Below are 114,411 nucleotides of genomic sequence, written 5' to 3'. Positions count from 1 at the left end.
GACGCCGCGCTCGGTGAGCACCACGGCGAACCGTTCCACCTCGTCGGCGAGCTGGCGATAGGTCCATCGTCGATGGGAGACCGGGTCGATCATCGCCGTTGACTGGCCGAACCGGCGCACATTGCGCGCGAAGCCGGCCTGATAGGTGAACCCGTGTTCCATGTAATCGCGCAGGGGTGCCGAGTTGAATGCCATCACAGTCCCTCTCGAAGGTGTCCAGGAAGCCGGTCACGCTTCGGCGACCCGCCGTTCACGGCACAGGTTACGCCTGGGTAACCAGTGAGGTCCGAAGTGACGACGCCATCTGAACGGCCTCGCCGCGGCCTCCTCCTACCATCGTTCGGTACTCTGGCTGCATGGTGCGAACAGCCGATCGACAGTCCCCCTGCCAACCGGCCGGTCAGCGGCGACGCCGGAACCGGCGTCCGGTGATCGCTGCCCTGTCATGTCTGATGGTGATCCTGCTGTCCACCGTCGGCATGCAGGGCACCACTGTGGCCCACGCCGATGACGACACCCCGTCCAGCTGGTCGATCCCCCAGTACGACCTCACCGCCAATGTGGACCGCGACGGGAATGCCCGGGTCACCGTCGACATGGCCTTCGACTTCTCCAATGACCGCGGCCGCGGCCCCTACCTCACCTTCGTCAAGCGTCAGCAGCTCACCGATGATCCCGATCACTGGCGGATGATCGACTACTCGGGGTTCTCGGCCTCCAGCCCGTCGGGGGCCAACTCCGCCCTCAGGATCACCGACAAGGATGCCGCCGTGCAACTGCGGATCGGCACCCAGGGGCTCACCTACAGCGGCGTCCAGCGTTACCGGGTCTCCTTCACGGTGCACGGCCTGATCGCCCCCCGCAACTCCGCCAGCGGGCTCGACGAGTTCAACTGGCGGGTCTTCGACAGTTTCGACGTGCCGATCGCATCGGCCAAGGTCAGGATCACCGGACCGGCAGCAGTCTCCCGGACCGCCTGCTCGGTCAGCGGTGGATGCCAGGCCGTCTCCTCGGGCAGCACCGCCGAGTTCACCGCCTCCGACATTCCCAGGCGCAAGGCCCTCCAGGTGGTGGCGGGGTTCCCGGCCGGTACCTTCTCCGACCAGGCGGTCGCCCGCCTGGACAAGCGCTACCACGTCGGTAACACCTTCGGGCTGAACCCGGCGACCGGTATCGGCGCCGTCCTCGCAGCGCTGCTGGCCGGCTGGGCAGCCCTCAGGGCCCGCCGCAGGAGCCGCGATGAGGAGTTCGCCGGTGTCGCGGCCGGGATCATCCCGCCCGGTGGTGAGGGCCCGGTCCAGACGCGCCGCCGCGATCCCGAGGTGGCGGTGGCCTTCCAGCCCCCTCGCGACGTCTCCCCTGCCGAGGCCGGAACCCTGCTGGACGGCTCCGCCGACACCGAGGACGCCACCGCCGGGTTGCTGGATCTGGCGGTGCGCGGACATCTGACCATCACCCCGATGAACGCCGACCGCAAGGGGCGCACCGAGAACTGGAGCTTCACCCGCACCCCTCACAGCGGGGACAAGCTGCGCGACTGGGAGCGCCAGTACCTGGACATGTTCTTCGGCCGTTCCTCGGAGGTCACCACCGCCGAGTTGCGCGGCCAGCACGACAACAACACCCTCAGTGTCACCACCGGCAATCTCAACACCGCCGTGAAGGCCTACGGCTGGTACCACACCGATCCCCTGACCCTGCGGCTGAGGTCTCTGGGGGCCGGCCTGGGAGTGGCCCTGATCGGACTCCTGATCGCCGTCGCCGGCGCCTTCGTGGGCTGGGGGCTGCTGGGTGTGCCGGTGCTGCTGATCGGGGTCGTGATGGCCGTCGCCGGCTTGATGAGGTCTCCGGGGCGCACCGCCAAGGGCACCGCGGTGCTCGACCAGGTCAAGGGTTTCCGGCTCTACCTCACCACCGCCGAGGCCGACCAGATCAAGTTCGAGGAGGGTATCGATGTGTTCTCCAGGTACCTGCCGTGGGCGACGGTCTTCGGAGTGGCCGACCGCTGGGTGAAGATCTTCCAGGATCTGGAGGCCCGCGGCGTCTACCACGCCGATTACGGCTGGTACGGCGGGAACCAGATGGCCTTCAACATGGCCTTCGCCGGCGGTTTCGCCTCCTCCCTCAATGACATGACCTCGGCGATGTCCTCCTCGATGCAGGCTGCCTCGGCCTCCTCGGCCTCCGCCTCGGGATCCGGCTTCTCCGGGGGCGGCGGCTTCGGCGGCGGCGGGGGCGGAGGCTGGTGAGGGGCCCCGATCCGGTGGCGGCGGAGGGCTAGACTGGCCCGCCGTGACATCGTGCACCGTCGTCCTGCTGGCCGGCCCCTCCGGTTCGGGGAAGTCCCGGCTGGCGCGGCTGGCCGGGATTTCCCAGCTGCGGCTCGACGACTTCTACCGCGACGGCACCGACCCGGACCTGCCGCAGGTACGGGGGATCGTCGACTGGGACGACGTCTCCTCCTGGGACATGGCTGCGGCCGTCGGGGCGCTGGACCGGCTGGTGAGCTGCGGTCGGGCCGTCACCCCGGCCTACACCATCTCCCTCAACCGGGCCGAGGGCACCCGGGTGGTGGAGACCGGCGGTGCACCGGCCATCCTGGCCGAGGGGATCTTCGCCACCGACATGCTGCGGCCCTGCCGCGAGGCCGGGATCACAGTGCTGCCGATCTGGCTGGACCGTTCCAGGAATGTCAACTTCATCCGGCGTCTGGACCGCGATCTGCGGCAGCACCGCAAGAGACCGGCGGTGCTGGTCAAGCGCGGCCTGGCGCTGCGGGAGGCCGAGACCCGGCTGCGCAACCTGGCCATCGCCGAGGGCTTCCAGCCGATGACGATGGGCCAGGCGCGTCGCGCCCTGATGACACTGCAGGCCGGCGTCCGGCGCTGATCGGTGCTGGTGTCAGCTCTCGGTCGCAGTGATCGGCGCCCATTGCGGTCCGGTCTCGGCCAGCTTGGCATCCAGCTTGCGGAAGATCGGCGAGGGCTTCGCCAGCGGTCGGCCCACCTCGACGGGCTCTGATCCCCAGTGCGCCAGCTCGGAGGCGTAGTCGCCCTGCAGCACCGGGTAGCTGCGACCGTTCTCCTCGACCTCCACCAGCTGCGGCATCGCCGCCCACACCCCTTCGCCACCGAGGGCCTGGTAGACCTTCTGGCCGGCATGCGGCAGGAACGGGGTCAGCATCGTGTTGCAGTCGCTGACCACCTGGAGGGCGACGTGCAGCACGGTGTCGCGGCGGACGGGATCGTCCTTGAGCTTCCACGGCTCCTCGGCGCTGAGATAGGCATTGGCCATCCCGACGATCCTCATCACCTCGGTGATGGCAGCCTTGAACTTGGTGTGCTCCAACAGATCCCCGACCGTCTCGAATGCGTGGTGGGAGGCCTCCAGCAGCTCCTCGTCGGCGGTGCTGAGCTCGCCGGCGGCCGGGATCTGCCCGCAGTTGCGGTGAGCCATCGAGATGGACCTGTTGACCAGGTTGCCCCACTCATTGGCCAGCTCGAAGTTCACCCGGCGGACGAACTCCTCCCAGGTGAAGTCGGTGTCCTGGTTCTCCGGACCGGCCACCGCGATGAAGTAGCGCAGCGCATCGGGGCCGAAGTCGCGCAGGAAGTCGCCGACGAAGATGGTGGCGCCACGGGAGTTCGAGACCTTCGATCCGCTCATCGTGAGGAACTCGCTGGAGACCACCTCGGTGGGCAGGTCCAGCTGGCCCAGGGCCGCGGAGGGCTGGCCTCCCTTGTCCCCCTCCCCGTCGACACCGAGCAGGATCGCGGGCCAGATGACCGAGTGGAAGACGATGTTGTCCTTGCCCATGAAGTAGTAGGACTTCTCCTGGTCGCCGGTCCAGAAGTCCTTCCAGGCATCCGGCCGGCCGGATCTGCGGGCCCACTCGATGGAGGCCGACAGATATCCGATGACGGCATCGAACCACACGTAGATGCTCTTCATCGGATCGTCCTGCCAGCCCTCCACCGGGACCCGGATACCCCAGTCCAGATCGCGGGTGATGGCCCGCGGGCGCAGCTCCTCGAGCAGGTTGTGGGAGAACTTCAGGACATTGGGGCGCCAGTCCGACCGGGTGTCGAGCCACTGCGTGAGCGCCCCGGCCAGGGCCGGCAGGTCAAGGAAGAAGTGTTCGGTCTCACGGAACTCCGGGACCGCGCCGGTGGTCTTGGACCGGGGGTTGATGAGGTCGGTGGCGTCCAGCTGGCGTCCACAGTTGTCGCACTGGTCGCCGCGGGCGTCGTCATAGCCGCAGATCGGGCAGGTGCCCTCGATGTAGCGGTCGGGCAGGGTGCGCCCGGTGCCGGCCTCGAAGGCCGCCAGCTCGGTCTGCTTGACCAGGTAGCCGTTGGTGTGGAGGGTCCGGAAGATCTCCTGGACCACCTCGGCGTGGTTGTCGGTCATGGTGTGGGTGTAGAGGTCATAGGACAGCCCCAGGCCCTGCAGGTCGTTGGCGATCACCCGGTGGTACTTCTCGGCGCACTGCTGGGCGGTGAGGCCCTCCTGGTCGGCCTTCACCGAGATCGCGGTGCCGTGGCAGTCCGAGCCGGAGACCATCAGCACCCGGTGGCCCGACATTCGCATGAACCGGGCGAAGACGTCTGAGGGAACTCCGAATCCGGACACATGGCCGATGTGGCGGGGCCCGTTGGCATAGGGCCACGCGACGGCGGCAAGAATGTTGGCACACATGGTGGCCAGCTTATCGGTGCCGCCGGTGGCCGTGCTCGGCTCACCTCACCGGGGTCGCCTGGTGGAACCGCAGCTGCCAGCCGTGCTCCCCGCCGCGAGCCCAGATCGAGGCGCGCAGCACCACCCTGGTGCCCGAGCGTTCCCGCCAGCGCAGCAGCACGGTGTCGGGGCCCAGGTGCATCAGGCCCAGCACCTCGAACTTCGGGCGGACCTCCAGGGGTGCCAGGCTGGCCAGGATCCGGCCCCGGGTCCACAACCTGCCGCTGGCCCCGTGCTCGACGAAGTCGGGAGCCAGCAGGGCCGACATCCGGCCGGTGTCGCTGCGCACCTGGTCGGACAGCGTGAGCTTCTCCAGCCGGGTGAGCTCGACCAGCAGTCGCTGGTCCTCGGTCAGTGGCGTCTCCGGCAGGTCGAACAGCCCCTCCTGACCGGCGGCCGGCTCGGCAGCCGGCTCGGTGTCTTGCTCGGTGGACACCACCTCGTGGGGCTCGGCGGGCTGCCCAGCGCCGCCCATTCCTGGTCCGGGGTCCACCGGTGTGCCGTCCCGGTAGGCGGTGGCAGCGGCTCTGGCGCGCTGGTCGGCGGCCTCATTCATCCGGTGGCCGGCATGGCCCTTGATCCACTCGAAGGTGACATCGCGGCCGGTCAGCTGCTCGTCGAGCTGTTCGAGGAGGTCGCGGTTGAGGACCGGCTTGCCGTCGCGCTTCTTCCACCCGCGCTTCTTCCAGCCGGGGATCCATTTCGTGCAGCAGTTGATCGCGTACTGGGAGTCGCACATCACGGTGAGCGGCTCGTCGGCGTGCCCGGCAGCAGCGGTGGAGCGCAGCAGATCCAGCACCGCCATCAACTCCCCCATGTTGTTGGTGCCCCGTGGCCAGCCGCCCGCCCCCCACCGGTCGTCGTCGATGTACCAGGCCCAGCCGGCCGGTCCGGGATTGTCCAGGGAGGAGCCATCGGCTGCCGCGGTGATCATCGCGAGGCCCCCTCACCGGCGGCCCGAGGCGCCAGCGCGCCGGCGTCGAAGGCCTGCGGCAGCACCTCGGACATCAGCTGGACCCCCAGCGGGGTCTCGACCCGCAGCTGCGGCCCGCCGTGCTCCCACAGCAGCTGACGGCACCGTCCGCAGGGCATGATGATCTCACCGGCCCGATCGACGCAGCAGAACGCGACCAGCGGTCCGCCGCCACCGGCCACCAGCGAACTGATCAGTCCGCACTCGGCGCACAGGTCCACCCCGTAGGCGGCGTTCTCGACATTGCAGCCGACCACCAGCCGGCCGTCGGCGGCCAGCCCGGCCGCCCCCACCGGGAAGTGCGAGTAGGGCGCGTAGGCCCGTCCGGCGACCTGGACGGCGGCCCGGTGCAGGGCCTCCCAGTCAATCAGTGGATCGGCCACGCGCGCTCTCCTTCGTCTGTGTGGGTCTCCGAGGCGCCCTCACTCCTTGATGAACGGGGTGCCGTCGGCGGCCGGTGCCCGAACCTTACCGACCAACCCGGCGACCGCGACGATGGTGGCCAGATAGGGCAGCAGCAGCAGGAACTGGCTGGGCATCGGCGTCCCCAATGGTCCCAGCTCGGTGGACAGCTGGGTGAGGAAGGCGAAGAACAGCGCCATCACTGCAGCCAGACCGGGGCGCCAACGTCCCATGATGAGGGCCGCCAGGGCGATGAAGCCGTTGCCGACGGTGATGTCCTTGGAGAAGGAGCCGACCGTTCCGATCGTGAAGTAGGCACCGCCCAGGCCCGCCAGCACGCCGCCGGCCAGCACCGCCGACCAGCGAATCCCGACCACCGAGATGCCGACCGTGTCGGCCGCCTCCGGGTGCTCGCCGACCGAGCGGACCCGCAGCCCCCAGCGGGTGTGCCACAGCAGCAGGTAGACCAGCGGGATGCAGCACACCGCCACGTAGACCAGGATGGTCTGGTCGAAGAGCACCGGACCGAGGAAGGGGATCTTGGAGACCCCCGGAATCGCGATCTGGTTCATGATCGGGGCCGAGTTGTACTTCTCGGTGTCCTGGCCCATCAACTGGTTGTAGAGGAAGCCGGTCAGACCGGCGGCGAAGAGGTTGACGACCACCCCCATCACGACCTGGTCGACGACGTACTTGATGGCGAAGACGGCCAGCAGAGCGGCCATCGCGACCCCGGCGATCACCGCGGCGAGGATCGCTGCGGTGATCGAGTGGGTCAGCGAGCCGACCAGCGCCGAGCCGAAGGCGGCGGTGAGCATCTGGCCCTCGATCGCGACGTTGACGACCCCGGAGCGTTCGCACATCACCCCGCACAGCGCGCCGAGGATCAGTGGGGTGGCCAGCGCGATGGTGCCCTGCATCTGGCTGGCGACCTGGAAGGGCAGGTCCGCGCCGGCGGCGGCCCAGGTGAGGAAACCGACGATGATGGCCGCTCCGGCCACCACCGCGGAGGTCACCGAGACCGCCTTGCGGGTGCGTCCCAGGAAGAAGCCGACCGCCGCGATCGCGCACGCCAGCCCGCTGATCAGCACCACCGGTACTCCCGGAGCGGTGATCGTGCCCAGCTTGTGGGTGGCCAGTGCGTCGGCGAAGGAGAACTTCGCCCTGCCGCTGGTCATCGTCACCAGCCACAGCAGGATCACTGCCATCAGGCCGATGAGCACCGAGGTGGACAGTCGGTGGGTGCGCGCCTCGCGGGACTCGATGTGGACCAGCTCGATCTCCTCGGCACCGGGCAGCGTCCTCGGGTCCGCGCCGTCCCGGGAGTCGTCGGCCGGGGGCGGCACGACACCGGCGGCGACCGGGTCGGACTCAGATGGCCGGGGAACACGGATGTTGTTCGGGCTCATGCCAGTGCCCCCTTCCTCGGGTCGGAACCGGGCTTGATCGCGTGACCGTGCCGCCGTTCCCGGGCCGACTTGAGGAAGGGCAGGATGGTCTTGACCAGCAGCGGTGCCGCCACGAACATCACGATGACGGCCTGGATGACGCTCACCAGGTCCAGTGGCGTCTGGGCGAGTGCCTGCATCCGCAGGCCACCCTGGCTCATCGCACCCCAGAACAGACCGGCCAGCACGGTCCCGAGCGGCCGGGACCGGCCCAGCAGGGCCACCGTGATGGAGTCGAAGCCGATCGAACCGACCAGTCCGATGGACAGCTGGGTCGGGGTGGCCCCCGAGATCGGTCCGAGGGCCACCTCGACGCCGGCGAATCCGGCCAGCGCCCCGGAGATCATCATCGTGACGGCGATCACCCGGTCGACCTTCATGCCGGCGGTCGCCGAGGCGTGTGGGTTGGCGCCGACCGCCTTGATGTTGAAACCGAGGCGGGTGTGATCCAGCAGCCACCAAGCGGCCACCGCCAGCAGCAGAGCGATGAAGAAGCCCAGGTGCAGCTGGGAGTTCTCCAACCGCGGGAAGGTGGCGTTCCAGTCGACCGGCGGTGCGATCGGATCGGTCCGCCCGGGCATCTGGAACAGGCTGGTGGTGAGCAACCAGGCCAGCAGTCCGGAGGCGATGTAGTTGAGCATGATCGTGACGATGACCTCATTGGCGCCGGCCTTGGCCCGCAGCACGCCGGCGATACCTCCCCAGACGGCCCCTCCGAGCAGTCCGGCGAGCATCGCCGCCACCAGATGGGGGGCCAGCGGCAGTCCGTGGAAGTTGAACCCCACCCAGGCCGCCAGGGTGGCTCCGGCGATCGCCTGGCCCTGACCGCCGATGTTGAACAGTCCGGCCTTGAAGGCCAGCCCGATCGCCAGACCGCCGCAGATCAGTGGGGCGGCCTGCGCGGTGGTCGCGGTGATCGCATTCCAGGAGCCGAAGGCCCCCTGGAACAGTGCGACGTAGGCCGCCGAGATCTTCGCCCAGGAGTCGGTCAGGGCATCGGGACGGCTCATCACGTAGGACCACTCGTGGGAGATGGTCGGGTCGGCGAGCACCATCACGATCGCCGAGACGATGAAGGCCATCACGAAGGCGGCCACCGTCACCCACAACTCGTTCCATGGGAAGCCGCGGTGCGCCTCGCGCTCCTGCACCGCTGCCAGCTCGTGGCTGGCGACCGGGGCGTCGACCGGCACCTCCTCGGCGATCGACTCGTCCAGCGGGGCGATCTCCTCCGGAGCCGGCTCCACCGGAGCGCTCCGGGGGCCCTCGGGCTCATGCGTGCTCATCGGTGTCCTCCTTCAGCTGGCCGTCACCGGCACCGGGGTCGGTGGCGGCCCGGGCCCCCTGGGATGAGGTGGCGCCGGCCAGCGCCTCCTGGTAGCTGGTCCCGGCCATCATCAGCCCCAGCACATCCCTGGGCGTGCCGGCCGGTACCACCCCGACCACCCGGCCGCGGTACATCACCGCGATCCGATCCGCCAGGGCCTCGATCTCATCGAGCTCGGTGGAGACGATCAGCACCGCAGTGCCCTTGTCCCGTTCGGCCACCAACCGCTTGTGCAGGAACTCGATGGCGCCGACGTCGACCCCTCGGGTGGGTTGGGAGGCCACCAGCACGCTGAGCTGCCTGGAGAGCTCACGGGCCAGCACGACCTTCTGCTGATTGCCCCCCGACAGGGACCGCACCGGCAGGTTGACCGAGGGGGTCCGGATGTCGAACTCCTCGACCCTGGCCATCGCATTCTCGGCGATCTGGCCGAGTCTCAGGCTCCCGAACCGGGTGAAGTCCTCGACATGGTTGAGGACCAGGTTCTGGGCCACCGTGTACACGCCGACGAAGCCATCACGCTGGCGGTCCTCGGGGACGAACCCCAGTCCGGTGCGGATGGTCTGCCCCGGGTCGAGCTGCTCGGTGGCGACGCCGTCGACCAGGATCCGACCGGCGCTCGGGCGCACGGTGCCCAGCAGCGCCTCGGCCAGCTCGGTCTGACCGTTGCCCTGGACACCGGCGATGCACAGGATCTCCCCGCCGGCCACCGACAACGAGACGTCGTCGACCATCACCGCACCCGTCTGGTCGGCGACCGTCAGATGCTCGATCTCCAGTCGGGTCCCGGCCGGTGTCGCCGGCGTCTTGTCGACCACCAGCTGAACGGCCCGCCCGACCATCATCTCGGCGAGCTCCCCCTCGGAGTCCTGCGGGCGGGCCGATCCGACCACCCTGCCGCGGCGGATCACCGTGATGTCGTCGGCGATGGAGCGCACCTCGTGGAGCTTGTGGGTGATGAAGACGATCGCCCGACCCTCATCCCGCAGGGTGCGCATCACCTGCATCAGCTCGTCGATCTCCTGAGGAGTCAGGACCGCGGTGGGCTCGTCGAAGACCAGGAACTTGGCGTCATTGGCCAGCGACTTGAGGATCTCCACCCGCTGCTGGACGCCCACCGGCAGGTTCTCCACGATGGCGTCGGGATTGACGTCGAGGTGGTAGCGATCGGACAGTTCCCGGACACTCCTGCGGGCCCGTCGGCTGTCCAGGACGCCGAGCCGGGAGGGCTCCCGGCCCAGGATGATGTTCTCTGCGACGCTGAACACCTCGACCAGCATGAAGTGCTGGTGAACCATCCCGATGCCGGCCGCCATGGCCTGCTTGGGGTTGTCGAAGTGCTGCTCGACACCGTCGATGTAGATCTCACCCTCGTCGGACTCGAGCAGCCCGTAGAGGATGTTCATCAGGGTCGACTTGCCCGCCCCGTTCTCCCCCAGCAGGCAGTGGATGCGACCCGGCACGATGTCCAGATCGATCCGATCGTTGGCAGTCAGAGTGCCGAAACGCTTGGTGATGCCGCGCAGGCTCAGCCCCTCGGCCAACGGCGGAGCCTGGGTCGATTCCTGCGCATTGCCCTGGGAGGTGGCAGTTGTCACGACGAGATCCTTCCACGCGTTGTCGACATGATCCCAGAACTGGGGTCCGGCAGCTGCATCAGATCACCGGCCGGCCCCGCCCATCCGGGCGGTTCCGGCCGGTGATCCGTCTGCTGGACGAGGAACCAGGTCACTTCTTGGGCTGGGCCGTGGAGGTGATCTTGATCTTGCCGGAGGCGATGTCGGCCTTGATGGTGGTCAGCTCCGACTTCAGGTCCGAGGGGACCTTGCTGTCGAAGGTGTGGAAGGGAGACAGCCCGGTGCCACCGTTGGCCAGCGTGCCGACATAGGGATCCCCGGAGAAGGAGCCGTCCTTGGCTGACTTGATGGCTGCGAACACCGCCACATCCATCCCCTTGTACACCGAGGAGACGATGCTGCTGCAGTAGCTCGGCTGGGTCTTGCAACCGTCGGCGTCGACCCAGATCGCGTTGGCCTTGCCGCCGGTGGACTGCACCACCTGGAGGGCGCCGTTACCGGCGTTCCCGGCCACCGGGAGAACGATGTCAGCACCCTGGTTGATGAGGGTCTGGGCTGTGGTCTTGCCACCGGCGACATTCTGGAAGGGGTTCGGCTGCGGGACGAACTGGCCGTCCTGCTTCTTGGCGTCCCAGCCGAGCACCTGGACCGACTTCTTCTTCTGGGTGTTGTAGTAGTCGACGCCCTGGGCGAAACCGTCCATGAAGATCGTCACGGTGGGGATCTTCATCCCGCCGAAGGTACCGACCTTGCCGGTCTTGGTGAGCCCGGCGGCCAGGTATCCGGCCATGAAGGAGGACTCGGCGGTGTTGAAGATCAGCGGCTTGAGGTTCGAGGGGGCGTTCTCGGGCTGGGAGTCGACGATCGCGAAGTCGATGTTCGGGTTGGCCTTGGCAGCGGCGACGGTCGCCTTCTCGAGCAGGAAGCCGACCGAGACGATGATGGTGCACTTGGCGTCGACCATCGACTGAATGTTGACGGCGTAGTCCTTGTCGTCCTTGGACTCGACCTTGGCAGTCGGGATGCCCAGCTCGGAGGCGGCCTTCTCCACACCTGCCAGCGAGGTCTGGTTGAAGGACTTGTCGCTGAAACCGGCGGAGTCGGAGACGATGCAGGCCTTGAACGCACCGGAGGAGGCCGATCCGGACGATGCGGTGGTCGCTGCGGCGCTGGAACCGCTGGACTGATCGGGAGCCTGGGCACAGGCCGAGAGGGACAGGGCCATCGCCGAGAACACGGCCGAGGCCGCAATGAATTTCTTCTTCACGGACTGCCTCCTGGAGCAGGACGAGGATTGTGATCGGACCCGCGTCGTCGTCGGCTACGCGAGGCGGTCAAGACACTAGCCCCAACCCCTGCGCGGTGGTGTGCCCAGAGCGGCTCCGCGCCCCAAGCGTGACCAGATCGTCACATTGCGCCCCCACCACGGGCTCAGGCGACCTGACGGACCAGGGCCTCGGCGGCGTCCAGGATGGTGACTGTCTCATGCTCCCAGTGCGGCTCCTGGCCGCGGTAGGGGCCGGTGGCCAGCGAGATGATCACCGCAGCGGCCCGCAGCCTCAGACCGGTGGGATCGACCCGCTGGTCGAAGACCGGGACCCATTCGCGGATCAGCCGATGGACCCGGCCGGCCTGGACCTGGTCCATCCGCTGAACGGTCGACAGGTGGGCGACCAGGCAGGCCAGGTCATCGACGCGGCGTCCCGGCCCGATGGTGTCGACGTCCAGCACCCCGCAGACCCTTCCGCCACAGACATGCAGCTGTCCCTCGTGGAAGTCGCCGTGGGTGGGCTCATCGCCGGCCGGGATGCCGGTCAGGCCCTGGCCGATGATGCTCGTCATCCACCCCAGTCGGCCGGCCTGGGAGGGCATCGCCGCCGAGACCATTTGGGCGAAGTGCTCGACCGCGTCGCTCCAGGCAGGACGCCGCTCCAGGGCGACCACCTCGGCCGGCATGGCATCGAGCAGCCCGATGAGATCCTCGGCGGTGCACGGCGGATCGGGATCGAAGATCGCCCGGGCCAGCGGGGTCCCGGGCAGTTCGGCGAGGATCAACAGGTGGTCGGCGGTGGTCCCCACGATCACCGGGGCCGGCAGCCCGGCGTCGGTGAGAATCCGGTGACGGGTGCGGATCTGGTCGAAGGTCTCGGCGCGCAGCACCTTGACGAAGAAGGTGATCCTCGGATCGGTGACATCGACGCGCAGCACGGCACGGCGCCGCGGCCGGTAGCCGATCATGTGAAGGCTGACCTGCCCCGGGCTCACCGGACGCCCCACCAGCCCGAGCCTGGTGATGACCTCGGCCATCCGGTCGGGATAGGCGGCCCGTGCCAGACCTGGCAGGTCCGGGTCGTCGGGGTACAGCCAGACCGCCACCTCGCGGTCACCGTCGGCGAAGATCTCGGCATTGGAGTCGCTGGTGGCCGGCCCCGAGCTGCGCGCGCTGACACCGAGCAATTCCGAACGGGAACCGTAGGGCCAGGTCACGCTCGCCAGGTAGGTGGCGGTCGTCGATCGGCCCGGGTTGGCGTCGACATGCTCCAGGCGCCAGGAGTCCAGTCGGCCTCCGGCATGGCTCACCGCCGCCCTCAGCAACGGGTCGACCGCCGGGGTGGTGAGCAGGGCCGAACCGTCGGCATCGTGGCCGCCGAACCCAGCAGGGCTCATCTGGTCACCTCCTGGGGTCTGTCGCGGGCCGGTGCATCCACGTCGACCTGGTCGAGTCGACGCATGTCCAGCCAGGCGGCGCGGCGTCCGTCGACCTCGGTGACCGTCATCTCGACATTGGGCTCGGGATCCTCCTCCTGTTCCTCCTCCTTGCGCCCCACCGGGTTCAGGTGCACCTGCACCTTGGCGCCGGTGACCGGGACCTGCCCGTAGCGCGACATGAAGTACCCGGCCACGGTGTCATAGGGCCCCTCGGGCAGCTCCAGGCCGGTCTGGCCGGCGAACTCCTCGAGAGTCATCAGGCCGTCGACGTCGCGCTTGCGGACATGCATCGCATCGGAGGGGGCGACGGTGTCGTACTCGTCGGTGATGTCGCCGATCAGCTCCTCGACCAGATCCTCCAAGGTGACGATTCCTGCGGTGCCGCCGTACTCGTCCAGCACGATCGACAGATGGGAGTGCCCCTTGCGCATCTCCGAGAGGGCCTTGAGAGCCTTCACCGAGTCCGGCAGGGAGCTCACCGGGCGCACCAGCTGGATGACCTTGGCATGACGGTCGGCCGGATCCAGGTCGAGCAGATCGCGGACGTGGACGAAACCGGCGATCCGGTCCACCGACCCGTCGGTGACCGGGTAGCGCGAGTGCGAGCCCTCACGCACCATGCTGGCGGCCTGCGAGGCGCTCATCTCGCCGGCCAGGAAGTCCACCTCGGTGCGAGGCACCATCACCTCTCGCAGGGACTTGTCCCCGGCATGGAAGACCTCGTCGAGAATTCGGCGCTCCTCGGGCCCCAGAGCCGCCGAGGAGACCACCAGGGAGCGCAGCTCCTCCTGGGTGATCTCCTGGCGGGTCGCGCGCGGATCACCGCCCAGCATCCGGACCACGGCATTGGTGGAGACACCCAGGAACCAGATGACCGGACGGAAGATCATCGCCATCACATTGGTCAGCGGTCCCAGTACCAGGGCGAATCCCTCAGGTCGCTGCATCGCCAGGCGCTTGGCGGTGAGCTCCCCGAGCACGATGGAGACGTAGGAGATCGCCATCGTGGTGATGATCAACGAGACGGTGCCGGCCGCCGAGGGGCCCAGTCCCCACCTCAGGAAGACCGGGTCGAGATCCTTGGCCAGGGTCGCCCCGCCGAAGGCCGAGGCGAGGAAACCCGACAGGGTGACCCCGATCTGGACCGAGGACAGGAACCGGTTGGGCTCTGAGACCAGATTGGCGATCGCCCGACCGCGCGATCCGCTGGTGGCCGCCAGCTGCTTGACCTGGGACTGGCGCAGCGTGACCAGTGCCATCTCGGCGGCCGAGAACACCCCGCCGATCATCACGAAGATGAGCACCAGCACGATATTGCCGACAATCTCAGACATGGCCACTCACCTTAGATGCCATCCGCTGGACCCCACCGCACCGGTGCCCGCCAAGGTGCCCCCTCAGCCGATCTGGTCGCCGCTGAGAGTACGCCGCAGGACCCGGTCGACGACCGCGTTGAAGGTCGGGCTGGGCCGCATCGCGGCCTCGGTGCTGGCCTCATCGGGCCGGTAGTAGCCGCCCAGATCCACCGGTGACCCCTGGACCGCCGCCAGCTCCGCCAGGATCGCATCGGTCTTGTCGTCCAACGCCTCGGCGGTGCGGGCGAAACGGTTGGCCAGCATCGAGTCATCGAACTGACCGGCGAGCGCCTGGGCCCAGTAGAGAGCCAGGTAGAACTGGGAACCCCGGTTGTCGATCCGACCGACCTCGCGGGCCGGGCCGCGGTCATTGTCCAGGTAGGCCCCGATCGCGGTGTCCAGGGTGCTGGCCAGCACCGCGGCCCGGGTGTCCTCGGTGGTGCGTGCGATGTGGTCCAGGCAGGCCTGCAGGGCGCAGTACTCCCCCAGCGAGTCCCAGCGCAGATGGTCCTCGGCGAGGAACTGGGCGACATGCTTGGGTGCCGAACCGCCGGCCCCGGTCTCGAACAGCCCGCCACCGGCCAGCAGCGGCACGATCGACAGCATCTTGGCGCTGGTGCCGATCTCCATGATCGGGAACAGGTCGGTGAGGTAGTCGCGCAGCACATTGCCGGTCACCGAGATGGTGTCCTCGCCGCGCCTGACCCGCTCCAGGGTGTAGCGCATGGCATCGGCAGGGGCCAGGATGCGGATCTCCAGACCCGTGGTGTCGTGATCGGGCAGGTAGGCCTTGACCTTCTCGATCACCTGCCGGTCGTGGGCGCGATCCCCGTCCAGCCAGAACACCGCCGGCGCCCCGCTGATCCGGGCCCGCTCGACGGCAAGCCTCACCCAGTCGCGCACCGGGATGTCGCGAACCCGGCTCATCCGCCAGATGTCACCGGCGCCGACCCGCTGGCTCACCTTCACCTGCTCCCCGCTGCGCACCTCCACGGTGCCCGCGGTGGGGATGATGTAGGTGGTCTGGTGGGAGCCGTACTCCTCGGCCTTCTGGGCCATCAACCCGACATTGGGGACGTCGCCCATCGTCGCCGGGTCCAGCGCCCCGTTGTGACGGCAGTCGTCCATGATGGCCGCGTAGATGGTGGCGTAGCTGCGGTCGGGAATCACGGCCAGGGTCTGCTGGCGCTGCCCCTCGGCGTTCCACATGCATCCGGAGTCGCGGATCACGGTGGGCATCGAGTTGTCGATGATGATGAGGTTCCCGGCGTGCAGGTTGGTGATCCCCTTGTCGGAGTCCACCATGGCCAGGGCGGGCCGGGCGGCGAAGGCCTCGTCGATGGCGGCGTGGATCGCCGCGGCGCGATCGGCCGGCAGGGTGTCCACCTTGGCCAGCAGATCGGCCAGTCCCAGATCGGGGTCGACGCCGGCATCTGCCAGGTCGGCGGCGAAGCGGTCGAAGACCGCGGCCAGGAAGGTCTTGACGGCGTGGCCGAAGAGCACCGGGTCGGAGACCTTCATCATGGTGGCCTTGAGGTGGACCGACCACAGCAGGTTCTCCGCCCTGGCGGTCTCCAGGGTCTCGGCGTAGAACTCGTCGAGGGCTGCCGCCGACATGTAGGTGGCGTCGACGATCTCCCCGTCCAGCACCTTGAGACCGTCGTTGAGGACCGTCCGAGTGCCGTCGTCGGCGGTGTGGACGATGGTCAGCGTCTCCCCGGTGGAGACGAACGACTCCTCGTGGCCGTAGAAGTCACCATCGGCCATGTGGGCCACCCGGGCCGTGATGTCGGGTGTCCACGCTCCCATCCTGTGCGGGTGGGCCTTGGCGTAGGCCTTCACCGCGGCCGGCGCGCGACGGTCCGAGTTCCCCTGGCGCAGCACCGGGTTGACCGCCGAGCCCAGCACGGTGGCGTAACGGGCGGCGATCCGACGGGAGTCCTCGTCATCGGGGCGCTCCGGGTAGTCGGGGATGTCGAACCCCTGGGACTGCAGCTCTGCGATGGCCGCTTTGAGCTGGGGCACCGAGGCCGAGATGTTCGGCAGCTTGATGATGCAGGCCGCCGGGTCACCGGTGAGTTCACCGAGCTCGGCCAGGTGGTCGGCCACCTGCTGCCCCTCGGTCAGCCGCTCCGGGAACCGGGCCAGGATCCGGGAGGCCAGCGAGATGTCGCTGGTGGACACCTCGATGCCCGAGTCCTGCAGGAATCCCTCGATGATCGGCAGCAGCGAGTAGGACGCCAACGCCGGCGCCTCGTCGATCTTGGTCCAGACGATGGTGGCCATGGATGGTGCTCCTTGCGGTCGGCGGAAGGGGAACTCGCGAGGGGGCGTCGCGGGGAGATGTCCGCTGTGGGGCCCGAGCTGTGCTGGCGGGCCGGTGACCCTCTCCGGCTCACAGGCTACCCGGGATCGAGGGCCCGACCGTGCCATTCCGCCATCCCTGCTGCGGGGACAGGTGCGGGTGCAGGCACTACTGTGTGGCCCGTGACGAACCCCCTTCCCCCCATCCGCCGCAGCGACGACGAGCTCGTGGTCACCTGGCAGTGCCCGGACCGTGCCGGGATCGTGCACGCGGTCACCGGAGCCTGCGTCAGCGCCGGGGGCAATCTCACCGAGCTCCAGCAGTTCTCCAGCATCGACACCGGCCGGTTCTTCATGCGCCTGCAGGTCCGCGACATGACCTCGGCGGCCGATCTGACGGCCGCCCTGCGCGGCATCGCCCCGGCCTTCGGGGCCACCGTGAATGTGGATCGGCTCGGCCGACCGGTACGCACCCTGGTACTGGCCTCCAAGGCGCCGCACTGCCTGGCCCACCTGCTGTTCAACAAGGACGCCGGCAGGCTTCCCCTCGAGATCGTCAAGGTGATGGCCAACCACCCGGATCTGGCCGATCTGGCGGCCTTCCACGGGGTGGACTTCGAGCACCGTCCCATCCTCGGACAGGCCGACACCAAGGACGCCGGCAACCCGCGGGCCGCTCTGCCCGGGGCCGGTTCCAAGGGCGACTTCGAACAGGCCGTCCTCGACACCGTCGCCGCTGAGCAGGTGGAGCTGGTGGTGCTGGCCCGCTACATGCAGATCCTCTCCCCGAGGCTGTGCGAGGAGCTGTCGGGACGCTGCATCAACATCCACCACTCCTTCCTGCCCGGGTTCAAGGGGGCCAATCCCTACCGGCAGGCCCACGAACGCGGCGTCAAGCTGATCGGCGCCACTGCCCACTTCGTCACCAGCGATCTGGACGAGGGGCCGATCATCGAGCAGAACGTCCAGCGGGTCGACCACTCGCAGACCGTCTCCCAGCTCACCGCGATCGGCCAGGACACCGAGTCGACCACCCTGGCCGAGGCGGTGCGGCTGTACTGCGAGCACCGGGCCTTCCTGGACGGCCGGCGGACAGTGATCTTCAGGTAGCCCTCCCGGTCCAGACTCCAGGGGTGCCTGCTCGCAGCTGCCAGGGCGTCACTAGAGTGATCACCAAGACTTGTCGTAGAAGACTTCTGAGGAGACTTTCCATGAGCACTGCTCCCGTCAAGATCGCCGTCACCGGCGCTGCCGGTCAGATCTGTTACAGCCTGCTGTTCCGCATCGCCAGCGGATCGCTGCTGGGCTCCACCCCCATCGAGCTGCGCCTGCTCGAGATCACCCCGGCGCTCAAGGCGCTGGAGGGTGTCGTCATGGAGCTTGACGACTGCGCCTTCCCGAACCTGGTCAATGTTGAGATCGGCGATGACCCGAAGAAGGTCTTCGACGGCGTCAACGCCGCCTTCCTGGTCGGCGCCATGCCCCGCAAGGCCGGCATGGAGCGCTCCGACCTGCTGAGCAAGAACGGTGCGATCTTCACCGCTCAGGGCAAAGCCCTCAACGAGGTCGCCGCCGACGATGTCAAGGTCCTGGTGACCGGCAACCCGGCCAACACCAATGCGCTGATCGCGGCCACCAACGCCACCGACATCCCCAACGACCACTTCGCCGCCCTGACCCGTCTGGACCACAACCGCGCCAAGACGCAGCTGGCCCGCAAGGTCGGCGCCAGCGTCGCCGATGTCACCCACATGACGATCTGGGGCAACCACTCCTCCACCCAGTACCCCGACGTCTTCCACGCCGAGGTGGCCGGCAGGAGCGCTGCCGATCTGGTGGACGAGGCCTGGGTCGAGAGCGACTTCATCCCCACCGTCGCCAAGCGCGGTGCCGCGATCATCGCCGCCCGTGGATCCTCCTCCGCCGCCTCTGCCGCCAACGCCACCGTCGAGTGCATGCACGACTGGCTGGGCACCACCGCCAAGGGCGACTGGGTCTCGATGGCGGTTCCCTCCGACGGCTCCTACGGGGTTCCCGAGGGTGTCATCTCCTCCTTCCCGGTGACCGTCACCGATGGCAAGGTCGAGATCGTCCAGGGCTTGGACATCGACTCCTTCTCGCGCGCCAAGATCGACGCCTCGGTCGCCGAGCTGGAGGACGAGCGCAAGGCCGTCACCGAGCTCGGGCTGATCTGAGCCAACCGAGTCGCAAGCACACGCACATCGGGGGTCGTCTTCGGACGGCCCCCGATGTGCGTCCGCAACCGCGGATCAGACCGGCTGGGAGTGCTTGACCACCATCACCAGAGCCGCGATGGCCACCGCCGATCCGATCAGGATCAGGCAGTCCACCCACTTGGCCCGCACCACGAGCTGGCCGGCCAGCCGCTCGGGGAGCAGCAGTCTCATCAGCCCGGCCGCCATCACCGCTGCGGCGAGGACCATCGCCCCCTTGCGCCAGTGACCGGTGTCGATGACCACCGCCGAGATCACCACCCCGGTCAGACTCACCAGAAGGGCCCAGGACGAGCCCGTCTCGAAACGGCCTGGGCCGGGGGTCCTGACGGTCACGAGCGCCCAGCACCCTTGGAGGAGGTCTCCCCCGCTGCTGCGATCTGCTCGGCCCTGTCCACCACATTGGACAACAGCATCGCCCGGGTCATCGGGCCGACCCCACCGGGATTCGGGGAGACCCAGGCGGCCTTCTCCCAGACATCGGCGGCGAAGTCACCGAGGATCCTGCCCTCGGGCGAACGGGACACCCCGACATCGACCAGCACCGCACCCTCCTTGACCATCGAGGCGTCGATGAGTCCCGGGGACCCGGCGGCACCGACCACGATGTCGGCGGCGCGGGTGTGACGGGCCAGATCCCGGGTGCCGGTGTGACACAGGGTGACGGTGCAGTTCTCGCTGCGGCGGGTCAGCAGCAGCCCCAGGGGACGGCCGACGGTGGTGCCGCGGCCCACCACGCAGACCTCCTTGCCGGGCAGCTCGACGCCGTGTCGGGTGAGCAGCTCGACGATGCCGCGCGGGGTGCACGGCAGCGGGCCCGGTTCGTTGAGCACCAGATAGCCCAGCGAGACAGGTGCCAGGCCGTCGGCGTCCTTCAGCGGGTCGATGAGGCCCAGTGCCCAGTTCTGGTCGATCTGCCGGGGAAGGGGGAGCTGGACGATGTACCCGGTGCAGGCCGGGTCCTCATTGAGGCCGTGGATCCGCTCCGCCAGGGTCTCGGCACTGACATCGGCAGGCAGGTCGACGCGGATCGACTCGATGCCGACCTGGGCGCAGTCGCGGTGCTTGCCGCGGACGTACTGGTGGGAGGCCGGATCGTCACCGACCAGCACGGTGCCCAGACCGGGGACCACACCCCTGGCCCGCAGCGCCGAGACCCGCTCGGCCAACTCGGACTTGATCTGGGCGGCGGTGGCCTTCCCGTCGAGCCTCTGCGCTGTCATCGCTCTCCTGCCCTTGAAACCACTGTCTCGGCATCACCATGTCATCATCGAGCCGGCAGTGATGGGACGCCGACCGACGCCGGTCCCATCCTGCCATGCCGGCCCGTCGGGGCGGTGCCCCTCTCAGCGGGCCAGCACCTCGATCAGCCGGGCCAGCTGCCGAGCGCTCAGCACCGCCGGCAGGCACAGCAGGTCCTGCGGCCAGCCCGCCGCACCCAGATGTGTTGGTTCGTCCCAGTGGATCGGTTCCTCCAGGCCGAGCCGGTGCAGGGCCAGGGCGGCCCGACCGGCCCCTGGCCAGCGCAGCACCAGGGGGCAGACGGCGTCGGGGTTGAGGACGTCGATGCGGCCGTCGCCGCACCTCCGCGCAGCCAGCTCGGCCAGTGCGGCCAGCACCGCACGGCGAGTCTCCATGATCCGCTCGGCCAGTGCTGCCGGATCGACCTCCCGCGACTGCTCCAGAGTGCGAGGGTGCGGTGGCACCGGCGTCCAGGAGTCGTCGGCCAGATCCTCTGCCGCCTCGAAGGCCTCCACTCCAGGCTGCGCCAGGAACCGCATCCGGGCGGCGGTCAGCCGGTCATCGGCCGGGGTGCGGGCCGCGAGCTCGAGGTCGCCGGTCCCGGTGATCCAAGCCAGCTCGCCCAGCGGCATCAGCTTGCGGATGCTCACCACCTCCGTCCAGCCCCGCTGGGGCTCGACCCGGTCGGCGCCGGGGCGGCGGTGAGCCTGCAGGAAGGAGTGGGTGCGGTCGACCACCACCTGGCCGCCGCGGCGGCCAGCAGCTGTGAGAACGGCGTCCAGATCCGCGCCGGGATGGATCCCGAAGGTCTCGCAGTGCAGCACCACCGGACTCTCACCGGCCGACCTGAGGGTCGCCAGCTGCGCAGCCAGCATCCCGGGATCCATCAGCAGGTCCTCGGCAACCGGCACCCGATGGACCGCCAGCCCCTCCAACTGCCAGGGGGTCACCATCGTCTGGCAGCTGAACTGCGGCACCAGCACGGTCCGCCGACCCTGTTCACGAGCGCGCTGGGCCGCCAGGCCGAGTGCCTGGCGGCCCAGCGCCACCACGGTGGCGTCGTCCGGGATCAACCCCACGAGGGACCCGCCTCAGTGGAAGAAGTGCCTGGTCCCGGTGAGGTACAGCGCAACTCCGGCTGCTGTGCAGGCGTCGATGGTCTCCTGGTCACGGATCGACCCGCCCGGCTCGACGATGGCCTTGACACCACCGTCGATGAGCACCTGGGGCCCGTCCCCGAAGGGGAAGAAGGCATCGGAGGCGGCCACCGACCCGGCAGCCCTCTCACCGGCCCGCTCGACGGCCAGCTTGCAGGAGTCGACCCGATTGACCTGGCCCATCCCGACACCCACCGAGGCACCGTCATGGGCCAGCAGAATCGCATTGGACTTCACCGAACGGCAGGCCCGCCAGGCGAACAGCAGATCGGTGAGATCATCCCCGGAGACCGGCTCGCCGGCCGCCAGGGTCCAGTTCGCCGGATCATCACCGGGGGCCTGGAAGAGGTCGCGCTCCATCATCAGCAGGCCGCCGTCGACCTCACGCAGCTCGTGACCCGACAGGTCGGGGGCCGGAGCCACCAGCAGTCGGATGTTCTTCTTGCGCGACAGGATCTCGACCGCACCGTCGTCATAGCCGGGAGCGACCACCACCTCGGTGAAGATGTCCTTGACCTGCTCGGCCATCTCGAGGCTGACCGGACGGTTGGTGGCGATCACCCCGCCGAAGGCGCTCAGCGGGTCGCAGGCGTGGGCCTTGCGGTGGGCCTCGGCGATGTCGGCGCCGGTCGCGATACCGCAGGGATTGGAGTGCTTGATGATGGCCACGCAGGGATCATCGAAGTCGAAGGCGGCCCGGCGCGCCGAGTTGGTGTCGACGTAGTTGTTGTAGCTCATCGCCTTGCCGTGCAGCTGCTGGGCGCCGGCCAGCCCCGGCCCCTGGGGGGTGAGGTAGATCGCCGCGGCCTGGTGGGAGTTCTCGCCGTAGCGCAGCTTCTCCTTGAGTTCTCCGGTGGTTCCCACGAAGGTCGGGACGCCGTCGACCCCGACCCCCTCCTGGGTGGCGAACCAGCCCGCCACCGCCACATCGTAGGCGGCGGTGTGGGCGAAGGCCCTGGCCGCCAGCACCCGCCGTTCGGCCTCGGTGTAGCCGCCGTCGGCCAGCGCCCGGGCCAGACCCTGGTACTGGGCCGGGGAGGTGAGCACCGCGACGCTGGCATGGTTCTTGGCGGCGGCGCGGACCATCGAGGGCCCGCCGATGTCGATCTTCTCGATGCAGTCGTCGAAACCGGCGCCGCTGGCCACCGTCTCGGAGAAGGGGTACAGGTTGCACACCACCAGGTCGAAGGGTTCGACGCCGAGCTCGGCGAGCTGGTCGCGGTGGGACTTGAGGCGGCGGTCGGCCAGGATTCCGGCGTGCACCTTGGGGTGCAGGGTCTTGACCCGGCCGTCCAGGCACTCCGGGAAGCCAGTGAGCTCGCTCACCTCGGTGACCTGCAGGCCGGTCGCGGCCAGCACCTTGGCGGTGGACCCGGTGGAGACGACGGCGACACCGGCCTGGTCGAGAGCGGCGGCCAGATCCTCCAGGCCGGTCTTGTCATAGACGGAGACGAGGGCGCGGCGGATGGGTTGGCGATCAGTCACTGGGTATCCCTTCAGTAGTGGGTGATGAGAGTGTGGTGGGAGATCCGGGCGGGGAGGGGGCTGCTGCCAGATCGGCCAGCACCTCGACGAGCATCTGGCGCTCCTGCACCTTGATCCTCTCGTGCAGGGTCTCCACGGTGTCGGCCTCCAGCACCTCCACGGCCCGCTGGGCGAGGATCCGCCCGGTATCGATTCCGGCGTCGACCTGGAAGACGGTGGCGCCGGTGATCCTGACCCCGTAGGCCAGCGCGTCGCGCACCCCGTGGATGCCGGGGAAGGCGGGCAGCAGGGCCGGATGGGAGTTGATGACCCGGCCCCCGAAGCGGGCCAGGAAGGCCGGGCCGAGCAGTTTCATGAATCCGGCGCACACCACCAGGTCGGCGGCGAGTTCTTCGACATCGCCGCTGAGACGCCGGTCCCACTCGGCTCGGTCGGCGCCGGGGTCCAGTGCCTCGACGAAGGTGGGTATTCCGGCCTCGATGGCTCTGTCGAGTGCGGCGGCAGCCGCTCGGTCGGAGCCGACGGCGACGATCCGGGCGTCCAGCTGGTCTGCCCGGCAGGCATCGATGAGAGCCTGCAACAGGGTCCCTGATCCTGAGACGAGCACCACCACGCGAAGGGCCACGGCCCCACTGTATCCATCCGGGGGGTGGCCGACCTCAGCGGTGAGACGCCCCCGCCGGAGCCGGTGCGCTGTCAACGGACCGGCTCCGGATCGCCTTGAGGAGCCCGCCTCAGTGCCCCACCGATCTCAGCGCCAGCACGGTGGCCACCGCCGCCTCGGCCGCCTGGTACCCCTTGTCCTCCTTGGACCCCTCGATGCCGCAGCGGTCCAGCGCCTGGGCCTCGTCGTCGCAGGTGAGCAGCCCGAAACCGATCGGGGTGCCGGTGCGGACCGCCACCTGGGTGATCCCCTCGGTGGCCGCCGTGCAGACATAGTCGAAATGCGGCGTCTCCCCCTGGATGACCACTCCCAGGCCGACCAGCAGGTCGAAGTCCTGGGCCAGCCTGGAACAGGCCACCGGCAGTTCGAAGGAGCCGGGCACCCGGACCAGCTCCGGTTCGGTGATGCCGGCCTCGGCCAGTCCCCTCAGGGCTCCGGCGATCAGCCCGTCCATCACCACCTGGTGCCAGCTGGAGGCCACCACGGCGGCGCTCAGGCCGGTGCCGTCGAGGGGTCCGAGATCGGGAATGGCCTGTCCTGCGGTGCCCTTGCGTGCGCTCATGCGATCTGCTCCCTGTTCTGTTCGTCCTGGTTCTGGTCGTCCTGCTGGTTCGGTGTGCTCTGCTCGGTGGCGTCGGGGCCCAGATGGAGGGTGTGGCCCATCCGGTCCCTCTTGGTCTGCAGGTAGTGCAGGTCCTCGGGATGCACCGGGGCCTCCAGCGGGAAGGGGGTGACCTCGATCCCGGCCTGCCGCAGGGCCGAGATCTTGGCCGGGTTGTTGGTCATCAGGCGCACCCGGGACAGTCCGATCCCCGACAGGATGGCCACCGCTGCGCCGTACTCCCGGGCATCGACCGGCAGCCCCAGGCTGGTCTGGGCGTCGACGGTGTCCAGCCCGGCGTCCTGGGCGTGGTAGGCGGCGATCTTGTTGAACAGCCCCACCCCGCGGCCCTCGTGGCCGCGCAGCAGGATGATCGCACCGCCGTGACGCCGCACGGTCTCCATCGCCTGGTGCAGTTGCTCCCCGCAGTCGCATCTCAGCGATCCCAGTGCGTCACCGGTCAGGCATTCCGAGTGCACCCTCACCAGCGCCGGACCGCCGTCATCGGCCTCCAGTCCGCGCTCGGGCACCATCAGCAGGTGCTCGGCACCGGTGCGGTGGTCGGTGTAGCCGGTGACGGTGAAGACGCCGTGCCGGGTGGGCAGGCTGGCAGCGGCTCCCGGGCTCACCCGGTCGACCGGGCCGGCAGTCGTCGGGTCGTCGTGCTCGCGGCGCCACCGGGCCAGCGAGTCGATGGTGATGACGCACAGCCCCTCCTGCTCGCCGAGCGCCAGCACATCGGGGGTGCGCAGACAGCGCCCCCGGTCGTCGACGATCTCACCGATCACCCCGACCGGTGGGAGCCCGGCCAGCCGGGTGAGATCGACTGCGGCCTCGGTGTGACCGCGCCGTTCCAGGACGCCGCCGGCCCGGGCCCGCAGCGGCAGGATGTGGCCGGGGCGCACCAGCGAGTCCGGGCCCGAGTCCGGGTCGGCCAGCACCTGGCAGGTGTGCGCCCGCTCGGCGGCACCGATCCCGGTGGTGGTGCCCTCGGCGGCGTCGACGGCGACGGTGTACCGGGTGCGCATCGGGTCCTGGTTGGCCGGCCACATCAGCGGCAGTCCGAGCCGGTCGGCGCGGTCCTCGGTCATCGGGGCGCACAGGTACCCCGAGGTGTGGCGGACCATCCAGCCCACCCACTGCGGGCCGGCCAGCGAGGCCGCCAGGATGGCATCCCCCTCGTTCTCGCGGTTCTCGTCGTCCAGGACGAGGACCGGGCGTCCGGCACGCAGCTCCTCCAGGGCCTGCTCAATGGTGGCGAATCGAGTCATCGGTGTGCTCCCTGGGTCTGGGTGGGTTGGGTGAGGGTGGCCCGGGTGAGGGACTCGAGGTACTTGGCGATGACGTCGGCCTCCAGGTTGACCTCGGCACCGACCGGCAGGGAGCCCAGCACCGTGGACCTCATGGTGGTCGGGATGAGGCCGATCTCGAAGAACCCCGGTCCGGTGGCGGCCACCGTCAGCGAGGTGCCGTCAACCGCGATGGAGCCCTTCTCGACGATGTACCTCTCCAGCCGCTGGGGGACCGAGATCCGCACCGTCTCCCAGTGGTCCCCCGGAGTGCGCCGGAGGATCTGCCCGATGCCGTCGACATGTCCCTGGACGATGTGACCGCTCATCCGGCCACCGGCCGGCACGGCCCTCTCCAGGTTGACGGCGTCGCCGGGGTGGAGCCGTCCCAGACCGCTGCGGGCCAGCGTCTCGGCCATCACGTCGACGCTGAACCGGTCCCCGTCGATCTCGGTGACGGTGAGGCAGACACCGTCCACGGCGATCGAGGAGCCCAGGCTGGCATCGGAGGTCACCAGCGGCCCCCGGATGGTCATCGTCGCCGAATCGGCGCCGTGCTGGATATCGGCGAGCTCGCCGAGTTCTTCGACTATCCCTGTGAACATCGTCATCTCCTGTCGCGGCGGCCACCGAGGACGGTGGCCGGTTCCTGGTTGCTGGTCTCCCCGGTCCTCGCCGGGTGGGCCCGGATCTCCACATCCGGGCCGACCATCGAGACCGAGTCGATGGTGAGTTGATGGGCGTCGGCGATGGTGGCGACCCCGGCGTCGGCCAGGGTGCCCGGCCCGGCCCCCAGCAGCCGCGGGCCGATGTAGCCGATCACCTCATCGACCAGTCCGGCCCTCCAGAAGGCCCCGGCCAGCCTGGCGCCGCCCTCCAGCCAGACCCGGTGGATGCCCCGCCGGTGCAGCTCGGCCAGCACCTGGTCGGGTTGATGGCTGAAGATCTGCAGGGTGGCGGCGGAGTCGTCGCGCAACCGACTACCGGCAGGCAGCGGGCGTTCGCCGACCACGACCCGCAGTGGCTGGTGGCCCGCCTCGACCCCCCGGTCGTCGCGGACCGTGAGCCGTGGGTCGTCGGCCAGGGCCGTCCCGGTACCCACCATCACCGCTCCGCAGATCGCCCGTCCGGCATGCACCCGCGCCCGCGCGGGGGCCGAGGTGATCCACTGGCTGGTACCGTCGGCGGCCGCTGACCGGCCGTCCAGGGTGGCGGCGTACTTCCAGACCACCTTCGGGCGGCCATGGGTGATCGCGAACGTCCAGTCCGGGTTGAGAGCCATCGCCTCACCGGTCAGCACCCCGGTGATGACCTCGACGCCGGCTGCTGCCAGCGTCTGGGCCCCGCCGGCTGCCAGCGGGTTGGGGTCCGACTGGCCGATCACCACCCGATCCACCCCGGCGGCCAGCAGGGCCTGGGCGCAGGGCCCGGTGCGCCCGGTGTGGTTGCAGGGTTCCAGGCTGACCACGGCGGTGGAGCCGGCCGGCAGCTGCGCGGTTCCCTGCGAGGACGGGAGTCCGGCGCGGGCGGCGTCACGCAGCGCCTCGACCTCGGCATGGGCGGTGCCTGCGCCATGGTGCCAGCCCCGTCCCAGAACCTGGCCGGCAGGGCCGATCAGGAGGCATCCGACCCGGGGATTGGGGTCGGGAACCGGACTGTTGGTGGCCAGCTCGACGGCTCGACGCATGGCCTCATCCCACTGGTGGCCCTCGTCGGCCACAGGATGTTCGATCATCGGCAACCCTTCATTCGCGTCCTCACGAACGCCGGGGTCGCCAGGGACCCGCGCCACCATCGGCCCACGGCCGACGACGACGTCACACGATGGCAGGGACCGACGGCTGGTACCACGCCACCGGCCCGCGCGCACCGCGCAGGTCCCACGTGCTGCCTCCCATCCGGACTTTCACCGTCGGTACCGGATTTTCACCGGTTCGGCCATCGCCAGGTCACCCTGACCGATGGTTCGCGGACTGTCACCGCCGGTTCGGACTCTCACCGACCCCGGAGCACGTGTGCCTCCCCAGTATGCATCCTCATTCCCGGAGCTCTCCCATCGGGGCCCTGGGTGGGCAGTGCGGGCGCCGGCATCAACCGTGCTGCTCGCTGGTGGGGTGATCCGGCTGACGGGCAATCCTGCGGGTCTGCTCCTCGGTCTCGTCCGGAGCCTGCCGAACCGTCGAGGAGGTGGCCGCAGGCAGCCGGGTCACCAGCAGCCGCACTGCCCCGGCCAGCAGTGCACCGCCGCCGAGCAGGGCCACCGCCATGCCGAGCATCGCCGGCGTCGGGGCGCCCATCCGGGCCATCCTGGCCTGGCCGATCCCCCCTGCCGACAGCGCTCCGAGCAACCCCAGCACCAGGCCGGCCAGCACCCCCGATGCGGTCGTGAGCGCCAGTAGCGGGAGGGCCGGATCCGCGCGACGCCGCCTGGCGACCAGCATTCCTGCCACCGCCCCCGCCGCGATCGGGACCAGCAGCCAGAGCCTCACCCAGTCACTGGGGGCGCCATTGGCCGGTAGCGCGCCGAGGATCGGGATGGACGGCACCATTCCGAGATGGACTCCGAAGGGGCTCACCGAGGTGGCGGACCCGACGGCGAAACCCGGCCCCAGGGTCCACGAGGTCCACCAGATCATCAGATTGGGCAGCCAGCCCAGCTGCAGCAGGATCAGCACCACACCCCCCCATGCCCCGGCCCCCAAGGACTCGTGGAGTTCCACCACTCGGGCGCCGTGGGCGATCAGACCGGCGATCAGGGCAGCGATGCCTCCGACCAGGGCCACCGCGCAGCCGGCCGAGGCACCGGCCAGCAGATCGCGGGCCCAGTCCGGGATCAGCTCGGCGACCGCAGGCCGTGCACCCCGCAGCGCACCGGCCAACCCGGTCGCCAGACCCATCGTGAGTCCCCCGATCAGCACTCGCCCCCAGGGCTGGTGACCGGGCACGGCACCGGCGACCAGCACCACGGCGGCCAGCTGGGTCGAGGCGTGCAGGGCAGCCAGCCGGACGGCGTCGACCAGGTCGGCGGATCCGCCCGAGGCACGTCTGGCGGCCCCCATCACCCGGGCCGAGTAGTGGCAGGTCCGCTCCCCCACCAGCAGGAGCAGCAGGGTCAGACCGAGCGGCACCAGTCCCACCTTCAGTCCCAGCGCGCCGAGCGGAACCCCCTGAGCCAGCAACCACAGTTGCGCCGAGCCCCCGACCAGGTCCCCGAAGTCGCCTTCCGACAGCGCCAGCCACTCGGGGATGACCAGCCCGGTGAGCAGCACCCAGACCCCCAGCACCCCCAGCAGGCAACTCAGCACGGTGACGACCGGCCAGGGCCACCGCGGGCCCGGGTCGTGACGGCGGTTGCGGGCCGAGGACTCGACGGCGAGGTCGAGTCGATCTGTGGCGGCTCTCGAACGGCTGCCACGGCGCGGATGACGTGCTCTCGGCACAGCTGACCCCTTCCATCGGCCCGGCCTCTACCATCCCAGATGGCCGATCGAGTCGCCATCACCGCTGCGGCGGGGGCTGTAAACTCTGCCGGAGCAGACGCGACTGCGCGCCGGGCGCCCGACCGGACCGGCCCCGGCGAGTCGCGATGTCCTGCAACGTCAAGTTGCGATGTCACGTTGTCTACTCCTGGAGGCATCCGAGTGAGTGAGGAACCCACCAGCTGGCCCCGGCGCGGGATACCCGAGAGCTCTCAGCCCCAGGGCACCGATCGGGACTCGACGGAACCTCGCTCCAGCGCCGCGCGCCGCGGGCTGCCGCCCGAATCGGCCGAGCAGGCCGCCGAGCCGGACCAGCCGGAGGATGCCGACCCCGATGCCGCTTTCCGGCGACCCGCCGCCGGTGGCCCCCGGTCCCGACGCAGGGACCGGCACCGTCAGCCGAGCCGCTCCAGCTCTGGAGAGCCGGTCGTCCCCGCCTCCCCGCAGGCCTCACCACCACTGGCGCGGGCCGCAGCCGATCCGTCCGAGGACGCGGCGGGTCCCGGACGCGGCAGCTCCGGGCGGCACTCGACCGGCCGCCACGCGCAGCCCGGTGCTGACGAGTTGGTGGTCGATCGTGGGTCGGGCCGCCGCTGGTGGCTCTGGGGCCTGGTCGCCGTGCTGCTGGCCGCCATCGTGGTGGTGACGGTCTCCCGGTTCACTCACCGGACGCCGATGGCCGACGCCCCATCCGGCCCGGCCAGCAGCAGCGGCTCAGCCACTCCGCTGCCACAGGATGCGCTGATGAGTGCCCCCGAGGCGACCCTGCTGGATCCCAAGAGCTCCTGGCAGGTGGCGTCCACGGTGGCCACGGTCTCGGCGGACTCCCCCGAGGCCATCTCCTGCATCGTCCGCGACACGAGTCATCCCAATCCGCTGTCGACCTGGCAGCGCGCCTTCACCTCCTCGGCCGGCACCGGGACATCGGCGCTGAACAGGGTCGACAGCTACCCCGATGTGGCCACCGCGAGGACGGCCTACGCCTCCGAGGCCGCCTCGCTGGCCGCCTGCGACTCGGTGCCGGCGCTGATCGTCTCCGCCAGCACCATCACCGGACTGGCCGACCAGGCGATGGCGGTGACCTTCGCCTTCCAGGGTGCTGCCACCCAGTACCGCACCGTGGTGCTGGCGCGCACCGGCCGCGAGATCCAGGCCCTGGACGCCGCGAGCTCCGGCTCCCCGGTGGCCGCCTCGTTGGCCGCCGAGGCGATCGCCAAGGCGGCCGCACGCAGCTGCAGGCCGGCCGCCGGAAGCTGTCCCACCACGGTGCGGACCACCCAGGGCGTTCCCCCCGTCTCCGGGGAGCCGGGCTGGTTGATCACCTCGGACCTGCCCAGGCTGACCGCCGATCAGGGGGAATGGCAGGCGGCCGCCCCCGCCGGGGTCTCCAGCAAGGGCACCCAGTGCGAGGGGGTGACCCTGGCCACCGCCTCGGGTCCCTCGGCCCGCCAGCAGCGTACCTACCTGCTCTACAAGGACCCGTCGGCTCCGCAGGGATTCGGCCTCGACACCGTGAAGTTCACCTTCTCCAACGCGGCGGGGGCCCAGGCCTTCGCCAAGAAAATCGGCGACAGCATCGCCGGCTGTGCCAAGACCCTCGCCACCGCCAAGGTCGGCAACGCGAAGACCTTCACCGGCACCGGCGACAACGACGCCAGGATCGCGGGGCGGTCCTTCCTGGTGACCCAGGACGCCGGATCGGGCCATCAGGCGGTCTTCCAGGTCTCGGTGACCACCGTCGGCAACCAGCTGGTCTACCTGCTGGCCAATGTCACCCCGACCTACAAGTTCGGTGACGACGCCTGGACCCAGCTGGCCGTCCGGGCCGCCCAGCGGGCCACCCAGCACAGCTGAGCGGCCCGCCGGCCCGGTCGGCTCGGAGGCGCTACCGCGTCAGTGCGGTGACCGCCTGATGGGCCAGCTGAGCTGTCTCGGAGGGAGTCCTGCCGACCCGCACACCGGCCGCCTCGAGAGCCTCCTTCTTGGCTGACGCGGTTCCCGAGGAGCCCGACACGATGGCACCGGCGTGGCCCATCGTCTTGCCCTCGGGGGCGGTGAACCCGGCCACATATCCGATCACCGGCTTGGTGATGTGCTCCTTGATGTAGGCCGCGGCCCGTTCCTCGGCGTCTCCCCCGATCTCGCCGATCATCACGATGACGTCGGTCTCCGGATCATCCTGGAAGGCCTGCAGGGCATCGATGTGGGTGGTGCCCACCACCGGGTCCCCGCCGATCCCCAGTGCCGTGGAGATCCCCAGATCGCGCACCTCGAACATCAGCTGGTAGGTCAGGGTGCCGGACTTGGAGACCAGCCCGACCCGGCCGGGCCCGGTGATGTCGGCAGGGGTGATGCCGGCATTGGACTTGCCTGGGCTGATGATGCCCGGGCAGTTCGGCCCGATGATCCGGGTTTTGCCCGTCCTGCGGGCGGCTGCGACGAATCTCGTCTCATCGGCGGCAGGGACCCCCTCGGTGATGCACACCACCAAGGGGATCTCGGCCTCGATGGCCTCCATCACGGCGGCTCCGGTGAATCTGGCGGGGACGAAGACCACCGTCACATTGGCACCGGTGGCCGCCATCGCCTCCGCCACGGTGCCGAACACCGGCACCACGACGTCCCCCTCGAAGCCGACCGTCTGGCCGGCCTTGCGGGGGTTGACCCCGCCGACGATCCGCGAGCCGCTGGCGAGCATCCGCTGGGTGTGCTTCATCCCCTCGGAGCCGGTCATGCCCTGGACGATGATCCTTGAGTTCTGATCGAGAATGATGGACATGGTTCTCAGGCCTCCTGGGATGCGAGCTCGGCGGCCCTGCTGGCCGCCTCGTCCATGGTGGCCACCATGGTCACCAGTGGATGGTTGAAGTCGTGAAGGATCGCGCGACCCTGCTCGACGTTGTTGCCGTCCAGCCGGACCACCAGTGGCTTGCTGGCCTTGTCGCCGAGGGTCTCCAGAGCACCCTTGATGCCGTGGGCCACCTCGTCGCAGGCCGTGATGCCGCCGAAGACATTGACGAAGACCGAGCGCACCTGCGGGTCGGAGATGATGAGATCCAGTCCATTGGCCATCACCTCGGCCGAGGCGCCGCCGCCGATGTCCAGGAAGTTCGCCGGTCTGGGGGATCCGGGGAGGTTCTCTCCGGCGTAGGCGACGACGTCCAGGGTGCTCATCACCAGGCCTGCACCGTTGCCGATGACGCCGACCGATCCGTCAAGCTTGACGTAGTTGAGACCGAGCTCCGAGGCGCGCAGTTCCAGCGGATCGGTGGCGGCCCGGTCCACCAGGCCTGCATGGTCGGGGTGGCGGAAGGCGGCATTGCCGTCCAGGGTCACCTTCCCGTCCAGGGCGATGATCCGGCCGTCATCGGTGCGAACCATCGGGTTGACCTCGACCAGGGTGGCGTCCTCGCCGGTGAAGACCTCCCACAGCTTGAGGATCACCGGGACGATCGCAGGCCGGGCCGCCGCGTCGAATCCGGCAGCCTCCAGGATCTCGACGGCCTTGGCCTCGTCGATACCCACCAGCGGGTCGACCGGCACCTTCGCCAGTGCCTCGGGGCGCTCCCGGGCCAGGGTCTCGATGTCCATCCCCCCCTCGCGCGAGCACATCGCGAGGTACTGGCGCTCACCGCGGTCCAGCAGGATCGAGAAGTAGTACTCCTCGGCGATCTGGGCTCCCTCCGCGATCATCACCTTGGCCACCGTGTGACCCTTGATGTCCATCCCGAGGATGGCGGCAGCCTGCTCCCCGGCCTGTTCGGGGGATCTGGCGATCTTGACCCCGCCGGCCTTGCCGCGGCCGCCGACCTTGACCTGGGCCTTGACGGCGACCACCGGGGTGCCCAGCTCGGCAGCGGCCCGTGAGGCCTCCTGCGGAGTCTCGGCGACAATACCCCGGAGCACCGGGACCCCGTGGGCCTCAAAGAGGTCCCGGGCTTGATACTCGTACAGATCCACAATCTCTCCGCTCTGCGAGGTTGATGTGCTGCCGTTGAGGGCAGTCGACGGTGAGCCCCTTCGGGTCTGTGACTGGCCGGCATCGAGGCCGGACTGGGCAGCCGCCGCCACACTACCAACGCCGCCGGAAGCGCGCCCGGCATTGGTTGATCAGGCGAGTTGGAGCACTTCCTGAGAGATGCTACAGTTTTCTCAGAATTGCACCGGCGCCCCGGTACGGACGTCGCAGGACCGGGACTCGCCTCCCCCGCGAACCCCGGTCCAGGTAACGAGGAGTTCAGTGAGCACACACAGGCAACGCCAGGGCGGATTCGCACCGTTGGAGTTCCTCCGCAGGTCGGTCATCGTCGACGAGGACCGCGACGACCGGGATGACGCCGAGACGCCGTTGACCCCCCAGGACGCCCTCACCCGGGACCTTGATGCCGACCAGGACCGGCCCTTCATCGAACGGCGACGTCACTCCCCCCTGCGGGTCGGCATCGCCGCCGCGGTCGTCGCGGTGCTGGCCTCGGTGAGCGTCGGTGGCGTGATGATGGCCAGCGCCTCCAGCTCGGCGGCCACCAATCTGAACTCGCTGGCCGTCGACACCTCCCGGCCCGATATCACCAGGGCCGTCCCGCAGACCGATTCGACCTCTCCGACCGAGGGCCTCTCGTCGAACACCACCAGCTCGCGCTCCAAGGCCGACAAGGCCGCTCGGAGCTCGCGCGATGCCCGTGGCTCCTCGGTCTCCCGCAACAGCGTGCGCTCCCAGATCGACAAGGCGATGAGCCAGACCGCCGCCCAACAGCGCAGCACCAACCTGGCCACCACCACTGACGAGATCCAGAGCAATGCGGCCTCGGTCTCCGAGACCGCCCGCGCCAAGGAGATGGACGCCTCCGTCGCGGCGGTGAAGAAGCGCGCCAAGCAGATCGCTGCCGAGAAGAAGGCAGCCGAGGAACGGCTCGCCAAGGCCGCCGCCGCCTCCGGGGTCAAGATCACCCCCGGCACCACCGCCGCCATCACCAACGACGGCGGAGCCTCGATGCCGGTCCGTCCCGGTTCCTACACCTTGGGCTCCTACTGGGGGGAGACCGGGGTGTGGGCCCGCTGGCACACCGGCGAGGACTTCGTCGCCGCCTGTGGCACTCCGCTGTACGCGGTTGCCACCGGTGTGGTCGGCCAGCAGGTCTCCGCATCCTGGGCCGGTAACCACGTGGTCATCCACCTGGCCAATGGCGGGTCGGTGCTCTACGCCCACATGTCCAGCATCGGGGTGACCCCCGGGCAGATCGTCAAGCCCGGCCAGCTGATCGGCTACTCCGGGCAGACCGGCCGCGCCTTCGGCTGTCATCTGCACTTCGAGTACTACCCGCAGGGCACCACCCCTGGGGATGTCTACAGCACCACCGACCCGCTGGTCTTCCTGAGGTCCCTGGGTCTCAAGCCCTGATCCCGGGGCTCAGAGCTTCTCGAGGGGGGCGAACTTCAGCGCCAGCCGCTTGGTCCCCACTGACCCGAAGTCGACGTCGGCGGTGGCACTTCCTCCTGAGCCCTTGGTGGCCAGCACGGTGCCCAACCCGAACTGGGTGTGCAGCACCTTGTCCCCGGGGGCCAGCGAGACGGCTGGCGCCTTGGTCGCTCTGGAGCGTCCAGCACCGAGGCCGGTCCCCGAGCCGAATACCGGACCCTCGTCGTCGAGGCTGGCGCGGGCTCGCCGGGAACCGGAGTCGGCCGTCGAGGCCCAGCTGGGGGCCGCGTCGGCCACCCGCTCCCAGTGCACCAGCTCGGCAGGGATCTCGTCGATGAATCGGCTCGCCGGGTTGTACTGGGGCTGGCCCCAGGTGGTCCGCACCACCGCCCGCGACAGCATCAGCCGCTTGCGAGCCCGGGTGAGGCCGACATAGGCCAGCCGGCGTTCCTCGGCGAGTTCCTTGGGATCGGCCAGGGACCGGGCATGAGGGAAGACGCCGTCCTCGAAACCGGTGACGAAGACGGTGTCGAACTCCAATCCCTTGGCGGTGTGCAGGGTCATCAGGGTGATCACCCCGTCACCCTCCTCGGGCAGCGCGTCGGAGTCGGCGACCAGGGCGATCTGCTCCAGGAAGGCCGGCAACGAGTCATCGGCCTCCACCGCAGACGGGCCCTGGGCCGGATCCTCCGCCCCGGTCCCCAGGTCGATGGTGTGCACCCGGGAGACGAACTCCTGTGCCACCGACAACAGCTCGACGAGGTTCTCCAGCCGGGTCTCGTCCTGGGGATCCTTGGAGTTCTCCAGTTCGGCGATGTAGCCGGACTTCTTGAGGATCGAGTCCAGGATCTCATCGGCCCGCCTGCCCTCGGCGACCATCTGCCGGTGGGTCTCCATCAGCTCGGCGAAGGAGGCGATCTGATGCATCGACCGGCTGGCCATCGAGGTGATCTCCCCGGCCCTCGAGACGGCCTCGGAGAAGGGGATCCGACGGGCGGTCGCGAAGACCTCGAGGCTGGCCTCGGCACGCGCCCCGATTCCCCGCTTCGGGACATTGAGGATCCGTCTCACCGAGATGTCATCGGCCGGGTTGGCGATCGCCCGCAGATAGGCGACGGCATCTCGCACCTCGCGCCGCTCGTAGAACCGCACTCCCCCGACCACCCGGTAGGGCAGCCCGGTGCGGATGAAGACGTCCTCGAAGGGACGTGACTGGGCATTGGTGCGGTAGAAGACCGCCACCTCGCCGTAGCTGGTCCTGCCGGCGTCGACGAGTTCGTCGATGGTGCGTCCCACCCAGGCGGCCTCGTCATGCTCGGTGTCGGCGACGTAGCCGACGATCTTCTCGCCATCTCCGGCGTCCGTCCACAGGTTCTTCGCCGGCCGGTTCGGGTTGACCTGGATCAGACTGTTGGCAGCGCTGAGGATGGTCTGGGTGGAGCGGTAGTTCTGCTCCAGGAGGATGGTGCGGGCGCCGGGGAAGTCCTTGTCGAAGTCGAGAATGTTGCGGATGGTGGCGCCGCGGAAGGCATAGATCGACTGGTCGGAGTCGCCCACCACCATCAGCTCCGGGGGGTCGACGGTTCTGGCCTGCTCACCGTCGTCGGTCTGATCGGCGACTCCCCCATCGATTCCGCACAGCGCCCGGATGAACTGGTACTGGGCAGTGTTGGTGTCCTGGTACTCGTCGACCAGGACATGGCGGAACCGGCGCCGGTACTGCTCGCGCAGATCCGGGAAGTCTCTCAGCAGCATCACCGTGGACATGATGAGGTCGTCGAAGTCCAGGGCATTGGCCGCCCTCAGACGCCGTTGGTACTCGGCGTAGAGATCTGCGTGGATCCTGTCATTGCCGGTGCTGGCGGCGTCGGCGGCAGCCGCCGGGTCGACCAGCTCGTTCTTCTGCTCCGAGATCCAGTTCATCACCTGGCGCGGCGGGAACTTCTTGGGGTCCAGGTTGGCGTCCCGGGTCACCAGGGCGATCAGCCGCTTGGCGTCGGTGTCGTCGTAGATCGAGAAGTTTCGCGACATCCCCAGCCGGTCGATGTCGGAGCGCAGTATCCGTACCGCGGCCGAGTGGAAGGTGGAGACCCACATCGGGCGGGCCCTGCGTCCCACCAGTTCGACCACCCTGGCCTTCATCTCCGCGGCGGCCTTGTTGGTGAAGGTGATGGCCAGAATGGATCCGGGGTGGACGCCGCGCACCTGGACCAGGTGGGCGATCCGACGGGTGAGCACCCGGGTCTTGCCCGATCCGGCACCGGCCACCACCAGCACCGGGGAGCCGGCATGCAGCACAGCCTCTCGCTGGGGCGGGTTGAGGCCCTCCAGCAGCTCGGTCTCGCTGGCGGGACGGGCGGCCGCTAGCTCCCCCGGCGCCGAGGGCAGCACGCCGGGGCGCGCCGGAGCCTGCGACTGCTGGGTCCCCGGCTCCGGGGGCTGGTCCCGGGGCGCGGCGAAGAAGGAGAACAGGTCTGGGGTGGCGTCACTCATGGCGAGGACAACACTACGGCCCCTGGCAGACGAGTCGAGGACGGTTTGACTTCCGGTGTCCCGGCTCATAGTGTCACCGTCGAAGTGGCGAAACACAGCTGAAACATTGATCGCAGTGCTACTCCGCGATCATCGGCCCAGGTTCTCGAGCCTGGCATCACCACTGCAGCAGGGTCACCTGACAAGGAGAGAAACCATGGCGATCGCCAGCAGCCATCTCGTTCGCGCCAACCAGCGCGCAGCGATGATGATGGGCTGTGACGATGTCATGTGTTGCCGAATGACCGGCACCTGCTGACTCGCCCGGCCCCCGATCAGGCCGATCCCTCACCGGATCGCATTGATCCCTCATCGGGGCCGAACCGATATCTCACCGCAGGACCTCCGATGGCGGAGTCTGCCCTCATCGCGTGAACCGGCTGTGGACCGAGGCGTCCGCACCAGTCGGAGCGCACCCCCGCCGAATCATCCGATCCGAATCCTCCCACTGGCATCCAGCCAGTTCCATGCCCCAGGAGCATCACCATGAGCACCCCTTCCCCTCCCGACTCGAACTCCCCGACCGGCGACGCACCCGGCGCCGGCACCTCCCCCGACTCCCCCCAGGCTCTGCCCGAGAAGCCCCGCGGATCCCGCAAGGGACTGATCATCACCGCAGCGGTCGTGGTGGCAGCGATCATCGCCGCAGTGGTCGTCTGGGCCACCCAGCGCAATTCCTCGCCCGAGGCCGCCACGGCCGGTGGATCGCCCGCCGCAGCCACCACGACGGTGCGGATCGGCACCACCGAGGCCGGCGCCAAGTTCTGGCCGATCCTCATCAGGAAGGCCGCCGATCAGGGCATCACCATCAAGAAGGTGGACTTCAGCGACTACAACCAGCCCAACCGGGCACTGTCCCAGGGGCAGATCGATCTCAACTACTTCCAGCACATCTTCTTCCTGGCCAATTACAACGTCGAGAACCACGACAACCTCATCCCGCTGGCCTCGACCTACATCGTCCCGCTGTCGATCTACTCCAAGAAGCACACCGCGATCAGCCAGATCCCGGCCGGTGCCAAGGTCGCCATCCCCAATGACGACACCAACCAGGGACGCGCCCTGCTGCTGCTGCAGAAGGCAGGGCTGCTCAAGCTGAAGGACGGCGGATCCCCGCTGTCGACCCCCGCCGACGTGCTGGCCGACCAGTCCAAGGTGAGTGTCACCGCCGTGGACGCCTCCCAGACCGTCACCGCCCTGCCGAGCGTGGCCGCCTCGGTCATCAACAACGGCTTCGCCCTGGACGCCAAGCTCGATCCCGAGTCGGCGCTGGCCTCCGACGACCCGAACAGCTCCGAGTCCGCCCCCTACATCAATATCTTCGCCGCCCGCGCCAAGGACAAGGACAACGCCACATACCTCAAGGTGGCCCAGCTCTGGCACGATCCCGAGGTCACCAAGGCCGTCACCGAGGAGTCCCAGAACACCGCCGAGATCGTCACCGGCAAGTCCCAGGCCGATCTGCAGACCGCCCTTGACAAGCTGCAGACCGAGATCGAGCACAAGTGAGCGCGATCATCCGCCTCGACCGGGTCGCGAAGACATTCGCGACCCGGTCGGGTCCTGTGCACGCCCTCGACGACGTCACCCTGGACTTCCACGATGGCGAGATCTCTGCGGTCATCGGCCAGTCAGGAGCCGGCAAGTCCACCCTGGTGAGGCTGATCAACGGCCTGGAGCAGCCCACCTCGGGGACCGTCACCGTCAAGGGGACCGACATCTCCCGGTTCAGCGAGCGCCAGCTGCGGCCGCTGCGCGGCGACATCGGGATGATCTTCCAGCAGTTCAACCTGTTCAACTCGCGCACGGTCTACGACAACGTCGGCTATCCCCTGAAGCTGGCAGGCTGGTCGGGAACCGAGACACGCGCCAGGGTCACCGAGCTGCTGTCCTTCGTGGGGCTGACCGAGCGGGCCTGGACCTACCCCGACCAGCTGTCGGGTGGCCAGAAGCAGCGGGTCGGCATCGCCCGGGCACTGGCCAGGCGGCCCTCGATCCTGCTGGCCGATGAGTCCACCTCGGCCCTGGATCCAGAGACCACCGCCGATGTGCTGGCCCTGCTGCGCCGGATCAATGCCGAGCTCGGCGTCACCGTCATCGTCATCACTCATGAGATGGAGGTGGTGCGCTCGATCGCCGACCGGGTCGCCGTTCTGGAGCACGGCCGTCTCATCGAGACCGGCCCGACCCGCGAGATCTTCGCCCACCCGACTGCCGAGACCACCCAGCGGTTCCTGTCGACCATCATCGGCCAGCACCCGGACGCCGCCGAGGTCGACAGACTGCACCGCCAGAACCCCGGAGCCACCCTGGTGGACGTCCCCAGCGTCGACGCGGCAGCCTTCGGTGCCGCACTGGCCGAGCTGGGCCGCCACCAGAAGGTCGCCTTCCGGATCGTCCACGGCGGAGTCATCGAGATCCGCGACGGGGCACTGGGCAACTACACCCTCGCCCTGACGGGCCCTCCGGAGGACGTGGCCGCAGCGGCCCGTCGACTGACTGCCATCTCCGGGGACGCGGCGTCGGCCCCCGGCCCGCAGAGCACCGACAACCAGAAGGAGGCGTGATGGACTGGCAGACCCTCAAACCGGTCTATCTGGATGCGATCTGGCAGACCCTGTTCATGGCGGCGGTCACCCTGATCGTGGGCGGCGCTCTCGGACTGGTGCTCGGCATCGTGCTGTACGCCACCCGTCGTGGCGGTCTGCTGGCCCACCGGGCGGTCAACACCGTGCTCAACGTCGTGGTGAACATCGTGCGGCCGATCCCCTTCATCATCTTCATGACCGCGATCGGCCCGCTCACCCTCAAGGTGGTCGGCACCACCATCGGTGTGAGTGCGGCCACCTTCCCGCTGTGCATCGCCGCCACCTTCGCGATGTCGAGGATCGTCGAGCAGAACCTGGTCACCGTCGATCCCGGCGTCATCGAGGCGGCTCGGGCGATGGGCGCCGGACCCTGGCGGATCCTCTTCGGGGTGGTCGCCCGCGAGGCACTCGGGCCCCTGGTGCTGGGCTACACCTATGTCCTCATCGCGATCGTGGACATGACAGCGATCGCTGGCGCGATCGGTGGCGGCGGACTGGGCCAGTTCGCCATCCAGTACGGCTACCAGCGGTTCAACTGGACGGTCACCCTCATCGCGGTGGTCACCATCATCATCATCGTCCAGGCCGCCCAGTTCGCCGGCAATGCCCTGGCTCGCAAGGCGATGCGCAGGTAGCCCGGCCGTCCTCCCGTTCCGGCGGCCGGTACCGATAGGGTGACGCCATGGCCCGCAGCTCACGTCATCCAGGACGCCTCCGCCGGGCGGCGAACTGGATCGGCGGAGGCCTGCTCGCCGCGCAGCTGGCCTCCGCCGGGGCGCTGGTCACCTTCAACGCGATCAAGCGTCGGTCCCGGCGCCCCTACCGCTTCCCGACCTCCCCGGTGGAGCAGGTGGCCAGTGGGGAGGACGAGGTCAGCGTCTTCACCTTCGGACGAGACCTCTACGCCCAGATGCTGGCCGACATCGCCTCCGCCACCCGCACCGTCTACTTCGAGACCTTCATCTGGAAGCCCGACGAGGTCGGTACCCAGTTCCGCCAGGCCCTGGTCGACGCCGCGGCGCGCGGGGTCGAGGTGTACGCGATCTGGGACGAGTTCGCCAACCTGGTCGTCGGACCCGGCTTCTTCGCAGGTCTCACCGGGGTCCACGTGCGACCCCACCCGCTCATCACTCCCGGCCTGCCGAGCCTGCGCAACCTCGGCCGTGACCACCGCAAGTTGCTCATCGTGGACTCGCGGATCGGCTACATCGGCGGCTACAACATCGGCTCGAGCTATGCCGAGCGGTGGCGCGACACCCACGCCCGGATCGTCGGGCCCAGCGTCGCCGACCTGGAGAATGCCTTCGTCGACAAGTGGAACCTCCGTCCCTACGCCGGGCTGCCGGGCCGGCGCACCGGACAGCTCCTCGAGATGTCCGGCCCGCTGAGGTGGGACGGCGCCATCGAGGTGCGCCGCAATGTGCCGCGGATGGCGATGTACCCGATCCGCAACATGTACCTGGAGGCGATCGACCGCGCCTCGAAGCGGATCTGGATGACGCAGGCCTACTTCATCCCCGACGAGGACCTGATGGGAGCGCTCACCAAGGCCAGTGCCCGGGGGGTCGACGTCCGGATCATCATGCCCGCCGAGTCCAATCATGTGGTCGCCGACTGGCTGAGCCGCGGCTACTACGAGCGGTTGCTGGCCACCGGGGTCCATCTGCTGCTGTACCAGGGTGCCATGGTGCACGCCAAGACGTGCACCATCGACGGGGCCTGGTCGACGATCGGCACGGCCAACCTCGACCGGTTGTCGCTGCTGGGCAATTATGAGGTCAACATCTCGATCGCCGGCGCGCCGGTGGCCACCCGGCTCGAGGAAATCTTCGAGATCGACTCGCACAACTGCGTCGAGGTCGATCTGGACGCATGGCGCCAACGCTCCCTGGTGGCCAAGTTCACCGAGACCCTGCTGTCCCCCTGGCGGCCGCTGTTCTGAGCTGAGGGCGCAGTCGACCCCGGTGACCTAGCATTGTCGTCATGGGATTCATCGGGTGGGTTGTTCTGGGGTTGATCGCCGGCGGCATCGCGAAGGCCATCGTGCCTGGGGACAGGAAGCCCACCGGCTGCCTGGCCACCATCGTCCTCGGCGTGGTCGGCGCGGTGGTCGGCGGATGGATCGGCAGCAGGGTCTTCCACGTCGGCATCGACAGGTTCTGGAGCCTGTCCACCTGGGGACTGGCCGTGCTCGGCTCGGTCATCCTGCTGTTCATCTGGGGTCTGGTCACCGGCCACCGCAAGTGATCAGCGCGGCCGGCTGATCCGCCCGCAGCTCAGATCAGGCGTCGGTCGGTCGCCCACCGGGTCAGCTCATGACGGTTGGACAGCTGCAGCTTGCGCAGCACATTGGACACGTGGGTCTCCACCGTCTTCACCGAGATGTACAGCTCCCTGGCCACCTCCTTGTAGGCGTAGCCACGGGCGATCAGCCGCATCACCTCGCGTTCCCGCGGGGAGAGCCGGTCCAGGTCCTCATCGATACTGGCGACCTCGATGGATCCCGAGAAGGCGTCCAGCACGAAACCGGCCAGCCGCGGGGAGAACACCGCATCCCCGGTGGAGACCCGGTCGATGGCGTCCAGCAGCTCCGGTGAGGAGATCGACTTGGTGACGTAGCCGCGAGCGCCGGCACGGATCACCGAGATGACGTCCTCGGCGGCGTCGGAGACCGACAGCGCCAGGAAGCGGGTGGCGGTGGGGTCGAGGCCGGCGGTATCGCACTGCTTGATCACCTCTGCGCCGCCACCCCCGGGAAGATGCACATCGAGCAGTACCACCTGCGGGCGGGCGGCCATCACGGCCTTGACCGAGGAGTCGACGTCCCAGCCCTCCCCGACCACTCGCACCCTGTCGCGGTGCTGGTCCATCTCGGCATGCACCCCGACCCGGAACATCTCATGGTCATCGACCAGCACGATGCTCACCGGGGTGTAGTACTCACTCATCCGACCTCAACCTGCTCTCATTGTCGTGCCGGGCCCGGCGGCGTGCTGGGCAGGTTCTCCTGCGGAGCCGCCGGCCGGGGCCATCGCCAACCTGATCTCGGTGCCCTCACCAGGTGCCGAACGAACGGTGGCGGTGCCACCGTGGCGCTCCATCCGCCCGATGATCGAGCGCCGCACCCCCATCCTGTCATCGGCGATGTCATCGGGGTCGAAGCCACAACCGCGGTCGCGGACGAAGACCTCGACCAGGCCCGGCTCGATCTCGGCGTAGACGTCGATCCGCGATGCCCCGGAATGCTTGGCGGCATTGGTGACGGCTTCTGCGGCGGCCTGCACGAGCACCCCCAGCCCGTCGTCCATCGCCACATCGCCGACACACACCAGCTCCACGGCGACCCCGCGTTCGCTCTCGATCCGGCCGGTCTCGCCGGCCAGTGCCCTGTGGAGGGTGGCCACCGACTCACCGGCCCGTGGCTGGTCGCCGGGACCGGCATCGGGCGACGAGGAGCCGGTGGCCCCGCCGTAGAGCCACTCGCGCAGTTCTCTCTCCTGTCGCCGGGCCAGGGTGGCCACCGCTCTGGGATCGTCGGACTGGCGCTGGATCAGCGCCAGGGTCTGCAGCACGGAATCGTGCAGATGGGCGGCCATGTCGGCCCGGGCATCGGCCACCGCCTTCTCGGAGTCGGCCCGCCGCAACCGCAGCTGCCAGGAGCGCACCCAGGGTGCGGCCACCAGCCCCACCCCGACGAGCACCATCAGGGCCATCAGGGCCAGGGTCGGGAACTCGTCGACACCGATCTGGGAGGCCGCCACCAGGGAGACCGCACAGCCCACCAGGGCCATCCCGCAGCCGACCCGCACCGCCGCGAGCCGGCCGCCGCGCCCCAGCATCTCGCTCCACCACCGGCGGCCGGCCGGATGATCGGCCGAGGCGGAGTCATCGGCCTGCCGCCAGACCATCGCCACCCCTCCGGCGGCCAGCACCACCGGCCAGAACCACCGTGCCGACAGCCCGAAGCCGACCGACTGGAGGACCCACAACAGTCCGACGCCGACCAGCAACAGCGCCCCGGTCAGGCTCGAGCGAGGGGATGGCCCGGCCTGCTCATCGGCGCCGGTACCGACCTCCGGTCTGCTGCGCAGGCCCAATCGGTCCGCCGAGTCCAGGCCCGGGCTGGAGGCCGCCGTCTCGGCCCTGGGCAGCAGGATCCACAGTGCCCCGTAGAGGATCGGCCCGATCAGGTAGCAGAAGGACAGTGCCACGAAGGCCAGCCGCACGATCCACACCCGGATTCCCAGGTGCTCGGCGAGCCCGGCGGCCACCCCGACGGCCCAGCCCTGTTCATGTCGGCGGTAGGCCCGTCGCGGCTCCCGGACGTCGACATCCTGGTCGCCGGCAGAGGGTGAGTCCGGTCCGACCCGCGGGGGTCCGCTCGCTCCGCTCTGCTGCCCGGCCATGGCCTCCACACTGGCACTGTGCGGCTGTGCTCTCCACCGGATGGCCGCAGAATGGGTGCTGGATCAGGGTCATTCCCGATGTTGCCGACCGGTCCGAGGGGGCAGCATGGGGGCCATGCCATCAAGGACGGTCACCAAGCCGCAGCCAGCACCCGGGTCAGCACCCGGGGCGTCTGCTGCTGGTGCGACTGTCCCCGTGATCACCGGGCAGACCCCGCTGTGGGAGCGGGCGCACCGCAGCTCCTCGGCCCCGGTGGCCGGCGGCGTCTGCCAGGGACTGGCGGAGTACTGGGACGTCGATCCGCTGCTGGTGCGAGTGCTGGCGGTGCTGCTGGGGCTCAGCATGGGGGTGGGAGTGGTGCTCTACGCCGCCGCCTGGGTGCTGATGCCCGCCCCGGACGGCCCGTCGATCGCAGCCCGGCACCTTCCCCGGTTGGCAGCGCTTCACCGGTGGCAGATGATCGTGCTGCTGGTGGTGGTGTGGGCGGTGACCGCTCCGCTGCTCAGCCATGTCACTCCCTTCGGGCTGGCACCGGCCGCCATCGTGGCGCTGGCCTGGTGGATGGCCCGCCGCTCGCGCCGGCGCAGTGCTCGTGCACACCGGAGTCCACGACAGCTACCGGCCCCGCCGGCGTCTGCTGCTGCGACGGCCACCCGGATGCCCTCCTTCGATCCCTACCAGGTGACGGCGCCGGCGGCCCCGTCGCCCGGGGTGCACCGCACCGCGGCGCCGCGGACGGCCAAGAGCTGGCCATTGCTGGGACTCATGCTGGCGCTGGCGGCGGTGGCCGGGGCCATCGGGTTGGCGGTCCCGGTACCCCATCGGTGGGTGCTGGCGATCTCGATGGCGCTGGCCGTGGTGGCGTCCTTCCAGCTGGCCGGCATCTGGACCCGGCGCCCTCACCTGGGCGTGACACTGGGACTGATCCTGGCCCTGGCGCTGACCGGTGCGGCGGCCGTGCCGCGCGCCGGGATACCCGACCAGGTGGTCTCCGGTTCCCCGGCACAGATGAGCTGGCACCAGGCCGCCGAGATCCCCGACCCAGGAATCACCGTGACCGGTACCCGAGCCGATATCGACGCCTCCCGTCTCACCCTCACCGGGGATCGGAGCACGACGGTCGCGGCGATCGGGTCCGACGTCACCATCACCATCCCGAAGGGTCTCAACGTGACCGTGATCGCCGACACCGCCGGGGCCACCCTCACCACCCCCGACAAGAGCGTGCTGGCCGGCGGCGGCAGTACCGAGTGGACCGGTCCACATCTGCCCGGAGCGCCGACCTGGACCCTTCATGTCAAAGCCGTCGGCGCCACTGTGGAGGTCATGACACCATGACTGCTCCGCACCGCAGAACCGGCACCCTCGACATCAGCGCCCTCATCTGGGGGCTGCTGCTGGCCATCGTCTCAGGGCTGGGAGTCGCGCTGGCCCTGGACGCCCGTATCAACTGGCGCGACCTCACACATCTGGGGCCCGTTGTCCTCATCGGACTGGGGACCCTCGGAGTCGTATTGTCACTCATCCCGAAAGGACACCGATCATGACCAAGATCACCCGCCCCAAGGAAGGCCGACTGCTCGGCGGCGTGTGCGCCGGCATCGCCCGCAGCATGGACCTCGACGTCACCCTGGTGAGGATCGCTGCCGCCGCCCTGGTGCTGTTCGCCGGAGCCGGCCCATTGATCTACCTGGTCGCCTGGGCCGTCATCCCCAACGAGGAGGACGGTTCCAGCTTCGCCACCGAGGCCGCCGAGCAGGCCCGCACCTCATGGAACAGCCGCAAGCACGGGCCCACCGACCCGGCCGCCCCCGGCGACCAGTCCGGGTCGGGCGACACCTTCAATCCCTACACCGAGGAGTGACGCGGCGCCGACCGGCGTCCTCCCCCTGACCACAGCAGCGGGGCCCAGGAGAGATCCCGGGCCCCGCTGCTGTCTGGCGCTCACTCCCACTCGATGGTGGCCGGCGGCTTGCTGGTGATATCCAGGGCCACCCGGTTGATCTGCGGCAGGGTGTTGGTGATCCGCGTCGAGATCTTCTCCAGCACGTCGTAGGGCACCCTGGCCCAGTCGGCGGTCATGGCGTCCTCACTGGTGACCGGGCGCAGCATGATCGGCGACCCGTAGGTCCGCCCGTCTCCCTGGACCCCCACGGAATGGACATTGGCCAGCAGCACCACCGGGCACTGCCAGATCTTGCGGTTGAGGCCGGCCCGCCGGATCTCCTCACGGGCGATGAAGTCGGCCTCGCGCAGCAGCTCCAGGCGCTCGCTGGTGACCTCCCCGATGATCCGGATGGCCAGCCCGGGGCCGGGGAAGGGCTGACGCCAGACCATCTCGTCAGGCAGCCCCAGTTCGCTGCCGACCGCCCTCACCTCGTCCTTGAACAGGGTGCGCAGCGGCTCGACGAGGGTGAACTTGAGGTCCTCGGGAAGGCCGCCGACGTTGTGGTGGCTCTTGATATTGGCCGCCCCGTCACCGCCACCGGACTCCACCACGTCGGGGTACAGGGTGCCCTGGACCAGGAAGTCGATCGGCTGGCCGTCGTTGAGGTTGCGGGCCACGTCCTCGAAGGCGCGGATGAACTCGCGCCCGATGATCTTGCGCTTGGCCTCGGGGTCGCAGACCCCGGCCAGCGCTCCCAGGAAACGCTCGGACTCGTCGGTGACCACCAGGTCGGCCCCGGTGGCCGCCACGAAGTCCTTCTTGACCTGGTCGGCCTCCCCCTTGCGCAGCAGGCCGTGGTCGACGAAGACGCAGGTGAGCTGGTCCCCGACGGCCCGCTGGACCAGGGCCGCGGCCACTGCTGAGTCGACCCCGCCGGACAGTCCGCAGATCACCCTGCGGTCCCCCACCTCGGCGCGGATCCGGCTGATCTGGTCGCTGACGATGCTGGACGCCGTCCAGTCGGGTCGACAGCCCGCCACGTCGAACAGGAAGTGCTCCATGACGGCCTGACCGGACTCGGTGTGGGCCACCTCCGGATGCCACTGGACGCCGACCAGCTGCCGCTCGACGTCCTCGAAGGCCGCCACCGGGGCTCCGGCGGTGCGCGCCAGCGTGGTGAACCCCTCCGGTGCCCGCTCCACCGAGTCACCGTGACTCATCCACACGCTGATGGTGTGCGGGATCCGTGAGAGCAGATGGCCGGGGGCGGTGATGCACAGGCTGGTGCGGCCGTACTCGCTGGTGCCGGTCTTGGCGACGGTGCCGCCCAGGGCCTCGGCCATCACCTGGAATCCGTAGCAGATGCCCATCACCGGGACCCCGGCGGAGAACATCGCCGGGTCGACCTGGGGGGCGCCGTCCGCGTAGACCGAGCTGGGCCCCCCGGACAGGATGATGGCAGCCGGGTCCTTGGCCAGCATGTCCTCGACGGACATCGTGTGGGGCACGATCTCGGAGTAGACGGAGGCCTCGCGCACCCGTCGGGCAATGAGCTGAGCGTACTGAGCACCGTAGTCGACGACCAGGACGGCGTCATGGAGTTGTTCCATGGCTGGCAAGTCTATGGCGCCCGGGCGACAGTCTCGAACCGCCGGTCACAGGGCAGACGCCGTATCGCGTCGACCGGCCGGCGGGGGGACCTGCCGGGGCCGGACCCCGAGCACTACTGTCACCGTCGTGGAGTGGATACGCTGTGTCACGTCCCGATCCACTCAGGTCCTGATCCGATGAGGTACACATGACATCCCGGTCGTTGCGCGAGAACCTTCAGATGATCCGTGAGCGAATGTCTGAGGACCTGGACGCGGCGATGCGCGAGGACCCCGCGGCGACCTCCCGGGTGCTGGTGGCGATCTCCTACCAGGGGGTGCACGCCATCTGGTCGCACCGGGTCGCCCACTACATCTGGACCAGGTGGCCCGTGCTGCGTCCGATGGCCCGGATCCTGTCGCAGATCTCGCGTCACTACACCGGCATCGAGATCCATCCCGGTGCCACCATCGGACGGCGGTTCTTCATCGACCACGGGATGGGTGTGGTGATCGGGGAGACGGCGATCGTCGGCGATGACGTCCTGATCTACCACCAGGTCACCCTGGGTGGCCGGGCGCGTGGCCGCTTCAAGCGCCACCCCACGGTCGGCAACCGGGTGCTGATCGGCGCCGGCGCCAAGGTCATCGGGGACATCACGATCGGTGACGACGCCAAGATCGGCGCCAATGCGCTGGTGGTCAAAGATGTCGCCGCCGGTGCTGTCATCGTGGGGATCCCCAGCGTGGTGCACTCCGGAGATGTCATCGCCTGAGCCCGCTCAGGGGTGGGGGATGTCGCCGCGCTCGGCGGCCTCCTTGATGTCCTCGTGGTGGCGGACCACCTCGGCGACGATGAAGCTGATGAACTTCTCGGCGAACTCCGGATCCAGGTGGGAGACCTCGGCCAGCTGGCGCAGCCGGCAGATCTGCTCCTTCTCCCGGTCAGGGTCGGCAGGCGGCAGGCCGACGGTGGCCTTGAGTACCCCGACCCGCTGGGTGATCTTGAACCGCTCGGCCAGCAGATGGATCAGGGCGGCGTCCATGTTGTCGATGCTGTTTCGCAGTTCGGCGAGTTCTGGGGGCACATCGCTCATGGCGACAGCCTAGAGGATCGGCCCGGTGCGACTCACCGGGCGACGTAGTCCTCCAGACGGTCGAGCAACCGGGTCCTCCGCCCGGCGTCCAACCAGCTGATCTCCAAGGAGTTGCGGGCCAGCTGGATGACCTCCTCGCGGCTCAGGTCCATCCTCTCGACCAGCCCGACGAAGTTGTCGACCAGGTACCCGCCGAAGTAGGCCGGGTCGTCGGAGGCCAAGGACACCTTGACCCCCGCGCGGAGCAGCTGGACGATCTCCTCCCCCTTCATGGTCGGGGTGTGCCCGACGGTGACGAAGGAGTTCGACATCGGGCAGCAGGTCAACCCGATGCCCCGATCGCGGACCTCCTCGACGAGTGCGGGGTCCTCCACCAGGTTGGTACCGTGATCGATTCGGGAGACCCCGATCCGGTGGATCACGGTCTCGATGTGGTCGATCGAGTCGGGCTGGTCGATGTCGCAGTGCATGGTGAGCCGGTAGCCGGCCTGCCGGGCCCTGGCGAAGACCTCGGTGAACTTCTCGGGCGGGTTGTCGCGCTCATCGGAGTCCAGCCCGACACCGATGATCCGGTCCTTGTAGGGCAGTGACGCCTCCAGTGTCGCCATCGCCGACTCGGCGCTCAGATCACGCAGGAAACACATGATCAAGGAGGCGTCGACGCCGAGCGCCGGGGCCTCCTGGACCGCCGACCACAGCCCGTCGATGACGGTGGCGAAGGGGATCCCGCGGTCGGTGTGGGCCTGCGGGTCGAAGAACATCTCGGTGTGGACGATCCCGTCGGCGGCCGCCCGGCGCAGGTAGGCGATCGCCAGGTCGTGGAAGTCCTGTTCGGTGACCAGGACCTGCATCGCCGGGTAGTAGACCGCCAGAAAGCTGGTGAGATCGACGAAGTGATAGGAGTCGCGAATCTGATCGATGCTCGTCTGGCCGATGTCGACGCCGTTGCGCCGGGCCAGTTCGAGCTTGAGCTCGGGTTCGAGGGTGCCCTCCAGGTGAAGATGCAACTCGGCCTTCGGCAGACCGGTGATGAACTCACGATCAGGACTCATCGGGTGTTCGCTTCCCTTCATGTGCGGGTACCGGATGGGCCCGGTACCCGACAGCACTCTAGAGCGCCCGGTGCTGATCGTCACCCGGTCAGCCCGGCATGAGCTCAGCCCTGGATCAGCTCAGTGCAGGATCAGCTCGATGCGCTGGAAGGACTTCACATCGGAGTATCCGGTGGTGGCCATCGCCTGGCGCAGCCCGCCGACCAGATTCATGGTGCCGTCGGGGACCCGGGACGGACCGTTGACGACCTCGGCCAGGGTGCCGACCGGCGCGAACCGGACTCGCTCACCGCGCGGCAGGGTGCCGTGCCAGGCCTCGGCCCCCCAGTGCCAGCCCTTGCCAGGAGCCTCCTGGGCACGGGCGAGCGGGGAACCGACCATCACGGCGTCCGCCCCGCAGGCGATCGCCTTGGCGATGTCACCGGAACGGCCCACCGAGCCGTCGGCGATGACGTGGACGTAGCGTCCCCCCGACTCGTCCATGTAGTCGCGGCGGGCCTCGGCGACGTCGGCGATGGCGGAGGCCATCGGCACCTCGATACCCAGCACCTGCCGGGTGGTGTGTGCCGCACCGCCGCCGAAACCGACCAGCACGCCGGCAGCACCGGTTCGCATCAGGTGCAGAGCGGTCTGGTAGGTGGCACAGCCGCCGACGATCACCGGCACGTCGAGGTCGTAGATGAACCTGCGCAGGTCCAGCACGTCGTCGCGGTCCGAGACGTGCTCGGCCGAGACCGTGGTGCCCCGGATGACGAAGAAGTCGACCCCGGCCTTCTCCACCACATCGGAGAACTGGGAGGCATTCTTGGGTGACAGCGAACCGGCCACCGGGACCCCGGCGTCGCGGATCTGCTTCATCCGCTCGGTGATGAGGTCCTTGTCGATCGGTGCGGAGTAGATCTCCTGCATCCGGCGGGTGGCGGTGAGCTGGTCATCGATCCGGTCCAGTTCGTCGATCAGCGCGCTCGGGTCCTCGTACCGGGTCCACAGCCCCTCGAGGTTGAGCACCCCCAGCCCGCCGAGCCGGCCGAATGCGATGGCGGTCTGGGGGCTCATCACCGAGTCCATCGGAGCGGCCATGATCGGGAAGTCGAAGGTCAGGGCGTCGATCTTCCAGTCGAGGTTCACCTTGTCGGTGCCACGGGTACGCCGGGAGGGCACGATCGCGATGTCGTCGAGCCCATAGGCCCTGGTCGCGCGCTTGCTGCGTCCGATGTCGTACATTTTTCCTTCCCTCGGCGCTGCCTGACGCCGGAGTTTTCTGGGACCGGGCGGGATCTCCGCGGCGGCCGAGAGTCAGTTGAGCGGGAGTCCGGTCAGCGCCCGGAGTAGTTCGGCGCCTCGACGGTCATCTGGATGTCGTGGGGATGGGACTCGCGCAGCCCCGCCGAGGTGATCCGCACGAAGTGGCCTCGGGTGTGCATCTCATCGAGGGTGCGGGCCCCGGTGTAGAACATCGCCTGGCGCAGCCCGCCGACCAGCTGGTAGGCGACTGCTCCCAACGGGCCGCGGTAGGCCACCTGACCCTCGATGCCCTCGGGGATGATCTTGTCGTTGGAGGTCACGTCACCCTGGAAGTAGCGGTCCTTGGAGTAGGACAGCTGCTCCCCGCGGGCCGACATCGCACCCAGCGAGCCCATCCCCCGGTAGCTCTTGAACTGCTTGCCGTTGATGAACACGAGTTCCCCCGGGGACTCCTCGCAACCGGCCAGCAGGGAGCCCAGCATCACCGAGGAGGCGCCGGCCACGATCGCCTTGGCGATATCGCCGGAGTACTGCAGCCCGCCGTCGGCGATCACCGGGACGTGGTACTGGCGGGCGGCCCGGCTGGCGTCCATGATCGCGGTGACCTGGGGGACGCCGACTCCGGCGACCACCCGGGTGGTGCAGATCGAACCCGGCCCGATGCCGACCTTGACCCCGTCGGCGCCCGCCTCGCACAGCGCCTTCGCGGCCTTGTAGGTGGCGATATTGCCGGCGACGATGTCGACCCCGGCCGCTGCCTTGTCGTGCTTGAGCCGATGGATCATGTCCAGCACGCCCTGGGTGTGGCCGTGGGCGGTGTCGACCACGATGAGGTCGACCCCCTCCTCGACCAGCGCCATCGCCCGCTCCCAGGAGCTCCCGAAGAATCCGATCCCGGCGCCCACCCGGAGCCGGCCCTGCGGGTCCTTGGTGGCGTTGGGGTACTGGTTGGACTTGACGAAGTCCTTGAGTGTGAACAGCCCCTTCAGCCGGCCGTCGGCATCGACCAGGGGGAGCTTCTCGATCTTGTGCGCCGCCAGCAGTTTCAGGGCGTCGGAGGGAGGGGTGCCGACCGGGGCCGTGATGAGCGGCATGCTGGTCATCACCTCCCGGATCGGACGCCGCGGGTTCTCCTCGAAGCGCATGTCGCGGTTGGTGATGATACCCACCAGGTGGCCGGTGGGGTCGACCACCGGGACACCGGAGATCCGGAAGGTGTGGCAGAGGTGCTCGGCGTCGGACAGGCTCGCATCGGGGCCGATGGTGATCGGCTCGTCGATCATGCCGGCCTCCGAGCGCTTGACATGGTCGACCATCTCGGCCTGCTTGTCGATCGGGGAGTTGCGGTGCAGGATCCCCAGGCCCCCCTCGCGCGCCATCGCGACGGCCATCCTGGTCTCGGTGACGGTGTCCATCGCGGCGCTGAGGAGCGGCATCGCCAGCCGGATGGATCGTGACACCTGGGTGCTGGTGTCCACCTCCGAGGGGATCACATTGCTCTCCACGGGCTGCAGCAGCACGTCATCGAAGGTGAGCGCCAGGGGGGCGATCTCGTCGAGGGTGGGAGTGCGGTCGGAGTCGTTGCGATCGACGGAGTCGCTCATGGGCAGCCTTTCACCAGGGTGGCTGTCATCCTAGTCGCTGCGAAGGGGCCCTCTCACCGTCTGATCGGTGCCGAGAGACTCTGGGCCGCCGGCGCTCAGATCTGCGGCGACCCGGTCCAGACCGCGCCGCAGCGCCGGCGTCCACCAGCAGCCGACAGCTGCCAGCCCGGCCACCGGCAGGGCCAGGAAGGGTGAGGAGAACCACTGCAGGAATCCCAGTCCGGTGCCGATCACGACAGCCACGGCCAGGCCGGCCTGTTCACGCCGGCTCAGCGGTTTCAGGCAGACCAGCACCAGGGGCCCGATGAGGTACCAGGGTTGCAGTCCGGCCCCGAACAGCGCGAAGGCTGTCAGCACCGCCGCCTGCAGGATCATCGGTCGGCCCAGGGAGCCCATCTCCGGTGATCTGCCCAGGAAGCTGTGCCGGTGCTGCCCGCCGGACCAGCCGGGGACCGGCCCCCATCGCCACCAGCACCACACGATCGCCAGCCCGGTGAGCACCAGGCTGATCCCGGTGGCGAGCGGCACCATCGCAGAGATCGGGACGCCGGTCCACCCGATCACCTGCACCACCAGGGCGATCGGCGAGTCGGAGGTGACCGAGACCGGGTTTCCGGCGGTGGGATTCAGCCATCCCATCCCGAGCCCGCCGATCGCCGAGATGCCCGCGAAGGCCGCGACCGCTGCGACGGCACCGACCGCGGCCCGACCGATCAGCGCACCCCAGCCGTCCCGGTCGCCGTCGCGGACCGCCTGGCGGTGCACCAGGGCGACCAGCCCGAGCCCGGCCAGCACCCCGGGTTGCTTGATGGTTCCGGACACCCCGACCAGCAGCCCGCCCACCACCAGGGCGAGCCAGGGATGTCGGGCCCGTGCCAGCAGCAGGCCGACCCACAGCGACCACAGCGCGACCGCGGTCTGCAGGCCGTCATTGTGCATGCCGCCGACGATGTGGAGCAGGACGAAGGGATTGGTCACGCTGAACCACAGCGCGACCTCGGTGTCGGCTGCCAACCCCGCGGTCCGCCTGGTCACCACCACGGCGATCAGGATCATCGCCACCACCGCCGGGATCCGCATCGCCACCACCGACCAGTACGGGTCGCTGTCCGCCAGCCGGGTCATCGCCGCCTGGATCCACAGCGATCCCGGCGGATAGACCGCGGTGGTCGCGGCCCAGTGGCCGTCCACCCGGGCTGCCAGCGGGCCGGCCTGGCTCTGCGGTACCAGGTACGGGTTGTGGCCGTGCAGCAGCAGCCAGCCCTGGGCGGCGTAGGCCCAGCCGTCGAGGCTGAGAACCGGCCGGGTGAGGAGCATCGGGACCGACCACACGGTGGCGGTGACCAGCCGGTACCCGCGCAGCGCCGCCGAGCGCAGCCAGGCGGCCAGCAGCAGGATCAGGCCGGCCAGACCGGCCAGCCAGGGGCCGGCCTCCACGCCGACCGGATCGGCGGGGTGACCGGGAGCGGCGTCCCGCCAGGCCCACCAGGAGATCATCGCCGACCCGAGGACACCGACCAGCAACACCTCGATCAGGCGCGGCCGCACAGCCGGCAGCCCTCCTGAGGTGGGGGTCATGGATCTCCTCTCGGTCACGTCGCCGACCACCCTATCGAGCCGCCCGATCGGGCGAGCGGCTCGATCGCCGGATCGGTACCGGGTCAGGACGCAGTTCGGCCCCCGGCATCTGCGATGCCGGGGGCCGAATCAGCACTGCGTGGTACTCGGTCGCGCTGTCCTCAGCCGATCCCCGGGGGGACCCGGGACTCAGTCGAGCAGCGCGCCGAACTCACTTGGCGTCGTCGTCATCCTCGGGCTTGTCCACCACGAGAGTCTCGGTGGTGAGCAGCAGGGAGGCGATCGAGGCGGCGTTGGCCAGCGCGGAGCGGGTGACCTTCACCGGGTCGATGACACCGTCGGCGACCAGATCGACGTACTCGCCGGTCTTGCCGTTGTAGCCGTGTCCGGGATCCATCTCGGAGACCTTGGAGACGATCACGTAACCGGGCTCGCCACCGTTCTCGGCGATCCAGCGCAGCGGCTCGCGCACGGCCTTCGCAACGATCCTGGTGCCGACCAGCTCGTCACCCTCCAGGCCCAGTCCGTCGGACAGCACCCGGGCTGCGTGGATGAGGGCCGAGCCGCCACCGGCGACGATGCCCTCCTCGATCGCAGCGCGAGTGGCCGAGACGGCGTCCTCGATGCGGTGCTTCTTCTCGTTGAGCTCCACCTCGGTGGCAGCGCCCACCCGGATGACGCACACTCCGCCGGCCAGCTTGGCGATCCGCTCCTGGAGCTTCTCGCGATCCCAGTCGGAGTCGGAGTTGTCGTACTCGGCGCGCAGCTGGGCCACGCGTCCGGCGACATCCTCCTTGGCGCCGGCTCCGTCGACGATGGTCGTGTTGTCCTTGGACACCACGATCTTCTTGGCGCGGCCGAGCACCTCCAGACCGACCTGGTCCAGCTTGAGGCCGACCTCGGGGGCGATGACCTGACCACCGGTGAGGGTGGCGATGTCCTGGAGCATGGCCTTGCGGCGGTCGCCGAAGGCGGGGGCCTTGACGGCCACCGAGCTGAAGGTGCCGCGGATCTTGTTGACGACCAGGGTGGACAGTGCCTCCCCGTCGACATCCTCGGCCACGATGAACAGCGTGCCCTTGGCGGCGATGACCTTCTCCAGCAGCGGCAGGAGATCGTTCATCGACGAGATCTTGCCGGAGTTGATGAGGATGTAGGGATCCTCGAGGACGGCCTCCATGCGGTCGGTGTCGGTCACCATGTACGGAGACAGGTAGCCCTTGTCGAACTGCATGCCCTCGGTGAACTCGAGCTCGGTGCCGAAGGTCTGGGACTCGTCGACGGTGATCACGCCGTCCTTGCCGACCTTGTCGAAGGCCTCGGCGATGAGCCCGCCGATCTCCGGGTCACGGCTGGAGATGGTGGCGACATTGGCCATGTCGTCGGTGGTCTCCACGGCTCGCGAGATCGACTTGAGCTCGGCGGTGACGGCCTCCACGGCCTTGTCGATGCCGCGCTTGAGGCCGACCGGGTTGGAACCCGAGGCGACGGCGCGAAGGCCCTCGTGGACCAGCGCCTGGGCCAGCACGGTCGCGGTGGTGGTGCCATCACCGGCGACGTCGTTGGTCTTGGTCGCGACCTCCTTGGCGAGCTGTGCGCCGAGGTTCTCGTAAGGATCGGTGAGGTCGACCTCCTTGGCGACGGTGACCCCGTCGTTGGTGATGGTCGGTGCACCCCACTGCTTGTCCAGGACGACGTAGCGGCCCTTGGGGCCCAGCGTCACCTTGACGGTATCGGCGAGGATGTCGACGCCGCGCTCAAGAGAGCGACGGGCCTCCTCGTCGAACTGAAGCTGCTTGGCTGCCATGTACTCAGCGCCTCACTTCTCGACGACGGCGAGAATGTCGCGCGCGTTGAGGAGCAGATACTCCTGGCCGTCGTACTTGACCTCGGTGCCGCCGTACTTGGAGAAGATGATGACATCGTTCTCCTTGACGTCCATCGGCACCCGGGTGCCCTTGTCATCGACACGGCCTGGGCCGGCGGCGATGACACGGCCCTCCTGCGGCTTCTCCTTGGCGGTGTCCGGAATGACGAGTCCGGATGCAGTTGTCTGCTCGGCCTCGAGAGGCTGGACGAGGACACGGTCCTCGAGCGGCTTGATCGTGGTTGCCACGTCAAGACCCCTTTCATGATGAAGACGAATCGTTGAAATGCCACTCACCAGGGGTTGCGAGCCCCGAGCTGTGATACGGGCCGCCGGCGTCGCGGGAGCCATCGGTCCGTTGGCACACTCCCATGGGGAGTGCCAACAAGAAAAGTACACCGGCGTTAGCACTCCTTCAACCCGAGTGCCAGGGAACTGGGATGCCCGCCCCGGGCCGATGTCTGCTACTGACCCCGGGCCGCTGTCGGCCACTGGCAGACTTGCTGCATGATCATCACCGTTTCGGGCAACTTCGAGTTGGGTCTTCCGGCCGAGAGGGGCACTGTGCAGCTCACCGCCGGGGCCGAGGGGGCCAACCGGGAGGCGGTGGCACGGCAGGCCAGCGGCGTCACCGAGGCGCTCCGACGTGAGCTCGTCCAGCTCCGCGAGTCCGGTGCGGTCACCTGGTACTCGGTGGGGGCCCAGACGACCTCGGCCTGGCATCCCTACAACCACGGCGCCGAGCTGCCGTTGCGGTACCGGGCGAACTCCTCGGTGAAGGTGAAGTTCGGCGACTTCGCCGCCCTGTCGGCCCGGGGCTCGCAATGGGCTGAGACCACCGGGCTGTCGGTCGACGGGGTGGAGTGGACGCTGACCGTGGCGACCCGGGAGAGGGTCAAGGACGAGGTGCTGGCCGGCGCGGTCGCAGACGCCACCCATCGCGCCGGGGTGATGGCCGCGGCGGCCGGGTGCGGAACCCCCCAGGTGATCGCGATCGCCGATCCGGGCCTGCTGGACAACGTGTCCTCCGGGGATCCTGGAACAGCATTCGGCAGCCCCACCCTGATGCGCGGGGTCACCAGCGGTCAGGGCGACGGGGTCGTGGAGCTCTCCCCGGAGGACATCACGGTCGGATCGACGGTTGAGGTCCGTTTCCAGGCCTGAGCCGTTCCACCACCAGCGCCCTGGCCCCCTGCGTGGTCGGGGTGAGGACCAGCGCGGCCTGGTGGGGGCCCCGCGGATGCAGACTGCGCCGCAACGCCGCCGGGTCGATGTCGATCCCCCGCTTCTTGATCTCCAGGGTGCCGATCCGGTTCCCGCGCACCCACGACCGCAGTGCCCTGACCTGGACCGGCAGTGAGTCGAGGACCCGGAACCAGGTGAGCCAGGGCGTCGGGGCCGGCTCATCGGCCAGCAGATAGCCGACCCCGGGAGCCGGCACCCGGACCTGCGTTCCGCCCGCCGCGGCTCGCATCGCCCTGGCCCGGATGACCGCCGGATGGGGTTCGGCGAGGAACTCGCGGATCGGGCCGACCTCCAGATCGTCCTCACCTCCCGGCAGGCTGATCGCCTCACCGGGGGTGTCACCGATGCGCACCGCCAGCTGGTGGCCCGGCAGCCGGTCTGCTGCCGGGCCGGCCCACAAGGTGGCCTCGACGAGATCTCGTCGATGGCCCAGCCAGGTGATCGCGGCACCATCGGGCAGCAGTTCGCGTGGCACCCCGGGACCGAGCTTGACGACCGTCGAGAAGGCGCCACCGGCGTCGAGCATCCCCAGCACGAACTCCCAGGACGGCCGGATGTCCTCGATCCGCCAGCTCCTGCCCCGCCCGGTCCGCCGTGCCGGGTCGAGCATCACCGCCGTGCCGGGCCCGGCCTGGGTGACGAGGTCGGCCCCGATGGCCTCGGCATCGGCCTCGATGACCCGCGCCCCGGGCAGATTGTGGCCTGCCAGCACAGCCAGACCCGGGTCGATCTCGACCGCGACGATCTCGATTCCGGCCTCCAGGCAGGCCCTGGCGTCGGCCCCGCAGGCACATCCCAGGTCGATGACCCGCCGCACCCCGGCAGCCACCAACCGGGAGGCCCGCCACCGGGAGACGGCGCCGCGGGTGGCCTGCTCCAGGCCATCGCGGGTCCACAGCATGTCCGCGGCGGCCGGCCCGATCTTGTCGACGGCCCTGCGGCGAAGGGCCACCTGGTCCAGGGCGGCCGCCGCCAGCTCGGCCGGGAAGCTGCGGCGAAGTCTGCTGGCCGCCGCCAGCGAGTCGGGATCGGTCTCGGTGCCGGCCTCTGCCAGTGCCTCGGCGCCCCGGTCCGACACCAACTGGTGTGCCACCGCTGGATCCATGGGGGTCAGCCTACGGGGACTCAGAGGATCGAGTAGCTCCAGCCGGTGGGAAGGCCGTTGTGGTAGGGGATGCAGCCGTGGAACTGACCGACCGCCGGATCGAAGACCAGTGGCAGGAAGTACCGGTCCCCCTGCCACATCGGCAACTGGTCCAACTCGTCGATCCGCCGCCAGCTCAGTGGCCCCTCCTCATTGGCCTGCGGGATCTGGCCGTGCCAGGAGTCGATCACGAAGATCAGCCCGAAATGGTCCTCGCCGTGGCGTCCGAAGCCGGGCCATGACACCGTTCCGCGCAGTCTCATGGCGTCCACCTCGATGGCGGCCTCCTCGCGCAGTTCCCGGCGCATCCCGGCGGCGGCGTCCTCCCCCGGCTCGACCTTGCCACCCAGTCCGTTGTACTTGCCGAGCTGATCGTCGTCGGAGCGCGCGACCCGGTGCACCATCAGCACCCTCTCGTGGTCGGGGTGGAGCACGAAACCGAGGGTGGTCAGCACCGGAGTCATCACGGCGCCCAGTCTGCCCCACTCATCACCGGCGTCGCCGACTGCCTAGGCTGAGGTCATGTCTCACCCCAGCCCCTCCTCCCACGGCCGCACCCGTGCCGCCAGCCGTGCCCTCATCGTCCACGACGGTCGCCTGCTGGTCGAGATCAACGACGACGGCGATCTGGTCTGGTGGTCGCTCCCCGGCGGTGGTCAGGAGTTCGGGGAGACCAAGGAGCAGGGCCTGGTCAGGGAGTGCCGCGAGGAGATCGGTTGCGAGGTGGTGGTCGGTGACCTCGCCCTGGCGCTGGACTACATCGGCGCCCACCATTTTCGCCACGAGGACTTGTTCAGCCAGACCGAGGTGTACTTCTGGTGCACTCTGGCCGAGGGCTCCGAGCCGCACATGAGCTACCACCCCGACGACTTCCAGACCGGTCTGCGCTGGGTGCCCCTCGACCAGCTGCCGGGCTCCCCACTGTTCCCCACGGCGATCTCGCAGTGGCTCGGCGACGATCCGGCCACCCGGCCCTGCTGGCTGGGAGACGCCGACTGATCGAGTGGCGACCGGCCCCTCGGCCGGGTCGCGAGTAGCTGCCAGCCCCGACCCTCCACCTGGATGCGCCTAGGCTGGACGGCGCAACCGAGTCCGCGGTCCCACCGGGGAGGAGGACAGATGAGTCGCACATCATGGACACCACCGGCAGGACCGGTGACCCGACCACCGGCGGTCGCCGGGTCCTTCTACCCGGCCGACCCCGACGAGCTGGCCGACTGGATCGACACTGCCCTGGACAGTGCCGCCGCCCGTCCGATCCCTGAGGGGGTGGACCCCGATCGGCTGCGGGCCCTCATCGTCCCCCATGCCGGCTACCGCTACTCAGGTCAGGTCGCAGCCCTGGGCTATCAGCTGCTGAGACGCCGTCATGGACCCGCTCCGAGCAGGGTCGCCATCCTGGGACCGACACATCGGGTGGGCATCGCGGCCCTGGCCCTTCCCCGGGCCGACATCTTCGCGACCCCGCTGGGCGACTGCCCGATCGACCGGACCGGCCTGGCCGACCTCCCCCAGATCGGTGTCAATGCGGCCACCCATGCCGAGGAGCACGCGATCGAGGTCCAGGTGCCCTTCATCCAACGCATCCTGGGCGACCTGCCGATCATCCCGCTGGCCGTCGGCCAGGCCGGCCCCCGCCAGGTCGGCGAGGTGATCGTGAGGCTGGCCGCAGATCCCGGAACCCTCATCGTCATCAGCTCCGACCTGTCCCACTTCCATCCCCAGCAGCAGGCACGCAGCCTCGACGACCGGACCATCGCCCGGGTGCTGGCCGCCGACGACACCATCGAACCGGACCGGGCGTGCGGCTGCCATCCCTTGGACGGTCTGCTGCACGCGGCCCCCGCACTGGGCTGGTCGGCGCACCTGCTGGCAGCCTGCACCTCCGCCGACACCGCCGGTGAACCCTCCCGGGTGGTCGGCTACGCCTCCTTCGCGGTGACCGAGGTGCCACGATGACAGCCCGCACCACCTCGGCACGGATCCGGATTCCCGATGAGGCCGGTCGTTGGCTGCTACCCACTGCTCGGCAGGCCATCACCGCTGCCGTCACACCCGACCAGGACCCACCGCGCCAGCCGGTCCCCGGCTGGGCCGAGCAGCCAGGCGCCTGCTTCGTCACCCTCACGGTGCGCGAGGACACCGGCCACCAGGAGAAGGCCTCCCAGCAGCACCGCCCGGAGCGGCTGCGTGGCTGCATCGGGACGCTGACGGCCTGGCGCCGACTCTCCGAGGACCTCCCGGCCAATGCGGTCGCCGCCGCCACCCGGGACCCGAGATTCCCGCCGGTCCGGGCCGAGGAGCTGGCCGGCCTGCGTGTCGAGGTCTCGGTGCTGTCCCCCGGCGTCCCGATCGATGCCACCGGGGAACAGGACCTCAGGTCCCGGTTGCGCCCCGGCGTCGACGGACTGATCCTGCGGTGGAGGGACCATCGCGGCACCTTCCTGCCGCAGGTCTGGGCGCAGCTCCCCGATCCTCGCAGCTTCCTCGACCAGCTCAAGGTCAAGGCCGGCCTGCCGGCCTCCTGGTGGTCCGATGACGCCGTCGTGGAGAGATACACCGTCGACTCCTGGCAGGAGCAGTGATGGTCGTCCCCGACAGCCCGCTCGGCGGCGATCCGGCCCACTGGTGGCACGCCACCGATGACGGCCGGGTCCAGTGCGACCTGTGCCCCCCGGCAGTGCCGGCTGCGCGAGGGCCAGCGGGGATTCTGCTTCGTGCGGGCCCGGCGCGGCGACCGTCTGGTGCTGGAGACCTATGGTCGCTCCTCGGGGTTCTGTCTGGACCCGGTCGAGAAGAAGCCGCTGGCCCATTTCCATCCCGGCACCTCGGTGCTGTCCTTCGGGACGGCCGGCTGCAACCTGGCCTGCAAGTTCTGTCAGAACTGGGAGACCAGCACATCCCGCCAGTGGGACACGCTGGCCTCCCAGGCCTCACCCGAGCGGATCGCCGAGGTGGCCCGGCAGCGGGATGCCCGCAGCGTCGCCTTCACCTACAACGATCCGGTGATCTTCGCCGAGTACGCGATCGACACCGCCTGGGCCTGCCGCCAGGCCGGTGTCGCGCCCATCGCGGTGAGCGCCGGCTACATCGGCGAGGCCGCCAGGCAGGCCTTCTTCGCCCCGATGGCGGCGGCCAATATCGACCTCAAGGGATTCACCGAGGAGTTCTACCGCAAGGTCACCGGGGCCCGTCTGGAGGTCGTCCTGGAGACCCTGGGGTACCTCGTCCACGAGACCGAGGTGTGGACCGAGATCACCACCCTGGTGATCCCCGGCCTCAACGACTCCGACCAGCAGCTCGGACGGTTGTCCGAATGGGTGGCCACCGGACTCGGCGCAGACGTGCCGCTGCACTTCTCCGCGTTCCATCCCGACAACCGGATGCGCGACATCGCCCCCACCCCGGCGTCCACCCTGCGAAGGGCCCGTCGGCTGGCCAGGGAGGCCGGACTGCATCACGTCTATCTCGGCAATGTCCACGACCCCGAGGGGGACACCACCTGGTGCCCCGGCTGCGGGGCGGCGCTCATCGTCCGCGACTGGTACCAGATCCTGGACCAGCGGCTGACCGCCGACGGCCGGTGCCCCGACTGCGGCAGCCGGATCCCCGGACGGTGGGATCCGCGCGCCGGGGACTTCGGCAGGAGGCGGATCCCGGTCCGGATCTGACGGCTCAGGCCAGCGCGTCCCACTCGGGCAGCACGATCGGCTCGCCGGCCCAGGCCTTGCGGACCTCCTCGCTGACCCGCTCGGGAGCCACCACGACCCCGAAGACGTACTGGTCGAACCAGGAGTCGTTCATCGTGAAGAACCCCTTCCTGCCGACCTCGTCACCCCAGGAGTTCTCAACTCGCCAGCGGCGCGGGGCACCCTCGACCAGATCCACCCCGACCAGAGTCATCGCGTGGGTCGGACCGGTCTCCCGGGCACGCATCCTCTCGGCCTTGGTCATCGTCAGGTCGGCGCCGTAGAGGGAGTTGTAGTCGTGCAGCTCGGCGTCCCAGATCCCGCCCTGGCGATCGAACTGCTGGGCGACGTCGCAGTCGAACCAGACCGGCTCGCCATCTCGGATCGCGGCGATCGCGGCGGCCTTGAGATCGGCGATCGGGGCGCTGACATGGGCGTAGGGGGTGCCGCCCTCCATCAGCGGGGTGTGCTCGATGACGTACTTGCGGCCCACCGGGTTCTCCGAACGCGGATCGTGGAGCACGGTGATGTAGCCGTCCAGTTCCGCTGGCACGTACCTGGCGGCGAACTCCAGGGGGGTCATCCGGCCCTCGGAGTGGAACTTCTTGTCCTTGTCGCGGTACTGCCAGGTGAAGCTCTCCGGCGGGGTGCCCAGGTGGATCGCCAGCACCCGGTAGACATCGGTCAGCGCCTGGGAGCGCTCGACCTCGATCCGCTCGGCGCGCTCATGGCCATCGGAGTCGGTGACGGCCGCCCGGATCCGCAGCACAGCCCGGCGCAGCGCCCACGACAGCGCCCGGTTGAGCTGTGCGGTGTTGCCGGCCGACTCGGTGTCGGGCATCGCCCACACCGGGACCAGGCCGTACTTGCGGACCAGGTCGAGGAACTGGGGCCAGTAGCCGCCATCGCCGGCAGGGTGGTCCAGCAGTTCGCGGACCTCCTCCTCGGAGGGGTCGTGGTCGGCGGTCTCGAGGGCGCGGACCAGCACGTGGTTGGCCTTCTCGAGCTTGTCGTGGAAGGCGACGAAGTTCTGGGAGAACTCGAAGTTCTCGAGATTGAGCTCCTTGATGATGCGGGCGCGCAGCACGTTGAGCCCGGCGAACTCCCAGCACCGTCCCGAGTGCTTCTGGTTGGTGACGGTCCAGGCATCCAGCCGCTCGCACACCGACTCGTCGATCTGGTTGACGATCCGGCGGTCCAGGCTCACGGTGTCGGCGCTGGTGCCGGTGACGGCATTCTGGACGATCCGGGCAGTCGGGTCGGCGTCGAACTCCTTCCCGGACTCGGCGGCGAAGGAAGGTTCCAGGATGCTGGTCATCAATGCCTTTCCAGGGATTGCGATGGGTGTCGAGCTCGCCCGCAGGTGACCGGCGGACGCCTCCCCACTGTGCCACTGCACGGGCTGAGACGACAATGCGTCGGACTCGGCGGGCGCTGCTCAGACCAGGACCCGGGTGACCGGCAGCCCGGAGTCGGCGCTGATGCCCATCCGCGAGGGACGCAGCCCGGCCTTGACCACCTGGACCCCCAGGGCGGCGATCATCGCCCCGTTGTCGGTGCACAGGCCGGGGCGGGGACGCCGCAGCTCGACCCCGGCGGCCGCCATCCGCTCTGCCAGCAGGGTACGCAACCGGCTGTTGGCCGCCACCCCTCCGCCGATCAGGAAGTGTTCGAGGCCATAGTGGCCGCACAGGTCGACGGCCTTGGCGGTGAGCACATCGGCGACCGCCTCCTGGAAGCTGGCGGCGACGTCGTTCACCGGTACCTGCCGGCCGGCCTGCTGCTCGGTCTCCACCCACCGGGAGACCGAGGTCTTCAGACCGGAGAAGGAGTAGTCGAAGCGATGCGTGGCCATGTCGTGGCGCGCGGTCAGACCGCGCGGGAAGTGGATCGCGGTCGGATCGCCATCGGCTGCCGCCCGGTCGATCACCGGACCTCCCGGGTAGGGCAGCCCGAGCAGCCGCGCGACCTTGTCGTAGGCCTCCCCGGCGGCGTCATCGATGGTGGAGCCGACCTCGTCGATGCCATCGGCGATCGAGGTCACCTTGAGCAGTGAGGTGTGCCCCCCGGAGACCAGCAGCGCGCCGCAGGGCATCGGCAGGTCGCCGTGCTCCAGCAGGTCGACTGCGACATGGCCGGCCAGGTGGTTGACGCCGTAGAGCGGCTTGTCGAGCCAACCGGCCAGTGCCTTGGCCGCCGACAGGCCGACCACCAGGGCCCCCATCAGGCCCGGCCCCGCGGTCACCGCGATGCCGTCCAGCTCGGACAGGTCGATGCCGGCCTTCTCGGTGGCGGCGTGCAGTACCGGGACGACGGCCTCCAGGTGGGCCCGGGAGGCGACCTCGGGGACGACGCCTCCGAAGCGGATGTGCTGCTCCATCGAGGAGGCGACCTCGTTGGCGAGCAGGTCGTTGCCGCGCACGATGCCGATGCCGGTCTCGTCGCAGGACGACTCGATGCCCAGGATGAGCGGTTCAGACATGTCTCTCCTCGTTGCTGCCAGCGGTGCTGGTGGTGTCTTCGGCGCAGGACTCCAGTGATGCCGACATCACCAGGGCGTCCTCGCCGGTTCCGTAGTAGTGGTTGCGACGCGCGATCTGGTCGAATCCGTGGGACCGGTAGAGAGCCAGGGCCGCGAGATTGTCGGGGCGGACCTCCAGCAGGATCTGGCGTGCGCCGCGGCGGGCGGCCCAGGTCATCCCGTGCTCCAGGAGCCGGGCCGCCACTCCGGTGCGACGGGCCTGTGGGATCACCATGATCCGGTCCAGATCGCAGCAGTCGATGAGGTGGCCGAAGTCGGCCACCGCCCGGGGACCCTCGGGACCCTCCTCGATGAGCACCAGCCGCGAGGCGGCCCCCGGGTCCAGATCGGCCTGCCAGGACTGGCGGCTCCAGGCGGCGCGCTGGCCGGCCTCGAAGTCGCCGAAGCAGGCGCGTTCGACGGCCATCACCTGGTCCAGATCCTCCGGGCCGGCAGATCGCAGTGTCATACCCGGGTCGCTCAGCGTCCGGCGGGCCGGCGCAGCGGGGGCAGCGTGAGCCTGGTCGGGGTGAGGGTCGCCTTGCGGGTGGTGGGGACGGTGGCGTCGGGGTCGCGCAGGTAGAGCGGTTCGATGCCGACATTGGGAAGCTCCCGCCAGCAGGACGCCAGCAGACCGGCGTCCAGCACCTCGGGAGCGCCCTCGGCGGGTTCGATTCCGCGGGCCGCACACCCCGGCCCGCCGACCGGAAGCCCGGCGGGAAGGGTCTGCGGCTTGCCCACGCTGGGGCCGTCGACCCGCCAGCCGGCGGCATCGTAGGCGGCCCAGTAGAGCTCGTGACGGCGGGCGTCGGTGGCCACCACGAAGCCCTCGGCCGGTGCCGTCGCGGAGTCCACCCACTGGCGTGCCAGCACGTCGAGGGAGCAGACCGGGTGCAACGGCGTCCCGCCGAGTTCGGCGAGCACCCGGGCGGTGACGATGCCCACCCGCAGGCCGGTGTAGGGACCGGGGCCGACGCCGACCGCGACCTCCGAGATCTCGTGGACCTCGATGCCGGCCTGGGCGCAGGCGCTCTCGACCAGCGGCATGAGCTGCTCGGCGTGGGCGCGCGGGTTGTCGTCGCGCAGGCTGATCACCTGGTCGCCGCGGGCAAGGCCGACGCACACCGCCGTGGAGGTGTCCACCGCCAGGGTCCAGCCGGGATCGGCCCGCTCGTCGGTGTCGAAGTGGAAGTCTGGGAAGGGTGTGGACGTCATGCCTGTGCCTCCTGGGTATCGACGTCGGGCTCGCGCAGTACGGAGAGATCGACTCCCTGCCATCGCTGTCCGACAGGTTCGATGTAGAGAATGCGGGTCTCATCCGCGGGATCCCCGGAGCGGCGGATGTCGATCGCCAGGTAGGAGCCCTCCAGCTGCTCGGCGATCCCGGCCCCCCACTCCACCACCGTGACCGACTCGTCCATCGTCTCGTCGAGATCTAGATCGACCAGTTCGGCCAGCGAACCGAGCCGGTAGGCGTCGACGTGCACCAGCCCGGGACGCCCCTCGGTGCCGGCGTGGCGCCTCACCAGCACGAAGGTCGGTGAGATCACCGGCCCGAGCACCCCGAGTCCGGCCCCTATCCCCTGGGTCAGGGTGGTCTTGCCGGCCCCCAGATCCCCGGAGGTCAGCACCAGGTCGCCGGCTCGCAGCAACCCGGCCAGCCGGGCGCCGAGATCCTGCATGGCCTCGGCGGTGGGGGCCACCACCCGCAACGGAAGGTCGCGGACCAGGTCGTTGCCGTCGGCCCGGAAACCGGCGTCCAGGAGCGATGCGCGCAACTGGGAGCGACGCACCGGGTGGTCGCTCCAGCTCCTCACCAGCAGCTGGGATGCCCCGAGATCGGTGGCGAGCTGCGCCGCCCCCTCGAGCAGTTCCCGCTCGACAGCGGCACCGTCGACGGCAACACCGTCGACGGCGGGGGCGACCAGGATGGCCTCGACGACGGCGGTGCCAGCTCCGTCGACCAGGTGCAGCAGCCCGACGGGCCGATCGCCGGCCCGGTCGATGACGCACAGGTCATCGGCCAGCCAGCTCTCGAACTGCCCGACCAGCTGCTGCTCGCCGAGGGCCTCGGCCAGCGCGGCGGCGTCGCCGGGTTCCCCGACACGCAGCTGACGTGACTCGGTCTCAGTGTGTTTCACGGTCCGACACCTTAACCCTCAGGAACGCCGCTCACCGACAATCCTGCAGACCCGGCGCTCGCTCACCAGGTCTCGGATCCGGCGCGGCCGTAGCGGGCCTGCCGGTCATCGCGGGATGCCGAGCGGTCATGGCGCGGTCCTCGGTGGTCGTCACGGCCACTCCAGCCGCTCCGTCCGCCACGGTCACGGTCCCCACGTCCGCCGCGGTATCCCCGGCCGCCACGGTTGCCGTGGCCACCGCCGTAGGAATCCTTGCGGCGTCCATTGCGCGACTTCTGCTGACGGGGAGCCACCAGAGCGTCGAAGTCCTGCTGATCGATCGGCTCACCGCTGACCGGGGCGCAGCCGGCGATCTCGGCCAGGTTCTCGCCACCCAGACGCACCTCGGCCTCCTGGGGCTTGATCCCGGCCCCGCGCAGCAGCCGGGAGATGGCGCGCCGCTGGTGCGGCAGCACCATCGAGACGACGACGCCGTTCTGGCCGGCGCGGGCGGTCCGCCCGGAACGGTGCAGGTAGTCCTTCGAGTTCATCGGCGGGTCGACCTGGAGGACCAGGGTGACGTCGTCGACGTCGATGCCGCGGGCGGCGACATCGGTGGCCACCAGGACCGGCAACTTGCCGTCCTTGAAGGCCTTCAGGACGCGGGCGCGGGCGCCCTGGGTGAGTCCGCCGTGCAACGCACCGGCCATCACCCCGGCCTCGCGCATCTGCTCGGCCATCCGGGAGGCGCCGCGCTGGGTGCGGGCGAAGACGATGGTGTGGCCGGGACGGTTGGCGATCTCGCACATCACCGCGACCTTCTCGTGAGGCTTGACCTGGAGGGCGTAATGGGTGGCGGTGGCCACCGAACCCTTCTCCGGGTCGATCTCATGGGTCACCGGGTCGTGCAGATACTTCTTGACCAGCTTGTTGACGGCCTCGTCGAGGGTGGCCGAGAAGAGCAGCCGCTGGCCCTCGGCGGGAACGGCGTCCAGGATGGCCGAGACGGCGGGCATGAAGCCCAGGTCGGCCATGTGGTCGGCCTCGTCGAGGACGACCACCTCGATGCCCGACAGGTCGGCGTCGCCGGTCTCCAGCAGGTCGACCAGACGCCCCGGGGTGGCGACGACCAGGTCGACGCCGTGACGGAAGGCCTTGGTCTGCGGGCCGTAGCTCATGCCACCGGCGATCAGGATCGTCCTCATGTCCATCGAGGAGGCCAGCGGGGACAGCACATCGGCGATCTGCATGGCCAGCTCGCGGGTGGGCGAGAGGATCAGGGCGCGCGGCCGCTTGTCGGCACGCTCGCCGGTGGCGAGCCGGGTGAGTACCGGGACCCCGAAGGCCAGGGTCTTGCCCGAGCCGGTGGAGGCCCGGCCCAGCACGTCGCGGCCGGCGATGGCGTCGGGGATGGCGGCGATCTGGATCCGGAAGGGAGCGTCGATGCCGGTGGCCTTCAGCGCCGCGACGATCCGGTCGGGGACGCCGAGGGCCGAGAAGCCGCCCTCATGGTCGACGGTCGAGGTGTCCAGATCGGTCAGCTCGGCGGCCGACCACTCCATCTGGTCCTCGTTGCCGGCGGTGGCCTCCTGCTCGCGGTCGTTGCTGCGCTCGGATCGGGGCTGGTAGGAGTTGCGCTGCTCGGGGCGCTCGCTCCAGCGGCGGTCCTGGCGGGGGCGATCGGTGCGCTCGCCGAAGTTGCGGCGGCCGTTGTCCCGGCGGTCATCGTCGCGGCGCTCATCGTCACGGTGGCCGTGGTAGCCGCGGTCCTCAGTGAAGCGGCGGTTGTTGCCGCGGTAGGAGCCGCGGTCCTCACCGTCATGATTCCAGGAGCCCCTGCGATCGGCGGAGCGACCGCCGTGGTCGCGGTCATTGCGGTCGAAGGAGCGTCCGCCCCGACGGTCCTCGAAGTTGCGATCGCCGGACCGGAAATCGCCCTGCCGGTCGTCGCGATCCCAGGAGCGGTGCTGACGACGGTCGTCATGGGAGCGATGCTCGTCGCGGGATCCACGACGGTCGTCGGACCAGGAGTCGCGGTCATTGCGATGGGAGGAGCCGTGTCCTCGGGAGTCGCCACCGCGCAAGTCGCGGTGCTCGGCATCTCGCCGGTCGCGGTTGTACCCGCCGCGGCGGCCGCCGTCGCGGTCGTAGCGGGAGTGCTGGCGGTCGCCGTGATCGTCGAAACGGCGGTCCTGGCGCTCGCCCTCGTCCTCGGACCGGGGGGTCCAGGACTGGAAGGTGCGACCGGAGCGGTCGGTGTGACCCGAGCCGTACGGCTTGTTGTAGGACTTGCCGCCACGGGTGTGCGGCTTGTGCCCCTTGGCGGCCCGCTCGGCCGAGGTCCAGCGCTTCTTGGGGGTGCCGTCGGCCTTGTAGGACTTCGGCTTGCGATTGTTGGTTGAACTCAAGATGTCACCTTCATGGCGCGGCACAGTGCAGCCCGAGGGGACCGGCAGCTGTGCGGTTCGGTTGCGTCGACCTCGAGATCCCGCGATTGGCACGGACTCGTATGAGGATCTCGTGGATCCCCATCGCGAAGAGCTGCCAGTAATTGGGAGAGTCGCAGACGATCTTGTGTCGTCCGCCCAGGCCCCAGGTCAGGGGCGCATCGAGCAACTGAACGCATCATGGGTTCGTCGTTCTGGTCGTCCGTGCCTCAGCGCGGGCGACACGGCGAACCGTGGTCAACTCAGTTCAATATACGTCATCGGTGACGTGCGGCCAAATCGGGCCAGCCGAGGGATCCCGCCGCGCGGCGTCCCACAGCCGCCCTGTGAACCGACAGTTCACCGAGCTGTCGGTCTGCCGAGACCCGCCGTACTCGATAAGCACGCTGGGGCCAGTTACCATCGAGAGCGTGCGGGTAGCGATCATCAGCGAGTCGTTCCTCCCCCAGGTCAATGGGGTGACGAACTCCATTCTGCGAATTCTGGAGTACCTGCGCGCCCATGGCCACCAGGCGGTGGTGATGGCCCCCGGCGACCCGGCAGCAGCACCCAAGGAGTACGCCGGCTTCCCCGTCATCACGTTGTCCTCGGTGACCTGGCCCGGTTACCAGGACGTCCGGGTCTCCACCACCCCGCAGTGGACCCTGGAGCGCTATCTCAACGAGTTCGCCCCCGACGTCGTGCACTTCGCCAGCCCCTTCATGATCGGCTACAAAGGAGCCCTGGCAGCGGCCACCCTCGGTATTCCGGCGATCGCGATCTATCAGACCGATATTCCCAGTTACGGCACCCGATACGGTTTCGCCCATCTCGAGTTCTACGGCTGGTACCGGGTCCGCCAGATCCACTCGCTGATGGTGGCCACCTACGCCCCCTCGACCTACTCCCGCGACCAGCTGGTCCGCCACGGCGTCCCACGAGTGGGGATCTGGGGCCGAGGGGTCGACAAGGTCCGGTTCAATCCGGCCAAACGATCCCAGCTGCTGCACGACTCCTGGGCTCCCAACGGCGAGACGGTGATCGGCTACATGGGCCGGCTGGCCACCGAGAAACGGGTCGAGGACATGGCTGCCCTCGACGGCATCCCGGGCACCCGGATCGTCATCGTCGGGCACGGCCCCTCCCGCGAGGCACTGGAGAAGACGTTGCCGGGAGCGGTCTTCTGCGGCGGCCTGTACGGCGAGGAGCTGCCCAGAGCGGTCGCCTCGATGGATGTCTTCTGCTCCACCGGGGAGCTGGAGACCTTCTGCCAAGCGGTTCAGGAGGCCAAGGCCAGTGGCCTTCCGGTGGTCAGTCCCAGGCGCGGCGGTCCGATCGATCTCATCGATCCCTCGCGGACCGGCTGGTTGTACGAGCCGGGGAACATGGCCGAGTTCCGAGAGCGGGTCACCGACCTGGTGGGCGACCCCTACAAGCGCGCGGCGATGGGCCGGGCGGCCAGGGCCTCGATCGAGGACCGCACCTGGGAGAATCTGTGCGATGAGCTGATGGAGCACTACCAGGAGGCGATCCGGCTGGGCAGCCTGTCGGCGGCACGGCACAGCAATCCGGCATCGGCCTGAGCCGGATCGCCCTCAGACCAGATCACCGATGACCTGGGGGAGGAGGTCGGCCAGCTGATCGGGGGAATAGGGGCCCGGATGGCGCGACGCCGCCAGGGCCTGGATCCCGGCACCGGTCAGCGCGGCCTCGCGGGCTGACAGACCCGCGGCCAGCAACGTGCCGCAGATCCCGGCCAGGGTGTCCCCCGATCCCGCCTGACCCGTCCAGCCAGGCCCCGGAAGGGCCGCAGAGACCTGGCCATCGGGGTCGGCGACCCACTGGATCGATCCCTTCACCAGCACGGTGGCCCCGAACATCCGAGCCCCCGCCAGAGCATGGCCACGGGGATCAGCCTCCACCTCGGCGCGCTCGACCCCGAGCATTCCGGCCAGTTCCCCGGCATGGGGAGTGAACAGGCAGTTCTCGGGAATGCGGCGCGGCAGCACCGCCAGCGCGTCGGCGTCGACCACCGTCGGCAGGCCGTCGGCCAGCCGCCGGTCGAGCCGGGCGGAGTTGTCCTCCGCCGGCCCCCAGCCCGAACCGACCACCCACGCCTGGACCCGGCCCTCGGCGCACACCACGCTCGGCGCCCGGTTCACCACATGGGACCTGACGTTGTCGGGCCCCACGCAACGGACCATTCCGGCGCCGGCCCTCAGCGCTCCCAGGACTCCGAGGACCCCGGCTCCGGGGTACTGCTGGGATCCGGTGTCCAGGCCGACGACACCACGGGAGTACTTGCTGGAGCGGGGACCTGGCACCGGCCAGCGCCGGGCCAGATCGGCGACATCATCGATCTGATCGGCGTCATCGACGGCGACGCCGATGTCGGCGACGATCACCTGGCCGCATCGGGTGACGGCCGGATAGCCGACATGGCACCACTTGGCCGAGGCGAAGGTGACGGTGGTGGTGGCATGCATCGCGGTGGTCACCTCGCCGGAGTCGGCGGACAACCCGGAGGGCAGGTCGACCGCCAGCACCGCTGTCCCGGACTCGCGCAGCACGGCATCCAGATGGATCAGACTCTCGGGGATGCCGGGACGCCCGCCGATCCCGAGCACCGCGTCGATGGCCAGGTCGTAGTGACGGTCGGCGATCTGGTCGAGGCCCACCTCTCCGCAGCCGGCCGTCTGGGCGGCACGGCGTCCCTGCTGGTGGGCGGTGCCCAGCACCTGGCAGACGTCGACCAGCCAGCCGGCCTCGCTCAGCCTGGCGGCGGCGAACAGTCCGTCGCCTCCATTGTTGCCGGGGCCGGCCAGCACCAGCACCCGCTGCTGGGCCAGCCACTCGGCCGAGTCCTCGAGCAGCTCGTCGCCCAGCAGCATCCGCACGGCGGCGTCGGTGAGGGCGTCGGCGGCAGCCTGCATGAGGTCGACGTCGGGGTGGGAGTCGAGGAAGACCTGCTCGGCGGCCCTCATCTGGTCGGCTGTGCAGACTGTTCTCACCGGTGCTGGGATCATCGTTGTCCTCCTGGGTTCATCCTCGCTCGCAGACCACGAATGCGATCGCCATCCCGCCGTCATGGCTCAAGGACAGGTGGATGGCGTCGATGCCCTGCCGGCGGGCCTTCTCAGCGGCGGCTCCACGCAGCTGGAAGGAGGGCGCCCCGCTGGAATCGACCAGCACCTCGGCATCGTGCCAGCTCAGGCCGACCGGGCTCCCGAGCGCCTTGACCAGGGCCTCCTTGGCGGCGAACCGGGCCGCCTGGGACTGGGCGGGCCGGGCGGCCTCCTGCGCGCACAGCACCCGAGCGGCCATCCCCGGATGGCGCGACAGGGCTGTCTGCCAGCGCGACACATCGCAGAGGTCCACCCCGATACCAACGATCACGCTCTCAATCTACGGCCCACCACGCTCGGTCGCCCGGCACCGACTCACCGGTGCCCCCTGCAGCGGCCTCACTCCACGGTGACCGACTTCGCCAGGTTCCTCGGCTGATCGACATCGTGCCCCTTGGCGGTCGCGAGCTCGCAGGCGAAGGCCTGCAGCGGGACGGTGGCCACCAGCGGCTGTAGCAGGGTCGAGCAGTGCGGCAGCGGGATGAGGGTGTCGGCGAAGCCGGCCACCGAGGCGTCCCCCTCCTCGGCCAGCACGATGGTGCGGGCGCCGCGGGCGCGGATCTCCTCGATATTGGAAACCACCTTGTCGTGGAGCTGGTCGCGACCCTGCGGGGGCACCACCACGAAGACCGGGGTGTCGTTCTCGATGACGGCGATCGGCCCGTGCTTGAGCTCGCCGGCAGCGAAACCCTCGGCATGCATGTAGGCGATCTCCTTGAGCTTCAGCGCCCCCTCGAGGGCCACCGGATAGCCCACATGGCGCCCCAGGAAGAAGACCGCCTTCTCATTGAGGGCCATCTTGCGGGCCAGCTTGTAGACCGGGCCGATGCCGTCCAGGACCTGCTGGATCTTGGCCGGCATCGACTCCAGCTCGTCCATCAGCAGCCGGATCTCGTCGCCGTACTTCATCCCGCGCACCTGTGCCAGGTAGAGCCCCAGCAGGTAGCAGGCGACCACCTGGGTGAGGAATCCCTTGGTGGAGGCGACGCCGATCTCGGGGCCGGCATGGGTGTAGATGACGGCGTCGGACTCGCGCGGGATGGTGGCGCCATTGGTGTTGCAGATCGCGATCACCCGGGCGTGCTGGTCGCGGGCATGGCGGATCGCCATCAGGGTGTCGGCGGTCTCCCCGGACTGGGAGATGGTGACGACCAGGGTCATCGGGTCGACGATCGGGTCGCGGTAGCGGAACTCGCTGGCCAGCTCCACCTCGCAGGGCACCCGGGTCCAGTGCTCGATCGCGTACTTGGCGACCATCCCCACATAGAAGGAGGACCCGCAGGCCACGATGACGATCTTGTTGATCCGTCGCAGCTCCTCCGGGGAGATCCGGATCTCGTCGAGAACCAGGTCGCCGCGGTCGGTCCAGCGGCCCAGCAGGGTGTCGGCGACGGCCTTGGGCTGCTCGAAGATCTCCTTGCGCATGAACCAGTCGTAGCCCTGCTTCTCGGCGGCCGACAGGTCCCAGTCGACGTGATAGGGCTTGGCCTGGCCGGGATTCCCATCGAAGTCGGTGACAGTGATCGTCTCGGGGGTGATGGTGACGACCTGGTCCTGTTCCAGCTCCAGAGCGTCGCGGGTGTACTCGATGAACGCAGCGACGTCGGAGGCCAGGAAGTTCTCTCCCTTGCCGACGCCGACCACCAGCGGCGAGTTCCGCCGCGCGGCGACCACGACGTCAGGCTCGGCGGCGCTGACCGCCACCAGTGTGAAGGCCCCGGCCAGCCGTGAGGCGACCAGCTGCATCGCCTCGGTGAGGTTGTGACCGGCGGCGACCTGCTGACCGAGCAGGTGGGCGGCGACCTCGGTGTCGGTGTCGGAGAGGAAGGTGACTCCCTCGGCGACCAGCTCGGCGCGCAGTGAGACGAAATTCTCGATGATGCCGTTGTGGACGACGGCCACCGTGCCGTCGGCGGACATGTGCGGGTGAGCATTGACGTCGGTCGGGGCACCGTGGGTGGCCCACCGGGTGTGCCCGACACCCTGGGTCGACGGCGGAAGCGGGTGAGCCTCCAGGTCCTCGCACAGATTGGCCAGCTTGCCGGACTTCTTGTCCCAGTGCAGCGCCCCATCGGCGACCACAGCCAGCCCTGCCGAGTCGTACCCTCGGTACTCCAAGCGCTTCAGGCCCTCGATGATGACGTCCTCGGCCTGACGATAGCCGCAATAACCCACGATTCCGCACATGGCAAGAAACGTACAGCATGAGTGAGCGTTCCGGCCACCCGCGACACTCCGGCTGCTGATTTCCGGGTCGGTGGGATCGGATGCGGCCAGGGAGGCGACTATCGTCTTGTGATGTGAGAACGCAATCTCAAAGTCCGGACCATGCGCAGCACAACCGGTACACCCATGGCTATGAGCAGCCGGTGCTGGCCGCTCACGCCACCCGGACCGCGGAGAATTCCGCGGGTTACCTGCTGCCCCGCCTGCGTCCGGGAATGAGCCTGCTCGACGTCGGATGCGGTCCGGCTGCCATCACCCTGGACCTGGCCGCGCGGTTACGCCCGGGTCAGGTCGTCGGGGTGGACACCTCGGATCAGGCTCTGGAGGCCGCCAGGGCCGAGGCGACGCGGCGCGGGGATTCCACCACCTCCTTCCAGCAGGCCGATATCTCCTCACTACCCTTCGACGACGGGAGTTTCGACGTCGTCCATGCCCACCAGGTGCTCCAGCACCTGGCCGAGCCGGTCGCCGCGCTGCGCGAGATGGCCCGGGTCGCCGGTTCGCTGGTGGCGGTTCGCGATGTGGAGTACCGGACGATGAGCTTCTTCCCGGAGCTGCCGGGACTGGAGATGTGGCTGGACACCTACCGTCGGATCGCCCGCTCCAATGCCGCCGAGCCGGACGCCGGGCGGTACCTCAAGGCCTGGGCCCGTGCCGCCGGGCTGGACGATGTCACGGTCACGGTGTCCTCGTGGTGCTACGCCGATCCGGTCTCGGTGCGGTGGTGGTCGCACTCCCAGGCCGAGCGGGTGCACGGGCGGACCTTCACCCGGCAGGCCATCGAGGCCGGTCGCAGCGCCGCCGACGTCGAGGACATGGTCCAGGCGTGGATCGACTGGGGGGACAGCCCGGACGCCTACTTCACGATGACGCACACCGAGTTGATCGCCAGAGTCTGACCACCCGCGGCGTCCTGGCCGCGGCCCGGTGCGCGGCAACGAGCGGACTTCGGTATCGTCTCGGTGTCACTGCACGAGTCGCACCGGCGGGGACGAACGAGACGACGCAGCCCATTCGGCCACAGCCTGTCCTCCTCTCCGCGGCCGGATCGACGACACACCCGAGGTACCCATGGATCTCACTCCGACACCGCCCGTCGACGACGACAACACTGAGGCCGGCCCCTTCATCGAGCTCAGCCGCCAGGCCTTCTCGGACCTGGCGGAGCGGACCGATATCCACATCGATGATGAGACCCTGGCCGAGATCCGTGGTCTCGGCGACCCGACCAGCCAACGTGATGTGGTGGAGGTCTACCGACCCCTGACCCAGTTGATCCACCTGTACTGCATGCACACCGGAGCACTGTTCGAGGCCTCCAACGCGTTCCTCCAGCTGGATCGCCACGACATGCCGAGGACACCCTTCGTCATCGGGATCGCCGGCAGCCCGGCGGTGGGCAAGTCGACGGTGGCCCGACTGCTGAAGGAGCTGCTGGCCCGTTCCCCGCGACGTCCCAAGGTGGAGCTGATCACCACCGATGGCTTCCTCTACCCCAATGCCCGGCTCGCCGAGATGGGGCTGTTCGATCGCAAGGGATTCCCGGAGTCCTATGATCGCAAGGCGCTGCTGAAGTTCGTGGTCGACGTGAAATCGGGAATGCCCGAGGTGCGGGCCCCGATGTACTCCCACATCACCTACGACATCATCCCCGATGAGCAGGTGGTGGTGCGCCGACCGGACATTCTCATCGTCGAGGGGCTCAATGTGCTTCAGGCTCCCCGCTCCCGCACCAACGGCACGATGGGGTTGGCCCTGAGCGACTTCTTCGACTTCTCCATCTATGTCGACGCCGAGGAGCCAGAGATCCTCGACTGGTACATCAGCCGCTTCCTGGCTCTGCGGGAGACGGCCTTCACCGACCCCGATTCCTACTTCACCAGTTATGCGGAGCTGTCGGACGTTCAGGCCGTCCAGGTGGCCCGCGACATCTGGTACGCGGTGAACAGCCCGAACCTGCGCCACAATGTGCTGCCGACCCGAGGACGCGCGACCGCGATTCTCCACAAGGGACGGGACCACGGGGTCCGCAGCGTCTGGATCCGCAAGATCTGATCCCCGGCGGGTGTAGCCGGGCCCTTGAACCGCTGACTGCCTGACCGGTGACCAGCTGACCCCAGCAGACACCTGGCCGCAGGGGCTATCATCGGCGGCAAGAGCCTCCGGGGTGCGCGTTGACGCTGAGACAGTCATTCGACTGACCCGTGGAACCTGACCTGGGTCATGCCAGCGTAGGGAGTAGGACAGACGCCGTGCGTGGCGCCGATCTCGCCCCTGCCAGGGTCTCTCCCGTGGGCGGGAAGGTGAACCGGATATGGATGCCCTGGAGTTCGGGGTCGGAGCAAGAGTCAGCCTGCATCCGATGACCGACCAGTTCGAAGACATCATCAGCGGAGCTCTCGACGAGGTCTCGGCCACTGAGGCGGCCAACAGGCTCCAGGCTCAGACCGGCACGATCAGCACGTTGCTACGTGGCCGGGAGGCCGACCTCGCCCGATACCTGGTCGATCTCGTCGCTGCCGCGACCAGACGCTGCCACGGCACCCATCTGGCGGCCTTGATCCAGCTGTCGCGAGGATGTCCGGGCGAGGTGAGCTGCTCCGGTACCGGCGATGCGTGGGTACCGGGGCCACTGCCTGAGATATCGGCGACGGGAGTGGCGGCGCAGGCGGAGTGGGCGCTCTACCCGCTGACCGGCCCCGGCGAGCGGGCCGAGCACATGGAGGCCATCACGGCGGCGATCGACCGGGCACGTGAGCGAGGGCTGGTCACAGACGGCGGCCATTTCGTCACCCTGCTGAGCGGCGACCTCGCCGACATCATCTCGCTCGTGACGGCCACCTGGATGCAATGCGGGGCGAGCGTGGGTCATGTCGTGTCCCATCTGAGCCTGGCCGTCAACATCCCCGACACCCATCAGGAGCAACAGTGAATCCGGTCAGCAACGAGGATGACAGGACACCGCAGCCCGTTGCGAGGGCTGGCGGTCTCGGACTCAAGGAGATCATCGCCGTGGTCGTGGTCGCGGTGGTCTTCGGCTTCATCTTCTGGGTGATGGACCAGGCGTGGACGTCGCTCAGCGTTGCGATGGGACCACTGGGCGATCTGGCCCAGAACGTCCTCATCGGCGTGTGGTTCCTCGCCGCCCCGGTCGCCGTGTTCATCGTCAGACGCCCCGGCGCCGGGATCCTCGCAGAGTTGGTGGCCTCCGTCGTCGAGGTGGTCTTCCTCGGGAACCCAGTGGGGCCGATCCTGTTCGTGGTGGGCCTGGTCCAGGGCATCGGCTCCGAGGCGGCCTTCGCCGTCACCGGCTACCGCCGCTACGGATTGCCGATCTTCCTGGCCTCCGGAGCAGGAGCCTCACTGCTGAGTTTCGCCTTCAGCACCCTGCGTTTCGGTTGGTGGGGCCAATCCTTGTTCGGGGTGCGGTTGGTGGTCCAGATGTGCAGCGGGATCCTGCTGGGCGGCGTCGCCGCATGGCTGTTGTGCCGGGCCCTGGCGCGCAGCGGTGTACTGCGCGACCTGCCGGCAGGACGCCAATGAGCCGGACGCAACCCCCGACGACCATGGCGGCCACCGGGACCATCCCAGCAGCCAGTGCGGCTCCGGTGTTGTCTGCCCACGGGATAAGGGTGGTCCGCGACGGGTTGCTGATCCTCGATGGGATCGACCTGGAGGTGACTGCCGGCGAGGTCGTCCTCATCCGCGGCGCCTCGGGAACCGGGAAGTCGACTCTGCTCAACGTGATGGCCGGGATCCTTCCCCACACCCAGGACGCCGAGGTGTGGGGGCAGATCTGCCACGCCGGGGAGCCGGTGACCGCGAGTCCTCCGGCGCGGCGCTCACGATGGATGGGGATGCTCACTCAGGATCCTGCTGCCGGTCTGTGCATGCAGATGGTTCGCGACGAGCTGGCACTGTCTCTTGAGCTGCGCGAATGGGATCCTGCCGACATCGGGGCGAGAGTGACCGATATCGCGGCGACCACCGGCATCACACCACTGTTGGACCGCCGCGTCGGGGATCTGTCCGGTGGCGAGCAGCAGCGGGTCGCCCTCGCAGCCGCGCTGGCAGGCCGCCCCCAGCTGCTGCTGCTCGACGAGCCGCTGAGCATGCTCGACCCGCGATCGGCCGTCGCGGTCTCCCGGATCATTGCACGATCCGCCAGCGACGGGTTGGCCCTGATCGTCGTCGAGCACCGGATCGACGATCTGAGACGCTCCGGGCTGGTGGTCGACACCGAGTTGAATCTGGGCTCGGGTCCTCCACCGGCCGCACGACCGGTCCCGGAGTCGCATCCTGGCCGGATCGTGCTAAACGCCCACCTCGAGGGGGTGCGCAGAAGCCCCGACGGGCCCACCGTGGTCCCCGGCCTGGAGCTGTGCCTGCACGCCGGTACCATTACCGCTCTGGTGGGACCCAACGGCTCAGGCAAGACGACGGTGCTGCGCGCTCTGGCCGGTCTGCCCCCTGATCCGGTCGCCGGCTCCGGGAAGGTGGGGCTGGTCTTCCAACGTGCCAGCGACCAGTTCCTCACCACCAGCGTGGAGGCCGAGGTGAGTTACCGCGCAGACCGTCACTCGGGACGCGCCATGCTCACCCGCCTCGGGCTGGCGGATCTGGAGCCGCGCAATCCGCACACCCTGTCGCTCGGACAGCAGCGTCGGGTGGCGCTGATCGCAGCCGCCGCCCAGGGCCATCAGATCATCGGCCTGGACGAACCCACCCTTGGCCTCGACAGCGGTGCCTCGGGCGATGTCAGCGATCTCCTGGTGGACCTGCGCGACCAGGGCCGGGCGATCGTGATGTCCACCCACGACCAGGAGCTGGCCTCACGCCTGGCCGACAACATCATCGACCTGTCCCCGCACGACGGTGTCCCGACGACATCTCGACCGGGACCACTACGCCGGGTGACACCGGATTGCCCGCTGGGCCGTTGCAGCCCCTCGCTCAAGTTGGCCATCGCCCTGGTGACGAGTCTGGCTCTACTGGCAACCACGGCGATCGTGCCCATTGCGGCCATCGCGCTCATCGTGCTCTGCCTGGTACCGCTGCTCTGCCATGTCAGGCCCGCCCACGTGAGCCGGCTCTACCTGCCAGCGCTCGGGTTCGCGCTCGGGGTGATCGTCATCAACTCCGTCACCAGGCCCGGCACTCCGCTGATATCTGAACCGGTGACAGTCACGGTCCAGGGGCTGGAGATGGGGCTGGGGCTGGCCGCCCGCACTCTGGCGATCGGCGCGATAGCCGTCGCATTCGTTCTGTCGACCGGCGGACCGCAGTTCGTCGCATCCCTGGAGCAACAGGCGCACATCCCCATCCGATACTGCTTCGGGTTGCTGGCCGGTTACCGACTCCTGGAGACCCTTGGCCGGGAGTGGGACACGATTCGCGATGCCCAGCAGGTGCGTAGCCGCGGAGCCGGACGCCTGGCCCGCGGAAGAATCGTCCTTGTCAGCGTGTTCTGCCTGTTCGTCGTGGCCCTGCGCAGAGGTCAGCAGCTGTCCGACGCACTCGAACTCCGCGGACTGGGCTCCGGGCGCCGAACGTTCTGGCATCGGCTGCGCTACACCCGCCGCGACCTGGTACTGGTCGTGGTGAGCGCAGCGCTCAGTCTCCTCACCGTACTGGCCTGTCAGATCCTGCCCTGACCGGTCCAGGCATCATCGCCCCCTTCGCCCCGGCGGGCACGCAAGCTCAGAAACACCCCTCCCCGATCAGGGAGGCGTCGAGAACGCCTTCGCCACTCCGCGGGGCATCGCCACCTCAGAGCTGGAAGGCGGTCACAGCGAGCACAGGGGTGTCCCCCAAGGGCTCAGCGATCGAGGACTCGGTCACCTCGCTGGCCGGGGCGATGAGCAGGTGCTGGTGGTCCGGCGCGGCTACCAGGATCTCCCCGCTGAGGCCGGGCAGGAATCGGGTAACCAGCTCGCCGGGCAGCAGCGCCCAGGAGGCCGTCAACCAGGAGGGTGAGGTGATCTCGAGGATGCCGTCACCGCGAGGTGCGAGCTCGATCGGAGCACCCGCCAGGTCGGCCACCAAGTTCCTCCGGCCCGCTTCGAAGGCGGCGTCCAGGTCGTGGACCTCCGCCAGGGCGGAATCGTTGAGCAGGTCGAGGGACTCCTCGCCGTCCCAGGCCAGCGCAACAACGACATCGGCTGAGCGGGTGCTGGCCGCAACCTGACGGACATACCGGAAGGATCGTCCCATCCGCTCGGCATCGGGCAGCAGCCGCCACACGACATGCGAGCCGATGGTGGCGTCCGACAGCTGGGAGGCGCCGTCGATCAGGGAGCGCACCATCCTCTTGATGATCTCATCGACGAGGTAGGGCCAGGCCTTGCGGTCCTGGTCGGCGCACTCGCGGGCCACCGGGGCCAGGCCGAGCTCCCCCAAGGAGGTGTCGGCATGGTCGCCCTCGACCGTCGCCTCGATCCCCAGCGCCGCCAGGGACTCCCCGACCAGACCTCGGATCCTGTCGGCGGCTGAGGCATCCAGGGCTGGCAGGTCGGGGGCTGGGCGTCGACGACTGAACAGGGCCATCGCCACCCGCCTTTCGACTCAGAGAGCCAGCCGCTGCTTCACGGTGGTGGCAAGCTCCTGGCAGATCTCGTCGGCCTGCTCCTGGCTGGCGGCCTCCACCATCACCCGGACCAGTGGCTCGGTGCCGGAGGGACGCAGCACCACCCGGCCAGTCTCACCCAGCGTGTGATTGGCATCTGAGACCGCCCGGCTCACCTCGGGGTCCATTCCGGCGCGCAGCTTGTCCACCCCGCTCACATTGATCAGGGCCTGCGGCAGCCGGGTCATCACGCTCGCGAGCTCCTTGAGCGACTTGCCGGTCCGGGCCACCCGGGCCGCCAGATGCAGGCCGGTGAGCACACCGTCCCCGGTGGTGGCGAACTCGCTCATGATGACGTGGCCGGACTGCTCCCCGCCCAACGAGAAGCCGTTGGCATTCATCGACTCCAGCACATACCGGTCGCCGACCTTGGTGCGATCGACCCGGATGTTGTGCTCCTTCATCGACAGGGTCAGCCCCAGGTTGCTCATGATGGTGGCGACCACGGTGTTGGACGCCAGCCGATGGTCCTCCTGGAGACCCACGGCCAGAATCGCCAGAATGTGGTCGCCGTCGATGAGGTTGCCCTCGTTGTCGACGGCCAGGCAGCGGTCGGCGTCCCCGTCGAAGGCCAGGCCGAGATCGGCCCCGACCTCGACCACCTTCGCCTGCAGCTTCTCCGGATGGGTGGAGCCGCAGCCGTCATTGATGTTGATGCCATTGGGGGAGGCGTGGATGGCGGTGACCTCGGCCCCCTGGGTCCGGAAGGCAGTCGGGCCGGTCTTGGAGGAGGCGCCGTTGGCACAGTCCAGCACGACCTTCAGCCCGGACAGTGCATTGTCCTGACGCAGGCTGGCGACCAGATGGTCGATGTAGGTGTCGACCGCGGAGTCGGAGTAGCGGATCCGGCCGACCTGCTCGCCGATGGGCCGGTCCCAGGGCTCCTCCATCCGGGCCTCGATGGCGTCCTCCAGCTCATCGGCGAGCTTGACCCCGCCGCGCTGGAAGAACTTGATTCCGTTGTCGGGCATCGGATTGTGGGAGGCCGACAGCATCACGCCGAGATCGGTGCGGAACTCACCGACCAGATAGGCGGCCGCCGGGGTGGGGATGACGCCGACGCGCATCACGTCGACTCCGGCGGAGGCCAGCCCGGCGCACACCGCAGCCTCCAGGAACTCGCCCGATGCGCGCGGATCGCGGGCCACCAGTGCGGTGGGCTGACGATGACCGAAGGCCCCCGCCTCCCCCAGCACATGGGCCGCCGCCACAGACAGGTCGAGGGCCAGTTCGGCGGTGAGGTCCTTGTTCGCCACACCGCGCACACCATCAGTTCCGAAAAGTCGTGCCACGGGAGACCACTCTATGGCATGAGCACCAACAGTGAGCGATCCGGCACCCCGTCACGGCATCTGACAGCTGTCGTGGATGTCGCGTGAACCAGCCGAGAGGGCCTCGCCCAGACGCAGCAAGGGCGGCCTCCCGAAGGAGACCGCCCTGGCAAAGGCGAAACGGCCGAGGCCGGATCAGCGCTTGCTGTACTGAGGAGCCTTGCGGGCCTTCTTGAGACCTGCCTTCTTGCGCTCCTTGATACGGGCATCGCGGGTCAGCATGCCGGCCTTCTTGAGGGCGGCGCGGGAGGCCTCGGCGTCGACGGCGTTGAGGGCCCGGGCGATGCCCAGACGCAGCGCGCCGGCCTGGCCGGTGACCCCGCCACCGGTGATCCGGACGACGACGTCGTAGGAGTCCTCGACACCAGCGGTGATGAAGGGCTCGGTGACGATCTGCTGGTGCACCTTGTTGGGGAAGTAGTCCTCGAGGGTGCGGCCGTTGATCCTCCACTGGCCGGAGCCGGGGAAGATCCTGACCCGGGCGATGGCCTCCTTGCGGCGGCCGGTGGCCTGGCCGGGAGCGACGACCGCCGGGCGGGCGGCCTCGCCGGCGGCGACGGCCGGGTTGGAGTCGGTACGGAAGGCGATCTCGCGGTCGCCCTCGGTGAACGGAGTGACCTCGGACTCGAGGTTCTCTTCGTGATGTGCGGTTTCAGTCACTGTCAGAATCCTTGGCTAACGATCACTGGGCGATCTGGGCGATCTTGGTGATCTCGTACGGCTGCGGCCTCTGCGCAGCATGAGGGTGCTGAGGTCCTGCGTAGACCTTGAGCTTGGACATCTGCTGGCGCGACAGCTTGTTCTTGGGCATCATGCCCCACACGGCGCGCTCGACGGCCCGACGGGGATCCTTGGCGAGCAGCTCGCCGATCGTGGTGGTGCGCAGGCCGCCCGGACGACCGGAGTGGTCGTGACGCAGATCGGTGGTCGCCTTCTTGCCGGTGACGGCGATCTTGGATGCGTTGACAACGACGACGAAGTCGCCGGTGTCGATGTGGGGGGCGTACTGCGGCTTATGCTTTCCGCGCAGCAGGGTCGCGGTGGCGGTCGCCAGACGTCCCAGGACGATGTCCTCGGCGTCAATGACGTACCAGTTCCGCGTGACCTCGCCGGCCTTGGGGCTGTAGGTGGTCACAGGTACCTTCTCGACTCAGTCCCCCGATCGACTCGGGGGAACTCCAACTCGGTACCCGCACCGAAAGTGGCGCAGGCATCTGATGCAAAGTGGCTCCCGGGCCTGGCTTCCTCGACGGCGTCGGACGTGGACGCCGGAGAACCGGCCACCGCATCACGACATCGACGTGTCGGACAGTCGGAGGAGCCGCGGCGGCTCACTCCCGTTTGCTCGAGGGCAACAGCAGAACCATACACCGCACTGCGTGCCCGCGGCCAATCGGAGATGCCGCGCCCCGATCCGACGACCGTGCGCCATCGCGACGGGTTAGCATCAGCGACCGTGACCGATCAGCCCACGGCTCCCCCGCCCCAGGGATCTGCCGACCAGCGGAGTACCGAACCTCGTGAGGGCGCTGCCGTCGATCATCCGGACATCGACCATTCTGCCGGCGCCCACCGCAGCGGCGACCGGTTCCGCCGCGGGGTCGTCTCCTTCGTCCGCCGCTCCCCCAGGATGAACACCTCCCAGGAACATGCGATGGCCCGACTGGCGGGCCGCTACCTGGTCGAGGTCCCCCACGACACCACGACGACCTCGGTGGCACCCGGCTCGCACCTCGACCTGGAGCGGATCTTCGGACGCCGCGCCCCGCTCACGGTGGAGATCGGTTCGGGGTCGGGGGATGTGCTGGCCTCGGTGGCACCGGCCCACCCCGAGCGCGACTTCATCGGGTTCGAGGTCTACCTGCCCTCGGTCGCCTCCAGCCTCACCAGTCTCGACCGCGCCGGTGCCGACAATGTCCGGATCATCGTCGCCGACGCCGCCGCCGGCCTGGAGCATCTCATCGGCCCGGGGGAACTCGACGAGTTGTGGACCTTCTTCGCCGATCCCTGGCACAAGAAACGCCACCACAAGCGCCGCATCGTCAATCCCGACATGGCCCGGCTGGCCGCCTCCCGACTGCGCCCCGGAGGGCTGTGGCGGCTGGCCACCGACTGGCAGGACTACGCCTGGTGGATGCTCGACGTGCTGGCCGCCGAACCGGGCCTGGAACCGGTCGACGCCGGCCCCGACGGATTCGCGCCCCGCTGGCAGGAGCGTCCGCTGACCCGCTACGAGAACAAGGGTCTGCTGGCCGGTAGGGCTGTCCGCGACCTCACCTGGCGCTGCGTTCGCGGCCAGCGCGCGGACTCCCTCCAGACCCCCGACGGATCGCGGCGCTGATGGCCGGAACCGACTCCGGCGGCCGGACCCGCAGGTGGCGCCTCGACATCGGCTACGACGGCGCCCGCTTCTCCGGCTGGGCCGCCCAACCCGGCCTGCGCACCGTCCAGGGTGAGCTGGAGCGCTGGATACCCCGGGTCCTGAGGCTCGCCGAACCCGTCCCGATCACCGTCGCCGGGCGCACCGATGCCGGGGTCCACGCCCGCGGCCAGGTCGGCCACATCGACCTTCCCGGTGATCTGGACCCTCGCCCGGACCTGGCGCGCCGGCTCGCCAGGGTGCTGGACCCCGACCTCGTGGTGCACGACGTGACCCCGGTTCCCGACGCCTTCGACGCCCGCTTCTCCGCGCTGTGGCGTCGCTACATCTATCGGCTGTGGGACGCCGACTCCCGTCCCGATCCGGTGCTGCGCCACCAGGTCGTCACGGTGCGCGACCACCTGGACCTGGATCTGCTCAATGCCGCCGGCCGCTCGCTGCTGGGCCTGCGGGACTTCGCCGCCTTCTGCAAGCGTCGCGAGGGGGCCACCACCATCCGCACCCTGCTGGACTGCCACGCCGTCCGGCTGGAGGACGCCCCGAGGACCATCGAGATCACGGTGTGCGCCGATGCCTTCTGCCACTCGATGGTGCGCTCGCTGGTGGGGGCGCTCACCGCGGTCGGCTCCGGGCGGCGCCCCCAGAACTGGCTCGACGACGTCGCCGCCAGCACCAGCCGGGCCTCCAGCGTGCTGGTCATGCCCGCCGCCGGGCTCACCCTGGAGGAGGTCGGCTACCCTCCTGACGATGAGTTGGCCGCCCGGGCCGAGCAGGCCAGGGCGGTGCGCACCAGCGAGCCCTGCGGCTGCGACCAGATGGAGTGAGAGGACTGCCGATGAGTCACTACTTCGAGACGCCGTCCGGCCCGGTCACCACCCGCCGGATCACCGCCCGGATCTGGGACCGGGAGCTCACCTTCACGACCGCCGGCGGGGTCTTCTCGGGAACCCGGCTGGATCTGGGCACCTCGGTGCTGTTCCGCTCGGTCCCGCCACCCGACGAACCGGGCACCTTCCTCGACCTGGGATGCGGTTACGGCCCGATCAGCTGCGCCCTGGCGCTGACCGACCCCGACTCCAGGGTCATCGGGGTCGATGTCAACGATCTGGCCATCCGGCTCACTGCCAGAAATGCCTCGGATCTGGGGGTGGCCGATCGAGTCACCGCCTGCCGACCCGAGCAGGTGGCCGAGGATCTGCAGTTCGACCAGATCTGGTCGAATCCGCCGATCCGGGTCGGCAAGGAGATCCTCCACGACATGCTGCTGCACTGGCTGGGCAGGCTCGCGCCGGACGGCGTCGCCCACCTGGTGGTGGGAAGGAATCTGGGCGCCGACTCACTGTCTCGATGGCTGGCGCAGCGCGGCTGGCAGGTCGAGCGGGTGGCCTCGGCGAAGGGCTACCGGGTGCTGGACGTGAGTCGGGCCGGCTGAACGGCTCGGACTGGGAAACTGTTCAGGCGTCCGGATGACGCTGTGACGCAGCTGATGAGCTAGATTGCTGCTGTTGCCTCTTGCGGGGGAATCTGGTGTGACTCCAGAGCTGACCCGCAGCCGTGTGGGCGGTCGCATCACCGCCTGAGTCGGAATGCCTGTGGGAGGCCGGACTCAGTAAGTACCCGTCGAGGCTCGCGGGCGAGTCGGGAGGCGTCTTCCGATCCGCGCAAGGGCGCGGAAGGAAGACCCCGCATGACACGTCGTCACAGGTTCGCAGCTGCTGGACTGGCCGCTGCCCTGACTCTCACCCCGATCGCCGGGGTCACCGCCTCCACCCTGGGTGCCACGGTGGCCCAGGCGGCTCCGAGCTCCTCCCAGTCGGCCAGCAGTGCTGCCAGCTGGCTGGGCGCCCAGCTCACCGGCGGGCAATACATGGAGAGCCCCTACACCGGCAACCCGGATGTCAGCATGACCTCCGACGTTCTCATCGGCCTGGTCGCCGGCGGCAACAGAGCCTCCGCTCAGAAGGTCAACGGCTGGCTCCAGAAGAACGTTTCCAAGGCTTCCAGCACCGGCCAGCTGGCCAAGATCGCGATCGCCGCCGAGGCGATCGGCGAGGACCCGGCCAACTACGGCGGGCACGACCTCATCAAGGAGATCACCGAGGCAGTCGACAAGGCCAAGGGGGATCTCGGCGATCCCTTCTCCAACTCACTGGCTCTGATCGCCATCAAGGGCGCCTCCGACAAGGTGCCCGATGACCTCGTCGCCTCCCTCATCAAGCAGCAGAACGCTGAGGGCGAGTTCTTCTTCCCCCAAGGCAACTGGCCCGATCCCGATGCCACCGGCCTGGCCATCCAGGCCCTCGACGGCGTCCAGGGCGATGGCGCCGGGGCAGCCCTGAACAAGGCCGTCGCGTGGGCCACCAAGAACCAGAAGTCTGCCGGCTACTGGGACTCCTACTCACCGGCCAACACCACTGGCCTGATCGGCTCTGCTCTCCAGGAGCAGGGCAAGGACGTATCCAAGGCACTGGCCTGGATGAAGGGACAGCAGCTCAAGGACGGCAGCCTGCCACCTGAGCTGAACGGCACCGACGGCGACGCCCTGGCTACGGCCCAAGGCCTGCTGCTGCTGAGCGGGATGACCCTCAACACCGTGAGCCTGCCGGGAGGCGAGCCGACCACGGCGCCGACCTCCACGTCCACCACACCCAGCCCGACCCCGACCTCCACCGGTTCTGCGACTGCCACAGCCACCGGCTCGGCCACCTCGATGCCCGCTGGCTCGGATGACTCCGGAGACAAGCCGTCGGCCCTGCCGTCGACCGGTGCCGAGGGCCCCAGCCACGCCGGTGAGCTCGGGGCTCTTGCACTGGGCTTCGTCGCCGTCGGCACCGTGGGCGGCGCGCTGGCCCTCAGGGCGCGTCGGAACTCATGACCTTGGGGCACCGTAACCTCCAGTCCACCTCCGGTGCGCTGCGCACCCGAGGTGGACTGCGCAGCCGCCTGTCGGCATGGTGGCTGGCCTGCGCTCTGGCGCTGGTCTCGGGGCTGTCGCTGGTGTCCGCCAGCCCGGCCAGGGCCGACGGTGGTGTCGCGTCCTGCAAGACCTCTGGCGGCGTCTACCTGTACATCGAAGGGGTCACCCAGAGATGCTCGCACACGACAAGCAATGGCGCGGCTGCGGTCCGCAGCATCGTGTCCACAGCTTGGACAAGTGACGGCCTCCTTCTCCAGATCAATGGTTCGCCGAGCAAGCCCGACATCCAAAAAGCCTACTGGTCCTACTGGTGGTGGACGGGCTCTTCTTGGACCTACGCGAACAAGGGTGCCTATGGTGACAAGAACCTCGCCGGCAAGGTCCGCGCCTGGAGGTATGTGAGCCTCTCGGGCGGAAACAACCCGCCCTCCTGGAAGCCCGCGGCAGCCTCGAAACCCACCGCCAAACCCACCTCGCGTCCGACCTCGAAAGCCACGAGCAAACTCACCTCGGGCACGTCGGAAGGCAACTCGAAGAGCGGTTCCACAAGCGGCTCAAAGAGCAAGGCCGGCAGCGGTTCACAAGGCAGCTCCAAGTCCGGCTCACAGAGCAGGCAGGGCCAGAGCTCCGGTCGGGAGACGAGTTCTGCCAGGAGCGGTGCCACGGCGTCCAGCAGCTCACACGGCTCAGCCCCCAGTGCGCACAGCTCCGGCCAGGAATCCGGCGCCAGCGCACAGGCCTCCGGCCACGCTTCGGCGAGCCCGTCGAGCAGCGCCCCCGACAGCACCTCGGATGCGGCCCGTCGGCTGGCCGGTGACGCCCCCACCGGGGCCACCTCCGGCGACAGCTCAGATGACTCGGGCAGCTCCGGGGGCTCCGGACCGCTGATCGCCTCGGCTGCAGTCGTCGCCGCGGCGGTGGCCGGAGCCATCGTCGTCGTGCGTCGCCGACGCCATTGAGCCGCACCAGATGACGAGGCAGGTGACCCCGCGCGGAGCCGGGCCGGGCGCCCCACCCCCGCCGCCGGTCCGCCGACGCCGCACCCTGCACCCGTGGGCGTGGTGGCTGTGGGCCTGCGGTGGGATGGCGGTGGCCAGCTTCACCCGTAACGCGCTGCTGCTCCTGCTGCTGGCCGGGGCGATCACCTGGGTGGTGGTGATCCGCCGCTCGGCGGCGCCCTGGGCACGCTCGATCCGCGCCTATGCCTGGCTGGCTCTCATCGTGATCGGCATCCGGGTGGTCTTCCAGATCCTGCTGGGCGGGATCCGCTACGGCACGGTGCTGTTCACCCTGCCCGAGATCTCTTTGCCCGCCTGGTTCGCCGGCATCGAGCTGGGTGGTCCCGTCACCCTGGAGGGGATCGCCTTCACCGTCATCGACGCCTCCCGGCTGGCCGTGCTGCTGTTCTGCGTCGGAGCGGCCAACACCCTGGCCAACCCGCGACGGGCCTTCCGCAGCCTGCCGCGTCACTTCCACCGGATCGCCACCTCGGTGGTGATCGCGCTGTCCGTGGCCCCCCAACTGGTGGAGTCGGTGCAGCGGGTCTCCCGGGCCCGTCGGCTGCGGGGTACCACGACCTCGCGGCGTCATGCCGTTCGCGGCCTGGTGGTCCCGGTCCTGGAGGACTCCATCGAACGTTCGATGCTGCTCGCCCAGTCGATGGAGGCCCGGGGTTTCGGTAGCACCTCAAGAGTGACCCGCTATCGCCCCGACCCGTGGCGCCTGGAGGAGACCATCACGGCCTGCTGCGGGCTGGCCGCCGGGCTGCTGGCCTGGTGGCTGCACAGCGACGATCCGATGCTGATGTGGCCACCTGCGCTGCCGCTGAGCTGGCCGCAGCTGTCTCCTGTGATCGTGGCGATCGTCGTGCTGATGGCCCTGCCCGGCATCGTCTCCCCGCCGCCCTCGAAGGATGACCTGTGAGTTCCTGCCAGATGAATCCCGCCCTGCTCGACTCCGAACCTCCGGGGACGGCCGGTCCCGAGCCGATGATCCGGTTCGACCAGGTGAGCGTCCACTACTGCGGAGCCGAGCGCCCCGAGCTGGACCACGTCTCCTTCGATGTGCCGGAGGGCGACCTCTGCCTGGTGATCGGCAGCACCGGTGCCGGCAAGTCGACGCTGCTCGGCGCGATCACCGGCCTGGTCCCCCATTTCACCGGTGGGGTGCTGCGCGGTCTGGTCACCGTCGGCGGCCGGGCGACATCCACCCATCGTCCTCGCGAACTGGCGCAGACCGTGGGCTTCGTCCCGCAGAACCCGATCGCCTCATTCGTCACCGATACCGTCGAGGACGAGATCGCCTACGGCATGGAACAGCTGGGGATGACGCCGGCCACGATGCGCAAGCGGGTGGAGGAGACCCTCGACCTGCTCGGCATCGCCGACCTGCGCCGCCGACACCTGATGGAGCTGTCGGGAGGTCAGCAGCAGCGGGTGGCGATCGCCTCGGTGCTGGCCGCCCAGCCTCGGGTGCTGGTGCTCGACGAGCCCACCTCGGCGCTGGACCCCACCGCCGCCCACGACGTGCTGTCCGCGGTGGAGACCCTGGTCCAGGATGTCGGGCTGACCGTGATGCTGGCCGAGCACCGGCTGGAACGGGTCACCGATATCGCCGACCGGATGCTGTGGCTGCCCGGCGACGGTCGGGTGGTGGCCGGGACGCCCTCCCAGGTGCTGTCCGTCGCCGACCTGCAGCCCCCGTTGTCACGGCTGGCCCGGCGGGTCGGCTGGAAGGATGTGCCGGTCAGCGTCCGTGACGCGCGCCGGCGGGTCCAGGTCGAGGGCATCACCGCTCGGGTGCCCCAGGCCGTCGACCCCGGGGTCGGCCGCACCGACCCCGTCCTGGTGCGCACCAAGGGGCTGTCGGTGAGCTACGGGGAGACGGTGGCCCTGCGCGACGTCGATCTCGAGCTGACCGCCGGCCAGGTGACCGCCCTGATGGGGCGCAACGGCTCGGGCAAGTCATCGATGCTGTGGGCCCTGGCCGGGGCGACGCCGAGCACCGGACAGGTCGAGATCGATGGTGTGGATCCGCGCGGGGCCGACGCCTCGGCGATCCGTGCCGAGGTCTCCCTGGTGCCCCAGACGGCCGCAGACCTGCTCTACCTTCCAACCGTCGCCGCCGAGTGCGAACAGGCCGACAAGGAGTCGAGCAGACCGGTGGGGACCTGCCGTCAGCGGCTGTCCGAACTGGGCCTGGACCTGGACCCCCAGGCCGACCCGCACGACCTCTCGGAGGGCCAGCGACTGGGCCTGGTGCTGGCGATCCAGCTCACCGCCGATCCGCGCGTGGTGCTTCTCGACGAACCCACCCGCGGGCTGGACTACACCGCCAAGGACCGGCTGGCCGCCATCGTCGGCGGGTTGCGCGATGCCGGGTCGTGCGTGGTGATCAGCACCCACGATGTCGAGTTCGCCGCCACCCTGTGCGACCGCACGGTGCTGCTGGCCGGTGGCGAGGTGATCGCCGACGGGTCGACCCGCGACGTGGTGACCTCCTCCCCCGCCTACTCCCCGCAGCTGGCCAAGGTCTTCCACCCGGTGCCGGTGCTGCGGGTGGCGGAGGTGACGCCGTGAGTCCGGCTCCCGGCGTCGCCCAGCTGCCCGCCGACACCCGCGCCGAGGCCCGTGTCCAGTCCGAACCGGGCGGCCGCTCCGATCTCGACATCGCCCGGTTCAGCCCGCGTTCGGGGATCCTGCTGGCGCTGACCGGCGCCCTGGCCCTGGTGACCTTCCTGTGGCCGCTGCTCTGGTCGGCCTCCGACCTGCCCGAATGGGTACCTGTGGTGCTGTTGTTCGGCCTCACCCCGCTGTGCCTGGCGCTGGTGGTCTCCGATCTGGCCAACCACTCCCTCGACGTTCCCGGGCTGGCCATGCTCGGTGTCCTCACCGCCATCGGGGCCGCGGTGCGCCCACTGGGGGCGGGTACCGCCGGCATCGAGACGGTGTTCTTCCTCATCGTGGTGGGCGGGCGCGTCTTCGGTCCGGGATTCGGCTTCGTGCTCGGCTCCACCACCTTGTTCGCCTCGGCCCTGATCACCGGTGGATTCGGCGCCTGGCTGCCCTACCAGATGGTCGCCGCCGCCTTCGTCGGGCTGGGGGCGGGCCTGCTGCCCAAGGCCGGCAGGGTGATGGAGATGGTCCTGCTGTGCTGCTACTCGGCGGTCGCGGCCTTCATCTACGGCGCCCTGATGGACTTCGCCTTCTGGCCCTTCGCGCTGGGCGGCTCCGGACAGACCGGGCTGAGCTATGACGCCGCTCTGGGCACCGGGGCGAACCTGAGGCGGTTCCTGGTCTACGAGACCGTCACCGCCTTCGGCTGGAATCTCGGCCGGGCGATCAGCACGGTAGCCCTGCTGCTCATCCTGGGCCCCGCCGTGATGCACGTGCTGCGGCGCACCACCAGGCGCGCGGTCTTCCTGCCGGCCCAGGAACCGGTTCCCAGCGACCCGGCCCGGAGCCGCCAGGACGGCGTCTCCTGGATGGACACCGCCGGCGGGCGGGAATAAACCACCGCGGCATGTGCTGTACCTCACAACAAGCCCTTCACCGGGCACTGGCGGGAGAACCCGGCAGATTCATCACGCATTTGGAGGAAGTATGGCTGTCTACACCCTTCCCGATCTCGACTACGACTACGGCGCTCTGGAGCCCTATATCTCCGGCGAGATCATGCAACTGCACCACGACAAGCACCACGCCACCTACGTCGGCGGCGCGAACACCGCCCTGGAGAAGCTGGCCGAGGCCCGCGAGAAGGGCGACCTGGGGGCCGTCAACAAATTTGAGAAGGATCTGGCCTTCAACCTCGGCGGCCACATCAACCACTCGGTGTTCTGGAAGAACATGTCCCCCGACGGCGGTGGACGCCCCGAGGGCAACGATGTCGCGGCTGCCATCGACGAGTACTTCGGCTCCTTCGAGGGCTTCCAGAACCACTTCAACGAGACCGCCAAGGGCCTCCAGGGCTCCGGTTGGGCCATCCTGGCCTGGGATGTGCTGGGGCAGCGTCTCAACGTCCTCCAGCTGTTCGATCAGCAGGGCAATGTGCCGACCGGCCAGATCCCGGTGCTGCAGCTCGACATGTGGGAGCACGCCTACTACCTGCAGTACAAGAATGTGAAGGCCGACTACGTGAAGAACTGGTGGAACGTCGTCAACTGGACCGACGTCGCCGCCCGGCTGACACGCGCCAGGAGCACCGCTGGCCTGATCTGAGCCGAGCTCGATCAGCCGATCCGACCGCACGTTCGGCCCCCGTCAACTGACGGGGGCCGTTCTGCGTCCCGGTGGGCCGGGATGCTCCCGGCAGGGTCCCCCGCCGTTCTGCATCCCGTTGTGAATAGTCTGAGATCATCACACGTCCGATCAGGAGGCCCCATGCAGGTTCGGATATCAGTTGTCGCCGACCATCGCGCCGTGGCCGAGGACCGCTGAGATGCCCGCCGCAGTGGCGTTGCGCCACGTGCACTTCGAGGATCTGGGTCTGCTGGAACCGGTGCTGCGCGACTCCGGCTACGGGGTCGAGTACCTAGACGTCGCCGATTCTGCCGACCGGATCGCTGATCTGGACCCCGACCTCCTCATCGTCCTCGGCGCGCCGGTGGGAGCCCTGGACACCGACAGCTATCCCTGGCTCGGGGCCGAGCGTGAGCTTCTGCGGCACCGGCTGGCCACCGGCGGCCCGACGCTGGGGATCTGTCTGGGAGCGCAGTTGCTGGCGGTGGCTGCAGGTGGATCCCTGGACAGTGGGGAGGCCGTCGAGATCGGTTTCGGCCCGATCCACCTCACTGCGGAGGGCAGGTCGTCGGTGCTGGGCCATCTCGAGGGCGTCCCGGTCCTGCACTGGCACGGCGACCGGTTCACCACCCCGACCACCGGCACCTTGTTGGCACGCACCGAGGCCGCCGAACAGGCCTTCTCGATCGGGCCGGGTGTCCTGGGACTGCAGTTCCACCTCGAGGCCGATCCGGCCCATATCGAGCGCTGGTTGATCGGTCACGCGCACGAACTGGCGGGCAACGGCGTCTCGCCTGCCAGGATCCGCGCCGATGCCGAGGCTTTCGGCGCAGAGCTGGCACGGGCGGGCCGAGGGATGATCCAGGAGTGGCTCGCAGGACTGTGAGGCCGGCTCAGGCGGTCTGACCGAAGGGCCGGTACATCCAGCGCGCCGCCGGGCGGCCGGTCAGCCAGCTCCGCCACAGGCTGGCGACCACGATCGGGGCCAGCGCCAGGGTGTTGTCGGCGCAGGTCAGCGGGCCGAGCGGGCGCACCTCGGTGATCGGGACGAAGGCGACCTCGCCGGCCCGGTTGCCGGGCCGTGAGGCGCAGACGTCCAGGCGGCGTCCGTCCACCTCGACCTGAAGCCAGGCGTGACCGGTGTGGTACCAGGGGTGGTGCTCCATCCGGACCCGCGAGGCGTGCACCGGATGGACGGTGAATCCGAGCCTCCTCAGCACCTCGGCCAGGGCCATGTTGTACTGCAGCGAGCAGCCGTGGCCGGCCGCCAGAGACTGGGCCGGCGACAGCCACAGGTGCCAGCAGGAGTAGTGGCTGTACATCTGATGGACCAACGAGGTCGCCAGGTCGATGAGCTCGGCTCCCTGGGGGCCGTCCGGCCGGGCTGCGTCCTCGCGGCAGGCGGCGACCACGTCGTCGATGTCGCGCAGGGTGCGGGTGGGGCCGCCGGGTGTGGTGTGCTCGGGCAGCGCGGGCTCGGGTCCGAGGGCCCTGATGATGACCGGCAGGACGGCGATTCCGGCTGCGGCGGCAAGGGCCGATGAGAGCACCAACTTCTTCATCGATCTCAGCGCTCCTTCGAGTCTGACCTGTGGGAATGCGACCGGTGGGAGTGCGTGCCCCCGAGGTTGTCCGGTTCCGGGAGGTCGGACAACCCGCTGCGGGAGTCCATCCTCGCGTGCATCTGCGCCCGCCAGTACGGACGGGCGGGGACGGTCTGGGCGAGCATGGTGTGCAGCTCCAGCATCCGGTCCACCGAGGCCTGCCAGGTGTACTTCTCGGCCCGTGCCCTGGCTGCCCTGCGCAGCTCGGGGCCCAATCGGGTGGCCAGCCGGTCGATGGCGTCTGCCAGACTCACCGGGTCGGGGTTGGCGGACTCCCCCGAGGTCTCATCGACCAGTTCGTGGGCGCCGCCGCGGTTGGAGGTGACCACCGGGGTGCCGGTTCCCAGTGCCTCCAGAACCGCCAGCCCGAAGGTCTCGGCGGGGCATACCGACAAGGAGATGTCGGCGGCCGCGAAAGCCCGGGCGACGTCCTCGCGGGAGTCGACGAAGCCGTGGAAGATCACCGGGGAGTCGCCTGCCTGTGCGCGCATCGCCTCCATGTCGGGGCCGACGCCGTACATGTCCAGCTGGACGGCCACGCCGCGGTCGTAGAGCTCCAGGGCTGCCGCGAGCGCCAGCTGGGGGCTCTTCTCGTGCGACATCCGACCGACATAGCACAGCCGCAGGACCCCGTCGGGGTTCGGGGTGAGCGCCTCGGGATCGCGCTTGTCCGGGTTGAAGGTCTCCAGGTCGACGCCGAGCGGGACCTTGAACAGCCGGGCACCGGTGTCTGCGAACTCCCCGGCCGAGTAGTCCGATGTCACCACGACGACGTCGAAGGCCTTGGAGAGATGCCGGTTGAGCGCCCCAACAGTGGCCTCGACGCCGAACTGGCGGCGCACCAGCAGGCTGAGCATGTCGTCGAGCCGCTCGTGGCTGAACAGTGCTGAGCCGATGCCGCGGCGCTCGGCCCAGCCAGCGACGGGGCTGAGCGTCCACTTGTCGGAGGACTCGATCGAGGTGGGGTGGAACCGTTCCAGGATTCGCAGCGCTCTCCACGGGGTGGCGATCATCCGGTACTCCTTGGAGACCCTGGGGGCCGCGACCTGGACGATGATGCCCGCCTCGGTCTCCTTGATGAGATCGTGGGGCCCGGGGATGACGAGGATCCTGTCGTGTCCGGCACGGACATAGCCCTGGCCGAGTTGATCGATGGCGATCTTCATCCCGCCGGACACCGGGCCGACGAAGTTGGCGAGCTGGGCGATACGTAGTCGGGTCGTCACCCGGTCAGCCTATGCCGGGTAGCTGCGGGGCGGGGCCGGGAGTTGCAGGCCGGTGTCAGGAGTTCGGGCGGACGTTGACGGCCAGCAACTCGCGCACCGGAAGCTGCCGGGTCGAGGCACGGGTCATCGCCACCGTCCCCGACTGCCCCTGCGCCGCCCAGGAGATCTGCCAGCTCGCCGTCGCCCGCACCGTCCGGTCGCCCTTGCGCTGGTACACGTAGCCGCAGGTCGGAGACTTCGCCCTCGGATCGGCGGTGCTCGGGCGTCGCGTCATCGCCGTGCAGCGCACCACCTTCTCCTGCATGTCGAAGACCACCGCGACCCGGGTGGCCCTGATCGACACCGTGATCCCCTGGTTCGATGCCGCCGAGGACACCACCGTGGCTGCCGAGTCGTACAGCCACAGAGGCTGCCCGACCGCCACGATCCTCCACTTGTTCACCGACGGATCCGGGTCGATCCCGATAGCCGGAACCGGAAGTCTCACCGATGTCGCCGCCGAGACCGCCCAGGTCCGGACCTGCTCAGGAGTCGGCGCCACTGGTGCGCCGCCGCCGGCGGTCGGGATCGGATCCTCCCACAGCACCCCCTGCTCGCATGGGCCATTGCAGGTCAGCGTCGATGAGTCACCCGAGTTCGCTGAACCGCCCTGTCGCCCACTGGCCCCACCGGATCCCGAGGTCTGAGAGGAGCCGGAGCGACCGCGCTCAGCCTGATTCCCGGATCTGCCCTGTGATCCTGAGCCCGAACCTGGTTGAGCTTTGCCTCCCGAGGAACCTCTATCTGTGCCCGACACAGCAAAGTTTCCATCAGGCCCTCCAGTTGTGATGGAAACCTCAGCCCATGCTGGTCCAGCTACACTGAGGGAAACCATCAGGGCAAGGACAAATACACCTACTCGTGCTCGCATGAGTGCCCCTTCTCTGAGCTTCCCTCCGTGATCACGAGGTCCGATCCGTCACGGTCAAACTGAAGTTCGTCCTTGCCCCATCCCCCGGAAGAGGAGTTGGGCAGGTCCTTCCTGACGAAGGTCATGCCTCGATAGTCAATGCAGGCCGCAATCGCGACTGCATGACCTTTCGTTGCAGGGACCTGTCTGATAGACACACGTCGCCAAGTCGAATCGGGTGTCGCAGAAAGCCCCTTCTTCTGAAATTGGGCAAACACGTCCTCCAAGATTTCCTCAAACTCCCCGCCAACGAGTTCCTTCATGGACTTCGGCAGCGTCGTTGATCCACCAGCCTTTTCGAGTGCGACGAACTGCTCCAGATACTTCAGGTGGACCTCTTTGGCCTCCAGGAAGAGAGCATCCTCGCTCGGGGTCGGCGAGGGCGTCAGAGTCGGGGTGGGCGTCGCCGAGGGCCTGACGTCACTGCTCGCAGCGACCGTCGGCGAAGCCCCCGACTCGGAGTCACCCTCACACCCGGCCAGCACCGCGCCGATCATCACCACCGCCATTGCGGCAGCCACCGTTCGCCGTCCCATTGCGGCATCCTGTCAGCCGAACCTCCCAGACTCCAGCAGTCATGACCAAATCTGTGGATAACCCGGAGTCCATTACCGCCATCACCCCTTCCCTGGGAAGTTGTCCACAGGCTGGTGGGGCTGGAAACACCCCCTTCCGCAGCGCAAGGCGCGTCGCTTCCGCCCCGAACGCACGCACGGCCGCCCCGGAATGACCGGGGCGGCCGTGCCGCACCACATGAACTCAGATTCTGCCCGGGCCGGGCCCCATGAGGGGAACCCGGTGAGCAGCCAGACAGGCTGAGGGATCAGGCCTCAGGCTTGTCCTCGGCCTCCTCGGCGGGAGCCGCAGCCTCATCGGCCACGACCGGCTCGCCGGCGATCTCAGCCTCAGCTGCAGTCGGCTCACCCTCGGCGGCCTTCTCCTCCTCGACCTGGTCGGCAGCGACCTTGGCAGCGTCAACGGCGGCTGCAGCCGCGTTGATCTCAGCCTTGGCGGCGTCGGCGTCGGCCGGGGTCGTCACGGCCGGCTTGTCGGTGATGATCTCCAGGACGGCCATCGGGGCGTTGTCGCCCTGACGGTTCCCGATCCGGGTGATCCGGGTGTAGCCGCCGTTGCGACCCGCCATCTGGGGGGCGATCTCGGCGAACAGGGTGTAGACGACACCCTTGTCGGTGATCGTCTTGTTGACCTCGCGGCGGTTGGCCACCGAGTCGACCTTCGCCCGGGTGATGAGCTTCTCGGCCAACGGGCGAACCCGCTTGGCCTTGGTGATGGTCGTCACGATCCGGCCGTGCTCGAAGAGCTGGCTGGCAAGGTTGCGCAGGATGATCCGCTCGTGAGCGGGGGTTCCGCCAAGACGGGGACCCTTCGTGGGCTTCGGCATAACTTCTTCTCCTCGTGTGTCGGTGCTCCGGGCAGGTGGACCCGGTGCGTTCCGGCTGGAGGGAGGGCTCTCGCTCTCCCCTCCCTGAACCCGTGCGGGCCAGGGGATCGGCCAGGGTCCACCCCCCTGGCCACCGCCCCTAAGGACGGAAACTCAATCAGTACTGCTCGGTCTCGGCGAAATCTCCCTCTTCGCCCTCGCCCTCGCCGTCCTCATACTGGTCGGCAGCAGCCAGCGGATCGAATCCCGGGGCCGAGTCCTTGAGGGACAGCCCCATCTCGGCCAGCTTCTCCTTGACCTCGTCGATCGACTTGGAGCCGAAGTTGCGGATGTCGAGAAGATCCTGCTCGGAGCGGGAGACCAGCTCACCGACGGTGTGGATGCCCTCGCGCTTGAGGCAGTTGTAGGAGCGAACAGTGAGGTTGAGGCTCTCCACCGGAACAGCCAGATTCTCGGCGTACTGCTCGTCGACCGGAGACGGTCCGACCTCGATCCCCTCGGCATCCATGTTGAGCTCGCGGGTCAGTCCGAACAGCTCGACCAGGGTGCGCCCGGCAGAGGCGACCGCGTCGCGCGGCAACATGCAGAGCTTGGTCTCGACGTCGAGGATCAGCCGATCGAAGTCGGTGCGGGTGGCGACGCGGGTGGCCTCCACCTTGTAGGTGACCTTGAGCACCGGGGAGTAGATCGAGTCGACGGCGATCCGGCCGATCTCAGCCTCGGGATCGTCATTGAGAACGCTGGACACGTAGCCGCGACCACGCTCGACGACCAGCTCCATCTCGATCTTGCCGTCCTCGTTGAGGGTGGCGATGTGCAGATCGGGGTTGTAGATGACGACGCCGGCCGGCGGGTTGATGTCGGCGGCGGTCACCTCACCGGCACCCGACTTGCGCAGGTACATGGCGACCGGCTCGTCCTCCTCGGAGGACAGCACCAGCTCCTTGAGGTTCAGGATGATCTCGGTGACGTCCTCGACGACACCCTCCAGGGTGTCGAACTCGTGCTGGACGCCGTCGATCTTGATGCTGGTGACCGAGGCCCCCGGGATCGAGGACAGCAGGGTGCGACGCAGCGAGTTCCCGAGGGTGTAGCCGAATCCGGGCTCCAGAGGCTCGATGACGAACTTCGAGCGGAAGTCGGAGACGACCTCCTCGGTGAGGGTGGGGCGCTGTGCGATGAGCATGCGATATTCCTTCCGCGCCAACCGCTATATGAAGGCGCAAACGGGGGTGGTGGGGAACTCCCCCACCGGGAGTGGTGCGGTGCGCGGATGGTGGAGACGCCGTTGACCACCCCGGACCAGGTCCAGGGCGGTTGACCCGACTGCCAGCCGCAGGGCCCCCGCGGCCACCTCAACAGGGGGCCGCGGGGACAACAGGATCACTTCGAGTAGAGCTCGACGATGGCCTGCTCGTTGACGTCGATCGTGATCTGCTCACGGGTCGGCAGCTGGTGGACGAGGATCCGGCCACGGTTGGGGCGGACCTCCAGCCAGGCCGGCACGTCGCGGGTCTCGAAGGTCTCACGGGCCACCACGATCGGGTGCAGGTCCTTGGACTTCTCGCGGACATCGATGATGTCGTGGGCGGCCACCCGGTAGGACGGGATGTTGACCTTCTTGCCATTGACCAGGAAGTGGCCGTGGCTGACCAGCTGACGGGCCTGGCGCCGGGTGGCGGCCAGTCCGGAGCGGTACACGACATTGTCCAGACGCGACTCGAGGATCTGCAGCAGCACGTCACCGGTCTTGCCGGTGCCGCGTGCGGCCTCCTCGTAGTAACGGCTGAACTGCTTCTCCAGCACGCCATAGGCGTAGCGGGCCTTCTGCTTCTCGCGCAGCTGCAGGGAGTACTCGGAGTCCTTGGTGCGTCCACGGCCGTGGACGCCCGGGGGGTAGGGACGACGCTCGAAGGACGCGTCGTTACCAACAAGATCTGTCCCGAGGCGACGGGACTTCTTGGTCAGGGGGCCGGTGTAACGGGCCATTGTGTATCAGTCCTTAATGTGACGTCGAAGGGGATCAGACGCGGCGGCGCTTCGGCGGGCGGCATCCGTTGTGCGGAATCGGGGTGACATCGGAGATCGGTCCGATCTCCAGGCCGATGGCCCCGAGCGAACGGATGGCGGTCTCGCGGCCCGATCCTGGACCCTTGACGAAGACGTCGACCCGCTTCATGCCGTGCTCCATGGCACGACGCCCGGCGGCCTCGGCGGCCATCTGAGCGGCGAAGGGGGTGGACTTGCGGGAGCCCTTGAAGCCGACGGTGCCGGCGGAGGCCCAGGCGATGACCTGACCGGCGGGGTCGGTGATCGCGATGATGGTGTTGTTGAACGTGCTCTTGATGTGCGCCTGGCCGGCGACGACGTTCTTCTTCTCCTTGCGGCGCACCTTTGCCTTGGGCGCCGTCTTACGGCCTGCAGTAGCCATGTGTTGTCTCTCCTGGAGTCAGTGTGATCTCAGCGTGGAGGAAAGCGATGCTCAGACGCGTGGCGTCTGAGGTCACTTCGCCTTCTTCTTGCCGGCGACGGCCTTCTTGCGGCCCTTACGGGTGCGGGCGTTGGTCCGGGTGCGCTGACCACGAACCGGCAGGCCGCTGCGGTGACGGCGTCCCTGGTAGGTACCGATCTCGATCTTGCGACGGATATCGGCGGCCACCTCACGACGAAGATCGCCTTCGACGTGGTAGTTGGCCTCGATGTGGTCACGCAGTGCCACGAGCTGATCGTCGCCCAGTTCGTTCACGCGGAGGTCACCGCTGAGTCCGGTGGCCTTGAGGGTCTCTGCGGCGCGGGTCCGACCGATGCCGTAGATATAGGTCAGTGCGACCTCGAGGCGCTTGTCGCGCGGCAGGTCGACTCCGATGAGGCGTGCCATCTGGCATCCCTTTCATGTTCCGGCCCGAGGGGCCGCGAAGGTGTCTGGCGTGGAGCGTCCCCGTCACACTCTGGCCACCAGGTGAACCTGATGACCTGTGGGCGGCGGATGAGATCTGCTCATCCGACGGGGCCCCGGCCTTCGCCCGGGGGTGGTGGCCCGGATCCGTGCTCGATGGTTTCGAGCGGGGTTCCGGGACGTGCTTCCACGGTGGTTGCGGAATCTGTCGATCCCGATGGGCTGTTCGGATCAACGCCGATGAATCACCGGCACTGCATCCAGCAGCCCTTTCAACGTGTATTCAGTTGTCATGTGCCCAATATGCCCAGAGCTTGATCTGGGCGTCATGTGCCCACCTGGATGGTGGGCCAGACGGTGGACCTCAGGGGTCGAACCCCTGCATTCCTGCCGGTCATGTCACCGGGAAGTGCTCCCGGAGGTGATGGCCTGCGATCCCGTCCGCGGCGAGGGCTCAGCCCTGGCGCTGCTTGTGGCGCGGGTTTTCGCAGATGATCATCACGCGACCGTGGCGACGAATGACCTTGCACTTGTCGCACATCTTCTTGACGCTCGGACGAACTTTCATCGAGCTTCTCTTTCGCGTAACGGTCCCCTGGGGGAACCTGGTTGGGTGACGCCCCGAAACCGAGGCGACTTGGGTCAGCGGGTCGCGGTTGCGATCACTTGTGCCGGTAGACGATGCGTCCGCGGGTCAGGTCGTAGGGGGACAGCTCCACAACCACCCGGTCAGACGGGAGGATCCTGATGTAGTGCTGACGCATCTTGCCGCTGATGGTGGCAAGGACACGGTGTCCGTTCTTGAGCTCGACACGGAACATGGCGTTCGGCAGAGCCTCGACCACGGTGCCCTCGAGCTCGAGCGCTCCCTCTTTCTTGGCCATTACGTCCAATCTTCAATCAGTGTGCCCCTACGGGCGTGACTGTCACCGCTCACACGGGGACCGACGAGACAGCTTACCTGCGCGCGGCCCACCTTCAAAATCCGGAGACCCGAGCCGTCCGGCCGGTGCGCGCTCAGAACACGATCACCAGGATGATGATCATCAGCACCATGGCCACGCCGGCAGCACCGAGCATTCCGACGATCAGCGACCGGGGCATCGCCCGCGATGGCGTCACCTCGCCGGGGGGCCGACTGTTCTGCTCGATCCCCTGCGGCGTGCTGTGGGTCGCTGTGGCCGGCAGGGCCTGGATCACCGGCACCAGCTCCCCCAGTGTGGCGGCGGAGTAGATGGTGTCGAGATGCCGGTGGAAGGCCTGGTCATCGATCGCCCCGGCGCTGAAGGCGTCATTGAGTCGCGTGTTGAGCTCGGACCGGTCGGCATCGGTCACCGGTTCACCGGACCGGGCGACGTACCTGGAGGAGGCTGGCAACTCTTTCACGTCATCGAGACTACCGACTGCCGCGCGCACCGTGCGGCGCTTCCCGCCTAGCCGAGGGACCGCCGCCGGGGCCAGTAGTGATCGCCCCGGTGCACCATGGCCAGAATCTGCCTCTCGACCTCCTCCCACCCGAACATCACCTCCTCCCAGGTCACCCGCAGCTCCCGGTATCCCAGTTCCGCCAACCGACGATCGCGGACACGGTCGCTCCGGTAGTTCGCCAGATCGGTGTGGTGGGCCCTCGAGTCGACCTCGATGACCAGCCGCTCGCCGACCACCAGGTCGACCCGGCCCACCCCGTCGATGCAGACCTGCGATCGGACCTTGAGGTTGAGGCCCCGAAGCCGCACCCGCACCAGCGACTCGGTCCCGGAGTCCGCCCGGCTGCACCGCCGGAGCAGATCTCGGCCGCGGGAGCCACCGCCCAGTTCTTGGCGCAGATCCTCGGTGGTCGCAATCCTGTTGCGGACCATGGAGTCCAGAACGGCCACCGCATTCTCGACATCCAGGCAGCGGATCGCCGCTCTGACCGCCACCAGGGGTTCGTCGACGGCGACGATCGGTGCGGGGGCGCGGCCCGGTGAGCAGCTCCTCACACCGCGGGCGACGATCGGTCCTCGCCTGGCGCGGACATGCAGCTCGGTGTCACCGAAGGGCCGGTAGGCACCGAGCCTGGCCAACGCCGAGACACAGGTCAGCACCCCGCCGGCGTGAACGGCTCGGACCACCTCGGCCTCGGTGTCCGGGAGCTCCCACCAGCCCTTCCGAGGGTGGCCGACCAGCTGGCCCGCGGCCACCCATTCGCGGATGTCTTGATAGGAGCTGCCCAGGCTCCGCAGCACCGTTGTGGACACCACTCCGCCCGGACACAGCTCGGGTGGCAGTTCAATGCTCTTCACACCACTGGTTATTGTGGCGCGCTCCTCGATCTGCCGCTCCGGAGGAAAAATGTGGACAACTTCTCCCTGTGGACAACTGCGGGAGGGCGAGCGTGCTCCCGATTACGGCCATCAGCCGGCCAGCCTTTGGATAATCCAGCTGCCGATCGATGGATGGCCACTTCCGGGGACGAGGTCTGGAGCCACGACCTGAAACTGGCCATATCCGAGTCGCCCTCTGCACTATCGGCAGGGCGACACGGATATGGCCAGTTTCAGCGGAACAGCCGGAGTAGTCAGTCCAACGGACCGAAGGGCACGCCTCTGGCCCTCAGCTCGGCCTCGCCACCGTCGGGTTCGGTGAGGATCCACAACCCCTTCTCGGTGACGGCCACGGTGTTCTCCCAGTGGCTCGACCAGGACCCGTCCAGGGTCTGGACCGTCCAGTCGTCGTCCAGGGTGACATTGTCCTCATCGCCCAGGGTGGCCATCGGCTCCACGCACAGGCACATCCCGGTGGTGATCCGTGGCCCCCGGTGCGCTCGCCCCCAGTTCGGGACATCGGGTTCCATGTGCATCTCGGTGCCGATGCCGTGGCCGGTGTAGTCGCGGACATTGCCGTAGGGGTGCTCGTGGGACTCCAGTGACAGTTCAACGGCGGCCGAGATGTCTCCGATCCGGGCTCCGGGGGTGATCTGCGAGATCCCCGCCCACATCGACTCCCGGGTGTGCTCCGACAGTTCGCGGACCTCATCGGAGACCTCGCCGACCAGGGCGGTGCGCGCGGCGTCGCCGTGCCAGCCGTCCAGGATGGCGCCGTAGTCGATGGAGACGATGTCGCCGTCCTTCAGCACCCGCTCGCCGGGGATGCCGTGCACGATGACCTCGTTGACGCTGATGCAGGCCACCCCCGGGTAGGGAGCGATCCCCCACTCGGCCCCGTATCCCAGGAAGTTCGAGGTCGCACCGTGACGGGCGATGACGTCACGGCCGATCTGGTCCAGCTCGCCAGTGGTCGCGCCCGGAACAGCGGCGGCGACCATCTCGGCCAGACCCTCGGCGACCACAAGGCCGGCACGACGCATCGTGCGGATCTGGTCGTCGGTCTTGATCTGGATCCGGTTGCGCAAACGCATCAGGACCTGGCATCCAGGGCGTCGATGATGCGCGTGCGCACCTCGGCGATCCCACCGACACCGTCCACCGGGACCAGCAGGCCAGCCTGGGCGTAGTGGTCGATCAGCGGGGCGGTCTGGGAGGTGTAGACCGCCATCCGGTTGCCGATGGTCTCCTCGTTGTCGTCGGAACGGCCCTCGATCTCGGCGCGCTTGAGCAGCCGGCCGATGAGCAGTTCGGGATCCACCTCGAGACTGATGACAGCATCCAGTCGCTGACCATTGGCGGTGAGGTACGAGTCCAGCGCCTCGACCTGGTGAAGGTTGCGGGGGTAACCGTCCAGCAGGAAGCCGTTGATCGCATCATCCTGGTCGAGCCGGTCCACGACGATCTCGTCAGTGACCTCATCGGGAACCAGATCACCGGCGTCCATGATCGCCTTGACCTTCTTGCCGAGCTCGGTGCCGCCCTTGATGTTGGCCCGGAAGATGTCTCCGGTGGAGATCGCCGGAACGCCGTAGTGCTCGGCGATCGAGCTGGCCTGGGTGCCCTTGCCGGCGCCGGGAGCGCCGATGATGAGAAGCCTCATGATGTCAGGAATCCTTCGTAACTGCGTTGCTGGAGTTTCGACTCAACCTGTTTGACGGTGTCCAGACCGACTCCCACCACGATGAGGATGCTGGTGCCGCCGAACGGGAAGTTCTGGTTGGCGTTGAGGAAGACGAAGGCCAGGGTCGGTATCAGGGAGATCAGACCCAGGTACAGCGATCCGGGAGCCGTCAGGCGGGACAGCACGAAGGCCAGGTAGTCCTCGGTGGGCTTGCCGGCACGGATACCCGGGATGAAGCCGCCGTACTTCTTCATGTTGTCGCTCATCTCGACCGGGTCGAAGGTGATCGCGACGTAGAAGTAGCAGAAGAAGATGATGAGCAGGAAGTAGACGAGGTTGTAGACCGGATGGTCGCCCCGGGTGAAGTTCTGCCCGATCCACTGCGCGGCCCTGCCCTCGGGCCGGAAGGTCGCGTAGAGCACCGGCAGGTACATGATCGAGGAGGCGAAGATCACCGGGATGACACCGGACTGGTTGACCTTCAGCGGGATGTAGGTGCTGGTGCCGCCGAACATCCGGCGCCCGACCATTCGCTTGGCGTACTGCACCGGGATGCGACGCTGCCCCTGCTCCATGAAGACCACGCCGGCCATCACCAGCAGCCCGATGGCGATGACGGTGAAGAAGATGAACCAGGCGTGCGCCTCGCCCTGGCTGTTGCGGGTCACCTTGATTTGCCACAGCGAGTCGGGGAAACGGGCCGCGATCTGGGTGAAGATCATGATCGACATGCCGTTGCCGATGCCGCGATCGGTGATGAGCTCGCCCATCCACATCACCAGGGTGGTGCCAGCGGTCATCGTCAGCACCATCACGATGACCGGGAAGATCGAGGTGTCATGGACGACGATCGGATCGGTGCAGGAGCTGAACAGCCGGCCCGAGGTGGCCAGGGTGACGAACGCGGTGGCCTGCAGCACACCCAGCACCAGGGTGAGGTAACGGGTGTACTGGGTGATCTTGTTCTGCCCGGAGGCGCCCTCTTTCTTGAGGGCCTCCAGCTTCGGGATGACGACGGTCAGCAGCTGCAGGATGATCGAGGAGGTGATGTAGGGCATGATGCCCAGCGCGAAGATGGCCAACTGGAGCAGCGCTCCACCGGAGAACAGGTTGATCATCGAGTACAGCCCGGCGGCATCGCTGGTCTGTGACTGGGTCACGCAGGCGTTGATCTTGGCGACGTCGACATTGGGCACCGGAATGGTGGACCCGAGCCGGAAGATCGCGAGGATGAACAGCGTGAAGAAGATCTTCTTGCGCAGATCCGGCGTCTTGAACGCACTTGCGAAGGCGGACAGCATTCGGGCTCTCTATGGTTTGACAACACGCCCCGGAGCGGGCTGCACGGGACGGCGCGTTGGCCGGCCTCGGCGAGCGAGACAAGAGCAACAGCTCAGGTAGCCTATCAACTCGGCGGCAGAGTCCATATCCCGGCGAGGAGATCCATGCGTCCACCAGTGGTCATCACATCTCGAGTCGGGCGGATCGGCACCGCTGTGCTGGGGGCAGCGGCACTGGCCCTGATGGTCTGGGACGCCAGTCGGGTGGGCCTCCTCCGGACTCTCGTCAATCTGCCCTTCGTGGCGCTGTTCGTGTGGTGCGCCTGGTTGTTCTGGGGGCTCGCCTCGATCCGGATCGACGACGCCGGGATCCAGGTGGTCAATCAGCTGCGGATCTGGAATGTGCCCTGGGCGCGGCTGGAGAGCGTCACCGGCAGGTGGGGTGTGACGCTGTCCACCGCTGCGCAGACCGGTCACGACAAGGGACGATCCATCCGGGCATGGGCGGCTCCGGCCAAGGGGACGGCAGGCAAGATCGCCAGCGCCGACCGTGAGATGCCGATGATCCCCGAGCAGGGCTCGGCACCTGTTCGGGTGAGCCTGGACGCCTTCTCGGCAGCACGACTCATCGAGATCGAGCAGATCCAGCGACGCCCTACCGACCAGAGTTCGGCGGCCGCGGTTCAGGCCCGCCCCAACTGGGCCACGATCGGCGTCACCGTCATCCTGGTGGTGCTGGCGATCCTCGCCTGAGCTTCCGCAAGGCCTACCGGGCTGCCACGGAGGCGCCACACAGACACCTCGGGGGCGGCCCGGCGAACCGGGCCACCCCCGAGGTGGCGTCACTCAGATGCTCGGTCCCACGGACCGGGACATCAGTTCAGCGGTAGATCACTTCTCGAAACCGATGTTCTGGGCGGGAACGGTCTCGAAGGTGGCCGCACCGTAGTTCGCCAGGTTCTTCGGAACGGCAGCGAACTGCGCGCGACGGTACAGCGGGGTGGTCATCACGTTGTCCCAGATGATCTTGTCGGCCTGGTTGGTCAGGGCGATCCGCTTGGTCTGGTCCTCCTCGGTGTCGATCTGAGGGATCAGCTTCTCCAGCTTCGGGTCGACCAACTGCGAGAAGTTCGACTCGCTGGCCTTCGAGGAGCCCTCGGATGCGGCGCCGTAGATCTGACGGACGTTGTTCATCGGGTACGGGGTGCCCTGCCAGGTGAAGGCAATGATCCCGAAGGAGTGGTTGGTCAGCACGTCGTTCATCGAGTCCGACGGGGTGTTGACCAGGTTCACCGTGACGCCGATGGCGGCCATGTTCTGCTTGAGCAGGGCGCCCTCGTTCTCGGAGGTCGGCACCCCGGTCAGCATCGCGTAGTCGATGGTGAGCTTCTTGCCGTCCTTCTCGCGGACATTGCCGTTCATCTTCCAGCCGGCGGCGTCCAGCTCCTGCTTGGCCTGCTCGGGGTTGTAGGCGTAGTCCCCCGAGTTGTCCTTGTAGCCGACCTGACCGGGCATGAAGAAGTGGTTGCCGAGCATCACGGCGGCCGGGTCGACGGGCAGTCCCGCCAGATCCGACTTGGCGATGGCCTGGCGGTTGATGCCCTTGACGATGGCCTGGCGGACCTTGATGTCGGTCAGCCCGTTGGACTTGGTGTTGAAGGTGAAGTGGCGCCACTGCAGGGAGCCGGCCTCACGCAGGTCGGCATCGGTGCGCTTCTTGGCGGTGTCGTAACCATCCTTGGTGATGATGGTGTCGACGACGTCGATCTCCTTGTTGGCGAAGGCCTTGGTCTGGGTGGCGTCGTCGAGCTCCTTGAAGGACACCGAGTCCAGCTTGGCCTTGTCACCCCACCACTTGTCGTTGCGCTTGACGGTGAGGGTCTTCTGAGCCTGGTCGACCTTGTCGAGGGTGAACGGCCCGGTGAACCAGTTCGCGTTGAAGGTCTTCCAGCCGTTGTTGAACAGCTCCGGGGTGGAGGCCCCCTCCTTCGGCAGCACGGTGCTCCAAGTGGCGGTCCAGTCGGGGGAAGCCGTCTTGAAGGTGATGACGACGTCGGTCGGCTTGTCGCCCTTGGTCACCGAGGTGACCTGGTTGAAGCCGTCGGTGGTGGCCGGCTTGAAGGCCTCGTTGCTGCCGTTCATCGCCTTCCAGGTGGCGACGTAGTCGGTGTAGTCGATGGTGCGGCCCGAGTTCCACTTGGCGTTCGGGTTCAGGTGCAGCGTGACCTGCTGGTGACCACCGTTGTCAGCGGCCTTCTTGACGTCATAGGACTGCAGGAAGTCCTTGTCGGGGGTCGGGGCCCCGTCAGCGCCGTACTGGAAGTTGCTGACTCCGACGAATCCCCAGATGGTCGAGTTCAGATCGACGGAGTTGTTGTCGATGTCGAGGCCGTTCCAGGCGGTCGGCAGCTGGCTGATCGCGAATCGCAGGGTGCCACCGTCCTTGACCTGGTCGCGCGGCTTCAGATTCAGCGCGGCCAGCGGCAGTGCCTTGGCCGAGGCGGAAGCCGAGGCGCTGTTGTTGGCACTGCTCTGGTTCTTCTGACCGCAACCGGTCAGCACAAGAGACCCCACGGCCAGGGCGGCCATGGCGGTCATTACGGGCTTGCGCACAGTAATACCTCCAGAATTGACGGCGGGCACACAGCACCCGCACTTGTCTGTACGCTCTTGACTGTTTCACCGGTCGCCACCGCAATCCCAGCGCTGGAGGCCCCCGCCCGTCAATCGTTATCGGAACGTGACGCCGTCTTCACCAAACCGTGTCGCCCCGATACCGCGACGCACCTCCGGCGGCCTGGTCCGGCGACCCCTTACGTTCCTTCAGCACTGTCGCCCGAACACCCCCACCCACCCTCGGCAGTGTCGTCCACACACCCCTGACGCACGTTCGTCCTCGAATCCGACGTTCGTCCTGGAATTCCAGGACGAACGTCGGATTCGAGGACGAACGTGGCAGCGGCCGGGTGACGCAGGACCTGCGGGACCGAGGGGGCCGGGGGCGCAGGACCTGCGGGACCGAGGGGGCCGGGGGCGCAGGACCTGCGGGACCGAACGGTCAGAAGACGCTGACCACCTCGGGGAAGTGACAGGCCACCTGGCGGTCGTCACCCCGCTGGGTGTCGGCATCCGTGCTGGCCAGCAGCGGCGTCTCCCCCGTGCAGCGGGCCTGATCGGCCTCGCCGAGGGTCTTGAACTTCGGGCAGCGGGTGTGGAAGGGGCATCCCGAGGGCGGATTGGCCGGCGAGGGCAGATCCCCCTCGAGCAGGATCCGCTTGCGGCCCTTCTCCTTGATCGGGTCAGGCACCGGGATCGCCGACAGCAGGGACTGGGAGTAGGGGTGCTCGGGGTGGTCGAAGACCTCCCCGACCGGTCCGAGCTCCACGATCCGTCCCAGGTACATCACGGCGACCCGGTGGGCGATGTGACGGACCACTGACAGGTCATGGGCCACGAACAGGTAGGACAACCCCATCTCGATCCGCAGCTTCTCCAGCAGGTTCAGCACACCGGCCTGGATGGAGACGTCCAGGGCCGAGACCGGCTCATCGAGAACCAGCAGCTTGGGCTCCAGGGCCAGTGCCCGGGCGATCCCGACGCGCTGCTTCTGACCGCCGGAGAAGTTGCGCGGGTAACGGTTGGCGTGGGCCGGCTCCAGACCGACCAGGGCCATCAGCTCCTCGACCTTGGCCCCGATCCTCGACTTCGGGTAGCCGTTGTACTTCAATGGCTCGGCGATGATGTCGGAGATCGGCAGCCGCGGGTCCAGGGAGGCCATCGGGTCCTGGAAGACCACCTGGAGGTCCTGGCGGACCTTCTTGCGGTCGGCCTTCGACAGCTCGGCGGTGTCGTGGCCGAGCACCACGATCCTGCCCTCCTCAGGCTTGGCCAGCTCGAGGATCGACATGATGGTGGTCGTCTTGCCGCAGCCGGACTCCCCCACCAGGCCCAGGGTCTCCCCGGAGTGGATGTCGAAGGAGATGTGGTCGACGGCGTGCACGGTGCCGACCCGGCGCTTGAAGACCGCTCCCTTCATCAGCGGATAGGTCTTCACCAACCCGTCGACGTGCAGGATCACCTCGCCGGCGTCCCGGCTGGCCATCTCGGAGGCGGCCGGGATCTCGTCCTTGGGGTAGATCTCCTCGTAACTCTTGTCGGCCAGGGCATCGAACTTGATGCAGGCCGAGGTGTGCCTGGGAAGGTCGGTCTCCAGCAGGGGCGGCTCGGCGGCCTCGCACTCGGCGGAGGCCATCGGGCAGCGCGGCGCGAAGGGGCAGCCCGGTGGCAGCTCCAGCAGCGAGGGCGGGTTGCCCTCCACCGGCGTCAGCGGCTCGTCCTTGTCGAGGTCGGGACGCGGCAGGGAGCCCAGCAGACCCACCGTGTAGGGGTGGCGGGAGTGGTAGAAGACGTCGTTGACGTCGGCCCTCTCGACGATCCGCCCGGCATACATCACCGCCACCCGGTCGGCCAGCCCGGCGACCACACCCAGGTCGTGGGTGATCATCACCACACCGGCATGGGTCTCACGCTGGGCCACCCTCAGCAGATCGAGGATCTGCGCCTGGATGGTGACATCCAGAGCGGTGGTCGGCTCGTCGGCGATGATGAGATCGGGGTCGTTGGCGATCGCCATCGCGATCACCACGCGCTGCCTCATGCCGCCGGAGAACTCGTGGGGGAAGTTCTTGGCCCTCACCTCGGGGTTCGGGATGCCCACCATCCTCAGCAGCTCAAGAGCCCGCTGCCAGGCATCCTTGTCGGAATAGCTGCCATGCACCTGGAGGGCCTCGACGATCTGGTCGCCGATCGTGTACACGGGAGTGAGGGCACTCAGCGGATCCTGGAAGACCATCGCGATCTTCCGGCCGCGCACCTCGCTCATCCAGTTGTCGCTGCGGCCCAGCAACTCGGTGCCGTGCAGCTTGATGGATCCCTGCACATCGGCGCTCTCGTCGAGCAGCCCCATCACCGACATCGAGGTGACCGACTTGCCCGATCCGGACTCGCCGACCAGCCCGACCACCTCACCGGCATTGACGGTGAGGCTGACCCCGCGCACCGCATGCACGACGCCGTCCTCGGAGGGGAATCGGACATTGAGGTCGGAGATCTCCAGCACCGGGACGCCGGAGGTACGCTCCGGCAGCGCGTCCGACGTGAAGACGGGCTTGTTGTTCCTACTCATGCAGCACCGCCTGACTTGGAGGAGGGATCGATGGCGTCTCGCAGGGCGTCACCGACGAAGTTCACACACAGCAGCAGGACCACCAGCACACCGGCCGGGAAGAGGAAGATCCATGGCGAGGTGGTGGCTGAGGCCATCCCGTCACCGAGCAGGGTGCCCAGCGAGGTCTCCGGCTTCTGGACGCCGAATCCGAAGAAGGACAGCGTCGTCTCGCTCATGATCGCCCCGACCACACCGAGGGTGAAGTCGATGATGAGGTAGGAGGCCACATTGGGGATGACGTGCTTGACGATGACCACCAGGGAGGGCACCGACATGAACTTGGCGGCGGTCACGTAGTCCAGATTCACCAAGGACAGCGTCATGGCACGGATCACCCGGGCCGAGATCATCCAGGAGAAGGCCGCGAGCAGGATGATGAGCAGCCAGGTGGAGCTCTTCGAGCCGGCGGTGTGCTGGGAGATGATCGCGATGATGAGGAAGGAGGGGACGACCAGCAGCAGGTCGGTGATCCACTGCAGCACCATCCCGACCTTCTTGCCGAAGTAGGCCGCCGAGGCACCGATCAGAGCCGCCAGGATCTCGACGATGGCCGCCACCGCGAAACCGATGACCAAGGACTTGCGGAGTCCCTCGACAGTCATCGCGAAGACGTCGAAGCCACCCTGGTTGGTGCCGAACCAGTGGTCGCCCGAGGGCATCGACAGGAAGGCGTTGTCATCGACCACCCAGTAGTCCCACAGCGCCAGGGAGGGCCCGATGAGGGCCAGCAGCAGAATGACCGCCAGTCCGACAAGTCCGATCTTGCCGCCGGCCGAACGCCAGTAGCGACGCCAGATCAGTCGGCTGCGCGACAGGTGCTTGGTCTCCTTGCGGCCCTCGGGCTCCTTGGAGGGGTCAATGGCGGCGCCGGCAGCAGGTTCTGCCAGCGGGGCGGAGCCGACAGCAGCATCAGGGCGCTCGGCGGCGCGGCCGGAGGAGAAGTTCGGTTCAACCATGACGTAACTCCTCAGCGCGCCCGCACGCGCGGGTCGATGGCGGCGATCAGGATGTCACTGAGCAGGGCACCTGCCAGCACGCAGACCCCGGAGAAGGCCACCACGGCGACGGTGCCGTTGATGTCCTGATTCTGGATGGAGGTCACCGAGTACAGGCCCATCCCGTTCCAACCGAAGACCTGCTCGGTGACGGTGGCGCCGACGAACACGGTGGCGACGCCGAAGGCGAAGTAGGTGGCCATCGGGATGATCGCATTGCGCAGCGCGTGGTGACGGATCGCGTAGGACTTGCGCAGCCCCTTGGCCCGGGCGGTGCGCACGTAGTCGGCACCCAGGGTGTCGAGCATCAGGTTGCGTTGGTACCGGGAGTAGGTCGCCATACTCAGCGCGGTCAGCGAGATCGTCGGTAACAACAGGTGCTGCAACCGACTGATGAACGCCGCACCGAAGTAGCTGCCGTGCGTGCCGGTCTCGCCGATGAACTGGAAGAACTGAGTACCGGTGGCCTGGTTGAATCGGATCGCCGCCAGCTGCATCACCACCGCGAGCACCATGGTCGGGGTGGAGATCAGCAGCATGCAGATCAGCGAGACGACCCGGTCGCTCCAGTGGTACTGACGCACCGCGGACCAGGCGCCCAGGGCCACACCGAGAACCAGCGAGAGGATGGTGCCGATCGTCACCAGCCGGACCGAGACCCCGATCCTGGTGGCGATGAGGGAGTTGATCACCTCGCCGCGCGGCGTCTGCCCCCAGTTCCAGTGGACGAAGACCATGTTGAGCCAGCGGACGTACCGGGTCCAGATGCTGGTCTCCGGATTGATGTTGTAGGCGGTCAACGAGGCATTGCCCGCAGCCCAGTTCAGATTAGGGTTCTGCCGGTCGAAGGCATTCCTCGGATCCAGCGCCGCTGAGGCCACCAGATAGGCCAGAGACACCGCGATGAACAGCAGGATCGCGTAGTTGACGATGCGGCGCGCAAGATATCTGAGCACGGACATCCCTTCCTGGAGAGTCGAGCAGGGTCATCCGGCCCCTCGGCGCAAGCGACACTACATCCTGTAAGAAAGTGACCGGCAATCCGAAATCAACTCGCAATAATCCAGGAGTGGCTGATTCTCGCCCTGGAAGAACTCCCGGAGGGCTACTCGTCACCGCAGGAAGAGGCGCCGGAAACGCCGCACGGCGGGAGGATCCGGATGGATTCTCCCGCCGTGCGGAACCTTCCGGCCGTCGGGCCAGAGACCGAGGCGGAGTCAGCGAGAAGCCAGCGAACCGCCGGCCTTCTCGACCTTCTCCTTGGCCGAGGCCGACCAGGCGTCGACCAGCAGATCCACCTTGACGGTGATCTCACCGGTGCCGAGCACCTTGACCAGCTCGTTGTCGCGGACCGCGCCCTTGGCGACCAGGTCCTCGACGCCGACCTTGCCGCCCTCGGGGAACAGCGCAGCCACCTTGTCCAGGTTCACGACCTGGTACTCGGTACGGAACGGGTTCTTGAAACCGCGCAGCTTCGGCAGCTGCATGTGCAGCGGCATCGAGCCACCCTCGAAGTTCTCCGGAACGTTCTTGCGAGCACCGGTTCCCTTCGTGCCGCGGCCTGCCGTCTTGCCCTTGGAGGCCTCGCCACGACCCACCCGGGTCTTGGCGGTCTTGGCTCCGCGGGCCGGCTTCAGGTCATGAAGCTTGATTGCCATTGTCAGTCCACCTCTTCAACACTCACGAGGTGACGCACGGTGTGGACCATGCCACGGAACTCGGGGCGGTCCTCCTTCACCACGACGTCACCGATCCGCCGCAGACCCAGGCTACGCAGGGTCTCGCGGTGGTTGGGCTTGCTGCCGGACCCGGACTTCACCTGGGTCACCTTGAGATTGCTCATCACTTGGCCCCCGCCTTCTCGTCGGACTTGGCCTGCGAGGCGGCCTCGAGGGCCTCCTGACGAGCCCGCAGCAGGGCCCTGGGGGCGACCTCCTCGACGGTCTTGCCGCGACGACGGGCCACCTCCTCGGGCTCCTCGAGCTGCTGAAGGGCATCAACAGTGGC

109 protein-coding genes and 3 riboswitches (2 of these 112 running past the window's edge) are annotated in these 114,411 nt (G+C 68.6%); of the genes, 37 read left to right on the top strand and 72 right to left on the bottom strand.

Annotated elements, in window-relative coordinates; all coding sequences use genetic code 11:
• A protein-coding gene (locus tag G554_RS16025) for a class I adenylate-forming enzyme family protein (RefSeq protein ID WP_036925395.1) crosses the window boundary here: on the bottom strand, nt 1-195 show its start. Its footprint begins 1,491 nt before the window's first position; only the first 195 of its 1,686 coding nucleotides appear in the window; it begins with the start codon at nt 193-195; its stop codon lies beyond the left edge, outside the window.
• Between the two features lie 161 nt (nt 196-356).
• On the opposite strand from G554_RS16025, the gene G554_RS16020 reads away from it, so the two are divergent.
• Both G554_RS16020 and G554_RS16015 read left to right on the top strand, forming a co-directional pair.
• Entirely contained in the window at nt 357-2,249 is a 1,893-nt protein-coding gene (locus G554_RS16020) for a DUF2207 domain-containing protein (protein WP_084648491.1), read from the top strand.
• A gap of 43 nt (nt 2,250-2,292) precedes the next feature.
• Nucleotides 2,293-2,889 carry a uridine kinase family protein gene (locus G554_RS16015; protein WP_245570032.1) on the top strand — a complete coding sequence of 199 codons (597 nt, stop codon included), beginning with the start codon at nt 2,293-2,295 and terminating at the stop codon, nt 2,887-2,889.
• Nucleotides 2,890-2,901: 12 nt separating this feature from the next.
• On the opposite strand, the gene metG is transcribed toward G554_RS16015, so the two are convergent.
• The 10 genes from metG to G554_RS16005 all read right to left on the bottom strand — a co-directional run bounded on the left by metG (nt 2,902) and on the right by G554_RS16005 (nt 16,814).
• Entirely contained in the window at nt 2,902-4,698 is a 1,797-nt protein-coding gene (metG, locus tag G554_RS0111130; RefSeq protein WP_027587949.1) for a methionine--tRNA ligase, read from the bottom strand.
• A 40-nt stretch (nt 4,699-4,738) separates the two neighbouring features.
• On the bottom strand, nt 4,739-5,671 hold the full coding sequence (locus tag G554_RS0111125) for an RNase H family protein (RefSeq protein WP_027587948.1): 933 nt from the start codon (nt 5,669-5,671) through the stop codon (nt 4,739-4,741).
• On the bottom strand, nt 5,668-6,093 hold the full coding sequence (locus G554_RS0111120) for a cytidine deaminase (protein WP_027587947.1): 426 nt from the start codon (nt 6,091-6,093) through the stop codon (nt 5,668-5,670). Before G554_RS0111120 ends, G554_RS0111125 begins: the two co-directional genes overlap by 4 nt.
• 39 nt (nt 6,094-6,132) lie before the next feature.
• Complete coding sequence (locus G554_RS0111115) at nt 6,133-7,521, bottom strand: ABC transporter permease (protein ID WP_027587946.1); 1,389 nt, start codon at nt 7,519-7,521, stop codon at nt 6,133-6,135.
• Nucleotides 7,518-8,846 (bottom strand): ABC transporter permease, encoded by a 1,329-nt coding sequence (locus tag G554_RS0111110; RefSeq protein ID WP_084648490.1) that lies wholly within the window; start codon nt 8,844-8,846, stop codon nt 7,518-7,520. The genes G554_RS0111115 and G554_RS0111110 overlap by 4 nt, the downstream gene beginning before the upstream one ends.
• On the bottom strand, nt 8,833-10,485 hold the full coding sequence (locus G554_RS16010) for an ABC transporter ATP-binding protein (protein ID WP_071162187.1): 1,653 nt from the start codon (nt 10,483-10,485) through the stop codon (nt 8,833-8,835). The genes G554_RS0111110 and G554_RS16010 overlap by 14 nt, the downstream gene beginning before the upstream one ends.
• 130 nt (nt 10,486-10,615) lie before the next feature.
• On the bottom strand, nt 10,616-11,689 hold the full coding sequence (locus tag G554_RS0111100; protein WP_425393355.1) for a BMP family lipoprotein: 1,074 nt from the start codon (nt 11,687-11,689) through the stop codon (nt 10,616-10,618).
• Between the two features lie 206 nt (nt 11,690-11,895).
• Nucleotides 11,896-13,131, bottom strand: a complete 1,236-nt coding sequence (locus G554_RS0111095; protein WP_027587943.1) for a phosphotransferase — start codon at nt 13,129-13,131, stop codon at nt 11,896-11,898.
• Nucleotides 13,128-14,507, bottom strand: coding sequence for a hemolysin family protein (locus tag G554_RS0111090; RefSeq protein ID WP_027587942.1), 1,380 nt, complete (start codon nt 14,505-14,507; stop codon nt 13,128-13,130). The genes G554_RS0111095 and G554_RS0111090 overlap by 4 nt, the downstream gene beginning before the upstream one ends.
• Nucleotides 14,508-14,570: 63 nt before the next feature.
• Nucleotides 14,571-16,814 (bottom strand): NADP-dependent isocitrate dehydrogenase, encoded by a 2,244-nt coding sequence (locus G554_RS16005; protein ID WP_036925392.1) that lies wholly within the window; start codon nt 16,812-16,814, stop codon nt 14,571-14,573.
• A 201-nt stretch (nt 16,815-17,015) separates the two neighbouring features.
• Here G554_RS16005 and G554_RS0111080 point away from each other — a divergent pair, with 201 nt between their 5' ends.
• Together G554_RS0111080 and G554_RS0111075 are read left to right on the top strand one after the other, a co-directional pair.
• On the top strand, nt 17,016-17,942 hold the full coding sequence (locus tag G554_RS0111080; RefSeq protein ID WP_084648489.1) for a formyltetrahydrofolate deformylase: 927 nt from the start codon (nt 17,016-17,018) through the stop codon (nt 17,940-17,942).
• A 101-nt stretch (nt 17,943-18,043) separates the two neighbouring features.
• Complete coding sequence (locus G554_RS0111075; RefSeq protein WP_027587940.1) at nt 18,044-19,027, top strand: malate dehydrogenase; 984 nt, start codon at nt 18,044-18,046, stop codon at nt 19,025-19,027.
• A gap of 75 nt (nt 19,028-19,102) precedes the next feature.
• On the opposite strand, the gene G554_RS0111070 is transcribed toward G554_RS0111075, so the two are convergent.
• The 10 genes from G554_RS0111070 to G554_RS15980 all read right to left on the bottom strand — a co-directional run bounded on the left by G554_RS0111070 (nt 19,103) and on the right by G554_RS15980 (nt 28,944).
• On the bottom strand, nt 19,103-19,402 hold the full coding sequence (locus G554_RS0111070) for a DUF3017 domain-containing protein (RefSeq protein WP_051232951.1): 300 nt from the start codon (nt 19,400-19,402) through the stop codon (nt 19,103-19,105).
• Nucleotides 19,399-20,289 carry a bifunctional methylenetetrahydrofolate dehydrogenase/methenyltetrahydrofolate cyclohydrolase gene (locus G554_RS16000; protein WP_051232950.1) on the bottom strand — a complete coding sequence of 297 codons (891 nt, stop codon included), beginning with the start codon at nt 20,287-20,289 and terminating at the stop codon, nt 19,399-19,401. Before G554_RS16000 ends, G554_RS0111070 begins: the two co-directional genes overlap by 4 nt.
• 123 nt (nt 20,290-20,412) lie before the next feature.
• Nucleotides 20,413-21,387 carry a hypothetical protein gene (locus G554_RS17750; protein ID WP_154654264.1) on the bottom strand — a complete coding sequence of 325 codons (975 nt, stop codon included), beginning with the start codon at nt 21,385-21,387 and terminating at the stop codon, nt 20,413-20,415.
• Between the two features lie 12 nt (nt 21,388-21,399).
• On the bottom strand, nt 21,400-22,950 hold the full coding sequence (gene purH / locus G554_RS0111055) for a bifunctional phosphoribosylaminoimidazolecarboxamide formyltransferase/IMP cyclohydrolase (RefSeq protein ID WP_027587937.1): 1,551 nt from the start codon (nt 22,948-22,950) through the stop codon (nt 21,400-21,402).
• A complete protein-coding gene (purN, locus tag G554_RS0111050) occupies nt 22,943-23,575 on the bottom strand; it encodes a phosphoribosylglycinamide formyltransferase (RefSeq protein WP_027587936.1) in 633 nt (210 codons plus the stop codon). The genes purH and purN overlap by 8 nt, the downstream gene beginning before the upstream one ends.
• Nucleotides 23,576-23,684: 109 nt before the next feature.
• Nucleotides 23,685-24,176, bottom strand: coding sequence for a 6,7-dimethyl-8-ribityllumazine synthase (ribH, locus tag G554_RS0111045; RefSeq protein ID WP_027587935.1), 492 nt, complete (start codon nt 24,174-24,176; stop codon nt 23,685-23,687).
• The gene (gene ribB, locus G554_RS15995) at nt 24,173-25,486 is read right to left on the bottom strand and encodes a 3,4-dihydroxy-2-butanone-4-phosphate synthase (protein WP_051232948.1); all 1,314 of its coding nucleotides are present in this window, start codon (nt 25,484-25,486) and stop codon (nt 24,173-24,175) included. The genes ribH and ribB overlap by 4 nt, the downstream gene beginning before the upstream one ends.
• Nucleotides 25,483-26,109, bottom strand: a complete 627-nt coding sequence (locus tag G554_RS15990) for a riboflavin synthase (protein ID WP_051232946.1) — start codon at nt 26,107-26,109, stop codon at nt 25,483-25,485. Before G554_RS15990 ends, ribB begins: the two co-directional genes overlap by 4 nt.
• Before the next feature lie 2 nt (nt 26,110-26,111).
• Nucleotides 26,112-27,239: a bifunctional diaminohydroxyphosphoribosylaminopyrimidine deaminase/5-amino-6-(5-phosphoribosylamino)uracil reductase RibD gene (gene ribD, locus G554_RS15985; RefSeq protein ID WP_051232944.1), complete on the bottom strand. Its 1,128-nt coding sequence runs from the start codon at nt 27,237-27,239 to the stop codon at nt 26,112-26,114.
• A 145-nt stretch (nt 27,240-27,384) separates the two neighbouring features.
• Nucleotides 27,385-27,521: riboswitch (FMN riboswitch) on the bottom strand.
• Nucleotides 27,522-27,594: 73 nt separating this feature from the next.
• A complete protein-coding gene (locus G554_RS15980; RefSeq protein ID WP_051232942.1) occupies nt 27,595-28,944 on the bottom strand; it encodes a cell division protein PerM in 1,350 nt (449 codons plus the stop codon).
• Nucleotides 28,945-29,145: 201 nt separating this feature from the next.
• On the opposite strand from G554_RS15980, the gene G554_RS17745 reads away from it, so the two are divergent.
• The gene (locus G554_RS17745; protein WP_027587934.1) at nt 29,146-30,837 is read left to right on the top strand and encodes a hypothetical protein; all 1,692 of its coding nucleotides are present in this window, start codon (nt 29,146-29,148) and stop codon (nt 30,835-30,837) included.
• A 31-nt stretch (nt 30,838-30,868) separates the two neighbouring features.
• On the opposite strand, the gene sucD is transcribed toward G554_RS17745, so the two are convergent.
• The gene (gene sucD, locus G554_RS0111015) at nt 30,869-31,762 is read right to left on the bottom strand and encodes a succinate--CoA ligase subunit alpha (protein ID WP_027587933.1); all 894 of its coding nucleotides are present in this window, start codon (nt 31,760-31,762) and stop codon (nt 30,869-30,871) included.
• 5 nt (nt 31,763-31,767) lie between these two features.
• Nucleotides 31,768-32,943: an ADP-forming succinate--CoA ligase subunit beta gene (gene sucC, locus G554_RS0111010; protein WP_027587932.1), complete on the bottom strand. Its 1,176-nt coding sequence runs from the start codon at nt 32,941-32,943 to the stop codon at nt 31,768-31,770.
• A gap of 280 nt (nt 32,944-33,223) precedes the next feature.
• On the opposite strand from sucC, the gene G554_RS18535 reads away from it, so the two are divergent.
• Nucleotides 33,224-34,381, top strand: a complete 1,158-nt coding sequence (locus tag G554_RS18535; protein WP_051232940.1) for a M23 family metallopeptidase — start codon at nt 33,224-33,226, stop codon at nt 34,379-34,381.
• 9 nt (nt 34,382-34,390) lie between these two features.
• Here G554_RS18535 and pcrA read toward each other — a convergent pair whose 3' ends face one another.
• Nucleotides 34,391-36,892: a DNA helicase PcrA gene (pcrA, locus tag G554_RS0111000; protein ID WP_027587931.1), complete on the bottom strand. Its 2,502-nt coding sequence runs from the start codon at nt 36,890-36,892 to the stop codon at nt 34,391-34,393.
• A gap of 525 nt (nt 36,893-37,417) precedes the next feature.
• Here pcrA and G554_RS0110990 point away from each other — a divergent pair.
• The 5 genes from G554_RS0110990 to G554_RS0110970 are packed head-to-tail and all read left to right on the top strand — an operon-like array spanning nt 37,418 to nt 41,766.
• Nucleotides 37,418-38,440, top strand: coding sequence for a MetQ/NlpA family ABC transporter substrate-binding protein (locus tag G554_RS0110990; RefSeq protein ID WP_036925390.1), 1,023 nt, complete (start codon nt 37,418-37,420; stop codon nt 38,438-38,440).
• On the top strand, nt 38,437-39,498 hold the full coding sequence (locus G554_RS15970; RefSeq protein WP_051232938.1) for a methionine ABC transporter ATP-binding protein: 1,062 nt from the start codon (nt 38,437-38,439) through the stop codon (nt 39,496-39,498). Before G554_RS0110990 ends, G554_RS15970 begins: the two co-directional genes overlap by 4 nt.
• Nucleotides 39,498-40,154, top strand: coding sequence for a methionine ABC transporter permease (locus G554_RS0110980; protein ID WP_036925388.1), 657 nt, complete (start codon nt 39,498-39,500; stop codon nt 40,152-40,154). Before G554_RS15970 ends, G554_RS0110980 begins: the two co-directional genes overlap by 1 nt.
• Before the next feature lie 47 nt (nt 40,155-40,201).
• Nucleotides 40,202-41,461, top strand: coding sequence for a phospholipase D-like domain-containing protein (locus G554_RS0110975; RefSeq protein WP_027587928.1), 1,260 nt, complete (start codon nt 40,202-40,204; stop codon nt 41,459-41,461).
• 41 nt (nt 41,462-41,502) lie between these two features.
• Nucleotides 41,503-41,766 carry a GlsB/YeaQ/YmgE family stress response membrane protein gene (locus G554_RS0110970; RefSeq protein ID WP_027587927.1) on the top strand — a complete coding sequence of 88 codons (264 nt, stop codon included), beginning with the start codon at nt 41,503-41,505 and terminating at the stop codon, nt 41,764-41,766.
• A gap of 29 nt (nt 41,767-41,795) precedes the next feature.
• Here the strand turns inward: G554_RS0110970 and G554_RS0110965 are convergent, their stop codons facing one another.
• Together G554_RS0110965 and G554_RS15965 are read right to left on the bottom strand one after the other, a co-directional pair.
• Entirely contained in the window at nt 41,796-42,467 is a 672-nt protein-coding gene (locus G554_RS0110965) for a LuxR C-terminal-related transcriptional regulator (RefSeq protein ID WP_027587926.1), read from the bottom strand.
• A gap of 6 nt (nt 42,468-42,473) precedes the next feature.
• Nucleotides 42,474-43,925 carry an ATP-binding protein gene (locus tag G554_RS15965; RefSeq protein WP_051232935.1) on the bottom strand — a complete coding sequence of 484 codons (1,452 nt, stop codon included), beginning with the start codon at nt 43,923-43,925 and terminating at the stop codon, nt 42,474-42,476.
• Nucleotides 43,926-44,121: 196 nt separating this feature from the next.
• Between G554_RS15965 and G554_RS0110955 the strand changes: the two genes are divergently transcribed.
• From G554_RS0110955 to G554_RS16835, 3 genes are read left to right on the top strand one after another with little or no spacing between them, the layout of a single operon-like run.
• Nucleotides 44,122-45,264, top strand: a complete 1,143-nt coding sequence (locus tag G554_RS0110955; RefSeq protein WP_027587925.1) for a PspC domain-containing protein — start codon at nt 44,122-44,124, stop codon at nt 45,262-45,264.
• On the top strand, nt 45,261-45,473 hold the full coding sequence (locus G554_RS0110950; protein WP_027587924.1) for a hypothetical protein: 213 nt from the start codon (nt 45,261-45,263) through the stop codon (nt 45,471-45,473). The genes G554_RS0110955 and G554_RS0110950 overlap by 4 nt, the downstream gene beginning before the upstream one ends.
• On the top strand, nt 45,470-45,790 hold the full coding sequence (locus G554_RS16835; RefSeq protein WP_084648484.1) for a PspC domain-containing protein: 321 nt from the start codon (nt 45,470-45,472) through the stop codon (nt 45,788-45,790). The genes G554_RS0110950 and G554_RS16835 overlap by 4 nt, the downstream gene beginning before the upstream one ends.
• Nucleotides 45,791-45,870: 80 nt before the next feature.
• Here G554_RS16835 and guaA read toward each other — a convergent pair whose 3' ends face one another.
• Nucleotides 45,871-47,424 carry a glutamine-hydrolyzing GMP synthase gene (gene guaA, locus G554_RS0110940; protein ID WP_027587923.1) on the bottom strand — a complete coding sequence of 518 codons (1,554 nt, stop codon included), beginning with the start codon at nt 47,422-47,424 and terminating at the stop codon, nt 45,871-45,873.
• Between the two features lie 188 nt (nt 47,425-47,612).
• On the opposite strand from guaA, the gene cysE reads away from it, so the two are divergent.
• A complete protein-coding gene (gene cysE / locus G554_RS0110935) occupies nt 47,613-48,179 on the top strand; it encodes a serine O-acetyltransferase (RefSeq protein WP_027587922.1) in 567 nt (188 codons plus the stop codon).
• 6 nt (nt 48,180-48,185) lie between these two features.
• On the opposite strand, the gene G554_RS0110930 is transcribed toward cysE, so the two are convergent.
• The 7 genes from G554_RS0110930 to groES all read right to left on the bottom strand — a co-directional run bounded on the left by G554_RS0110930 (nt 48,186) and on the right by groES (nt 56,095).
• Complete coding sequence (locus G554_RS0110930) at nt 48,186-48,500, bottom strand: chorismate mutase (protein ID WP_027587921.1); 315 nt, start codon at nt 48,498-48,500, stop codon at nt 48,186-48,188.
• Nucleotides 48,501-48,532: 32 nt separating this feature from the next.
• Nucleotides 48,533-49,552, bottom strand: coding sequence for an adenosine deaminase (add, locus tag G554_RS0110925; protein ID WP_027587920.1), 1,020 nt, complete (start codon nt 49,550-49,552; stop codon nt 48,533-48,535).
• A 120-nt stretch (nt 49,553-49,672) separates the two neighbouring features.
• Entirely contained in the window at nt 49,673-50,776 is a 1,104-nt protein-coding gene (locus G554_RS0110920) for a GuaB3 family IMP dehydrogenase-related protein (RefSeq protein WP_027587919.1), read from the bottom strand.
• 92 nt (nt 50,777-50,868) lie between these two features.
• Entirely contained in the window at nt 50,869-52,401 is a 1,533-nt protein-coding gene (gene guaB / locus G554_RS0110915; RefSeq protein WP_027587918.1) for an IMP dehydrogenase, read from the bottom strand.
• A 30-nt stretch (nt 52,402-52,431) separates the two neighbouring features.
• Nucleotides 52,432-53,979, bottom strand: a complete 1,548-nt coding sequence (mptB, locus tag G554_RS15955; protein ID WP_051232931.1) for a polyprenol phosphomannose-dependent alpha 1,6 mannosyltransferase MptB — start codon at nt 53,977-53,979, stop codon at nt 52,432-52,434.
• Nucleotides 53,980-54,190: 211 nt separating this feature from the next.
• The gene (gene groL, locus G554_RS0110905) at nt 54,191-55,786 is read right to left on the bottom strand and encodes a chaperonin GroEL (RefSeq protein ID WP_027587917.1); all 1,596 of its coding nucleotides are present in this window, start codon (nt 55,784-55,786) and stop codon (nt 54,191-54,193) included.
• Between the two features lie 12 nt (nt 55,787-55,798).
• The gene (gene groES / locus G554_RS0110900) at nt 55,799-56,095 is read right to left on the bottom strand and encodes a co-chaperone GroES (protein ID WP_027587916.1); all 297 of its coding nucleotides are present in this window, start codon (nt 56,093-56,095) and stop codon (nt 55,799-55,801) included.
• A gap of 258 nt (nt 56,096-56,353) precedes the next feature.
• Here groES and G554_RS0110895 point away from each other — a divergent pair, with 258 nt between their 5' ends.
• Nucleotides 56,354-57,010: an SIMPL domain-containing protein gene (locus tag G554_RS0110895; RefSeq protein ID WP_027587915.1), complete on the top strand. Its 657-nt coding sequence runs from the start codon at nt 56,354-56,356 to the stop codon at nt 57,008-57,010.
• Here the strand turns inward: G554_RS0110895 and G554_RS0110890 are convergent.
• Together G554_RS0110890 and G554_RS0110885 are read right to left on the bottom strand one after the other, a co-directional pair.
• Entirely contained in the window at nt 56,970-58,196 is a 1,227-nt protein-coding gene (locus G554_RS0110890) for a class I SAM-dependent methyltransferase (RefSeq protein ID WP_027587914.1), read from the bottom strand. The two genes, G554_RS0110895 and G554_RS0110890, sit on opposite strands and share 41 nt — an antisense overlap.
• Before the next feature lie 20 nt (nt 58,197-58,216).
• Nucleotides 58,217-58,702 (bottom strand): NUDIX hydrolase, encoded by a 486-nt coding sequence (locus G554_RS0110885; protein ID WP_027587913.1) that lies wholly within the window; start codon nt 58,700-58,702, stop codon nt 58,217-58,219.
• 55 nt (nt 58,703-58,757) lie between these two features.
• Here G554_RS0110885 and G554_RS0110880 point away from each other — a divergent pair, with 55 nt between their 5' ends.
• From G554_RS0110880 to amrS, 4 genes are all read left to right on the top strand, one after another.
• Nucleotides 58,758-59,234, top strand: coding sequence for an NUDIX domain-containing protein (locus G554_RS0110880; RefSeq protein ID WP_051232929.1), 477 nt, complete (start codon nt 58,758-58,760; stop codon nt 59,232-59,234).
• A gap of 120 nt (nt 59,235-59,354) precedes the next feature.
• On the top strand, nt 59,355-60,194 hold the full coding sequence (amrB, locus tag G554_RS0110875; RefSeq protein ID WP_051232928.1) for an AmmeMemoRadiSam system protein B: 840 nt from the start codon (nt 59,355-59,357) through the stop codon (nt 60,192-60,194).
• Entirely contained in the window at nt 60,191-60,820 is a 630-nt protein-coding gene (gene amrA, locus G554_RS0110870) for an AmmeMemoRadiSam system protein A (protein WP_027587910.1), read from the top strand. Before amrB ends, amrA begins: the two co-directional genes overlap by 4 nt.
• Nucleotides 60,821-60,877: 57 nt before the next feature.
• Nucleotides 60,878-61,906 carry an AmmeMemoRadiSam system radical SAM enzyme gene (amrS, locus tag G554_RS15950; protein ID WP_211220466.1) on the top strand — a complete coding sequence of 343 codons (1,029 nt, stop codon included), beginning with the start codon at nt 60,878-60,880 and terminating at the stop codon, nt 61,904-61,906.
• 4 nt (nt 61,907-61,910) lie between these two features.
• Here amrS and G554_RS0110860 read toward each other — a convergent pair whose 3' ends face one another.
• The 6 genes from G554_RS0110860 to G554_RS0110835 form a co-directional block, all read right to left on the bottom strand.
• Nucleotides 61,911-63,242, bottom strand: coding sequence for a C1 family peptidase (locus G554_RS0110860; protein WP_027587909.1), 1,332 nt, complete (start codon nt 63,240-63,242; stop codon nt 61,911-61,913).
• A gap of 120 nt (nt 63,243-63,362) precedes the next feature.
• A complete protein-coding gene (tsaD, locus tag G554_RS0110855) occupies nt 63,363-64,406 on the bottom strand; it encodes a tRNA (adenosine(37)-N6)-threonylcarbamoyltransferase complex transferase subunit TsaD (protein WP_027587908.1) in 1,044 nt (347 codons plus the stop codon).
• A complete protein-coding gene (locus tag G554_RS0110850) occupies nt 64,399-64,914 on the bottom strand; it encodes a GNAT family N-acetyltransferase (RefSeq protein WP_027587907.1) in 516 nt (171 codons plus the stop codon). The genes tsaD and G554_RS0110850 overlap by 8 nt, the downstream gene beginning before the upstream one ends.
• 11 nt (nt 64,915-64,925) lie before the next feature.
• The gene (gene tsaB, locus G554_RS0110845; RefSeq protein WP_084648483.1) at nt 64,926-65,660 is read right to left on the bottom strand and encodes a tRNA (adenosine(37)-N6)-threonylcarbamoyltransferase complex dimerization subunit type 1 TsaB; all 735 of its coding nucleotides are present in this window, start codon (nt 65,658-65,660) and stop codon (nt 64,926-64,928) included.
• Nucleotides 65,657-66,586, bottom strand: coding sequence for a tRNA (adenosine(37)-N6)-threonylcarbamoyltransferase complex ATPase subunit type 1 TsaE (gene tsaE / locus G554_RS0110840; protein ID WP_027587905.1), 930 nt, complete (start codon nt 66,584-66,586; stop codon nt 65,657-65,659). The genes tsaB and tsaE overlap by 4 nt, the downstream gene beginning before the upstream one ends.
• A 62-nt stretch (nt 66,587-66,648) precedes the next feature.
• Nucleotides 66,649-68,127: a DEAD/DEAH box helicase gene (locus tag G554_RS0110835; protein WP_027587904.1), complete on the bottom strand. Its 1,479-nt coding sequence runs from the start codon at nt 68,125-68,127 to the stop codon at nt 66,649-66,651.
• Nucleotides 68,128-69,422: 1,295 nt separating this feature from the next.
• Between G554_RS0110835 and G554_RS0110830 the strand changes: the two genes are divergently transcribed.
• On the top strand, nt 69,423-70,574 hold the full coding sequence (locus G554_RS0110830; protein ID WP_027587903.1) for a glycosyltransferase family 4 protein: 1,152 nt from the start codon (nt 69,423-69,425) through the stop codon (nt 70,572-70,574).
• A gap of 12 nt (nt 70,575-70,586) precedes the next feature.
• Here the strand turns inward: G554_RS0110830 and G554_RS0110825 are convergent, their stop codons facing one another.
• The 3 genes from G554_RS0110825 to glmS all read right to left on the bottom strand — a co-directional run bounded on the left by G554_RS0110825 (nt 70,587) and on the right by glmS (nt 74,303).
• Nucleotides 70,587-72,002, bottom strand: coding sequence for an NAD(P)H-hydrate epimerase (locus tag G554_RS0110825; protein ID WP_027587902.1), 1,416 nt, complete (start codon nt 72,000-72,002; stop codon nt 70,587-70,589).
• A 31-nt stretch (nt 72,003-72,033) separates the two neighbouring features.
• Complete coding sequence (locus G554_RS0110820; RefSeq protein ID WP_027587901.1) at nt 72,034-72,387, bottom strand: holo-ACP synthase; 354 nt, start codon at nt 72,385-72,387, stop codon at nt 72,034-72,036.
• A 68-nt stretch (nt 72,388-72,455) separates the two neighbouring features.
• Nucleotides 72,456-74,303 carry a glutamine--fructose-6-phosphate transaminase (isomerizing) gene (gene glmS, locus G554_RS0110815; protein WP_027587900.1) on the bottom strand — a complete coding sequence of 616 codons (1,848 nt, stop codon included), beginning with the start codon at nt 74,301-74,303 and terminating at the stop codon, nt 72,456-72,458.
• 113 nt (nt 74,304-74,416) lie between these two features.
• Here glmS and G554_RS0110810 point away from each other — a divergent pair, with 113 nt between their 5' ends.
• The 5 genes from G554_RS0110810 (at nt 74,417) to G554_RS0110790 (ending at nt 79,996) form a co-directional block, all read left to right on the top strand.
• Nucleotides 74,417-75,241, top strand: coding sequence for a class I SAM-dependent methyltransferase (locus tag G554_RS0110810; protein ID WP_027587899.1), 825 nt, complete (start codon nt 74,417-74,419; stop codon nt 75,239-75,241).
• 172 nt (nt 75,242-75,413) lie between these two features.
• Nucleotides 75,414-76,397 (top strand): type I pantothenate kinase, encoded by a 984-nt coding sequence (coaA, locus tag G554_RS0110805; protein ID WP_027587898.1) that lies wholly within the window; start codon nt 75,414-75,416, stop codon nt 76,395-76,397.
• 98 nt (nt 76,398-76,495) lie between these two features.
• A riboswitch (TPP riboswitch) is annotated at nt 76,496-76,598 on the top strand.
• 58 nt (nt 76,599-76,656) lie between these two features.
• On the top strand, nt 76,657-77,274 hold the full coding sequence (locus G554_RS15945) for a YkoF family thiamine/hydroxymethylpyrimidine-binding protein (protein ID WP_051232926.1): 618 nt from the start codon (nt 76,657-76,659) through the stop codon (nt 77,272-77,274).
• Nucleotides 77,271-77,885 carry an ECF transporter S component gene (locus G554_RS0110795; RefSeq protein WP_051232924.1) on the top strand — a complete coding sequence of 205 codons (615 nt, stop codon included), beginning with the start codon at nt 77,271-77,273 and terminating at the stop codon, nt 77,883-77,885. The genes G554_RS15945 and G554_RS0110795 overlap by 4 nt, the downstream gene beginning before the upstream one ends.
• On the top strand, nt 77,819-79,996 hold the full coding sequence (locus G554_RS0110790) for an ATP-binding cassette domain-containing protein (protein ID WP_084648480.1): 2,178 nt from the start codon (nt 77,819-77,821) through the stop codon (nt 79,994-79,996). The genes G554_RS0110795 and G554_RS0110790 overlap by 67 nt, the downstream gene beginning before the upstream one ends.
• 115 nt (nt 79,997-80,111) lie before the next feature.
• Here G554_RS0110790 and G554_RS17945 read toward each other — a convergent pair whose 3' ends face one another.
• The 4 genes from G554_RS17945 to rplM all read right to left on the bottom strand — a co-directional run bounded on the left by G554_RS17945 (nt 80,112) and on the right by rplM (nt 83,433).
• Complete coding sequence (locus tag G554_RS17945; RefSeq protein ID WP_154654263.1) at nt 80,112-80,888, bottom strand: hypothetical protein; 777 nt, start codon at nt 80,886-80,888, stop codon at nt 80,112-80,114.
• Between the two features lie 18 nt (nt 80,889-80,906).
• Nucleotides 80,907-82,259, bottom strand: coding sequence for a phosphoglucosamine mutase (glmM, locus tag G554_RS0110780; protein WP_027587895.1), 1,353 nt, complete (start codon nt 82,257-82,259; stop codon nt 80,907-80,909).
• Nucleotides 82,260-82,433: 174 nt separating this feature from the next.
• On the bottom strand, nt 82,434-82,958 hold the full coding sequence (rpsI, locus tag G554_RS0110775) for a 30S ribosomal protein S9 (protein ID WP_036925384.1): 525 nt from the start codon (nt 82,956-82,958) through the stop codon (nt 82,434-82,436).
• Between the two features lie 22 nt (nt 82,959-82,980).
• Entirely contained in the window at nt 82,981-83,433 is a 453-nt protein-coding gene (rplM, locus tag G554_RS0110770) for a 50S ribosomal protein L13 (RefSeq protein ID WP_027587893.1), read from the bottom strand.
• A gap of 321 nt (nt 83,434-83,754) precedes the next feature.
• On the opposite strand from rplM, the gene trmB reads away from it, so the two are divergent.
• The 10 genes from trmB to G554_RS0110720 all read left to right on the top strand — a co-directional run bounded on the left by trmB (nt 83,755) and on the right by G554_RS0110720 (nt 93,721).
• Nucleotides 83,755-84,639 (top strand): tRNA (guanosine(46)-N7)-methyltransferase TrmB, encoded by an 885-nt coding sequence (trmB, locus tag G554_RS15935; protein WP_245570031.1) that lies wholly within the window; start codon nt 83,755-83,757, stop codon nt 84,637-84,639.
• Nucleotides 84,639-85,502: a tRNA pseudouridine(38-40) synthase TruA gene (gene truA, locus G554_RS0110760; RefSeq protein WP_027587892.1), complete on the top strand. Its 864-nt coding sequence runs from the start codon at nt 84,639-84,641 to the stop codon at nt 85,500-85,502. The genes trmB and truA overlap by 1 nt, the downstream gene beginning before the upstream one ends.
• 11 nt (nt 85,503-85,513) lie before the next feature.
• On the top strand, nt 85,514-86,110 hold the full coding sequence (locus G554_RS0110755; RefSeq protein ID WP_027587891.1) for a class I SAM-dependent methyltransferase: 597 nt from the start codon (nt 85,514-85,516) through the stop codon (nt 86,108-86,110).
• A gap of 86 nt (nt 86,111-86,196) precedes the next feature.
• A riboswitch (cobalamin riboswitch) is annotated at nt 86,197-86,269 on the top strand.
• 96 nt (nt 86,270-86,365) lie between these two features.
• Nucleotides 86,366-87,553 (top strand): prenyltransferase/squalene oxidase repeat-containing protein, encoded by a 1,188-nt coding sequence (locus tag G554_RS0110750; RefSeq protein WP_027587890.1) that lies wholly within the window; start codon nt 86,366-86,368, stop codon nt 87,551-87,553.
• Nucleotides 87,550-88,554 (top strand): hypothetical protein, encoded by a 1,005-nt coding sequence (locus tag G554_RS17740; protein WP_154654262.1) that lies wholly within the window; start codon nt 87,550-87,552, stop codon nt 88,552-88,554. Before G554_RS0110750 ends, G554_RS17740 begins: the two co-directional genes overlap by 4 nt.
• Before the next feature lie 10 nt (nt 88,555-88,564).
• Entirely contained in the window at nt 88,565-89,518 is a 954-nt protein-coding gene (locus G554_RS15930; RefSeq protein WP_084648478.1) for an energy-coupling factor transporter transmembrane component T, read from the top strand.
• Between the two features lie 11 nt (nt 89,519-89,529).
• Nucleotides 89,530-91,173 carry an ABC transporter ATP-binding protein gene (locus tag G554_RS0110735; protein WP_425393354.1) on the top strand — a complete coding sequence of 548 codons (1,644 nt, stop codon included), beginning with the start codon at nt 89,530-89,532 and terminating at the stop codon, nt 91,171-91,173.
• An 89-nt stretch (nt 91,174-91,262) separates the two neighbouring features.
• Nucleotides 91,263-92,105 carry an ECF transporter S component gene (locus G554_RS15925; RefSeq protein ID WP_051232998.1) on the top strand — a complete coding sequence of 281 codons (843 nt, stop codon included), beginning with the start codon at nt 91,263-91,265 and terminating at the stop codon, nt 92,103-92,105.
• 91 nt (nt 92,106-92,196) lie between these two features.
• On the top strand, nt 92,197-92,814 hold the full coding sequence (locus G554_RS0110725) for a superoxide dismutase (protein ID WP_027587887.1): 618 nt from the start codon (nt 92,197-92,199) through the stop codon (nt 92,812-92,814).
• A 220-nt stretch (nt 92,815-93,034) separates the two neighbouring features.
• Nucleotides 93,035-93,721, top strand: coding sequence for a glutamine amidotransferase (locus G554_RS0110720; RefSeq protein WP_027587886.1), 687 nt, complete (start codon nt 93,035-93,037; stop codon nt 93,719-93,721).
• A 7-nt stretch (nt 93,722-93,728) separates the two neighbouring features.
• On the opposite strand, the gene G554_RS0110715 is transcribed toward G554_RS0110720, so the two are convergent.
• The 16 genes from G554_RS0110715 to secY all read right to left on the bottom strand — a co-directional run bounded on the left by G554_RS0110715 (nt 93,729) and on the right by secY (nt 106,203).
• A complete protein-coding gene (locus G554_RS0110715; protein ID WP_027587885.1) occupies nt 93,729-94,397 on the bottom strand; it encodes a hypothetical protein in 669 nt (222 codons plus the stop codon).
• A 5-nt stretch (nt 94,398-94,402) separates the two neighbouring features.
• A complete protein-coding gene (locus G554_RS15920) occupies nt 94,403-95,605 on the bottom strand; it encodes a glycosyltransferase (protein ID WP_051232996.1) in 1,203 nt (400 codons plus the stop codon).
• Between the two features lie 115 nt (nt 95,606-95,720).
• On the bottom strand, nt 95,721-96,251 hold the full coding sequence (locus G554_RS17735; protein WP_154654261.1) for a hypothetical protein: 531 nt from the start codon (nt 96,249-96,251) through the stop codon (nt 95,721-95,723).
• Between the two features lie 308 nt (nt 96,252-96,559).
• Complete coding sequence (locus G554_RS16820) at nt 96,560-97,150, bottom strand: hypothetical protein (protein ID WP_154654260.1); 591 nt, start codon at nt 97,148-97,150, stop codon at nt 96,560-96,562.
• 287 nt (nt 97,151-97,437) lie between these two features.
• On the bottom strand, nt 97,438-98,016 hold the full coding sequence (gene rplQ / locus G554_RS0110695; RefSeq protein ID WP_027587882.1) for a 50S ribosomal protein L17: 579 nt from the start codon (nt 98,014-98,016) through the stop codon (nt 97,438-97,440).
• Between the two features lie 157 nt (nt 98,017-98,173).
• Nucleotides 98,174-99,202: a DNA-directed RNA polymerase subunit alpha gene (locus G554_RS0110690; RefSeq protein ID WP_027587881.1), complete on the bottom strand. Its 1,029-nt coding sequence runs from the start codon at nt 99,200-99,202 to the stop codon at nt 98,174-98,176.
• 197 nt (nt 99,203-99,399) lie between these two features.
• On the bottom strand, nt 99,400-100,005 hold the full coding sequence (gene rpsD / locus G554_RS0110685; protein ID WP_027587880.1) for a 30S ribosomal protein S4: 606 nt from the start codon (nt 100,003-100,005) through the stop codon (nt 99,400-99,402).
• Nucleotides 100,006-100,039: 34 nt separating this feature from the next.
• Nucleotides 100,040-100,447 (bottom strand): 30S ribosomal protein S11, encoded by a 408-nt coding sequence (gene rpsK, locus G554_RS0110680; protein WP_027587879.1) that lies wholly within the window; start codon nt 100,445-100,447, stop codon nt 100,040-100,042.
• Between the two features lie 72 nt (nt 100,448-100,519).
• The gene (gene rpsM, locus G554_RS0110675) at nt 100,520-100,894 is read right to left on the bottom strand and encodes a 30S ribosomal protein S13 (RefSeq protein WP_027587878.1); all 375 of its coding nucleotides are present in this window, start codon (nt 100,892-100,894) and stop codon (nt 100,520-100,522) included.
• A gap of 472 nt (nt 100,895-101,366) precedes the next feature.
• A complete protein-coding gene (rpmJ, locus tag G554_RS17350; protein ID WP_084648477.1) occupies nt 101,367-101,480 on the bottom strand; it encodes a 50S ribosomal protein L36 in 114 nt (37 codons plus the stop codon).
• Nucleotides 101,481-101,574: 94 nt separating this feature from the next.
• Nucleotides 101,575-101,796: a translation initiation factor IF-1 gene (gene infA, locus G554_RS0110665; RefSeq protein ID WP_002514837.1), complete on the bottom strand. Its 222-nt coding sequence runs from the start codon at nt 101,794-101,796 to the stop codon at nt 101,575-101,577.
• A 133-nt stretch (nt 101,797-101,929) separates the two neighbouring features.
• The gene (locus G554_RS15910) at nt 101,930-102,298 is read right to left on the bottom strand and encodes a DUF1707 SHOCT-like domain-containing protein (protein ID WP_161626490.1); all 369 of its coding nucleotides are present in this window, start codon (nt 102,296-102,298) and stop codon (nt 101,930-101,932) included.
• 47 nt (nt 102,299-102,345) lie between these two features.
• A complete protein-coding gene (locus G554_RS0110655; RefSeq protein WP_245570030.1) occupies nt 102,346-103,197 on the bottom strand; it encodes an endonuclease domain-containing protein in 852 nt (283 codons plus the stop codon).
• Between the two features lie 275 nt (nt 103,198-103,472).
• Nucleotides 103,473-104,312, bottom strand: a complete 840-nt coding sequence (gene map / locus G554_RS0110650) for a type I methionyl aminopeptidase (protein WP_027587876.1) — start codon at nt 104,310-104,312, stop codon at nt 103,473-103,475.
• Nucleotides 104,312-104,881 carry an adenylate kinase gene (locus G554_RS0110645; RefSeq protein ID WP_027587875.1) on the bottom strand — a complete coding sequence of 190 codons (570 nt, stop codon included), beginning with the start codon at nt 104,879-104,881 and terminating at the stop codon, nt 104,312-104,314. The genes map and G554_RS0110645 overlap by 1 nt, the downstream gene beginning before the upstream one ends.
• Nucleotides 104,878-106,203: a preprotein translocase subunit SecY gene (secY, locus tag G554_RS0110640; protein ID WP_027587874.1), complete on the bottom strand. Its 1,326-nt coding sequence runs from the start codon at nt 106,201-106,203 to the stop codon at nt 104,878-104,880. The genes G554_RS0110645 and secY overlap by 4 nt, the downstream gene beginning before the upstream one ends.
• Nucleotides 106,204-106,347: 144 nt before the next feature.
• On the opposite strand from secY, the gene G554_RS0110635 reads away from it, so the two are divergent.
• On the top strand, nt 106,348-106,935 hold the full coding sequence (locus G554_RS0110635; protein ID WP_027587873.1) for a hypothetical protein: 588 nt from the start codon (nt 106,348-106,350) through the stop codon (nt 106,933-106,935).
• Between the two features lie 138 nt (nt 106,936-107,073).
• Here the strand turns inward: G554_RS0110635 and G554_RS0110630 are convergent, their stop codons facing one another.
• From G554_RS0110630 to rpsE, 7 genes are all read right to left on the bottom strand, one after another.
• Nucleotides 107,074-108,795: an ABC transporter family substrate-binding protein gene (locus tag G554_RS0110630; RefSeq protein WP_027587872.1), complete on the bottom strand. Its 1,722-nt coding sequence runs from the start codon at nt 108,793-108,795 to the stop codon at nt 107,074-107,076.
• Between the two features lie 445 nt (nt 108,796-109,240).
• Nucleotides 109,241-111,367, bottom strand: coding sequence for an ABC transporter ATP-binding protein (locus G554_RS0110625; protein ID WP_027587871.1), 2,127 nt, complete (start codon nt 111,365-111,367; stop codon nt 109,241-109,243).
• The gene (locus G554_RS0110620; RefSeq protein WP_027587870.1) at nt 111,364-112,365 is read right to left on the bottom strand and encodes an ABC transporter permease; all 1,002 of its coding nucleotides are present in this window, start codon (nt 112,363-112,365) and stop codon (nt 111,364-111,366) included. The genes G554_RS0110625 and G554_RS0110620 overlap by 4 nt, the downstream gene beginning before the upstream one ends.
• Before the next feature lie 11 nt (nt 112,366-112,376).
• Nucleotides 112,377-113,366 carry an ABC transporter permease gene (locus G554_RS0110615; protein ID WP_245570029.1) on the bottom strand — a complete coding sequence of 330 codons (990 nt, stop codon included), beginning with the start codon at nt 113,364-113,366 and terminating at the stop codon, nt 112,377-112,379.
• Between the two features lie 255 nt (nt 113,367-113,621).
• Nucleotides 113,622-114,062, bottom strand: coding sequence for a 50S ribosomal protein L15 (gene rplO / locus G554_RS0110610; RefSeq protein WP_027587868.1), 441 nt, complete (start codon nt 114,060-114,062; stop codon nt 113,622-113,624).
• A gap of 2 nt (nt 114,063-114,064) precedes the next feature.
• Complete coding sequence (gene rpmD / locus G554_RS0110605) at nt 114,065-114,247, bottom strand: 50S ribosomal protein L30 (protein WP_027587867.1); 183 nt, start codon at nt 114,245-114,247, stop codon at nt 114,065-114,067.
• A protein-coding gene (gene rpsE / locus G554_RS0110600; protein WP_027587866.1) for a 30S ribosomal protein S5 crosses the window boundary here: on the bottom strand, nt 114,247-114,411 show its 3' end. Its footprint extends 483 nt past the window's final position; 165 of the gene's 648 nt are visible here — the last part of the coding sequence; the start codon falls outside the window, past its right edge; the stop codon is at nt 114,247-114,249. The genes rpmD and rpsE overlap by 1 nt, the downstream gene beginning before the upstream one ends.

The organism is Acidipropionibacterium thoenii DSM 20276, from assembly GCF_000423445.1.
Classification (GTDB): Bacteria; Actinomycetota; Actinomycetes; order Propionibacteriales; family Propionibacteriaceae; genus Acidipropionibacterium; species Acidipropionibacterium thoenii.
This window is presented reverse-complemented; position numbering and strand designations above follow the sequence as displayed.

Coding starts and splice junctions, on each gene's coding strand:
- G554_RS16020 (WP_084648491.1), top strand. CDS start 357: ATGGTGCGAACAGCCGATCGACAGTCCCCCTGCCAACCGGCCGGTCAG.
- metG (WP_027587949.1), bottom strand. CDS start 4,698: ATGTGTGCCAACATTCTTGCCGCCGTCGCGTGGCCCTATGCCAACGGG.
- G554_RS0111125 (WP_027587948.1), bottom strand. CDS start 5,671: ATGATCACCGCGGCAGCCGATGGCTCCTCCCTGGACAATCCCGGACCG.
- G554_RS0111115 (WP_027587946.1), bottom strand. CDS start 7,521: ATGAGCCCGAACAACATCCGTGTTCCCCGGCCATCTGAGTCCGACCCG.
- G554_RS0111110 (WP_084648490.1), bottom strand. CDS start 8,846: ATGAGCACGCATGAGCCCGAGGGCCCCCGGAGCGCTCCGGTGGAGCCG.
- G554_RS0111100 (WP_425393355.1), bottom strand. CDS start 11,689: ATGGCCCTGTCCCTCTCGGCCTGTGCCCAGGCTCCCGATCAGTCCAGC.
- G554_RS0111095 (WP_027587943.1), bottom strand. CDS start 13,131: ATGAGCCCTGCTGGGTTCGGCGGCCACGATGCCGACGGTTCGGCCCTG.
- G554_RS0111090 (WP_027587942.1), bottom strand. CDS start 14,507: ATGTCTGAGATTGTCGGCAATATCGTGCTGGTGCTCATCTTCGTGATG.
- G554_RS16005 (WP_036925392.1), bottom strand. CDS start 16,814: ATGGCCACCATCGTCTGGACCAAGATCGACGAGGCGCCGGCGTTGGCG.
- G554_RS0111075 (WP_027587940.1), top strand. CDS start 18,044: ATGAGCACTGCTCCCGTCAAGATCGCCGTCACCGGCGCTGCCGGTCAG.
- G554_RS16000 (WP_051232950.1), bottom strand. CDS start 20,289: ATGACAGCGCAGAGGCTCGACGGGAAGGCCACCGCCGCCCAGATCAAG.
- ribH (WP_027587935.1), bottom strand. CDS start 24,176: ATGAGCGCACGCAAGGGCACCGCAGGACAGGCCATTCCCGATCTCGGA.
- ribB (WP_051232948.1), bottom strand. CDS start 25,486: ATGACTCGATTCGCCACCATTGAGCAGGCCCTGGAGGAGCTGCGTGCC.
- G554_RS15990 (WP_051232946.1), bottom strand. CDS start 26,109: ATGTTCACAGGGATAGTCGAAGAACTCGGCGAGCTCGCCGATATCCAG.
- ribD (WP_051232944.1), bottom strand. CDS start 27,239: ATGATCGAACATCCTGTGGCCGACGAGGGCCACCAGTGGGATGAGGCC.
- sucD (WP_027587933.1), bottom strand. CDS start 31,762: ATGTCCATCATTCTCGATCAGAACTCAAGGATCATCGTCCAGGGCATG.
- pcrA (WP_027587931.1), bottom strand. CDS start 36,892: ATGAGTGACGCCACCCCAGACCTGTTCTCCTTCTTCGCCGCGCCCCGG.
- G554_RS0110990 (WP_036925390.1), top strand. CDS start 37,418: ATGAGCACCCCTTCCCCTCCCGACTCGAACTCCCCGACCGGCGACGCA.
- G554_RS0110980 (WP_036925388.1), top strand. CDS start 39,498: ATGGACTGGCAGACCCTCAAACCGGTCTATCTGGATGCGATCTGGCAG.
- G554_RS0110975 (WP_027587928.1), top strand. CDS start 40,202: ATGGCCCGCAGCTCACGTCATCCAGGACGCCTCCGCCGGGCGGCGAAC.
- G554_RS0110970 (WP_027587927.1), top strand. CDS start 41,503: ATGGGATTCATCGGGTGGGTTGTTCTGGGGTTGATCGCCGGCGGCATC.
- G554_RS0110965 (WP_027587926.1), bottom strand. CDS start 42,467: ATGAGTGAGTACTACACCCCGGTGAGCATCGTGCTGGTCGATGACCAT.
- G554_RS15965 (WP_051232935.1), bottom strand. CDS start 43,925: ATGGCCGGGCAGCAGAGCGGAGCGAGCGGACCCCCGCGGGTCGGACCG.
- G554_RS0110950 (WP_027587924.1), top strand. CDS start 45,261: ATGACTGCTCCGCACCGCAGAACCGGCACCCTCGACATCAGCGCCCTC.
- G554_RS16835 (WP_084648484.1), top strand. CDS start 45,470: ATGACCAAGATCACCCGCCCCAAGGAAGGCCGACTGCTCGGCGGCGTG.
- guaA (WP_027587923.1), bottom strand. CDS start 47,424: ATGGAACAACTCCATGACGCCGTCCTGGTCGTCGACTACGGTGCTCAG.
- cysE (WP_027587922.1), top strand. CDS start 47,613: ATGACATCCCGGTCGTTGCGCGAGAACCTTCAGATGATCCGTGAGCGA.
- G554_RS0110930 (WP_027587921.1), bottom strand. CDS start 48,500: ATGAGCGATGTGCCCCCAGAACTCGCCGAACTGCGAAACAGCATCGAC.
- add (WP_027587920.1), bottom strand. CDS start 49,552: ATGAGTCCTGATCGTGAGTTCATCACCGGTCTGCCGAAGGCCGAGTTG.
- G554_RS0110920 (WP_027587919.1), bottom strand. CDS start 50,776: ATGTACGACATCGGACGCAGCAAGCGCGCGACCAGGGCCTATGGGCTC.
- guaB (WP_027587918.1), bottom strand. CDS start 52,401: ATGAGCGACTCCGTCGATCGCAACGACTCCGACCGCACTCCCACCCTC.
- mptB (WP_051232931.1), bottom strand. CDS start 53,979: ATGACCCCCACCTCAGGAGGGCTGCCGGCTGTGCGGCCGCGCCTGATC.
- groL (WP_027587917.1), bottom strand. CDS start 55,786: ATGGCAGCCAAGCAGCTTCAGTTCGACGAGGAGGCCCGTCGCTCTCTT.
- G554_RS0110895 (WP_027587915.1), top strand. CDS start 56,354: ATGATCATCACCGTTTCGGGCAACTTCGAGTTGGGTCTTCCGGCCGAG.
- G554_RS0110890 (WP_027587914.1), bottom strand. CDS start 58,196: ATGGATCCAGCGGTGGCACACCAGTTGGTGTCGGACCGGGGCGCCGAG.
- G554_RS0110880 (WP_051232929.1), top strand. CDS start 58,758: ATGTCTCACCCCAGCCCCTCCTCCCACGGCCGCACCCGTGCCGCCAGC.
- amrB (WP_051232928.1), top strand. CDS start 59,355: ATGAGTCGCACATCATGGACACCACCGGCAGGACCGGTGACCCGACCA.
- amrA (WP_027587910.1), top strand. CDS start 60,191: ATGACAGCCCGCACCACCTCGGCACGGATCCGGATTCCCGATGAGGCC.
- amrS (WP_211220466.1), top strand. CDS start 60,878: ATGACGGCCGGGTCCAGTGCGACCTGTGCCCCCCGGCAGTGCCGGCTG.
- G554_RS0110860 (WP_027587909.1), bottom strand. CDS start 63,242: ATGACCAGCATCCTGGAACCTTCCTTCGCCGCCGAGTCCGGGAAGGAG.
- tsaD (WP_027587908.1), bottom strand. CDS start 64,406: ATGTCTGAACCGCTCATCCTGGGCATCGAGTCGTCCTGCGACGAGACC.
- G554_RS0110850 (WP_027587907.1), bottom strand. CDS start 64,914: ATGACACTGCGATCTGCCGGCCCGGAGGATCTGGACCAGGTGATGGCC.
- tsaB (WP_084648483.1), bottom strand. CDS start 65,660: ATGACGTCCACACCCTTCCCAGACTTCCACTTCGACACCGACGAGCGG.
- G554_RS0110835 (WP_027587904.1), bottom strand. CDS start 68,127: ATGGAGTGGTCGGCCGCCGAGCTGACCGATCTGGACACCTCGACCGTC.
- glmS (WP_027587900.1), bottom strand. CDS start 74,303: ATGTGCGGAATCGTGGGTTATTGCGGCTATCGTCAGGCCGAGGACGTC.
- coaA (WP_027587898.1), top strand. CDS start 75,414: ATGGATCTCACTCCGACACCGCCCGTCGACGACGACAACACTGAGGCC.
- G554_RS15945 (WP_051232926.1), top strand. CDS start 76,657: ATGGATGCCCTGGAGTTCGGGGTCGGAGCAAGAGTCAGCCTGCATCCG.
- G554_RS0110790 (WP_084648480.1), top strand. CDS start 77,819: ATGGCTGTTGTGCCGGGCCCTGGCGCGCAGCGGTGTACTGCGCGACCT.
- G554_RS17945 (WP_154654263.1), bottom strand. CDS start 80,888: ATGGCCCTGTTCAGTCGTCGACGCCCAGCCCCCGACCTGCCAGCCCTG.
- truA (WP_027587892.1), top strand. CDS start 84,639: ATGGCCGGAACCGACTCCGGCGGCCGGACCCGCAGGTGGCGCCTCGAC.
- G554_RS0110755 (WP_027587891.1), top strand. CDS start 85,514: ATGAGTCACTACTTCGAGACGCCGTCCGGCCCGGTCACCACCCGCCGG.
- G554_RS0110750 (WP_027587890.1), top strand. CDS start 86,366: ATGACACGTCGTCACAGGTTCGCAGCTGCTGGACTGGCCGCTGCCCTG.
- G554_RS17740 (WP_154654262.1), top strand. CDS start 87,550: ATGACCTTGGGGCACCGTAACCTCCAGTCCACCTCCGGTGCGCTGCGC.
- G554_RS15930 (WP_084648478.1), top strand. CDS start 88,565: ATGACGAGGCAGGTGACCCCGCGCGGAGCCGGGCCGGGCGCCCCACCC.
- G554_RS0110735 (WP_425393354.1), top strand. CDS start 89,530: ATGAATCCCGCCCTGCTCGACTCCGAACCTCCGGGGACGGCCGGTCCC.
- G554_RS0110725 (WP_027587887.1), top strand. CDS start 92,197: ATGGCTGTCTACACCCTTCCCGATCTCGACTACGACTACGGCGCTCTG.
- G554_RS0110720 (WP_027587886.1), top strand. CDS start 93,035: ATGCCCGCCGCAGTGGCGTTGCGCCACGTGCACTTCGAGGATCTGGGT.
- G554_RS0110715 (WP_027587885.1), bottom strand. CDS start 94,397: ATGAAGAAGTTGGTGCTCTCATCGGCCCTTGCCGCCGCAGCCGGAATC.
- G554_RS15920 (WP_051232996.1), bottom strand. CDS start 95,605: ATGAAGATCGCCATCGATCAACTCGGCCAGGGCTATGTCCGTGCCGGA.
- G554_RS16820 (WP_154654260.1), bottom strand. CDS start 97,150: ATGGGACGGCGAACGGTGGCTGCCGCAATGGCGGTGGTGATGATCGGC.
- rplQ (WP_027587882.1), bottom strand. CDS start 98,016: ATGCCGAAGCCCACGAAGGGTCCCCGTCTTGGCGGAACCCCCGCTCAC.
- G554_RS0110690 (WP_027587881.1), bottom strand. CDS start 99,202: ATGCTCATCGCACAGCGCCCCACCCTCACCGAGGAGGTCGTCTCCGAC.
- rpsD (WP_027587880.1), bottom strand. CDS start 100,005: ATGGCCCGTTACACCGGCCCCCTGACCAAGAAGTCCCGTCGCCTCGGG.
- rpsK (WP_027587879.1), bottom strand. CDS start 100,447: ATGGCTACTGCAGGCCGTAAGACGGCGCCCAAGGCAAAGGTGCGCCGC.
- rpsM (WP_027587878.1), bottom strand. CDS start 100,894: ATGGCACGCCTCATCGGAGTCGACCTGCCGCGCGACAAGCGCCTCGAG.
- rpmJ (WP_084648477.1), bottom strand. CDS start 101,480: ATGAAAGTTCGTCCGAGCGTCAAGAAGATGTGCGACAAGTGCAAGGTC.
- infA (WP_002514837.1), bottom strand. CDS start 101,796: ATGGCCAAGAAAGAGGGAGCGCTCGAGCTCGAGGGCACCGTGGTCGAG.
- map (WP_027587876.1), bottom strand. CDS start 104,312: ATGCGTTTGCGCAACCGGATCCAGATCAAGACCGACGACCAGATCCGC.
- G554_RS0110645 (WP_027587875.1), bottom strand. CDS start 104,881: ATGAGGCTTCTCATCATCGGCGCTCCCGGCGCCGGCAAGGGCACCCAG.
- secY (WP_027587874.1), bottom strand. CDS start 106,203: ATGCTGTCCGCCTTCGCAAGTGCGTTCAAGACGCCGGATCTGCGCAAG.
- G554_RS0110635 (WP_027587873.1), top strand. CDS start 106,348: ATGCGTCCACCAGTGGTCATCACATCTCGAGTCGGGCGGATCGGCACC.
- G554_RS0110625 (WP_027587871.1), bottom strand. CDS start 111,367: ATGAGTAGGAACAACAAGCCCGTCTTCACGTCGGACGCGCTGCCGGAG.
- G554_RS0110620 (WP_027587870.1), bottom strand. CDS start 112,365: ATGGTTGAACCGAACTTCTCCTCCGGCCGCGCCGCCGAGCGCCCTGAT.
- G554_RS0110615 (WP_245570029.1), bottom strand. CDS start 113,366: ATGTCCGTGCTCAGATATCTTGCGCGCCGCATCGTCAACTACGCGATC.
- rplO (WP_027587868.1), bottom strand. CDS start 114,062: ATGGCAATCAAGCTTCATGACCTGAAGCCGGCCCGCGGAGCCAAGACC.
- rpmD (WP_027587867.1), bottom strand. CDS start 114,247: ATGAGCAATCTCAAGGTGACCCAGGTGAAGTCCGGGTCCGGCAGCAAG.